Genomic DNA, 102,860 nt, shown 5'->3' with positions numbered 1-102,860 from the left:
GCAGCTCGGCCGGCGCGGGCAGCGCGGCGCGGTCGAGCTTGCCGTTGGGAGTGAGCGGCAGCGCGTCGAGCCGGGTGTAGGCGGCTGGCAGCATGTAGTCGGGCAGCTCGCGGGCCAGCTGCTCGCGCAGCACGGCGGGCTCGATCTCGTCGCCGCAGTAGTAGGCCAGCAGCCGCGGATGCCCCGGCAGGTCCTCGCGTACGGTGGCAGCGGCGTCGCGCACGCCGGGGATGGCGAGCAGGCGGGCCTCGATCTCGCCGAGCTCGATGCGGAAGCCGCGCAGCTTGACCTGGTGGTCGATGCGGCCGAGGTAGGCCAGCCGGCCGTCGGGCAGCCAGCGGGCCAGGTCGCCGGTGAAGTACATGCGGCTGCCGGGGGCGGCGTAGGGGTCGGGCAGGAAGCGCTCGGCGGTCAGGTCGGGGCGGCCGAGGTAGCCGCGTGCCAGCCCGTCGCCGGCGATGTAGAGCCGGCCGGCGACGCCCACGGGCACCGGCTCGCCCTGGTCGTCGAGGAGGTAGACGCGGGTGTTGTCGATGGGGCGGCCGATGGTGATGCCGGGGCTGTCGCCCTCGGCGGGCGCCTGGAGGACATCCACGGTGGACCAGACGGTGGTCTCGGTCGGGCCGTAGAGGTTCCACAGGCGCGGCACGCGGGCCAGCAGGCGGCTCGCCAGGTCCGGCGGCAGGGCCTCGCCACCGCACAGCACCTTCAGCGGCTGGGCCGGCCAGCCCTGGTCGATGAGCATGCGCCAGGTGGAAGGCGTGGCCTGCATGACGGTGATGGCGCGTGCCGGCCTCGCGTTGGCCGCGTGGCCCGCATCGGCCGCGTCCGCCGCGTCGGCTGCCCCGGCTGCGTCGGCTGATACCACCGGCGCCTGCAGCAGCGCGAGCAACTGCTGCGGGTCGGCGGCCGCCTCGCGGGAGGCGAGCACGGTGGTGGCGCCGTGCAGCAGGGGCAGGTAGAGCTCCAGCACCGCGATGTCGAAGGACAGGGTGGTGACGGCCAGCAGCGAGTCGGTGGGCTGCAGCTGCAGCTGGGCCTGCATGGCGGCGAGGAAGTTGGCGACGCCGCGGCGGGTCACTTGCACGCCCTTGGGCCGGCCGGTGGAGCCGGAGGTGTAGAGCAGGTAGGCGAGGTCGTCCGGCCCGGCGAGCGGGACCGGGTTGTCCTCCGTGCCGGCACGCGGCGCCAGGGGGCCGCCGGCGCCGGCGCGGGACGCCGGTGCGGCCTCCTGACCGGCCGCTGCGCCGGCCTGCGGTTCATCGGCACAGAAGATGGGCACCTCCAGGCCGGGCCAGCGGTCCTGCCAGGCGGCCTGGGTCAGCAGCGCCGCGGGCCGCGCGTCGCGCAGCATGTAGGCGAGCCGCTCCGGCGGGTAGGCCGGGTCCAGCGGCAGGTAGGCGCCGCCGGCCTTGACCACCGCGAGCAAGGCGGTGATCAGGTCGACCGAGCGCTCCATGCACAGGGCCACCCGCACCTCCGGGCCGATGCCCGCCGCCCGCAGCCGGTGGGCCAGCTGGTTGGCACGGCGGTTCAGCTCGGCGTAGGTGAGCGAGGCATCGCCGTGGCGCACCGCGACGGCGTCCGGCGTGCGGGCCGCCTGGGCTTCGAAGGCGGCCTGCAGGTCCGGCGCCGGCGCGCGTGCGGTGTCGTTCCAGCCGGCCAGCAGCTGCCGGCGCTCGGCGGGCTGCAGCAGCGGCAGCCGGCAGACCGGGGCCTGCGGGTCGGCCACGACCGCCTGCAGCAGGGCCTGGAACAGCCCGGCGTACCGCTCGATGGTGGTGGCGTCGAACAGGTCGGTGTTGTATTCGAAGCCGCAGGCCAGGCCGTCGTCGGTCTCGGTGACCGACAGGGTCAGGTCGAACTTCGCGACGCCCGCGGTCTCGGGCAGCGCCGAGAGCGTCAGCCCGGGCAGCTCCAGGCGCTCGGACGGCGTGTTGTGCAGCGTCAGCAGCACCTGGAACAGCGGCGAGTGGCTCAGCGCGCGCGGCAGGGCCAGCGCCTCCACCAGCTGCTCGAAGGGCAGGTCCTGGTGGGCGTAGGCGGCCAGCGTGGTGGCGCGCACCTGCTGCAGCAGCCGGTCGAAGCCCGCCTCCGGCTCGATGCGGGCGCGCAGCACCAGCGTGTTGATGAAACAGCCGATCAGCCCCTCGGTCTCCAGCCGGGTGCGGTTGGCGATGGGCGTGCCGATGCACAGGTCACGCTGGTGCGTCAGCCGCGAGAGCAGCAGCTGCAGCGCGGCGGCCAAGGCCATGAACAGCGTGGCCTCGCCGCGGCGGGCCAGCGCCCGCAGGCCGGCGGTGCAGTCGCGCGGCACCGTGAAGGCGTGCCGGGCGCCATGGAAGGTCTGCAGCGCGGGCCGGGGCCGGTCGGTCGGCAGCTCCAGCGAGGCGGGCGCGCCGGCCAGCTCGGCGGTCCAGTACGCCAGCTGCCGCTGCAGCGTCTCGCCCTGCAGCCAGCCGCGCTGCCAGGCCGCGAAGTCGGCGTACTGCCATGGCAGCTCCGCGAGCGGCGAGGGCCGGACGGCGGTGTAGGCACCGTACAGCGCGGCCAGCTCGCGCACCAGCACGCCCAGCGACCAGCCGTCGCAGACGATGTGGTGCAGCGTGAACAGCAGCCGGTGCTGTTCGGGCGCGAGCTTCACCAGCCGGGCACGCACCAGCGGTCCGGTGCTCAGGTCGAACGGCGCAACGGCCTCCTCCTGTGCGAGGGTGGCGGCCAGGGTCTGGCGCTCGGCCGCGGGGAGGTGGCTCAAGTCGGTCACCGGCAGCGGCAGGTCCAGCCGCTCGGCAATCACCTGCACGGCGGTGCCGTCCACGCTGGCGAAGGTGGTGCGCAGGCTTTCGTGACGCCGCACGATCTCGCCGAGGGCGCGGCGCAGCGCGTCGGCGTCCAGCCGGCCGTCCAGCTGCAGGGCGCCAGGCAGGTGGTAGAGCGCGGCGCCGGGTTGCAGGTGGTCGAGGAACCAGAGGCGTTCCTGCGCGAAGGACAGCGGCAGCGGCGCGCTGCGGTCGGCCCGGCGCATCGCCGGCGCGGGGGACACGCCGCCGGCGACCGCAGCGGCATCGGCCGTGGAGGCCCCTGCCGCGAAGGAGGCGCCGGCCATGGTGGCCTCGCTTGCCGTGGCGGACCCACCCGCGGCCGCGATGCGGGCGGCCAGCTCGCCGAGCGTGGGCGCCTCGAAGAGGGTGCGCAGGGGCAGCTCGAGGTGGAAGGCGGCGCGCAGGCGGGAGACGAGCTGGGTGGCGAGCAGCGAGTGGCCGCCGAGGTCGAAGAAGTGGTCGTGCAGGCCGACGCGCTCGACGCCGAGCAGCTCGGCCCAGAGGCCGGCGAGGCGGCGCTCGACGGGCGTGGCGGGAGCCAGGTAGTGGGTCTGCACGGCGGTGAGGTCGGGCGCGGGCAGCCTGGCGCGGTCGAGCTTGCCGTTGGGGGTGAGCGGCAGGGCGTCGAGCCGGGTGTAGACGGCCGGCAGCATGTACTCCGGCAAGGCCTGCGCGAGGTGCTCGCGCAGCACGGCGGGCGGGATGTCGTCGCCGCAGTAGTAGGCCAGCAGGCGGGCTGAGCCGGCGGCGTCCTCGCGCACGGTGGCGGCGGCGTCGCGCACACCGGGGATGGCGAGCAGGCGGGCCTCGATCTCGCCGAGCTCGATGCGGAAGCCGCGCAGCTTGACCTGGTGGTCGATGCGGCCGAGGTAGGCCAGCCGGCCGTCGGGCAGCCAGCGGGCCAGGTCGCCGGTGAAGTACATGCGGCTGCCGGGGGCGGCGTAGGGGTCGGGCAGGAAGCGCTCGGCGGTCAGGCCGGGGCGGCCGAGGTAGCCGCGTGCCAGCCCGTCGCCGGCGATGTAGAGCCGGCCGGCGACGCCCACGGGCACCGGCTCGCCCTGGTCGTCGAGGAGGTAGACGCGGGTGTTGTCGATGGGGCGGCCGATGGTGATGCCGGGGCTGTCGCCCTCGGCGGGCGCCTGGAGGACATCCACGGTGGACCAGACGGTGGTCTCGGTCGGGCCGTAGAGGTTCCACAGGCGCGGCACGCGGGCCAGCAGGCGGCTCGCCAGGTCCGGCGGCAGGGCCTCGCCACCGCACAGCACCTTCAGCGGCTGGGCCATCCAGCCCTGGTCGATGAGCATGCGCCAGGTGGAAGGCGTGGCCTGCATGACGGTGATGGCGCGTGCCGGCCTCGCGTTGGCTGCGTCGGCCGTGTCGGCCGCGTTGGCTGCGTCGGCTGATACCACCGGCGCCTGCAGCAGCGCGAGCAACTGCTGCGGGTCGGCGGCCGCCTCGCGGGAGGCGAGCACGGTGGTGGCGCCGTGCAGCAGGGGCAGGTAGAGCTCCAGCACCGCGATGTCGAAGGACAGGGTGGTGACGGCCAGCAGCGAGTCGGTGGGCTGCAGCTGCAGCTGGGCCTGCATGGCGGCGAGGAAGTTGGCGACGCCGCGGCGGGTCACCTGCACGCCCTTGGGCCGGCCGGTGGAGCCGGAGGTGTAGAGCAGGTAGGCGAGGTCGTCCGGCCGTGCCCGCGGGGCCGGGTTGGCGTCGGAGCAGTCGGGCCAGGCGCTGCCCAGCAGGCACCAGACCGGCACCTCGCAGGCGGGCCACTGCACGCCGAGGCCGGCCTGCGTCAGCAGCACCGCGGGGCGGGCGTCGTCCATCATGTAGGCCAGGCGCTCGGGCGGGTAGGCGGGGTCCAGCGGCAGGTAGGCGCCGCCGGCCTTGGCGACGGCGAGCAGCGCGGCCAGCAGGTCGACCGAGCGCTCCAGGCAGACCGCGACGCTCACGCCGGGGCCGACGCCGAGCCCGATGAGGTGGTGGGCCAGCACGTTGGCACGCGCGTTGAGCGCGGCGTAGCTGAGGGAGCGGGCGCCCGCCACCACGGCGACGGCGTGCGGCGTGCGTGCGACCTGGGCCTCGAAGGCCTCCTGCAGCCCCGGGGCGGGTGCACGCGCGGTGTGGTTCCAGGCGTCCAGCAGCTGCCGGCGCTCGGGCGGCTGCAGCAGCGGCAGCCGGGACACCGGCGCCTGCGGGTCGGCCACGACCGACTGCAGCAAGGTGCGCAACAGCCCGGCGTAGCGCTCGATCGTGCCCGCGTCGAACAGGTCGGTGTTGTATTCGAAGTGGCAGGCCAGCCCCTCCGGCGACTCGACGGCCGACAGGCTGAGGTCGAACTTCGCGACGCTGGTGGCCGTCGACAGCGGCTGCAACGTCAGCCCCGGCAGCTCCAGGCGCTCGGAGGGCGTGTTGTGCAGGGTCAGCATCACCTGGAACAGCGGCGAGCGGTTCAGCGTGCGCGGCAACGCCAGGGCGTCGACCAGCTGCTCGAAGGGCAGGTCCTGGTGGGCATAGGCCGCCAGCGTGGTCGAGCGCACCTGCTGCAGCAGCCGGTCGAAGCCGGCCTCCGGCTCGATGCGGGTGCGCAGCACCAGCGTGTTGATGAAGCAGCCGATCAGCCCCTCGGTCTCCAGCCGGGTGCGGTTGGCGATGGGCGTGCCGATGCACAGGTCGCGCTGGTGGCTGAGCCGTGACAGCAGCAGCTGCAGCGCGGCGGCCAGCGCCATGAACAGCGTGGCCCCTCCCTGCTGCGCCAGCGCCTGCAGCCCCTCGGTGCACTCGCGCGAGACCGTGAAGGCGAACTGCTCGCCGTGGAAGGTCTGCTGCGCCGGACGGGGCCGGTCGGTCGGCAGCTCCAGCGCCGCGGGCGCACCCTCGAGCTGCGTGGTCCAGTACGCCAGCTGGCGTTGCAGCACCTCGCCCTGCAGCCAACCGCGCTGCCAGGCGGCGAAGTCGGCGTACTGCAGCGGCAGCTCGGGCAGCGGCGAGGGCTGTCCCTGGGTGAAGGCGGCGTAGAGCGCAGCCACCTCGCGCACCAGCACGCCGAGCGACCAGCCGTCGCAGACGATGTGGTGGAGCGTGAGCAGCAGCACATGCTCCTCGGCGGCCAGCCGCACGAGGCGGGCACGCACCAGCGGGCCCTCAGCCAGGTCGAAGGGCGTGGCCGCCTCCTCCTGGGCGAGCCAGGTGGCATGGGCCTGCCGCTCGGCGGGCGGCAAATGGTCCAGCTCGGCGACCGGCAGCGCCAGCGCCAGCCGCTCGGCGATCCGCTGCACCGCAACGCCGTCCACGATGCTGAAGGTGGTGCGCAGCGTCTCGTGCCGGCGCACGATCTCGTTCAGCGTGGCGGTGAGCGCCGGCACATCGAGCCGGCCGCCCAGGCGCACGGCCGCCGGCAGGTTGTAGAACGGGCTGCCCGGCTCGAACTGGTCCAGGAACCACAGGCGCTGCTGCGCGAACGACAGCGGCAGCGGGCCGCTGCGTCCGATGCGCTCGATCGGCGACGCCTGGGCGTCCTGGCCGGAGGCGGCCAGCCGGGCCGCGAGTGCCTCCAGGGTCGGCGTCTCGAACACCGCCTTCAGCGGCAGCTCCGTCCCGAGCGTGGCCCGCACCCGCGACACCAGCTGGGTGGCGAGCAGCGAATGCCCGCCGAGCGCGAAGAAGTTGTCGTCGAGCCCCGGCGCCTCCACGTCGAGCAGCTCGCGCCAGATCGCCGCCAGCGCGACCTCCGCCGGGCGCACCGGCACCCGCCCGGGCCCGTGCGCGGCAAGCGGGCCGGGCGCGGGCAGGGCGCCACGGTCGAGCTTGCCGTTGACGGTGAGCGGCAGTGCGTCGAGGGTGACATAGGCGGCCGGCAGCATGTGCTCGGGCAGCACGGCGGCCAGGTGCTTGCGCAGGGCCTGCGGGTCGATCGGGGGCCGCGGCTGAGGCTGCACGTCGCCTGCAGGCGCTGTGGGCAGGCCGGCCGGGGCCGGGCCGGATGCGGCCGCGTCGGGCGCGTGCGGCACGACGTAGGCGACCAGGCGCACGTCACCGGGCCGGTCCTCGCGGGCGAGCACGACGGCCTCGCGCACGCCGGGGGCGGCGAGCAGGCGGGCCTCGATCTCGCCCAGCTCGATGCGGAAGCCGCGCACTTTGACCTGGTGGTCGTTGCGGCCGAGGAAGTCGATGCTGCCATCGGCGATCCGGCGGCCCAGGTCGCCGGTGCGGTAGAGCCGCTCGCCGGGCAGGAAGGGATCGTCGATGAAACGCTCGGCGGTCAGCTCGGGGCGGTTCAGGTAGCCGCGCGCGAGGCCGGCGCCGCCGACGTACAGCTCGCCGACCACGCCGGGCGGCACCGGCTGCAGGAAGGCATCCAGCAGGTGCAGGCGCAGGTCGGGGAGGCGCCGGCCGATGGGGCTGCCGCCGCGGTGCTCGACATCGGCCGGCGACAAGGGGCGCCAGGTGACGTGCACGGTGGTCTCGGTGATGCCGTACATGTTGACGAGCTGGCAGCGGTCGGCACCGTTATGCGCATACCAGGGCGCCAGGCTGGCCGGCTCCAGGGCCTCGCCGCCGAAGACGACAAAACGCAGCGCATGACGCGGCGCACCGGCCGGCTCCAGCTCGGCCTGGGCGGCGACGAGCTGGCGGAAGGCGCTGGGGGTCTGGTTGAGCACCGTGACGCCTTCGTCGCACAGCAGCGTGTAGAACTCGCGCGGCGAGCGGCTGGTGAGGTAGGGCACGACGACCAGGCGGCCGCCGTGCAGCAGCGCGCCCCAGATCTCCCAGACGGAGAAGTCGAAGGCGGTGGAGTGGAACAGGGTCCAGACATCCCGGGCGCCGAAGCCGAACCATGGGGCGGTGGCGGAGAACAGGCGGCTCACCTGGCGGTGCTCGACCATCACGCCCTTGGGGCGGCCGGTGGAGCCGGAGGTGTAGATGATGTAGGCCAGGTGATCGGGGCGGACGACCGTCGCCGGGTCGTGCCCGGGCTCGGCGAGCCAGTCCGGGTGGTCGAAGTCGAGCGTGTGCGGCGCGGCGTCCATCGCGGGCAGGCCCTGCTCGGTGAGCAGCGCCACCGGCTGGCTGTCCGCCAGCGTGAAGGCGATGCGCTCGGCGGGGTAGTCGGGGTCGAGCGGCACATAAGCGCCACCGGCCTTGAGCGTGGCGAGCAGGGCGACCAGCAGGCGCGGGCCCCGGCGCAGCGCGAGGGCGACGCGGGCATCCGGGCCGACGCCCAGCGCGAGGAGGCGGTGGGCCAGCTGGTTGGCCTGGCGGTTGAGCTCGGCATAGCTGAGGGTGCGCCCCTCGAAGCTGACGGCGATCGCCTGCGGCGAACGGGCCACCTGTTGCTCGAACAGCCGGTGCAGGCAGGCGGGCGCAGGCGCCTCGGCCGCGGCGCCTGCGGCGATGACGGCCTGGTGGCTGGCGGCTGCGCCGACGCTGCGGCCGTTCCCGGCTTCGGCCGCCACGGCCGCCGGCTCCCGGGCGCCGCCTGGCATCCGGTTGGCCTCGTACACCAGTGCTTCGCGCTCATCGGCCGTCAGCAGCGGCAGCTGCCACACCGGCGCCGATGCGTCGGCCACGAAGGCGCGCAGCAGGGTGCCCCAGTGCCCGATCCAGCGCTCGACGGTCGCGCGGTCGAACAGCGCGGTGGCGTAGCCCAGCTGTCCGCAGATGTGTTGCCCGTCGTCGTGCAGGGTCAGCTCCAGGTCGAACTTGACGCGGGTTGGCTCGGCGGGCAGGGCTTCGAGCGCCAGCCCGGGCAGCTGCAGCCGGCCGGCCGGCGCGTTCTGCCAGGCGAACAGCACCTGGAACAGCGGGGTGTGCGCCATCGTGCGCGCCGGCTGCAGCGCCTCGACGACCTGCTCGAACGGCAGGTCCTGGTGGGCTTGCGCGGCTAGTGTCGTCTTCTTCACCTGGTGCAGCAGGGCCTCCACGGACAGGGACGCGCCGACATCGACGCGCAGCGCCAGCGTGTTCACGAAAAAGCCGATCAACGGCTCCACCTCGGCCCGGGTGCGGTTGGCCACGGGCGTGCCGATCACCACGTCGGCCTCGCCGCTCAGCCGCGCCATCAGCAGCGACCAGGCGGCCATCAGGCTCATGAAGAGCGTGCAGCCGTGCTGCTGGCTGTGCCGGCGCAGCGCGGCGCTCAGATCGGCGTCGAGCATCACCGCCACGGCGTCGCCGGCCGGGTCCTGCAGGGCCGGGCGCGGCCGGTCGGTCGGCAGCGCGAGCAGTGCCGGCGCACCCTGCAGGTGGCCGCGCCAGAAGTCGAGCTGGCGCTGCAGCAGCGCCCCCTCCAGGTGGCGGCGCTGCCACACGGCGTAGTCGGCGTACTGCACCGGCAGCGGCGGCAGCGGGTCGGGCCGGCCCTCGCGGAAGGCGGTGTACAGGGCGCTGAACTCGTCGACCAGCACGCCCATCGACCAGGCGTCGGAGACGATGTGGTGCATCGTGACGAGCAGCACGTGCTCCTCGCGCGCCAGCCGCAGCAGCCGGCCGCGGATCAGCGGGCCGTGCGCCAGGTCGAAGGGCGTGGTGGCTTCGTCGGCGGCCGCACGCTGCAGTGCCGCCTGGGGGGAGGTGCAGCCTTGGAGGTCCTCCAGGGCCAAAGCGAAACCGGGGCCGGCCGCATCGATCCGCTGTACCGCGCGCCCCTCGAGCTCGACGAAGCGGGTGCGCAGCGCTTCATGCCGGTCCACGATGGCGTCGAGCGCCGCGCGCAGCGCTTGCGTGTCGAGCGCCCCCGACAGCCGCACGCCGGCCGGCACGTGGTAGGCACTGTCCACGGCGCTGTCCAGGCGCGACAGGAACCACAGGCGCTGCTGCGCGAAGGACAGCGGCAGCGGCCCCTGGCGCGGCGTCGGCACGACGGCCGGCAGTGCGTGGCCGGTGGCGGCCTCGGCGCGCGCGGCAAAGGCGCCCAGCGTCGGATGGGTGAACAGGTCGGCCAGCGGCACCTCGACGCCGAGGCGGGTGCGGATGCGGGAGACCAGCTGCGTGGCGAGCAGGGAGTGCCCACCCAGTTCGAAGAAGTGATCGTTCAAACCGACCTGCTCCGCACCGAGCAGCTCGGCCCAGAGGTCGGCCAGGGCCCGCTCGGTCTCGGTGGCCGGGGCGACCGGATGCGCCTGCGCGGCCGAGAGGCCGGGCGCGGGCAGGGCGCCACGGTCGAGCTTGCCGTTGACGGTGAGCGGCAGTGCGTCGAGGGTGACATAGGCGGCCGGCAGCATGTGCTCGGGCAGCACGGCAGCCAGGTGCTCGCGCAGGGCCTGCGGGTCGATCGGGGGCCGCGGCTGGGGCTGCACGTCGCCTGCAGGCGCTGTGGGCAGGCCGGCCGGGGCCGGGCCGGATGCGGCCGCGTCGGGCGCGTGCGGCACGACGTAGGCGACCAGGCGCACGTCGCCGGGCCGGTCCTCGCGGGCGAGCACGACGGCCTCGCGCACGCCGGGGGCGGCGAGCAGGCGGGCCTCGATCTCGCCCAGCTCGATGCGGAAGCCGCGCACTTTGACCTGGTGGTCGTTGCGGCCGAGGAAGTCGATGCTGCCATCGGCGATCCGGCGGCCCAGGTCGCCGGTGCGGTAGAGCCGCTCGCCGGGCAGGAAGGGATCGTCGATGAAACGCTCGGCGGTCAGCTCGGGGCGGTTCAGGTAGCCGCGCGCGAGGCCGGCGCCGCCGACGTACAGCTCGCCGACCACGCCGGGCGGCACCGGCTGCAGGAAGGCATCCAGCAGGTGCAGGCGCAGGTCGGGGAGGCGCCGGCCGATGGGGCTGCCGCCGCGGTGCTCGACATCGGCCGGCGACAAGGGGCGCCAGGTGACGTGCACGGTGGTCTCGGTGATGCCGTACATGTTGACGAGCTGGCAGCGGTCGGCACCGTTATGCGCATACCAGGGCGCCAGGCTGGCCGGCTCCAGGGCCTCGCCGCCGAAGACGACAAAACGCAGCGCATGACGCGGCGCACCGGCCGGCTCCAACTCGGCCTGGGCGGCGACGAGCTGGCGGAAGGCGCTGGGGGTCTGGTTGAGCACCGTGACGCCTTCGTCGCACAGCAGCGTGTAGAACTCGCGCGGCGAGCGGCTGGTGAGGTAGGGCACGACGACCAGGCGGCCGCCGTGCAGCAGCGCGCCCCAGATCTCCCAGACGGAGAAGTCGAAGGCGGTGGAGTGGAACAGGGTCCAGACATCCCGGGCGCCGAAGCCGAACCATGGGGCGGTGGCGGAGAACAGGCGGCTCACCTGGCGGTGCTCGACCATCACGCCCTTGGGGCGGCCGGTGGAGCCGGAGGTGTAGATGATGTAGGCCAGGTGATCGGGGCGGACGACCGTCGCCGGGTCGTGCCCGGGCTCGGCGAGCCAGTCCGGGTGGTCGAAGTCGAGCGTGTGCGGCGCGGCGTCCATCGCGGGCAGGCCCTGCTCGGTGAGCAGCGCCACCGGCTGGCTGTCCGCCAGCGTGAAGGCGATGCGCTCGGCGGGGTAGTCGGGGTCGAGCGGCACATAAGCGCCACCGGCCTTGAGCGTGGCGAGCAGGGCGACCAGCAGGCGCGGGCCCCGGCGCAGCGCGAGGGCGACGCGGGCATCCGGGCCGACGCCCAGCGCGAGGAGGCGGTGGGCCAGCTGGTTGGCCTGGCGGTTGAGCTCGGCATAGCTGAGGGTGCGCCCCTCGAAGCTGACGGCGATCGCCTGCGGCGAACGGGCCACCTGTTGCTCGAACAGCCGGTGCAGGCAGGCGGGCGCTGGCGCCTCGGCCGCGGCGCCTGCGGCGATGACGGCCTGGTGGTTGGCCCCTGAGCTGACGCTGCGGCCGTTCCCGGCTTCGGCCGCCATGGTCGCCGGCTCCCGGGTGTCGCCTGGCATCCGGTTGGCTTCGTACACCAGTGCTTCGCGCTCATCGGCCGTCAGCAGCGGCAGCTGCAGCACGTGCGCCGGCGCGTCGGCCACCAGCCCCGCGAGCAGCGTCGTCCAGTGGCCGATCCAGCGCTCGACGGTGGCCCGGTCGAACAGCGCGCTGGCATACCCGAGGCGACCGCGGATGGTGCCGGCCTCCTCGTAGAGGCTCATCTCGAGGTCGAACTTGACCCGGTCAGTGGGCGTGTCCAGCGGCTCCAGCGCGAGCCCGGGCAGCTGCAGCTCGCCCTGCGGCGCGTTCTGCCAGGCGAACAGCACCTGGAACAGCGGGGTATGCGCCATGCTGCGTGCTGGCTGCAGCGCCTCCACCACCTGCTCGAAGGGCAGGTCCTGGTGGGCCTGCGCCGCCAGGGTGCTGCGCTGCACCTGCTCCAGCAGCCCGGCCACCGTCGGGTTGGCGGCGAACGCCACCCGCAGCGCCAGCGTGTTGACGAAAAAGCCAATCAGCGGCTCGACCTCGGGCCGGGTGCGGTTCGCGACCGGCGTGCCGATCACCACCTCGTCCTGGCCGCTCAGCCGGGCCATCAGCAGCGACCAGCCGGCCAGCAGCGTCATGAACAGCGTGGTGCCATGGCGCCGGCCGAGCGCGCGCAAGGCGTCGGCGAGCGCCGGGTCCAGGCTGACGGGAACCGCTTCGCCGGCATGGTCCTGCAGCATCGGCCGCGGCCGGTCGGTCGGCAGCGCCAGCAGGCCCGGCGCGCCCTGCAGGTGAGCGCGCCAGAAATCGAGCTGGCGCTGCAGCAGGGCACCTCCGAGGTGGCCGCGTTGCCACACCGCATAGTCGGCGTACTGGATGGGCAGCGGCGCCAGCGGGTCGGGCCGGCCATCGCGGAAGGCCGCATACAAGGCGCTGAACTCGTCGATCAGCAGGCCCATCGACCAGCCGTCGGAGACGATGTGGTGCATCGTGACGAGCAGCACGTGCTCTTCGCGCGCCAGCCGCAGCAGCCGGCCGCGGATCAGCGGCCCGCGCGCCAGGTCGAACGGCGCGCTCGCTTCCTCGCGGCGCAGGGCCTGCACCAGCCGTTGCGCCTGCGGCTCGTGGCGCAGGTCATGGCGCGCGAGCGCAAAGCCGATGCCGGCATCGCCGATGCGCTGCACCGCGCCGTCGCCATGGGCCTCGAAGCGGGTGCGCAGGCTCTCGTGGCGCGCCACGACCCGGTCCAGCGCTCGCTGCAGCGCCGGCTCGTCCAGCGCGCCCGCGAGGCGGACCGCGCCGACGATGTGGTAGGCCGCGCTCGCGTGGCGGTCCAGTTGCGCCAGGAACCACAGGCGCTGCTGCGCGAAGGACAGCGGCAGCGGCCGCGCGCGGTCGGCCGCCGGGATGGGCTGCAGCGCGTCGGCGCTGGCGGCGGCGACGCACCCGGCGAAGCCGGCGAGGGTCGGCTGCGCAAACAGGTCGGCCAGTGCCACCTCGGCGCCGAGCTGGGCGCGCAGGCGCGAGGCCAGCTGCACGGCCATCAGCGAATGGCCGCCCAGCTCGAAGAAGTTGTCGTGGCGGCCGGCCTGGGCCATGCCGAGCAGCTCGCACCAGATCGCCGCGACGGCGGCCTCGATCGGCCCTTGCGGCGCCTCGTACTCGCGGGCACCGGCGGCGACGTTGCCCGGGCGCGGCAGGGCCTCGCGGTCGACCTTGCCGTTGAGGGTGACCGGCATCGCGTCCAGCACCACGATGTGGGCCGGCACCATGTAGTCGGGCAGCGCCTGCTGCAGGTGCTCGCGCAGGGCCGGCACGGCCAGCCGTGCGGCCGGCTGCGCCGGGCGGTTGGTGTGGTGGGCGGGCTCGGCCTCGGCGGCCGGGTCGAGGTAGAGCGCCGACCAGTCCACCGCCAGCGGGCCGTGCGAGATCACCGCATGGAAGCGCCCCCGGGGGCCGGAAGCGGGCGCCATCTGCAGCGTCAGCCCCAGGCGTGCGCACAGCTCGGCCAGCTCGCGCCGGTCGATGCCGGCCTGCTCGCGCAGGCGGGCCTCCTCGGCGAGCGCCTGCAGCGGCAGGGTGCCGTCCAGGCGCTGCAGCGCCTCGGTGTGCCAGACGTCCTCGGCGAGCCGCGCGTCGGGCAGGTCGCGCAGCGCCAGCACCGGGGCGAGGGGCGCGGCGAGCTGGGCGGCCAGGCGTTCCAGCGGCGGCACCGGGCTGTCGGCCGCGTCGTCCCAGGCCTGCCACTGCAGCTGCTCGCCGGCCGGCACGCCGGGGCCGACATGCAGCACCACGTCGTAGCGGTAGCGGGTCAGCTCGTTGAGCGACCGGGTGTCCTTGCAGCGCACCTCGACGCGGCGCACCTGCGGCAGCTGCCGCTGCAGCGCGAAGAAGTAGGCCGGGTCGATCAGCAGCTCGGTCTCGCGCCGCACGCGCTGCTCCACCGCCTGCCGCAACCTGGCCAGCGGTGCCTCGGCCGGGGCGCGGAAGCACTCCAGCGAGGTGTGGAAGGTGCGCAGCAGGCCGCCGTGGCGCAGATCGCCGAGGAAAAACGCACCGCCTTCAGCGAGTGCGGCGAGGCCGTTGGCGATCACCTGAGCCAGGTAGTCGGGTCCGGGGAAGTACTGGGCCACCGAATTCAGCACCACGGTGTCGAACACCGTGTCGGCCGGCAGCGCCAGCTCGGCGGCCTCGCCCGGCTGCAGGGTGACCTCGCAGCCGGGGTAGGGCCGCGCCGCGAGGGCGGCGCCCAGCTGATCGAGCACCACCGGCGAGATGTCGGTGCCGTGGTAGCGCCGGCACAGCGGCGCCAGCCGGTGCAGCAGCAGGCCGCTGCCGCAGCCGATCTCGGCGATGGCCTGCGGCGACAGCGCTGCGATGCGGGCCACGGTGGCGTCGACCCACTCCTGCATCTCGGCCGCGGGCAGCGGCTGGTGGTCGTAGCTGCTGTTCCAGCCGGCAATGCGGAAGCGCTCGTCCTCGCTGCCCGCCGACTCGGCGTAGACCCGGTCGAAGGCGGCCTGCCAGTGGGCGGTTGGCGGGGCCACTGCCACGGGCGCGGCGGCGCGCGCCGTCCTGCTGCCTGGGTCCGCCAGGTCGAGCGGCGCCGCTGCTGCGGTGGAGCCGGGCCTGGGACCCGACCCGCCCTCGGGCTCGGCAGCCGGGTGCAGCGACGGTGCGGTGCCGGTGCCAGCCCCAGCGTCAGCCCCGACCTCCCGGGGCACCACATACGCCACCAGCCGCTTCTCGCCCGGCTCGTCCTCACGCGCCATCACGAGCGCCTCGCGCACCGCGGGGTGTGCGGCCAGCGCGGCCTCGATCTCGCCCAGCTCGATGCGCAGGCCACGCACCTTGACCTGGCCGTCGTCGCGGCCCAGGTAGTCCAGCGTGCCGTCGGTCCGCCAGCAGGCGATGTCGCCGGTGCGGTAGAGGCGGGCGCCAGGCACCGGCGAATACGGGTCCGGCACGAACCGCTCGGCCGTCAGGTCGGGCCGGCCGCGGTAGCCGTGCGCCAGCCCGGCACCCGCGACGTACAACTCGCCCGGCACGCCGGCGGGCTGCAGGTGGAGGTCGCCGTCGAGCACGTAGAGCCGCGTGTTCGGCAACGGCCTGCCGATCGGCGGCGCCGCCTCGGCAGTCGGCTCGCAGCGGTGCACCGAGGCGCACACGGTCACCTCGGTCGGGCCGTAGGCATTGAAGAAGCGCGCCACCCGGGCGCTCCAGCGCGCCGCCAGCGCGGCCGAACAGGCCTCGCCCGCGGTGACCAGCGTCTGCAGCGCCGGCAGTGGCTGGTCATCCATGGCGGCCAGCACCACCGGCGGCAGGGTGGCCACCTGGATCTGCTGGCGCTGCAGCAGCGCCTCCAGCGGCCCGCCGGGCAGCAGCCGATCGCGTGGCGCGAGGCACAGCGTGGCGCCGGCCGAGAGCGCCATCGCGACCTCCCAGGTCGAGGCGTCGAAATTGAAGGACGCGAACTGCAGCACCCGCTGCCCGGGCTGCACGCCAAACAGCCGCGCCTGCGCGTCGGCCAGGTTGCACAGGCCGCGATGGCCCAGCATCACTCCCTTGGGCCGGCCGGTGGAGCCGGAGGTGTAGATCAGGTAGGCGAGGTGGTCCGGCCCGGCTGCGGCCGGCGGGTTGTCGGCCGGCTGGGCGGCGATGGCCTCGGCGTCGGCGTCCAGCAGGACCTGGAACATCACATAGGGCGCGCGGTCGGCGCAGGCGGCGTCGGTGACGAGCACCGGCACCTGTGCGTCCTCCACCATGTAGGCCAGGCGCTCGGCCGGATGCGCCGGGTCCAGCGGCAGCCAGGCGCCGCCGGCCTTGAGCACCGCCAGCAGCGCCTCGACCATCCCGTTGCAGCGCTCCAGGCAGAGCCCTACCGGCGTGCCGGGCGAGACGCCCATCGCGCGCAGGTGATGGGCGAGCCGGTTGGCCCGCGCGTTCAGCGCGGCATAGCTCAAGGCCTCGCCGCCGTCGAACTGCAGCGCGATGGCGTCGGGGTGGCGCGCGGCCACCGCTTCGAAGCGGGCGTGCAGCGTCTGCAGGGCGCCGTCCGGCGTTGCGGCCGCGGTGTCGTTCCAGCGGTGCAGCAGCGCGTCGAGCTCGGCGGCGGTCGCCAGTGGCAGCTCACGCAGCGTGCGGCCGGGCTCGGCCACCGCGGCGGCCAGCAGCACCTGCAGGTGGTCGAACAGTCGCGCCACCGTGGCGGCGTCGAACAGGTCGGCGTCGTACTCGACATGGCCGGTCAGGCCGCCTTCATGCTCGGTCAGGTGCACCGACAGGTCGAGCTTGGAGGTCGCGCTGTGCGCCAGCTCCGGCTCGATGCGCAGGCCCGGCAGCGCCAGCGGCTGCATGGGCGTGTTGCGCAGGTTCAGCGACACCTGGTGCAAGGGCGCATGGCTGGCCGTGCGCACCGGGTTCAGCGCCTCGACCAGCTGCTCGAAGGGCAGGTCCTGGTGCGCATAGGCGCCGAGCGCGGTGTCCCGCACCTGCCGCACCAGGTCGCGGAAGCTCGATCCCGGTGCAGTGCGCACGCGCAGCACCAGCGTGTTGACGAACATGCCGATCAGCGGCTCCAGCTCGGGCGCCTGGCGGAGGGCCACCGGGGCGCCGATGGCCACCTCCGGCTGCCCGGCATGGCGGGCCAGCACCGCGCCGAGCCCGGCGGTCAGCGCCATGAACAGCGTCGCGCCGGTCTCGCGGGCCAGCGCGTGCAGGCCGGCCGTCACCGCCGGTGACAGCCCGATCGGCAGCGCGCCGCCGCGGCGGCCCTGCACCGCGCCGCGCGGCCGGTCGGTGGGCAGCGTCAGCAGGGGCGGCGTGCCGCGCAGCGCGTCGCGCCAGTAGGCGAGCTGGCGTTCCATCTCGCTGGCGTCGAGCCGGTGGCGCTGCCACTGGGCGTAGTCGGCGTACTGGAGGGCCAGCGGCGGCAGCGGCGAGGGCCGGCCCTCGGCGCAGGCCGGGTACAGCGCCGCGACCTCGCGCACCACGATGCCCAGCGACCAGCCGTCGGCCACGATGTGGTGCAGGTTGAACAGCAACAGGTGCTCGTCGGCCGCGATGCGCAGCACACGCACCCGCAGCAGCGGGCCGCGTTGCAGGTCGAAGGGCGTGGCCGCCTCTTCCTGCGCAAGCCATTGGGCGCGGGCCCGCGCTTCGCCGGACGGCAGCGCGCTCAGGTCCGTCAGCGGCAGCTCGATGTGCAGCGACGCGGCGATGCGCTGCACCGGGCCGTCCGTGCCGGCCTCGAAGGTGGTGCGCAGGATCTCGTGGCGGGCCACCAGTTCGTTCACGGCGGCCGCCAGGGCGGCCAAGTCCAGGGCACCGCGCAAGCGCAGCGCGGCCGGCATGTTGTAGGCGGCGCTGCGGCCGTCCAGCTGGTCCAGGAACCACAGGCGCTGCTGCGCGAAGGACAGCGGCAGCGGGCCGTTGCGCGGCACCACCGGGATGCCGGCCTGCGGTGCCGCCCCGCCGGCGGCCAGGCCCGCGGCAAAGGCTGCCAGCGTCGGCCGGGCGAACAGGTCGGCCAGCGCCACCTCGGTGCCGAGGCGGCCGCGCAGCCGCGCGGCCGCCTGCAGCGCCAGCAAGGAATGGCCGCCCCGCTTGAAGAAATCGTCGTGGCGGCCGACGCGGGGCAGGCCCAGCAACTCGGCCCAGACCTCGGCGACGGCCATCTCGACGGCGCCCTCGGGTGCCTCGTAGGCCGGTGCCTGCGGCGCCAGGAACTCCGGCGCCGGCAGCGCCCGGCGGTCGAGCTTTCCGTTGGGCGTCAGCGGCAGCCGGGACAGCCACACGAAGGCGGCCGGCTGCATGTGGGCCGGCAGGCGCTGCGCGAGCCAGTCGCGCAGCGCGGCCGGCTCGGCCGCCGTGCCGGCCGCCGGCACGAGGTAGGCGACCAGGTGTGCATTGCCCGGCCTGTCTTCGCGCATCAGCACGGCCGCCTCTTGCACGCCAGGGGCCTGCAGCAGGCGGGCCTCGATCTCGGCGAGCTCGATGCGGAAGCCGCGCAGCTTGACCTGGTGGTCGTTGCGGCCGAGGAATTCGAGGCGACCGTCAACGCGGCGGCGCGCCAGGTCGCCGGTGCGGTACATGCGCCCGCCGGGCCGGAACGGGTCGTCGAGGAATCGCTCGGCGGTCAGCGCCGGGCGGCCCAGGTAGCCGCGCACCACGCCGCGGCCGGCGATGACGATCTCGCCGGTCACGCCCAGCGGGACCGGCTGCAGCTCGGCATCGAGCAGGTAGAGGTGCTGGTGGGCGAGCGGCTCGCCCAACGGCACCGGGTCCTCGTCGCCGGCCAGCGGGTGGACCGCGGACCAGATGGTGGTCTCGGTCGGCCCGTACATGTTCAGCACCCGCCCTCCCACCAGGCGCGAGAGCGACCGCGCGAGTGGCGCCGGGAAGGCTTCGCCGCCGACCAGCAAGGCCTGCAGGCCGGCCAGGCCCGCCCGCGCGGTGTCGTCCTGCACGAGCAGGCGCGCGAGCGACGGCGTGCACTGCAGGTGCGTCACGCCGTGGGCCAGCAGGAGGGAGGGAAGCTCCGGCGCCTCGCTGCTCGAGACGACGACCCGCCAGCCGCGGCACAGCGTCCAGCACAACTCCAGCACCGAGATGTCGAACGACAGGCTGGTCACCGCCAGCCAGGTACCCGGTGTGTCACCGGCGAGGTGGCGGTCCAGCCCGGCGAAGAAGTTGGCGACCTGGCGGTGCTCCACCATCACGCCCTTGGGCGTGCCGGTCGAGCCCGAGGTGTAGATCACGTAAGCGAGGTGCGACGGCCGCAGCCCCAGCGCCGCCGGGTCGGGCGCGGTGGCGGGCGCCTGGGCCCACGGCAGCGTGTCGGCGTCCAGCTGCAGCACTGCGAGCCCGGCGGGCAGCGGTGCCAGCAGCGCGGCAGTGTGCGCCTCGGCCAGCAGCACCGCCGGGGTGCTGTCCTGGAGCATGAACCGCAGGCGCTCGACCGGGTAGGCGGGATCGAGCGGTACATAGGCGGCGCCGGCCTTGAGCGTCGCCAGCACCGCCACGACCAGTTCCGGCCCGCGCGACAGCGCGATGGCGACCCGGGTGTCGGGCCGGACGCCGAGGTCGACCAGGTGGTTCGCGAGGCGGTTGGCGCAGGCGTTCAGCTCGGCATAGCTGAGCCTCCGGTCGCCGCAGACGAGCGCGGTGGCGTCGGGGCTGCGTGAGACCTGCGCCTCGAACAGGCTGCCGATCAGGGCTGGGGCCGGGTCCTCGACTGGCAGCTCGGCCCGGTCCGCCGGGTCCATGCCAGTCGCCGACATGCCCAGCACCAGGTCGCGTTCGGTGGCGTCGAGCAGCGGCAGGCGCGCCACTGGCATATCGGCGTCGGCCGCCATGGCACGCATCAGCGTCTGCCAGTGACGGGCCAGGCGCTCGATCGTGGCGCGGTCAAACAAGGCGGTGGCGTAGCCGAGCCGCGCGTGCACCACGCCGCCGACGGGTTGCAGGTTCAGGTCCAGGTCGTAGCGCACATGGCGCACCGGCGCCTCCACCGCGTCGAGCGAGAGCCCCGGCAGGTCCAGCCGGCCGCCAGGCGTGTTCTGCCACGCCAGCATCACCTGGAACACGGGGCTGTGGGCGCGGTCGCGCTGCGGCTGCAGCGCCTCGATCACCTGCTCGAAGGGCAGCTCGGCATGGGCCTGCGCCGCGAGCGTGGTCTGCTTCACCTGCTGCAGCAGCTGGGCCACGGTCGGCCGGCCCGAGAGGTCGGTGCGCAGCGCCAGCGTGTTGGCGAACAGGCCGACCAGTGGCTCCAGCGCCGGCTCGTCGCGGTTCGCGACCGGCGTGCCGATGACGATGTCGGACTGGCCGGACCAGCGCCCGAGCAGTGCCGCCCACGCGGCCAGCAGCGTCATGTACAGCGTGGCGCCTTCACGCTGCGCCAGCGCTTCGAGCGAGCGGCACAGCGGCGCGTCCAGCGTGAAGTCGAGCACCGCGCCGGCCGGGTCCTGCACGGCGGGGCGGGGACGGTCGGTCGGCAGCTCCAGCAGCGCGGGGGCGCCCGAGAGGTGGGCGCGCCAGAAGTCGAGCTGGCGGCGCTGCCGCTCACCGGCCAGGCGGCGCCGCTGCCACAGGGCGTAGTCCGGGTACTGCAGGGGCAGCGGCGGCAGTGGGTCGGGCTCGCCGCGGCGGAAGGCGGCGTAAAGGGCGCTCAGCTCCTGGACGATCAGCCCGATGGACCAGCCGTCGGCCACGATGTGGTGCAGCGTCACCAGCAGCACATGCTCGGCGGGCGTCAGGCGCACCAGCCGGCCACGCACGAGCGGGCCGTGCCGCAGGTCGAAGGGCACCGCCGCTTCCTCGGCGGCCAGGGCCTGCAGCGCGGCGTGGGCGTCGGGCTCGGCGCTCAGGTCGTGGTGCTGCAGCGGGAAGCCCTGCTGCGGCGGGTCGATGCGCTGCACCGCGGTGTCGCCCTGCAGCTCGAAGCGCGTCCGCAGCGATTCGTGGCGCGCGCAGATGCGGTCCAGCGCGGCCGCCAGTGCGGTGGTGTCCAGCGTGCCGCTCAGGCGCACGCCCGCCGGCAAGTGGTAGGCGAGGCTGGCCTGTGGGTCCAGCTGGTCCAGGAACCACAGGCGCTGCTGGGCGAAGGACAGCGGCAGCGGCGCGTTGCGGTCGGCCGGCGGGATCGGCGACAGCGCGTCGGCCGCCAGGCGCGGCAGGTCCCCCACGCGCAGCGCCAGCTCGGCGATGGTGGGGCACTCGAACAAGGTGCGCAGGGGCAGCTCGACGTCGAAGGCTGCGCGCACGCGCGAGGCGAGCTGCGTGGCGAGCAGCGAGTGGCCGCCGAGGGCGAAGAAGTTGTCGTGCACGCCGGGGTCGGTGATGCCCAGCACCTCGGACCAGAGGGCGGCGAGGGCGGCTTCGGCAGGGGTGCGCGGTGCCACATGCTGGCCGCCCGTGTCGCCCAGCTCGGGCAGCGGCAGCGCGGCGCGGTCGACCTTGCCGTTGTTGGTGAGGGGCAGGGCGTGCAGCGCGATGAAGTGCGCCGGCACCATGTAGTCGGGCAGCGTGCGGGCGAGCTGGCGGCGCAGCGCGTCGGCGTCGAGCTCGTCGCCGACGATGTAGGCCAGCAGCTGCTTGTTGCCGGCACTGGCCTCGCGGGCCAGCACGACGGCCTCGCGCACACCGGGCAGCGCGAGCAGCGCAGTCTCGATCTCGCCGGGCTCGATGCGGAAGCCGCGGATCTTGACCTGGTGGTCGATGCGGCCGAGGAAGTCGATGCGGCCGTCGGGCAGCCAGCGGGCGAGGTCGCCGGAGCTGTACATGCGGCTGCCAGAGGCGCCGTGCGGGTTGGGCAGGAAGCGCTCGGCGGTGAGGTCGGGGCGGTCGAAGTAGCCGCGGGCGAGGTTGTCGCCGGCGATGTAGAGCTGGCCGACGACGCCCACGGGCACGGGCTGCCCGCACTCGTCGAGCAGCAGGATCTGGCTGTTGGCGATGGGCCGGCCGATGGAGGGGGGCACGCCCAGCTGGGCATCGCGGGGGAAGGCCAGCGTGTCGGCGGTGACGACGTGGGTCTCGGAGGGGCCGTAGTGGTTGTGGAGCTGGCGGGCGGGTGCGGCCTGCACGAAGCGGACGATCTCGGGGGTGAGGATCAGGGCCTCGCCGGTGGCGATGATGGACTGCAGGCTGTGCAGCGGCGCCAGCGTGTCGGCCGCGTGGGCCAGCGACTGCAGCAGCACCACGGGAAGGGTGGCCGCCTGGAGGCGGTGCTGGGCGATGAAGGCGGCGAGCGCTGGCACATCGGCACGGGCCTCTTCCTCGAGGATGTAGACGCAGCCGCCGGTGTGCCAGGAGGTGAAGAACTCGTAGAAGCTGGCGTCGAAGCTGAGCGACGCGAAGGCGAGCGCGCGTTGCGGCTTGGGCAGGTGCAGCCGGCTCCATTCGAGCAGGTTCAGCAGCGCCAGGTGGGGCAGGCAGATGCCCTTGGGGCGGCCGGTGGAGCCGGAGGTGTAGATGACGTAGGCGAGGTGCCCGGGGCTGATCGCCACGCCGGGGTTGTGGGCGGGCAGGTCGCCGGCCGCGTCGATGTGCACGACCGGCAGCGTGGCGTCGAACGCCGGCAGCGCCGCGCGCAGCGGGGCCTGCGTCAGCAGCACGGCCGGCCGCGCCTGAGCCAGCATGTAGGCCAGCCGCTCGGCGGGGTAGGACGGGTCCAGCGGCACATAGGCCGCGCCGGCCTTGAGGATCGCAAGCAGGCCGACGGCCATGTCGAGCGAGCGGCCGACGCACAGGCCGACCCGTGCATCCGGGCCCACCCCCAGCGAGATGAGCTGGTGCGCGAGCCGGTTGGCCCGCGCATTGAGCTCGGCATAGCTGAGCGACGCGTCGCCGAATACCACCGCGGCACGCTCGGGCGTCAGCGCGGCCTGTGCCTCGAACAGCTCGTGCACGCCGCGCGCCAGGGGCAGCGGGGCGGCCGTGTCGTTGAAGGTGTGAACGACTTCCCGCAGCTCCTGCGGCCCCAGCAGCGGCAGCTGCGCCACCGGCGTGCCGGGCGCCTCGGCGGCGGCCTCCAGCACCCGGGTGAACTGGCGCTGCAGCCGCGCGATGGTGCCGTCGTCGTACAGGTCGGCGTCGTACTCGAACGTGCCGACCAGCTCACCGCCCTGTTCGGCCAGGCTGAGCTTGAGGTCCACTGGCGCATGCGCCGTCTCGACCAGGAAGGGTTCCAGCTGCAGCCCGGGCAGGCGCAGCGCCTCCAGCGGTGCGTTCTGCAGGATCAGCAGCACCTGGAACAGCGGTGCATGGCTGGCATGGCGGGCGGGCTGAACGGCTTCGAGCAGCTGCTCGAAAGGCAGGTCCTGGTGCGCGTAGGCGTCCAGCGTGCTGCCCCGCACCTGGCGCAGCAGGTCGGCGAAAGGCGCCTGGTGATCGATGCGGCTGCGCAGCACCAGCGTGTTGAAGAACACGCCGATCAGCGGCTCGGTCTCGCTGCGGTGGCGGTTCGCGATCACCGTGCCGAGGCACACGTCCGACTGCCGCGCATGGCGCGACAGCAGTGCCTGCAGCGCGGCGGCCAGCGTCATGAAGAGGGTGGTCTGGGTCTGCGCCGCCAGCCGCTTCACGGCGGCCAGCACCGGCGCAGGCAGCACGAAGGGCAGCGCGCGGCCGCGGTGCCGCTGCAGCGCCGGCCGCGGCCGGTCGGGCGGGAAGGTGGAGAGTGCCGGCGCGCCGGCGAGCTGCCCGCGCCAGTGGTCCAGCTGCCGCGCGAGCCGTTCCCCGGCCAGCCAGCGGTGCTGCCAGTGGGCGAAATCGGCGTATTGCACGGCGAGCTCGGGCAGGGGCGAGGCGCGGCCGGCCGCATACGCCTCGTAGAGCGCGGCGAGTTCCCGGATCAGCACCCCGATGGACCAGGCGTCGGCGACGATATGGTGCAGCGTCAGGTGCAGGATCGCGTCGCCGTCGTCGAGCCGGATGTAGCCGGCCCGCAGCACCGGTCCGCGCGCCAGGTCGAAGGGCGCCGCGGCTGCCTCGCGCAGCCACTGCTGGGCCTGCACCTCGCGTTCGCCGGCCGGCAGCGCGCTCAGGTCGCGCACCGGCAGCGGCAGGCTGGTGGGCGCCTCGATGAGCTGTACCGGCTGCCCGTCCACCGCGACGAAGCGGGTGCGCAGCGGCTCGTGGCGACGCACGATCTCGTCCAGCGTGCGCTGCAGCGCGACCAGGTCCGCGTGGCCCCGCACGCGCACGGCAGCCGGGATGTGGTAGCCGGCCTGGCCGGGCTCCAGCTGGTCGAGCAGCCACAGGCGCTGCTGCGAGAACGACAACGGCGGCGCGACCTCGCGCGGCACCGGCACCAGGGCGGGCGCCGGCTCGGCAGCGTCGGCGTGCCGGTCGGCGAGCGGGCCTTCGACCAGGCCGGCGATGGTCGGCGCCTCGAAGAAGGCGCGCAGCGACAGTTCCACGCCAAGCGCGTCGCGGGTCTTGGAGACGGCCTGGGTTGCGAGCAGCGAGTGGCCGCCCAGCGCGAAGAAGTTGTCGTGGATGCCGACCTGCTCCAGCCCCAGCACGCCGGCCCAGATCGAGGCCAGGATCTCCTCCACCGGCGTGCGTGGCGCGACATGGCCAGCCTCGGCGGGCGCGGCGTCGGGCACGGGCAGCGCGGCGCGGTCGACCTTGCCGTTGGCGGTCAGCGGCAGCGCCGGCAGCGTCACCAGCCGCGCCGGCACCATGTAGTCGGGCAGCCGTCGCTGCAGGAACTCGCGCAACGCGCCGGGCGCGAGCTCGCCGCGCGCCACCACATAGGCCACCAGCCGGCGGTCGCCCGGCATGTCCTCGCGGACGATGGCCACCGCGGCGGCGACCGCCGGGTGCGCGGTGAGTGCCGCTTCGATCTCGCCGAGTTCGATGCGGAAGCCGCGCAGCTTGACCTGGTGGTCGATGCGGCCGAGGTACTCCAGGCGGCCGTCGGCACGGCGGCGCGCCAGATCGCCGGAGGCGTAGAGCCGGCCGCCCGGCGCGCCGAAGGGGTCGGGCACGAATCGCTGCGCGGTCAGGTCGGGGCGGCCCAGGTAGCCGCGGGCCAGGCCCTCGCCGGCGACGTACAGCTCGCCGGCCACGCCGACCGGCACCGGCTGCCCCTGCGCGTCGAGCAGGTAGACGCCGAGGTCGGGAATCGGCACGCCGATGGACTGCGGCGCGTCCGCCTCCGGGCCGAGCGGTGCATAGGTGACATGCACCGTCGTCTCGGTGATGCCGTACATGTTCACCAGCCGCGGCCGGTCATGCCCGTGGCGGGCGAACCAGGGGTCGAGCGCCGGGCGGTTCAGCGCCTCGCCGCCGAAGATCACGGTGCGCAGTGCGAGCGGCGCGCCCTCGCGGGCGAGGTCGACCGCGACCAGCTGCTGGAAGGCCGAGGGCGTCTGGTTCAGCACCGTGACGCCTTCGCGCACCAGCAGGTCGTGGAACAGCTCCGGCGCGCGCGACACCGTGTGCGGCACCACCACCAGCCGGCCGCCATGCAGCAGCGCGCCCCAGATCTCCCATACCGAGAAGTCGAAGGCATACGAGTGGAACAGCGTCCAGACGTCGCTGGCCTCGAAGCCGAACCAGCTGCGGGTGGCGTCGAACAGGCGCAGCACGTTGCGGTGCGGCAGCAGCGCGCCCTTGGGCCGGCCGGTGGAGCCGGAGGTGTAGATGACGTAGGCCAGGTGGTCCGGCCCGGTGGCGACCTGCGGCGCGACGGATGGCGCCGCCGCCCAATGCGCCGCGTCGCGGTCGAGGCAGACGACCGGCAGTGTCGTGGCCGGCAGGTGGTCGAGCAGCGCCGCCTCGGTCACCACCAGGGCGGGGCGCGCATCCTCCAGCATGTAGGCCAGCCGCTGCTGCGGGTACGACGGGTCCAGCGGCAGATAGGCGCCGCCGGCCTTGAGGATGGCGAGCAGGCCGACCAGCAGCGGCAGCCCGCGCTCGGTGCACAGGGCGACCAGCCGGTCGGGCCCGACGCCGTGGGCGCGCAGGTGGTGGGCCAGGCGGTTGGCCTGGGCATCGAGCTCGCGATAGCTCAGGGTGGCGCCGTCGCAGACGGCGGCGATGGCGTCGGGGCGGGCCGCGGCCTGGCGCTCGAAGCGCCGGTGCAGTGTCTCGCCGGCCGGCAGCGCAGGGGCGGGGACCGGCGGAGCCAGCAACGCGCGGCGCTCTTCGGCGCCCAGCAGCGGCAGCTCGCCGACGCGCAGGTCCGGCGCGCGGCCGACGGCCTCGAGCAGCACCCGCAGGTGGCCGGCCCAGCGCTCGACCGTGGCGGGCTCGAACAGCTCGGCGTCGTACTCCAGCTCGCAGTCGAGCCGGTCGTCCACCTCGGTGGCGTGCCAGACGAGGTCGAACTTGGCGACGCGGTCTTGTGGCGCCAACCGCTGCAGGGTCAGCCCGGGCAGGTCCAGCGCCTGCGCCGGCGTGTTGTGCAGCGCCAGCACCGCCTGGCACAGCGGGGCCTGGCCCGGGTGCCGCTCGGGCTGCAGCGCCTCGACCAGCTGCTCGAAGGGCAGCTCCTGGTGGGCGTAGGCGGCCAGGGTGGTTGCGCGCACCTGCTCCAGCAAGTCCGCGAAGCGGGCTGCGGGGTCGATCCGGGTGCGCAGCACCAGCGTGTTGACGAAAAAGCCGATCAGCCCTTCCAGCTCGGCCCGGTGGCGGCCTGCGATCGGCGTGCCGATGTTGAGGTCGTTCTGGCGCGCATGGCGCGACAGCAGCACGCCGAAGGCGGCCGCCAGCACCATGAACAGCGTGGCCCGGCCTTGCGCCGCGACCCGGTGCAGCGGCGCGGCGGGCAACGAGAAGGCCACCACCGCACCGCGGTGGGCGGACACGGCGGGGCGCGGCCGGTCGGTGGGCAGTGCGAGCGAGGGGGTGGCGCCGGCCAGCGCGGTGGTCCAGTGGTCGAGCTGGCGTTGTAGCGCCTCGCCCTGCAGGCGCTCGCGCTGCCAGGTGGCGTAGTCGGCGTACTGCAGCGGCAGCGGCGCCAGCGGCGACGGCCGGCCTTGCGAGAACGCGGTGTACAGGGCCGCCACCTCGCGCACCAGCAGGCCGATGGACCAGCCGTCGGCGACGATGTGGTGCAGGGTCACCAGCAGGCGGTGCTCGTCCGCGGCCAGCCGCAGCAGCCGGGTGCGCAGCAGCGGGCCGGCCGCCAGGTCGAAGGGCTGCGCTGCCTCGGCACGCGCCAGTGCCCGGGCCTGCGCCTCGCGCTCGGTGGGCGGCAGGGCGGTGAGATCGGTCAACGGCAGGGCGAGGGGGACCGGCGGCGCGATGGCCTGCACCGGGCGGCCGTCCACGCTGGGGAAGGTGGTACGCAGGGCCTCGTGGCGGGCCACCACCGCGTCGAGGGCGCGGCGCAGCGCGTCGACATCCAGGGCGCCGCGCAGTGCGACGTTGCCGGGCATGTTGTAGAACGGCGAGCCGGGCTCGAACTGGTCGAGGAACCACAGGCGCTGCTGCGCGAACGACAGCGGCAGCGGCCCGCTGCGGTCCACCACCGGCAGGGCCGGCAGGTCGGCGCCGCTCAGCCGTGGCTGCCGCAGCAGGTGGGCCGCCAGCCCGGCGATGGTGGGGTGCTCGAACAGCGCGCGCAGCGGCAGCTCGACCTGCAAGCCGGTGCGCACGCGCGAGACCAGCTGGGTCGCCAGCAGCGAGTGGCCGCCGAGGGCGAAGAAGTTGTCGTGCACCCCGGGGTCGGTGATGCCCAGCACCTCGGACCACAGCGCGGCCAGCGCCAGCTCGGTCGGGTTGCGGGGAGGCATGTGGTCCTGTCCGGTGCCGCCCAGCTCGGGCAGCGGCAGCGCGGCGCGGTCGACCTTGCCGTTGTTGGTGAGGGGCAAGGCGTGCAGCGCGATGAAGTGCGCCGGCACCATGTAGTCGGGCAGCGTGCGGGCGAGCTGGCGGCGCAGCGCGTCGGCGTCGAGCTCGTCGCCGACGATGTAGGCCAGCAGCTGCTTGTTGCCGGCAGTGGCCTCGCGGGCCAGCACGACGGCCTCGCGCACACCGGGCAGCGCCAGCAGCGCGGTCTCGATCTCGCCGGGCTCGATGCGGAAGCCGCGGATCTTGACCTGGTGGTCGATGCGGCCGAGGAAGTCGATGCGGCCGTCGGGCAGCCAGCGGGCGAGGTCGCCGGAGCTGTACATGCGGCTGCCAGAGGCGCCGTGCGGGTTGGGCAGGAAGCGCTCGGCGGTGAGGTCGGGGCGGTCGAAGTAGCCGCGGGCGAGGTTGTCGCCGGCGATGTAGAGCTGGCCGACGACGCCCACGGGCACGGGCTGCCCGCACTCGTCGAGCAGCAGGATCTGGCTGTTGGCGATGGGCCGGCCGATGGAGGGGGGCACGCCCAGCTGGGCATCGCGGGGGAAGGCCAGCGTGTCGGCGGTGACGACGTGGGTCTCGGAGGGGCCGTAGTGGTTGTGGAGCTGGCGGGCGGGTGCGGCCTGCACGAAGCGGACGATCTCGGGGGTGAGGATCAGGGCCTCGCCGGTGGCGATGATGGACTGCAGGCTGTGCAGCGGCGCCAGCGTGTCGGCCGCGTGGGCCAGCGACTGCAGCAGCACCACGGGAAGGGTGGCCGCCTGGAGGCGGTGCTGGGCGATGAAGGCGGCGAGCGCCGGCACATCGGCACGGGCCTCTTCCTCGAGGATGTAGACGCAGCCGCCGGTGTGCCAGGAGGTGAAGAACTCGTAGAAGCTGGCGTCGAAGCTGAGCGACGCGAAGGCGAGCGCGCGTTGCGGCTTGGGCAGGTGCAGCCGGCTCCATTCGAGCAGGTTCAGCAGCGCCAGGTGGGGCAGGCAGATGCCCTTGGGGCGGCCGGTGGAGCCGGAGGTGTAGATGACGTAGGCGAGGTGCCCGGGGCTGACCGCCACGCCGGGGTTGTGCGCGGGCTGCAGCGGGAAGGCGCCGCCAAGGTCCAGCACCGGCAGCTCGCCGTCCAGCGTCGGCAGGTCCTCGACCAGCGGCCACTGCGTCAGCAGCACGGCCGGCCGCGCCTGCGCCAGCATGTAGGCCAGCCGCTCCTCCGGGTAGTGGGGGTCCAGTGGCACATAGGCCGCGCCGGCCTTGAGCACGGCGAGCAGGCCGACCGCCATGTCCAGCGAGCGCTCCACACACAGCGCGACCCGGTCGTCGGGGCCAACGCCGAGGCCGAGCAGCCGGTGCGCGACGCGGTTGGCGCGGGCGTTCAGCTCGGCATAGCTGAGCGACGCGTCGCCGAACACCACCGCGGGCCGTTCGGGCGTCAACGCCGCCTGCGCCTCGAACAACTCGTGCACGCCGCGCGCTGCCGGTAGCGGGGCGGCCGTGCGGTTGTAGCCGTGCAGCACCTGCTGCAGTTCGTCGCCCTCGAACAGCGGCAGCCGCGCCACCGGCGTCTGCGGCGTCTTCGCAGCGGCGTCGACCAGCACCGCCAGGTGGGCGGCGAGGCGCTCGATGGTGGCGGCGTCGAACAGGTCGGTGTCGTACTCGAAGCTGCAGTCCAGGCGGTCGCCCGCCTCGGTGGCATGCAGCGTGAGGTCGAACTTCGCGACGGTGGCGGCGACGTCCTCACGCCACGCCTGCAGGCCCGGCATCTCCAGGGCGCCGGCCGGTGTGTTGTGCAGCGCCAGCATGACCTGGAACAGCGGCGTCTGGCCGAGCCGGCGCTCCGGCTCCAGCACCTCGACCAGGTGCTCGAAGGGCAGCTCCTGGTGCGCGTCCGCCGCCAGGCTGGTGGCGCGCACCTGCTGCAGCAGTGCATCGAAGGAGGCGGCCGGATCGATGCGGACACGCAGCACCAGCGTGTTGACGAAAAAGCCGATCAGCCCTTCCAGCTCGGCGCGGTGGCGGCCTGCGACCGGCGTGCCGATGTTGAGGTCGTTCTGGCGCGCATGACGCGACAGCAGCAAGCTGAAGGCGCCCGCCAGCACCATGAACAGCGTGGCCTGCCCGCGCGCCGCCAGCCGGTGCAGCGGCCCGGCGGGCAACGAGAAAGGCACCACGGCGCCGCGGTGGGCCGACACGGACGGGCGCGGCCGGTCGGTGGGCAGCGCGAGCGAGGGGGTGGCACCGGCCAGCACGGTGGTCCAGTGGTCGAGCTGGCGCTGCAGCGCCTCGCCCTGCAGCCGTTCGTTCTGCCAGGCGGCGTAGTCGGCGTACTGCAGCGGCAGCGGCGCCAGCGGCGACGGCTGCCCTTGCGAGAACGCGGTGTACAGGGCCGCCACCTCGCGCACCAGCAGGCCGATGGACCAGCCGTCGGCGACGATGTGGTGCAGGGTCACCAGCAGGCGGTGCTCGTCCGCGGCCAGCCGCAGCAGCCGGGTGCGCAGCAGCGGGCCGGCCGCCAGGTCGAAGGGCTGCGCCGCTTCGGCCCGGGCCAGGGCCGCGGCCTGCTCGCGGCGCTCGGCCGGCGCGAGCTCGGCCAGGCTCAGCACCGGCAGGTCCAGCACCAGGCGGTCCAGCACCTGCTGCACGGGGCGCCCCTCGACGCTGGGAAAGCAGGTGCGCAGGGCCTCGTGCCGCTCGACCAGCGCATTGAGCGCGCGATGCAGCGCGGCCGTGTCGAGCCGGCCGCGCAGCGTGACGCCGCCCGGCATGTTGTACAGGTGCGAGCCGGGCTCGAGCTGGTCCAGGAACCACAGGCGCTGCTGGGCGAAGGACAGCGGCAGCGGCGCGTTGCGGTCGGCCGGCGGGATCGGCGACAGCGCGTCGGCCGCCAGGCGCGGCAGTGCGTCCAGCCGGGCGGCCAGCTCGGCGATGGTGGGGCACTCGAACAAGGTGCGCAGGGGCAACTCGACATCGAAGGCGGCGCGCATGCGCGAGGCGAGCTGCGTGGCGAGCAGCGAGTGGCCGCCGAGGGCGAAGAAGTTGTCGTGCACGCCGGGGTCGGTGATGCCCAGCACCTCGGACCAGAGGGCGGCGAGGGCGGCTTCGGCAGGGGTGCGCGGTGCCACATGCTGGCCGCCCGTGTCGCCCAGCTCGGGCAGCGGCAGCGCGGCGCGGTCGACCTTGCCGTTGTTGGTGAGGGGCAAGGCGTCCAGCGCGACGAAGTGCGCCGGCACCATGTAGTCGGGCAGCGTGCGGGCGAGCTGGCGGCGCAGCGCGTCGGCGTCGAGCTCGTCGCCGACGATGTAGGCCAGCAGCTGCTTGTTGCCGGCACTGGCCTCGCGGGCCAGCACGACGGCCTCGCGCACACCGGGCAGCGCCAGCAGCGCGGTCTCGATCTCGCCGGGCTCGATGCGGAAGCCGCGGATCTTGACCTGGTGGTCGATGCGGCCGAGGAAGTCGATGCGGCCGTCGGGCAGCCAGCGGGCGAGGTCGCCGGAGCTGTACATGCGGCTGCCAGGGGCGCCGTGCGGGTTGGGCAGGAAGCGCTCGGCGGTGAGGTCGGGGCGGTCGAAGTAGCCGCGGGCGAGGTTGTCGCCGGCGATGTAGAGCTGGCCGACGACGCCCACGGGCACGGGCTGCCCGCACTCGTCGAGCAGCAGGATCTGGCTGTTGGCGATGGGCCGGCCGATGGAGGGGGGCACGCCCAGCTGGGCATCGCGGGGGAAGGCCAGCGTGTCGGCGGTGACGACGTGGGTCTCGGAGGGGCCGTAGTGGTTGTGGAGCTGGCGGGCGGGTGCGGCCTGCACGAAGCGGACGATCTCGGGGGTGAGGATCAGGGCCTCGCCGGTGGCGATGATGGACTGCAGGCTGTGCAGCGGCGCCAGCGTGTCGGCCGCGTGGGCCAGCGACTGCAGCAGCACCACGGGAAGGGTGGCCGCCTGGAGGCGGTGCTGGGCGATGAAGGCGGCGAGCGCTGGCACATCGGCACGGGCCTCTTCCTCGAGGATGTAGACGCAGCCGCCGGTGTGCCAGGAGGTGAAGAACTCGTAGAAGCTGGCGTCGAAGCTGAGCGACGCGAAGGCGAGCGCGCGTTGCGGCTTGGGCAGGTGCAGCCGGCTCCATTCGAGCAGGTTCAGCAGCGCCAGGTGGGGCAGGCAGATGCCCTTGGGGCGGCCGGTGGAGCCGGAGGTGTAGATGACGTAGGCGAGGTGCCCGGGGCTGATCGCCACGCCGGGGTTGTGGGCGGGCAGGTCGCCGGCCGCGTCGATGTGCACGACCGGCAGCGCGGCGTCGAACGCCGGCAGCGCCGCGCGCAGCGGGGCCTGCGTCAGCAGCACGGCCGGCCGCGCCTGAGCCAGCATGTAGGCCAGCCGCTCGGCGGGGTAGGACGGGTCCAGCGGCACATAGGCCGCGCCGGCCTTGAGGATCGCAAGCAGGCCGACGGCCATGTCGAGCGAGCGGCCGACGCACAGGCCGACCCGTGCATCCGGGCCCACGCCCAGCGAGATGAGCCGGTGCGCGAGCCGGTTGGCCCGCGCATTGAGCTCGGCATAGCTGAGCGACGCGTCGCCGAATACCACCGCGGCACGCTCGGGCGTCAGCGCGGCCTGTGCCTCGAACAGCTCGTGCACGCCGCGCGCCAGGGGCAGCGGGGCGGCCGTGTCGTTGAAGGTGTGAACGACTTCCTGCAGCTCCTGCGGCCCCAGCAGCGGCAGCTGCGCCACCGGTGTCCCGGGCGCCTCGGCGGCGGCCTCCAGTAGACGCACGAACTGCCGCTGCAGGCGCTCCACCGTCCCGTGGCCGTAGGCCGCGAGGTTGAAATTGAAGTCGACCGCGACATCGTCGCCCGGGTGGTAGTCCCGCACGAAGATGGCAAGCGGCGTCTGCTCGTGGCCGTTGTCGAGCGTCACCACCTTGGCCGGCACGCCGCCGAGCTGCGAGTTGCCGTCCAGGCTCTCGAACGACAGGCTCAGGTCGAACAGCTGCCGGCGGCCGGTCCGGCCCAGCTTCAGGCCGCGGTTGATCTCGGCCAGCGGGAAGCGCTGGTGGCGGTAGCTGGTCTGCAGCTCGGCCGCCACGGCCTGCATCAAGGCCGTGAAGGGCAGCTGCGGCGCCACGCGCACCCCGATGGGCACGATGGACGAGAACATGCCGATCGTGCGCTTGAGCCGGGCGGTGTTGCGGTTGTGTACCGGCACCCCGATGGCGATCTCGCGCGCCTCGGTGGTCCGCGCGAAGCAGGCGGCCACGGCGGCGAGCATCAGGTGCGCCATCGACAACCGGTGCTGCTGCGCCACGCCGGCGAGCCTGTCGAACAGCGCCCGCGGTAGGGTCCAGTGCACCTGCCCGCTCGGGGCGACAGCCCCGCCTGCCACCGGCCGGGGACGCACCAGCGGCGGCGGCAGCACCGCAAAGCGCTGTAGCCAGAACTGCCGGTCGCGCTCGAAGCGCGGCGACGCCCGGTAGGCGGCGTCCTCCTCGATGGCGGCCAGGTAGGAGGGACCCGGCCCGAGCGTCACCGCCTCGCCGGCCAGCAGGCGGTTGTAGGTGTCCACCACCGCATGGCCGATCAGCGCCACGCCGATGCCGTCGGTCATCAAGTGGTGGTAGCGGTGCAGCCAGTAGCAGCCCGCCTCGCCGGCGCGCACCAGCTGCGATTCCCACAACAGTCCCCCCGACAGCTCGAAGGGGCGCCGGAACACCGTCTGCACCTGCTGCAGCGCGCTGGCCGCGTCCGGGCAGTCCAGCACCGGCAGGGCCACCCGGACGGACGACAGCACCGACTGCGTGACGCTGCCGTCCTCGCCGGCGTGCAGCACCAGGCGCAGTGCGTCGTGGCTGTCCACCACCTGCTGCAGGGCCCGCTGCAGCAGCGCTGCGTCGACCGGGCCGGCGATGTGCAGCGCCATGCCGATGTTGTAGAGCGGCACCTGTGGGTGCCACAGCTGGTCCAGCCACACCATCTCCTGCGGTGACGACAGCGGCACGCCGGCCACCGCACTGCGGGAGGAGGCGGCGGTCGCAGCGCCGGTGTCGTTCTCGATGGCAGGAGGGCGGGGGTCGGACATGACAGTACTCGGGCAGGGCGGGGAATGTCAGGAACGCGGGAGCGAGGCGAGGCCGGCTCCGCTCATGCCTCGGTCAGTGCCTCGTGTCGCGGCACGACCGGGCGCGTGTCGGGGTTCACCAGGTAGGCCGGCCGGGTGGGGGGGCGCGGCAGCGTGTTCTTCACACTGTTGTAGGTGATGAAGATCTGCCGCCGTGGTAGCGGCGAGATGTTGTTGCCAGAGGCGTGCGGCAGGTTGGGGTGGAAGAAGAACAGCGAGCCGCGCGGCGCGCGCGCCGAGAACAGCCCGTAGTCGGAAGCGAGCGAGCGCACCGCCTCCGGCTCCAGCGTGTAGCGCAGCTTGCTGGACACGTCCGCGCCCTGCCGCACCGCCTCGTCCACCCCGAGCCGCACTGCGTCCGTGTCGACGCAGGGGTAGAGCCCGGCGCTGTGCGAGCCGGGGATGCAGATCATCGGCCCGTTGAATTCGGTCACGTCGTCCAGGTAGAGGGTCACGGTCACCGCATCCGGCCTCGGCATTCCGTCGAGATGGGCCCAGAAGGCGTAGTCCTGGTGCCAGGGCCAGATGTCGCCCTCGAAGGGCGCCTTCATGTTGACCTTGAACTGGTAGACGTACACCTCGCCATCCAGCAGCTCCATGGCGGGCAGCACGAGGCGCGGGTCGGCCACCAGCCGCTGCAGCAGCTCGCTGGTGTCGAGCCCGCCATAGACCGAGCGCACCCGGTCGCGGCTGAGTTCCTTCACCGTGACGGAGGACCGGAATGCGCCGCCGCCCTGTACTTCATGGCACAGCCGCGCCACCTCCGCCGGCGTGAACACGGCATCGGCGAGGTGGAAGCCCTGGCGCTGGTAGTCGCGCCGGATCGCTGCGGCGGAAATCGAAAGGGGGCTCGATGACATGGATACCTCTCTGGACAGACGTGGATGGCCGCGCCGCGTTCGCTGGGCACGAACTGGCCCACCGGCGTGTGCCAGAGGCACACCCGGACGCAGCTCCGGCAAGGGCCGGAGGCCGTGTGGCTGGATCGAAAGCAGGGGCGGCGCTGGCGGCTCGCTCGGTGCGGCCGCCCCGCCTCAGGGACCGACGCCCGCCACTGCGCCGGACTCCGCGGCCTCCATCTGCCGGCGCAAGCTCAGCGGACGCATGTCGGTCCACACCTCGTTGATGTAGGCCAGGCACTCGGCCTTGCTGCCGGTCTTGCCCGCCTCCCGCCAGCCGTCTGGCACCTGCCGGTAGTCCGGCCAGATCGAGTACTGCTCCTCATGGTTGACCACCACGCGGAAGATCGTGTTGTCGTCGTCAAAGCTCATGGTCTCGCTGCTCTAGGTAGGGTGTGGCGCCGCTGGGTGGAAGCCGGCACCGTGAATCCAGGATGCGGACGAAGCGTAGGACGGGATTGAAGTGCCTCGTGGTACGTTGGCTCTGGGCTTCAGTACTTTCTTGCGAAGATATGCCGGGGGAAACCCGATCGACGGGAAATGAGTTCTAAGATCGATGCCCGGCATGGCCTCACTGAGGGGGGCGCACACCTGCTCGATCAGCTGCGCGACGGGGGCCTCCTGCGCGGACCGGGTCTTGTCGTGGGGAATGGCAGGCTCGTGACTGCAGGGCAGATCAGGCCGCCGGTGTGAGCTGCACCATTGAGGCTTCCTGGGTCCACCGGGGCGCGCTGTATGAGGCATGTGCCTTCTTCTTTGAACTCGCGTTGGGGCTCAGGGATTCTTCCAGCGCAAGAACGCGTTGGCGTTCGCGAGCGCTTTTCCGCGCGTGCGCGTCTGCGGCCGCAGCAACTTGTGGATGCGGCGGTCGCCAGACTGGCGTCAGGTGCGCCATTTCGACGATGCGCTCGACCAGCGTCTGGTCCCGGCGTCGATCCACGGCGGGTGCCTACAGCTGTCACCTGGAAGCCGCAGAAGGCGATATGCGCGGCGCGCGACAGCTGGTGCTCTGAGACCATCATGCCGATCACCTCGCGCTCGGCCTGTGGCGCTAGCGCTTTATCCCGAGCCCGCTCTTGAGCGCGTGCATGCGGTGGTGGGCGCAGAACAGCAGCCCTTGTCGAGTTTGGCGTTCTCCTCTTCCAGCTCGCGCAGCCGCTGTGCATCCGAGCTGGGGTGAGAGGCTGTGGTCTGCAGTGGCGGAATGGGATTAGGAGCGGGCTAGGGCGTGTTTGACGAGACGGCTCACAAGCACCGTCGGATCATGGGCAGCTTGACGCCACCGAGATGGTGCAAGGCCAGCTTCTCGAAGCAGGTAGCAACGGCACGTGCTTCCTTCAACCAGCCGATGCAGCGCTCAATGACGTTGCGGCGACGCTGTTGCTGATCACGCCGTTCAGGGATGACGGCTCGTATGTGTCGCTGCCGCAGCCACTGCCTGATACGCCGCTGGCTGTAGGCCTTGTCGCCAGCCATGCGCTCGGCCCTTTGCCGCACTGTGCCGCTGGGCAGACAGACGCGCATGGAGTCGAGCACTGACTCAGCGTACAGCGATTCATGGGCCTGCCCAGGGCTGAGCTTCACGGCCAGCGGTATCCCGGCGCCATCATTCACCACATGAAGCTGGGCGCCCCAGCCGCCGCGGCTACACCCCAGTGCATGGTCCGCTGGTTCGCGCCGGGCGACTTTTTTGGGTGGCGCCAACAGCGACAACGAGGTCGCCGGGGCTTGTGCGATCGCCTAGCAGGCTGCTGAAGTACCGGCGCTTGGAGCAGCCCTCGGCATGCTGGTGGGGGGCAAGCGTGGCGATTCGCGGATTTCGCTCGAGTTTTTGGCCGTTTCTCCCGCCGCGGAGGCGTTTTCGAGGCTCGTGGGAGCCGTTATCCCGCCACTGGACGGAGTTCTGCCAAGGTACGCATGCGCACGAGGTTGTAGGCGGCCATCGTCAGCACGAACAACTGGTCGACCTTCTTGATGCCGCGCACCATCACCTGCCGGATCGGGCCGACGAACTTGGCCCAGCAGAAGCCTTGCTCGATAAGCTTTCTCTTGCGTTGCGACAGCGCATAGCCCTCGGTGGCCGCGACTTCGTCGGGCACCGCAGAGCGGCGCCGGGACTTGTTCTGCGCCACATGCGGCGTGACGTTCAAACGCTGCAGCTCGCCAATGAACTCAGCCGCGTCGTAGCCCTTGTCAGCTCCCAGCGTGAGCTCGGTGCTCGGATCCGGCACCACTTGGCGCGCGTCCTTCATCATCGCCTTGGCCACCTCGCGTTCGGCGTATCCGTCGGCGTGAGTGACCACGGCGTTGACCACCAGGCCATGCCGGTTGTCGGTGAGGGTGTGCCCCATGTAGCGCAGTTCGCTGGCGGTCTTACCCTTGCAGTACAGCCTGAAATCCGGATCGGTCTTGGACTCGTGCGTCTGGTTGCTGCGCTTGTCGCCTTTGAAGCCGCCGGTGCCGCCGGTGCCGCCGGCATCGCTATCGCCGTCCTTGCGCACGAAGCTCTTGTGGCCCGCCCAGGCCTGCATGAGCGTGCCGTCGACGCTGAAGTGCTCGCGCGACAGCCAGTCCTTCTGCTCGGCCGTGCTGATGACTTCGTTGAAGAAGGCCACGACCGCGTCGTGCTCGATCAGGCGCTGGCGATTCTTGCTGAACACCGTCGGCACCCACACCGTGCCGTCCATCGACAGCCCGATGAACCAGCGAAGCAGCGGGTTGTACTGCGTCTGCTCCATGAGCTGGCGCTCCAAGCAGATGCTGAACAGGATCTGCAATAGCATCGCGCGCAGCAGCTTCTCAGGGGCAATGCTCGGGCGACCACCCTTGATGTCGGCCTCGTACATGCGCGAGAACAACTCGTCATCTTGGCCAGCGCCTCGTTGACCATCACCCGGATCCGGCGCAGCGGATGACTGGCTGGGACAAAGTCATCCAGCCGGCGCATCGTGAACAAGCCTTCGGTAAACGTGTCGGCGCCCCGCATCAGATCCCTCAATCGTTGTTCTCCAGCCATAACGCGCTCACCCCTATCCCGGTGGACCGTCGCCCGCGGTACTTCAGCAGCCTGCTAGTCGGATAACCCCTGGCATTTGTTCCCCCTCCCTGGCGCTTCGTTGCAGGTTGATAATTTATCTCGAATGCCTTAGCAGCAAGACCTTTCCATCCTCCTTGGCGATATGGATTTCAAAGATCCCACCCGGCTGCAGCTTTTGCAAAACGCCTTCCACTTGCCAACAGTCCCCGTGCTCGTTCACGCCATAAGGCCTCTGTTGGTCTGCGGCCTGCTGTCCACAAATGTTCGAAATGTAAATTTCCGCCAATTCTGCGGCCATTTTTCTTGCAACCACATTTGATAACTTCATGATTATTGCCTCGATGAGCGGGCCGGTTGGCGGTTGTTATAAAGTCGTGCGTGGGGGCTGAAGGCAAGGGTCCGCCGTGACGGCAGTCAAAAGTTTGCTATTTTAAATATTGCCTCCAGGCTTGTTTTCTCATCAGCCTCATCGGTTATGGAATAGATGTGACAACCGAATGCTGATTTTAATGCAAGGTAAAGTGGTTTTGATTTAAAAATTATTTCAACAAACAACTCGTCGCCCTCTCTGCGCGTTACGCCGATGTCATACTCATACGAGCTGTGCAGATCAGGGTCCTTGAGTAGGGCGACGTTATTAGATTTTTTTATGCAAAGTGTGTTGACTTCCAGAAGCGACAGAGCATCTGCCGCTGCTGCGTTTGATTGAAATTTGATGTTTAACTCGTATGTCACTTAAGCACCATCACCGTGAGGCCTACCTCTAACTGTCGGCAGAGTTTTTGGATTCTTGATCCCAATATGCGTCTCGTCAAGATTCGTAGAAGCATTCCCCTCGTCGTTAAGTTGATGTCCTAGCGGACATTCCTTGTGGACGTGAGCGTTCAACCCGGACTTCGGTGTAAGATTTCCTGCGGTGTTCAGCCTATTTTGATTCCCGTGCTGGTGAATACGAACTTCAGAACCGTCAGGATGACGCCATGTTTCGTTATTGGCATTGCCCGATGCCCTTGTAAAACCAGCCTTAGAAACAGTATTTTTTACTCGTGGCACAGTATATCCGCGAAGCTTTGGCAGATCTGAAGCGGCGCTCAACCCTAATGGGTCGATCCAGTGCACCGGATTCGGCGCATATTCGTACAAATGGATTCCACCCAGCAACCCAATCGGATCTTTTGATATGAATCGTCCTGAGTGTGAGTCGTAATATCGATTTCGGTTGTAGTGCAGGCCGGTTTCTTCGTCGAAGTATTGGCCAGGAAATCGAATCGAGTTGGAAATCCCGGCCTTTCGAGCCGCCTCGCTGATCATTTCCTTGGCTTGCCCCCAAGCCTTGAATTGTGCCGCCCACGCCACCTTGCCTTCGTGGTCGGTCAGCTCCTGCGGCGTGCCAAGTTGATCGCACTGGTAGAAGACGATGTCCTCCTTGTCGAACGGCACGGCCTCGGTTTCTACTTCGCCGTTCCACAGCGGATCGAGTTCCATGTGGTACTGGCCACCGTTGGCGTCCATCAAGGCTTTGACGTCGGTTGTCGGGCTGAGCGGGATGGCACCACTTCTTCGCGCCTGCAGTAAAGGTACGAAGCCGCCCGGCTCGTGGATGTAGTGCACGATCTGCGCATCGCCTGCCGTCGCGCGGCTCTCGAAGGCCAAGGTGTCGCCATCCCAGCCGTACACCGTCTGTGCAGCTGCGCGTCGCGCAGCACCTTCTGCCACGATGGACTGGTTGTGTTTGGTAATGCGCCGCCCCAGCGGGTCGTAGGCGAAGGTGACCTCGCCCTCGGGCGTCGCTGCCTGGATCATCCGATTGAAGACATCCCACTCGAACTTCGAGCGCTGGCCATTGTGAACGCGCTCGACCAGGTTGCCCCGCTCGTCGTATCGATAGCGGGTCCCGGCATACTCCTGCAGCAGGTTGTCAAGCACCTTCGGCAGTTTGGGCCGCTGCGCAACGGTCACGGGCTTTTCGCCCTGCTCCCCCACCGGTACGATGTTGCCCGCCGGGTCGAAGGCGAAGGTCTCTTTCGCCCAGGCCGTGGTCGCTTTCAGCAGCCGCCCAACGGGATCGTACCGGTACTCCAGCCGCCCCCTGCGACTGTCCTCTATGTGGTCGAGCTGGCCTGCCAGGTCGTAGCGATAGCGTCGCAGGATGGACGCTGGCGTGCCGACAGTGGCGCCATACTGGTTCTTGTAGGCGTCCCCCATCTGTACCGGCGTGCGCTGCTGGCTGTGGTTGACCTGCTGCTCCAGCAATCGCCCCACCGGGTCGTACTTCTGACGCTGCTCCAGGCCGTTGCCCTGCTGGCGGTAGACCTCACGGTGCATCTCATCACGCTCGAAGCCCAGCACGTCTTGTCCATCGAGCACCAGCCCATGGATGTGGCCCGAGCCGTAGGTCAGCCATTCCAGTGTATGGCCGTCCGGCCGCGTCGTGCCGATGCGCTGGTTCAGCTCGTTGTAGCGGTGGTGCCAGACAGCTGTGCGCTTCTCTGGGAAGTGCGGCCCGTGGTAGCCGTGATGTTCGCGCACCAGGTTGCCGGCTTCGTCGTAGAACCACTGCAGCCGGGCGTGCTCGTTTTTCGCTTCGCCGATCCGACCACCCGGGTAGTAGTCAAAGCTCTCGACCTGCTCGTCTTGGCCGGGCGCGGTGGCCTTGCGTTGCAGCAGTCGCCCCATCGGGTCGAATTTCAGTTCCGTGGTGACCTCGCCATCGATGACGGCTTGCAACACGCCGGTGTCCTCGGTGTAGCGGTATTGCGTGGTCTTGCCATCGAAGCCGGTTTCTTGGAGCAACTGGCCCACTGGGTCGTAGCGGAAGGTGTAGGGCTGGTCGTTTTCGTTGCGCAGCTCGGTCAGGCGGCCCAACTTGTCCCAGCGGTAGCCCAGGCGCTGGCCCAGCGCGTCGATCCGGTCGTGCACCCGGCCGGCAGCCGTGTAGCGATAGCTCGTGGTGCGCCTGAGCGCATCGGTGTGCTTGAGCAACCGGCCTTCGGCGTCGTGGCAGAAGTGCTCTTCGCTCTCATCGGCGTGGACAATGGCTTCAAGCTGACCTGGGTGGTTGCCGAAGTCCTCGGATGGCCAGGCCTGTTGTAGCGTTTCCGGGGTAAGGCGCGTATAGCGGTAGGCCGTCTCGTGGCCGGCCGCATCCGCTGTCTTCACCAGCCGGTTACGCTCGTCATAGATCCACTGCGTGGTGCGGCCTGAGCAGTCGGTGTAGCGGGCCAACTGGCCGCTGGCGGTGTAAGCGAGCTTCTTGGTCCCGCCCTTGGCATCGGTGACCTTGCTCACGCGGCCCGCCTGGTCGTAGCCGTACTGGGTCTTGTGGCCCAGCGGATCGGTCTCTTCGCTCAAGCGACCCTGCAAGTCGTAGTCCCGCTTCCAGACCCCACCGTCCGGATCGAGGATGCCGGTGAGGCGGTGTCCCTGGTCGTACTCGAAATGCACCTCGCTGCCATCGGCGCGGGTGTGATGGATCAGGTTGCCAAACTCGTCGTAGCGGAAGTGCTCGGTGCTGCCGTCGGCGTGGACGTGGCAGGTGATGCGCTTGGCGTCATCGCGATAGAACCACTCCTCGCGCTTGTCAGCGTGAATGACGCGGTAGGTGTAGCCCTTGATGTCGTAGTAGACCCAGGTCTCCTGGCCGAGGGCATCCGTCACGTAGGTCAGGCGGATGTTTGCGTCCCACTCCAGCCGGGTGTCGAAGCTGCCGTCGTCGGCCCACTCGTGGATGGCCCGGGCGGTCGGCCCGCTGCCGTCGTATTCGAGGTTCATGCCTCGGCCGGTGCGGTCGGTGTAGCGGGTGACCAGGTGGTGCTGGTACTGATAGTTCCAGGCGGCGCCGTTCTCGTCACGTGCCTGCACCAGGTCGCCGTGCTCGTCGTACTGGTAGGCCGCGAGCTGGCGCACCAACTGCCCTTCCTTGATCTCCCACAGCCCCAGGATGCGGCCGGTCCTGACATCGGGTTGGACGCCCAGGTGGGCGATCGTGGTGTCGCCCTGCTTGCTCAGGATGTCGCTGAGCACCTGCTCGCCGGCGTATGGCCCTTCGGTGATGAGGTGGTCGTAGCGCAGGCCGATGGCCGCCCCGTGCAGCGCCTGGATGGCCACCAGCCGGAAGTGCCGCTCGCCCAGTGTCTTGGCCCTGCCCGGGCAGGTGTCGACCAGCTCGTAGGTTTCGCGCCAGGGGCTGGCCTCGCCCGCGGGCAGCGGCTTGCTCACGTCGAGCCACAGCAGCGTGGCGCTGATGCGGGTGAGCGTGCGGTGCTCGATGGTGTCGCGGTGGCTCTGTCCGACTTCGAGCCACGGGTAGCGGTGGCTGCGGCCGTCGGCGCCGTGGTAGACCAGCGTGCGCTCGCGCCCCCGGCCTTGCACGTCGATGCGGGTGCTGAAGGGCGTCAGCCAGCGGGCGCCGAGGTGGCCTTCATCGAAAGCCTGGAGGTTGCTGCGGTAGGTGCGGCTCCAGGTGATCGGCAAGGGCGCCTGCAGCTGGAAGTCGGTGTGCGTGAAGCTCTCGGCGCCGGTGACGAAGCTGATGGAGCCGTCTGTCTTTGCAAGGGCCGGCCCCAGGATGCAGATGTCCGGGTCCCCTTCGGCCTTGGCCTGCTGGTTGACGGCCTCCATCTTCTTGCCGTGGAGCTTCTCGCTGACCTGGGTGCCTTTGTCCGCCGGCATCATGGCGCGGCGGGTCTTGCGACGGCTGGCCAGCGCCTGCAGGATGCGCTGCAGCAGCCACATGATGCTGCGCTCGACATTGGCGTCAGCCAGCTGGGCCAGGCTGGCCCGGAAGTTGACCTTGGTCAGCTGCAGGGTGTCGATGAGGCCTTGCACCGTGGCGCGGGCCTGCGCGGGCAGCAGGTCGGCGGCCTTGGCGCCCACATAGTTGCCGACCTTGCGGTAGGCGTTGCCGGTGTGCGTCATGCCCACCTGGGCCAGGTGCTTGGCGTCGCGCCCCATCTGCTTGGCCGACTGCATCATCTCGCCGAAGAAGGAGGTGGTCTTGGGGTCGTAGACCACCCGGGCAGGCGGCGGTGGCGGCGGGTTGAGCTTGAACAGCGGCTCGTCACCCAGGCTGCGCTTGAGCACGCTGATGAGGGAATCGGCGAACTTGTCGGCCCAGTCGGCGCACTCCTTGAGCATGCCGTCGAGCTTGTGTGTCGCCTGGGTGATGAAGTCCTCCATGGAGCCGGTGATGTGGTCGGCCAGCTCCATCGTGAGCACCTGGACCACGGCAGCGCCGATGTCCTTGGCGCCGGCCGCGAAGCGGCTGCGCACCAGGTGTAGCGCCGGGCGCAGGCTCACCCGCACGGTCCCCAGCGTGGGCACGATGCCGATGACGTTGATGCCGAGCGAGACCCATTGGAAGACGTCGGCGCTCCGCTTCGCCAGGTAGCCTTCGACGATGTGCACGATGTCCATCACGGCGTCGGCCAGCGCCATGATGGTGCTCAGCACGGGCAGGCTGCCTGCGACGGCGGTCAGCCGGTCCAGCGTGATGTAGCCACCGGTCTTCTTCTGCAGCCAGGCGTCGAATTTGTTGGCGCTGGCGCGAAGGTCCTCCGGCGCAATGGCGTTCAAGGGGGCGACCGCCGTCTGTGGCTCGCGCTTGGGCGTCTGCCCCGCCGGGGGCGGGGTGTGGGTGGGCTCGGTCATGTGGTTTTGTGGTCGCGCCGTCAGACGGCGTGTTCCCTGAAGTCGTCGAATGCTGCGGGAGCCCGTGTGGCTGTGGCCAGCGCCGGCATGCCAGCCGGGCCACCGGGTCGCTCGCCTGCGAATCCGGGCGGCAGGATGCCGGCGGCCTGGTGCGCCACAGCGGGCAGGGCCGCGGACTGCGCCAGCTGCACCGCCGGCCCGAGCAGCGCCTTCGCGCCGCCCTGCTGGATGGCCTGAACCGTGCCAAGCGCTTGCTGGGCGGCGGAGGCGAGGGCAGCCATCCGGCCCAGGCCCGCGGCCGCGGCACCGGAGGCTGCGCCTCCCAAAGCGGCCATGCCGGCAGCACGGCCGAGGGCGGCCGAGGCCGTTGCGGCGGCATCCGATCCAAGGCGGGCTGCGCTCATCGCTGACATTGCCGAATTGGGTGCGGGAGGCGGCTCAGGCGGCCAGTTGAACCTGCCGAAGTGGCTGCCTTCGGCCCAGGTGTCGCTCGGGTCCTTGCCGTAGACAATCTCCACCATGCCCATCGGCACGCCGGCCACCGCGTTGAATCCCTTGCCGTCCAGCGTCCCGCCGCGGCGGCCCGCCTCGGAGTCCAGCACGCTGAACTCGCCCTGTTGGACGCCTTTGACACGCTCACCGGTCGAGCGCACGTATTCGTGGAACAGCTCCAGGTGGCCCTGGGGCAATCGGGTCGCCTGCGGCAAGCTGGGTGAGCCCATGCTGGCAGGGCCGCTGTGGGAGAAGCTGGCCGCCTTGACCTGCCAGGGACCGCTGGTGCCATGCGTGATGCCGCCGCTGCTCCACTTGCTGAAGCTGCCGCCACCGTTGACGACGACCTCTTCCTTGGCGGTGATGGTGATGCGGTTGGCGGTCTGCGTGATGTTGAGCTTGGCCAGGACGTTGATGCTGTCCTTGAGCGCGACGATGTCGATGTCCGAGGTGGCGGCCACCAGCTTCATGCCGGCCTTGTAGGCAAACAGCCGCACGGCGTCCTTGACGCTGGCCAGCAGGCTCTTGCCGGCGCTGAGGCTGGTGTGGCCGCCGCTGGTCAGTGCCGTGTGCTCGGCGCTGACCACATGGGTCGAGCCTTGCGTGGTGGCCTGGATGCCGGCGGGGCTCGCGAGCGTGAGGTGAGGCGCCTGGAACTCGGGGAAGTCACCATCGGCGGGGTGACCGCCCGAACCCCTGATGTCGGTCGTCTGCGCCTGCAGCGCCTTGACCACCTCGTCTTGGTCGCCGGCCTGGTGCGCCTGCGCCTCCCTGGCGGCGTCGGACAGGCTCTGGTGCAGGTCCTGGCCCTGCGTGAGCCGCTCCAGCGTCTCGGCCATGTCGGTGGTGTGCGCCCGCGCGTTCAGCCGCTCCTCGGTGGTGAGCAGCAGGCCCTGTGCCGCGCGCAAGGCGCCGTGGCCATCGGTGCGCAGCTCAAAACCTTGGCCTCTGGCGTCCTTGCGGCCCGCATTGTCTTCAACCCGGGTGATGTGCCCGAGGCTGAGCTGGCTGGCCTGGTGGTCGCTCCTGGCCTGCACCTGGATGCCGTTCTCGGTGTCGTCGAGCAACACATGGTTGCTGCGGCCACCCGCGCTGTTGCCGCCCTCCGGCGTCAGCTCGCGGCTGCGCAAGCCGGTCAGGGCGCGCTGCTCAGGAAGCCTCCACGGCGGCATGTGGGCCTGGTTGTGCACGCAGCCCGTCACCAGCGGATGGTCCGGGTGGCCGTCCAGAAACTGGATCACCACTTCCGAGCCGACCCGGGGATGGCTGATGAGGCCGTTCTCGCCGCCGGCCCAGTGGGTCGCCACCCTCACCCAGCAGCTGCCGCTGTGCGCGCGGTCCCAGTGGAACTGCACCTGGATGCGGCCGTACTCGTCCACATGCAGGCTGCCGGTGCCTTGCGGGCCGACCACCGTGGCGGTCTGCGGCGCGAGGATCTGCGTCCGTTGGCTGTTGAACCCGCGCCCGGGGCGCCAGACGACCGCCTTGGGCTGGCAGACGAAGCTGTTTGTGTACTCCGCGACGCCATCGTCGCCTTGCAGGTAGTTGTTGCGGGCCTGGTGCCGCGCTTCGAGGATCAGGAACTCGGCGTCCTCGCCGTGGTGGGCGAAGTGGTCGGCGAGCTTGAACCAGCGGCCGGGCATCACGCGGGTGCAATTGCCTCGGGCTTCGAACTGCTTGCCGCGGGCCTCGATCTCTTCCATGCGCTGGCGTGCCAGCTGCTCGGCGCCGGCGCGGTGCTTGAAGCCGTAGTGGCCTTCGTAGCTGTGCACCTCGAGCTTCGGGATGTCGCCTTGCTCGTTGACGGTCGGTTGCTCGACGTGGACCGGCTGCGGGTTCTTGAAGTCAAAGCCGCTGATCGCCGAATGCGCGGACGCCCAATGGCGGCGCGGGCTCCACTGTGCGATCGCGTCTTCGTCTTCGGCGCCGCTGTGGCTGTGGAAGCGGATCTCGGGCGCGGCCCCGTCGATGGGCGGCAGCCCGCGGGTGTCGTCGTAGACCTGCCAGCTGTGGCCCTGGTCGGTGTGCTCGTAGTGGAAGACGTAGCCGGCCGTTTCCAGGCGCCGGTGCACATAGTTGTGGTCGCTCTCCGCCCACTGGGTGCACATCGTGAACTCGGGCTGCTCGCCGGTGACCTTCCAGTCCCAGGTGGGCAGCGGGCCGTAGTCGGCCAGCAGGGCCTGGATCTGCTGTTGCAGCGTCTGGCTATGGAACAGCCGGTGGTTGTGGCGCAGCGTCAGGTAGCACAGCCATGGCACCAGCACTGCTTCGTAGAACACGATGCCGCCGTCTGTCCTGACGTGCCGGAAGGTGTGGATGCGGCCGGTGAAGTGCCGCAGGCCGCCGTCGGCGCGCACCAGCGACACGCACATCAGCTTGCCCTGCAGCTCTTCCAGCCGGAGGTTGGCCTCGTCGCTCAGCAGCTCGACCGTGTAGCGGAAGTCGCGTGACAGCGATTCGACCGCGTCGAGCCGCTCCACCAGCAGTTCAGCCTGTGGCGCGTCGCCTTCGGGAAAGGACAGGCGCAGCAGGCGCGCATGTTGGCGCCCACCGATGAGCGATTGCAGTGTTGGCATCATCTGGCAGGAGAGGGTCGGCAGACCGAGGAGGGGCCGGCGGCGCGCACAAGAGCGCAGCGGGCAGCGCCGGTGGGGTACCGGGTGGACACGGCGGACGAGCCGGCGGTCGAGCTCGATGGACCAGCGAAAGCCGGGCGGCAAAGCGGCATTGGAACCCCTCCCTGGGGTGGCATCCTCGCAGCAGCGCGTGACGGCGGCCGGGGTGCCGATTGTCTTGGTCGGCAAGTGTAGTTCGGGCCTGTAGCACACCCATCCCCCCAAGAGAGGGGTGGCTCGGCATGGCTCGCCAGCTGCAGAAGGCCGGCTTGCGTTTCACCTCGCGCAGCGCGTGGGGTTTGAAGCGACCTCGAAGATTAAAGCGAGGGAGACCGCGGCCGCGGTGCAGCAGAGCTGCGCAAGAGCGACCGGGCCAAGCCAGCGCAGCGGCACAAGCAAGCGCAGGGGCGCGCCGCCCGGCAGTGCCGCCAGCCGCGTCGGGATCGAGTCGGGCACTCGGCGCAGCCCGAGAAGCAGACCGCGTTGCGGATGAGCGCCGCCACGACACCAGGGCCAGCGAGCCATTGATTGGCCGGCGCAACTGCCGACCACGGACGAACCGATCGCCAACTGCAGCGGGCGCTCGAAGCGGTGCGCCAGCCAGGCGAACGCCGCATGGGGCCGCGCCGCTGCTCACGGGCAAACAACTGGCGCCAGCCGGCATTGCGCAGGCAGCCGTCGGCAATGTTGCACATGAAAACCGCTCTTTGCGTCGATCAATATTAGGCTTGCGGCCCCAACAGGGAGTGCCGCATGCTGCATTCGCTCAAGTTCACCTTGGCCCTGACCGCCGCGCTCGCCATCGCTCCAGCCGCTTTGGCGGCAACGGCCGATGCGTCCTCGTCCGTCAGCCATTTCCAGATGTCGGTCGGCGATCTCCGGCCGGAAGACGGCGTGGCGGCCTCGTACCGGATCACTTCTGGTAAGGCCGAGTACAAGAATTTCGACTACTACGCCTGGACCGCCAACCACGAGGGCGACGAATTCCTGCCGGAGTTGGAACTGCGCACCGGCACCGTCGTGATGACGAGCACGCCAACCGGCCTCGCAGTGCGGGCGCACGCGACGCGCAACGACCAGCTGATGCACAGTCTGGACATGAGCTGGGCCCATCTGTCCCTTGCCCCGTACTCGTCGCTCACGGTTTCGGCCCAGCTCGACGCAGCAGCCCGCTGTGACGGCTGCGACATATCAAATGCTCATGCCTCCATTGGCCTGTACGGCGAGCCGGGTGAACTGGCCCGGGCAGCGGTGGCTGATGGCACCCACTATCCCGACTCGCCAGCGTCGGCGCTGTTTTCCTACACCTTCGAGAACCTGTCAGCCTCGGAGACGCAGCTTCCTGTGTTCATCTCCAGCGGCTTCTTCATCTCCACCATGGGGCCAGCAGTGCCCGAGCCGGCCAGCGCGGCGCTGGCGCTGGCCGGCCTCGGCGCGTTGGTGACGCTCCGTCGCCGCCAGAACCGGCCGGGCACAGCGGCCTGAGCCGTGGCCGGGGGGGGCGGTGGTGCATCGGGCGCCACCGCAAGGCGTACATTCTTGTAGAGGCGTGCCGCGTCTGATGAGCTGCAGAAGGACGGCCTCCGCCCTGCTCGACATTGAGCGGCGGGCCCGAAGGCGTTCTCGGTTCGGGGCGTGAGGACACGGCAGCGCTCAGAGAGTGCCGCTGGCCGGCAACTTCTCGAGCTTGGCGTTCACCCAGGTTCTGCCGATCAGTGGCGTCAATCCATCTTTCGATCGAGACGCTGCCGCTGTCCGGATCGATATCGATCTCGAATTGGACGGACCGCTCTTCCTGAGTGAGCAATAGGCCGAACAACGTCGGCATCCCAGGGTACCCGATATCAAGTTCGCTGATGATCGAGCTTGCGCCATCGATGCGGTGCGCTTCGCCGTGCCTTCTCAGCGCGTCGGGAGCGCCACGCTGGCGCCAGTAGAGTGCTTCACGCCGAATGCGGTTCTCGACACGGGCGTTCTGCTGCTGCACGTTGAGTTGTCTCGGGGAACGGACCATGACAATCGTCGGAACTGGGGGCGCGCGGTTCAGTGGCGATCCGTTCTCGGGCAGGTGAGCTCGCGCGTTGCTTGATGTCAACGCCACGGACGCTGTCGCTCGAGCAGCCAGCCTTCACACTTACCGCAGACGCTTCGTGCCGGATGATCTCAACGGGTGTCCTGCGCGCTGCAACCAGTTCAAAATTTCAAGAATTGCTTCTGCTGAAGCACCCTTGCCAGCTAAAGGCTTGACTGAACTGCACCAGTTTCCGTGACGGTGGCCGGTTCAAGTCGCTTTGGCACGGTCTGGCTCACCAGATGACAGTAGTAGGTGGTGCCGGCTCCAGCGGAAGGGACATACCTGGGGGTCGAGCAGGATGTCGTTCGCATCCGGGCGCTGCGCGCCGGCCAAGATGCGACGCACGATGACGTCGATGACAAAGGCCACAGCTGATTCGGGTTGTCGGCCTCGAACTGCCGGCTGACCCGGTGTCGATTCAGAGTGCAGCGGCGTTGGTCACGGTGGTGCGCGCCACCTTGCTCCGCATCGTGTGGCGCAGTCCCAAGAGCCGGATCAAACGCTCGACCGTGGCGCGCGACACCCTCGTGCTCTCCGGTGCAGCATCGCCGTCGCCGCACTGTGGAGCAGTGCCTTTGCCTCGCCCAGCCCACCCGGTGGCGGCGGGACAAGACACGGTGTCGAACCAAAGTCCAATGTTCTGCCGCGGCCTTGGGTGCCACGCTGAGGATGGGCATTGTCGCGGCCGCCGCGTCAATCTGTTCTTTCTCGTGGACCCCAGGAGGCCATCGGCATGACTCAGCAATTCTTGTACATCTTGGCCTTGTCCGCGGTGCTGGTCTTCCCTGCCGGGGCGCAGCAGTCGCAGCAGTTTGTGCATCCGGCCCGAGGACAGACGCCAAAGCAGCAGAAGAGCGACGAGGCGGCCTGCCAAGGCTGGGCCATCCAACAGAGCGGCTTCGATCCCGCCCAGCAGCCTGGAGCCGCCGCGGCGACCACATCACCGACGACTCCCACCGGAACCACCCCGGGGGCCGGTGCCCGAGGCGCCATGAGGGGAGCCGTGGTCGGCGAGATCGTTGGTGACGAGGCAGGCGCCGGTGCGGCCGCCGGCGCTGTTGCCGCACGCGGGCAAAGCAGGCGGCAGAACACCGCATCCAGCACCGCGGTGAGCCCCACGCAAACCACCCCCGGCGCGGGTGCACGGGGCGCAGCGAGGGGTGCGGTGGTTGGCGAGATCGTCGGCGACGAGGCGGGTGCCGGGGCGGTGGCGGGCGCTGCCGCGGCGCGTGGACAAAGCCGGCGACAGAACGCAGCCGCCAATCAGACGGCGGCTCAGCCGCAAGCCGCACTGCAACAGCAGCAACTCTCATTTGCAAGAGCGCGTGCCGCCTGTCTTGAAGGCAGGGGATACACGGTCAAGTGACGCGAGCCGTGGCAGGCCCTGCGTACCGGAGCTTGCTGTTGCACCCAGCGCCCGATCAGGACCGAAGGGCTGCCCTGGGGAGCCCTGGGTCTCAGCCCGTCCCAGCTTCCCCTTTCGCTGATACCCGCTTCTCCTTCAGCGCCTATCGTAAGGAGAGTCTCTTGTCTCCGGACCTTTGCTGCTGGGGAGTGGCCCTTGAATGTCCATCTCGTGTCGCATCGCTGGCCGCCCACGCAGGCAGCAGCACCTGGGGGGAGAACGGCATCGGGCCTCCCGTGTGGATGAAGACCGCCAGGAGATGAAGGCCGACCGCGATGCCATCCGGAGCACACACCCCTGTGGCAAGCAGTTCCAGAGCGGGAAGCCCGTCGACGGTGTTCCCAAGGACATCCACAAGCTGTCGCGCGAACAGGTGCGTGAACACCAAGACGCTGCTGCGCACGCATGAGTTCAACCGTGAGCGCAGGCATGGCCGAGAAGAGGCTGAATCCATCGCTGCCGCAGCCCTATCACTTCACCAGCGAAATGAATTGGAGACGCGACCATGCTGAAAGGCCTTTCCGCCATCGTGACCGGTTCGACCAGCGGCATCGGCCTGGGCATCGCAGAGACGCTGGCCCGGGCAGGCGTGAGGGTCATGTTGAACGGCTTCGGTGATGCAAGACAGATCGAGCAGCAGCGCGCGGCCTTGGAGGCCGAGACGTCCGTTCGCGTCGCCTACTCGCCCGCCGACATGACGCAGCCGGCGCAGGTTCGCCAGATGGTGATCGAGGCGGAGGAGCAGTTCGGTGCGGTCGACATCCTGGTGAACAACGCCGGCATCCAGTTCATCGCTCCGGTGGACGAGTTCCCTGACGAGAAGTGGTCGCAGATCCTCGCGGTCAACTTGACATCGAACTTCCATACGATCAAAGCGGCACTGCCCGGCATGAAACGGCGCAATCATGGCCGCATCGTCAACATCACTTCCGCCCATGGCTTGGTAGCCTCACCCTACAAATCGGCCTATGTGGCTGCCAAGCACGGCGCGCTGGGATTGACGAAGACCGTTGCGCTCGAAGTGGCCGAGACCGGCATCACCTGCAACGCGATCTGCCCGGGATACGTGCGCACGCCGCTGGTCGACGGCCAGATCAAAGAGCAGGCCCGGGCACACCGCCTTTCGGAGCAGCAGGTCGTTGAAGACGTGATCCTCGCTTCGCAGCCGAACAAGCGCTTCGTCGGGCAGCAGGAGCTCGCTGACCTGGTGCTGTTCCTGTGCTCGGACAGTGCCGCCTCCATCACCGGCGCAGCCCTGACCATGGATGGAGGCTGGACCGCGCGTTGAGGTTCGCCAGTGCTGGCATCTGTCGTCGACCTTGTACTCATCATCCACAGAGGGCACTCATGGGGAAAACCGTCAAGATTGCCGAGTTTGTTGAGCACGTTGCGGACGGCTCGACCCTGATGATCGGCGGCTTCATGGGTGTTGGATCACCCCGCCGGCTGATCGATGAATTGGTCCGACAAGGTCGGAAGGACTTGCACGTGATTGCCAACGACAGCGCGCGTCCAGGCGTCGGGATTGGCAAACTCATTTCGGCGCGGCTGGTTCGCCGCCTCGTCGTCAGCCACATCGGAACGAACCCGGAGACACAGCGGCAAATGCTCGACGGACTGCTCGAGGTCGAGTTGGTTCCCCAAGGCACCCTGGCAGAACGGATCCGGGCCGGTGGCCATGGGCTGGGCGGTGTGCTGACGCCCACCGGCGTCGGTACGCTGGTCGAAGAGGGCAAGCGAACGATCGATATCGAAGGCCGGCGCTTCCTGCTCGAGACGCCGCTGCGGGCGCGATACGCGTTGGTGTGCGCAAGAAGGGCCGACCACATCGGCAATCTCACCTATGCATTGACCGCCCGCAACCTGAACCCCTTGATGGCGATGGCCGCGGACACGGTCGTTGCAGAACCGCAGGAGATCGTGCCGGTCGGTGTGATTGCCCCCGACGATGTCATGACCCCCGCGGTGATCGTGGATCATCTTGTCGCCCGGGAGCAAGTGCATGGATGAGAAAACGCTGATCGCCAGACGCGTCGCGCTTGAACTGCGGCCCGGCAATCTCGTGAACCTGGGCATCGGTCTGCCGACGCTGGTGGCCGAGATGGTGCCTCGCGATGCCCGGATCTTCTTCCAATCGGAAAACGGCATCGTCGGCATGCAAGCCGTTGCCGAGGAGGGCCTTGAGGCCGAAGACCTTACCGATGCCGGAGGCCACTCGATCAGCGCGTTGCCGGGCTCCGCGACCTTCGACAGCGCCATGTCGTTCGGACTGATCCGCGGAGGACATCTGGATGTCACTGTCCTGGGCGGCTTGCAGGTCGACCGGATAGGACGGCTGGCGAACTGGATGGTTCCGGGCAGCATCGTGCCGGGCATGGGAGGGGCGATGGATCTCGTCACCGGGGCTCGCCGCGTGATTGTCGCCATGATGCACACCGTCAAGGGCAAGCCGAAGATCGTGGAGCAGTGCACCTTGCCGCTGACGTCCGAGCGCCGGGTGGACCTCATCGTGACCGACATGGCGGTGATGGAGCCGACTGCGAGCGGCATGGTCCTGAAGGAGCTGGCGCCGGGAGTCGAACTGGACACGGTCCAGGGCCTCACCGGCACACGCCTCATCGCCACGGAGCCCATTGCGAGAATGCGCGTCTAGGCGGGGTCTTGACAGACGCCGCAGGCCGAGCCCAAGCGCGCCACCGAGCACCCCATGCGACGGCTCCGATCCCGACGAGCATCAGTGCCATCGTCTGCGGTTCGGGCATCGGCGTGAGCAATACGGCACCGCCGATTCCCTGCGCCAGGCTATAGCCCTCGGCCAGGATCTGCCCGCGGTTGTTGATGTCGACCCCGCCCCTCGGCTTCCAGCCGCTGCCGGTGATCGGGTCCAGCCGGGTGCTCAGCTGCCACAACAACGACTTCGAAGGCCTCCGCAAGCGAGGGCGGTCCAGACGAAGTACAGATCTGGAATTGCAAGGTCGAAGCCGGTGCCCGCCCGATGCCTGGGTCACTGCTGGAATCGGATGCTCGTGTGGCAGTTCGATCCAAACAGGGAAAACCCGCACCATGATCAGCGAAGACGAGGAAAAGTGGCTGTTCGACCAGTCTTCGGCGCTGCGTGCCCAGGCCCTGAAGAAGCTGGGCGAGATCAACAAACTCAAGGAAGAACAGCAGTTGGACCTTGCTTGTGCCGAAGCCGAGAAGCACCTTTCTCCGCTGCTTGACGAGTACGGCCACGGACTGCGCGATTTCTCCGCCTACCAGTGTGCGCACATCGGTGCCATTTCCAAGGACTTGCAGGAGGCGCATGAGGCGGCCCGCAACTGGTTGGTCGTTCTCGCCAGTGTCTCGGTGGTGGCTGGTGTCGCGGTCGCCTGGGTCATCTGGCGCAGCATCGTGCATCCCCTGCATGTTGCCGTGGAGCAGGTGCGGCGGGTGGCCAGCGGTGACCTGACTCGCCGTGACGGCCCGTCGGTCGAGCGGCACGATGAGATTGGCGAGTTGATGCAGGCGCTGTCCGGCATGGTCCAGGACTTGGGCCGCGTCGTCGGCAATGTGCGCCTCGCCACCGACTCGATCGCGTCGGCGTCGGCCAAGATCGCGTCCGGCAACAGCGACCTCTCGGCGCGTACGGAGCAGCAGGCGAGCGCTCTGCAGGAAGCTGCCGCGTCGATGGAGCAGATCACCGGTACGGCCCGCACCAACTTCGAAAGCGCGCAGCAGGCTGGTCAGCGCGCGATGGCGGCATGCAGCGCAGCGGCCGCCAGCGAGAACATCGTCGGTAAGGTCGTGGCGACAATGAACGAAATCCATGAGTCGTCCCGGAAGATGGCCGACATCATCGGCGTCATTGATGGCATCGCCTTCCAGACCAACATCCTCGCCCTCAATGCGGCCGTAGAAGCCGCCCGTGCTGGAGAGCAAGGCCGCGGGTTCTCGGTGGTGGCTGCCGAAGTGCGCACGCTGGCGCAGCGCTGTGCCGGCGCCGCGAAGGAAGTGAAGTCGCTGATCGGCAGCTCGGTCACGCAGGTGGAACTGGGGTCACAGCAGACCACCGATGCGGGATCGACCATCACGCGCCTGATGCACGAGGTCAAGCGCGTCAGCGACATCGTCGCCGAGATTGCGGCGGCCAGCCGCGAGCAGACGGCCGGCATTGAGCAGATCAGCGTTGCGATCACGCAGATGGACGATGCCACGCAGCGCAATGCGGCGATGGTGGAAGAGTGCTCGGCAGCCGCCACCCATCTCAATAGCCAGGCCGGACGTCTGGTTGAATCCGTGTCGACCTTCAAGCTTTCCTGAACATCGACTCTGCTGTTGGCCTGGGGAAGACCAGCGGACTTCCGCATGGCGGACACTGGCAGCCGCACGCGGCAGCGGTGTGGCACCTCATCGATAAATCGCGGCTGCCCCTGAGCTGCCCCTTTCCGCCGTGCCAGTCGTTCGGACGCGCTCCGGGTCGAAGGGAAATGCATCGCTCTCGACGCTGCTCGTTGTCGGGCTGCACCGCCGGCATCCTGGGGGTGCTGCCCGGCGAAGCGAGCGGGTGGGATACGCACGATGCGGCGGGGGGAACGCTACCTAGCGGTAGTCGCGTCTCCCGTCCTGAGCTTCCCGCCTCGTAGACAGCCTGATCTGGTGAATGCGGCCTCAGAAGGAAACGCGAGGACGCGATGAAGGAGAGCAAGTCCAGCGAGAGCCAGATCGTGGCGATCCTGAAGGAAGCGGCGGGCGATGAGGTCGCAGGCTTTACCGAGCGGGTTGCTTCCAAGGGCCTCGCACCGCGCGTCATCAAGGCAGCAGAGCCGAACCGGAGCGCCTCCATCGAGCGGTTCAACCGCACGTACCGCAACGCGGTGCTCGACGCCTACCTGTTCAAGTCGATCGAGCAGGCGCAGCACATGACCGAGGAATGGCGGCTCGACGACAACGAGCGCCGGCCTCACGGCGCCCCCTGGGCGGGCTGCCGCCGCGGCAGTTCACGTCCAGGATCGCGACCGCCGTAGATTCCTGTGCTGGAATGTCTACTTGCCGGGGCGACCTTGGGCCTGCAGACCGCTTCCGCTGCGCCTCACAACCTCGTCACGCCCGGGTTGCATGCGAGCTTCGCGCCTGTTACCTGCACAGCACCGGCAGGCGGGTGGAAGGCGCCTCGGCCTGAGCGCGCCTACCGGACATTCTCCGCATCCTCGCCCTGCAGTACTCGTTTCACCCGGAGCCAATCGTCACGGGTGCTGGCGGTCCAGCGGCTGATGCGCCAGCGGTCCCACCAGGACAGGTCGGGCGCATGCAATCGCTTCTGCTCGATGGTGCGCACCAGCGATTCGGCGTCAAAACCCAGCCATTCCCCTCCTGGCACGGTGGCGAGGTTCCGCCAGCATGCAGGCGCCACTTCGCGTTCGTAGAGACGCTCCAGTTCGTCCAGCGGCAGTCCGGTGCGACGCAGCTGGCTGGCAATGCGGGCGATGGCGCGCTCATCCACCGTGGTGTCGAGGAAGAGGTCCGCCAACGCCAGCCAGGCTTCCTTCCGTGCTTGATCGCCAGTCATCGAGGCCGCCATCTCGTCACTCTCCCAGCCAGCTGACGATGTCCCGCTGGTCCAGCACCTGGTCCGCCACCGAGCTTGCCACCAAGGCGCCTGCGATGCCGCCGATGATGAACAGGACGGTGACGCACGCGGGAGCCCCCGGCCCGCAAAGGAAGCCGGCCGAGGCGTTGGCGGCGGCACCGCCCAAGGCGCCGCCGGCCAGCGTGGCGCCCTCTTTGACGCCCTGGCGCAACTTGTTCTCGGCTTCCCAGATGTTGTAGACGGATATCGCGACAGTGGCGACGGCAAGGCCGCGGCCGATGCGCGTCCACTTGGGCACCTGCCCGGTGACCTTGGGGCTCGATCGGCCGGATGCCTCGATGACCTCGAGGAAGACCTGGCGCTTCTGGGCCGGTGCCAGATCGGCGAAGCTCTGTCCCGGAAACAGCTTCTTGACCGCCTTCTCCAGCGCAGCTTCCACCGTCAAACCCTGGCCTTTGATGGACTGCGCCCCCGCCTTTCCTATGGCAGAGGTGATGGCGCGGATCTCTTCCATGATCAGGTTGCGGGACTGCACCGCGAAAGCTGCGCCTTCGGTGACGCTGACCCGGCCTGCCAGCACGTCGGCCCGGATGGTGGCAGATGCCTCTGCAATTCGGCGCACATAGGTGGCGCGCGCCTTCGCATCGGTGATGAACCGCCAGGCGAAGTTCTGGGCCGTGACCTGCAGCGCGGCCAGCGCCTCGTCGAGGGCGCGCAGGTCTTGCGTCTGGCGGCCGCCGGGACCCGGTACAGGAGACGCGGCCAAACACAGCGTGCCTCGATCGATGGCCTGTGGATTGACCACCTGACACAGGGGCCCCAAGGGTCTTCCGCTCATGGATGCTGTCCTCCCAATGTGCAAACGATTCTATTAGGACACGACAGGGAAGACTCCACAGGCGAGGCGAGCCCGGCATTCCGGTAAGCTCCGCAGGTCCTGAATCATGTCCAGCCGACCACCATGCCGAAGACCTACGCCCAGCTTCAAGCCCAGATGGAAGTGTTGCAGCGCCGCATGGAGGAGGCCAAACGCAAGGAGGCCGCACCCCGGCTCGCGCAGATCCGAGCTGATGTGGCCGCCTACGGGTTCACCGTCGAGGATGTCTTCGGAGCCGCAAAGCCGCACCAGGCCAAACGGGCGGCCAGGCGGGCAGCCGACACCGGCGCAGCCAAGTACCGCGACGCCGCCGGCAACACATGGTCGGGACGGGGTCCGCGGCCGCGCTGGCTGCGCGACGCGATCGCGCAAGGTGCGGACCTTGCGTCCTTTCTCGCCGTCGCCGAGCGCTCCCAACGCACGACCGCGGTGGACGCTGAAATGAGCGGCGAAGCACCGAGCCGGCCCAAGCGCGCCGCCGCCAAGAAGCGGGCAGTGCCCGCCAAGAAGGCCAAGGCGGCAGCCGCCAAGCGCGACAGCGGCGCTCGACCGGATCGCGAGCGCGGCAAGGTCGCTGCCAAGAAGGCCAAGCCCAAGGCGGCTGCCACGCGCGATACGCCGGCGCGGAGCCGCCGCCGGTCGCTGACCCCCCCTGCGGCCGGTGGCGCCGACATGCCGCGGCCGGGCCGGGACGACACCGAGCCGGGCGCGGCGGGCTGAACCCACACGGGTGTCCGGCGCGGCGTCCCGTCGCTGGGCGCGGCAGACACTGCCCGGCGGCGCATTGGCGTGGACCGCCATTGTGGCTGCCCCATGCAACTGGGAAGTGGCAGGCGCATTCATCGCAAAGGAAGGCCACCGTGAGTCGTGACCGCAGAGAGTACGGCCTCAATGAGGCCGACAGGGCATTCCTGATCAGAAGAAAGTTCGCTCAGGACGAGGCGCAGCGTGTTGCAGACGCCTTGCGCAGGGTGATCTCACCCAGCGATCAAGTCCTGGGTGCGATTGTCTTCCTTGCCAGGGACCGCCGCCCGGATGACATCGACCAGCTGGTTGATCTTGCCAACAGGGATACCGCCGCGCTGCTCAATGCAGCGACAGTCGCCGAGGAACGCCGGTAGCGGCATGGTGGCTGCAACGACGATCGAACAGGAAAGCCGCGCGTGATCGTCCTGAAGGATCTGCGTCGTAGACCCCTACAGGGAAGGCGCGGTGTGCCGGCCTTGCCCGATTCCGATGACGGTCCTGGGCACCAGCGGTCCCTCGAGCGGGAGCGCTCCAAGCACTTGAGCCGGCAGCCTCCGCGGCGGCCTGCCCCATGATGCGGGCTCGTGGGCCGGGCTGGCAGCACGACGGGATTCACGGGAGAGATCGGCGCTCTCCTGGTGGGGGCCTGCTTGCCGCACCGGGTGACGAAACGGCTGCCGAGCGGCATGGTGGCGGCGTCGAGTTGCAGCATGGCGTGGCGGGCGACTCGCACGTCTGCTTCAGCCGCGGGCGAGGCGGGGAGCTTCGGTCTTGCATGGCAGCGAGGTCGTTTGCGACAGGGGTCGACGGCAGCAGGCTGGGAATGGGTTGATCTCTTTGGCCCGCCGAACGCGGCGGCGAAGTCGCAAGTCGCAACTTGACATTCCCGCCTCTGCCACGCCTGACCCGTCGGCGTCACCGTGGCGGATAGAGCTCGCATGAGCCTGGCACGCCGCCTGCTGCACTTCAGGAAGTTGCGGCAGTTCCTGCCCGCAAGGCCCCGGACGCCACTCCGCTGCGCGGCATCTCATCATGTCAGTCGTCAGGTACTTACCCCGCTGTCGCGATTCGTCTTTGCCTCGTGCCCGCAGGCAAGCAGCGGCGGCGGCTTGTCCAGCAATTCAATCGTCGGCGGGTCGCCGCCCCAACGATGGCTTCCGCGCTTTTGTGGCTCACGCGCGCCCCAAAGGCGCCGCCGGTTCTCGCCACCTCCCCCTGCACATGGTTTGACCTGAAGCGGTGCCGGCCGTCTGGAGCCGCTGTGACGCCGATGGTGATCATTGCACTGCTGCCCAGCCACCTCCGCCCTGCACACCGCGTAGCACTTTGGAGTCGCCTTCATGAAACCGTTCAGCGTCCGCCCCTGGCATGTGGTTGCGCTCCTGGCGGGAAGCACCGGTCTGGTGTTCGCTCTGTGGCAGGACAAAAGCGTTGCCGACCGCTTGCTGCCGCATGGCTATTGCTTCACCTGGAGTCCCTCGCTGCTGGGGATACATGTCGTCAGTGATGCGCTGATCGGGCTGGCTTACGTCTCCATCCCGCTGACGCTTCTACACCTGGTGCGCCGCCGCGGCGACTTGCCGTTCAACTCGATGTTCCTGCTCTTCGCGATGTTCATCGTGAGTTGCGGTGGCACCCATTTCATGGAGGTGTGGACCGTCTGGAATCCGAGCTACTGGCTGTCAGGCAGCCTGAAGGCGGTCACGGCCGCGGTGTCCGTGCTGACTGCTCTGACGCTCGTGCGCTTGGTGCCCCAAGCGCTGGCCCTCCCCAGCGTTGGCCACCTCAAGCACGCCTTGGTCGCGCTCGAGCAGGAAGCAAGCCACCGTGGCGAGTTGCTGGCAGAGGCAGAGCGGCTCCGCCTGGCGGCCGAGGCGGCCAGTCGTGCCAAGTCGGAGTTCTTGGCCACCATGAGCCATGAGATCCGGACCCCGATGAACGGCATCCTGGGCACGGCCGACCTGTTGGTGCGTTCCACGCTGGGCGAGCGCGAGCGGTCGCTGGCCGAGACCTTGCTGCGCTCCAGCCGGTCGCTGCTCGGCATCCTCAATGACATCCTCGACCTCTCCAAGATCGAAGCGCAGGAATTGCATCTGCGGCTCGAGGCGTTCAGTCCCGCAGCCTTGATGGAAGAGGTCGGTGACTTGTTCATCAGCTACGCACAGAGCAAAGGGCTCGGCATCAAGCTCGATATCGACGATGCGGTGCCTGCCGCAGTGATGGGCGATCCGGATCGCGTGCGGCAAGTGCTGAGCAACCTGGTGAGCAATGCTGTCAAGTTCTCGGATTCCGGGTGCGTGCAGCTGCGACTGGCTGCCCGGGAAGAAGGCGGCGCCGATGTGAAGTTGCGGTTTCAGGTCGATGACACCGGACTTGGTATCCCGCCCGAGGCCCGGGAGCATCTGTTCCAACCGTTCCGGCAATTGGACAGTTCGCATGCAAGGCGGCATGGCGGTACCGGGCTGGGGCTGGTGATTTCTCAAAGCCTGGTGCAACTCATGGGCGGGACGATCGATTACGAAAGCACGGTGGGCGAGGGCACCCGGTTTTGGTTCGAGCTTCCCGTGCGCACGGCGGATGCCGCCGACGTGTTGCGCGAGCGGGAGGAGCCGCCGGAACTGCGCTTTGCCCACAGCGGTGCGACGCCGCTCATGCCGGCGGACCCGCTGCCGTCCGGGGGGACTGATGGCGGGGCGCCACGAATCCTCGTGGTCGAGGACAACCCGGTGAATGCCTTGGTGATCGAGGCGCAGCTGGCCGGGCTGGGCTGCAACTGCGACCTTGCATCCGATGGTGAAGAGGCACTCCTGCGCCTTGATACGGGAACCTACGACCTGGTCCTGATGGACTGCATGCTGCCTGGTGTGTCGGGCTACGAGGCGTGCCGACGCTGGAGGGAGGTCGAGCGGGCGCGGGGCCGGGCCCGCCTCCCCATCATTGCGCTGACGGCAAACGCCTTGGCAAGCAACGTCGAGGAGGCCCGGCGGGCCGGCATGGACGACTTCCTCACCAAGCCTTGCACCCTGGACAAGATGGCAAAGACGATCGGTCGTTGGTTTCGCTCCGTGGAGGGCCGGCCGGCCCCGCCTCCCGGGCCTTAGCCGGGCAGTTGCGGAAGTCGATGTGTCGAGCGCGGGCAGCAGCTGTTGCGTGCTTGCTCCTCTCGCACCGGCCCGCGGCAGGCGTGGCCCACCGCACGGCCGGCATGGCGCCAGGCACGACGACCAGGAGTCGTGCCCCTTCCGATGGTGGAGGCCGCCCGGTCCGCGGGCGCCGCCTGCGACTGCCCGGGCAGCGATCCCGAGCCGTGATCGAAGCTGTCCTCCTGGAGCGACTCAAGGGTTGCTGCGTGCCCGCTCGGCACAAAACGCTTGCCACTCGAGCCAGACGTTCTCAGGATCGATGTCCTGGTAGCCCCGCTTCTCGTCCATCAGGCGCTTCTGCGAGAGGGGAAGCGTCATGCACGCCGCCTTGTCTCTGGCTGCCAGCACTTCCTGCTCTGTCAAGGCGGCCCCCTTGTTCTTCTCCAGGTTGATCAGAAGGATGGCCAGCGCAGGCACCGGCACCGGCACGAGCACCAGGGCATCGTCCATCCCTGCGGTGGTGCGCCCCGCAGCTGGAGCACTTGGTTGGCGGAAGAAGCGCGACAGGAATGACATGGTTGTGCCCTGGCCGTTGCAGGGAATGCAGCCTAGCGTTTCTGCGGCGCGGGTTCAATGACGGCATCTGCCGTGAAGCAGGGCCTGCCACCGCACTTATGCCGAATGCGCATCGGGGCGGTGGGTGTCGGTGCTTCTGCGGCCCGTAGAATGCGCGCGGGGACGCTGACTGCGGGCATACCGCGTGTGGCGGCGTTTCGGAGAGAAGCATGAATCTGGTCTATCTCATCAATGGCGAGCCGTTCACGCAGAGCCAGCCGGGCAGCGATATCGAGACGCCGGTGCGGGAGAAAACGCTGGCTGGCGCGAAGAGCGCCATCTGTGCTGCGTACAAGACGGAGGGCTATGACGTCAGGCGCATCGAGGTGCTCGACTGGAGCGGGCCCATGAAGTTGCTGGCCGTCTATGCATATGCCGACCCGGCCTACGACAACCCGCCTGCCTTGCTGTTGTTCACCGTGACCGAGGGCGTCGAGGCAGCGCCTGACGCACGCGGTGACTGCCTGTTGAGCCAAGCGCAGTTGGATGCGCTGGCGCTGAACTGAAAGCGGGACCCAGGAGCCGACGGCCCTGATCAGGAAGTCACCGGCTCCTTCCCTGATCGGCGACAGGATCTCGCAGTGCCGAGAAGGGGTATTGAATCATTTGAGATGCCAGTGCGTCGCAAGCGGCTACATTAGCCGCTCAGATATGCACAAGACCGTTTCTTCAAGGTCTTATCCCGTACCGCCTCGCATCACCAATGTGGGGCCGGCCCAGGTTGAAATCCCGGCTTGACGTTTCTTGAGTGTTTCTGCTTCGCGCAATTCATTTGCGCGACTGACTTTTTTCTCAAACATCTGAAGGAACATCATCCATGACGACCGAAACTGGCATTGTTAAATGGTTCGACGACGGCAAGGGCTTCGGCTTCATCACGCCGGACCTGGGCGGCAAGGACCTGTTTGCCCACTTCAAGGAAATTGCCGGCACCGGCGGTTTTCGCAGCCTGCAGGAAAACCAACGCGTCGAATTCGAAGTGAAGCAAGGGCTCAAGGGCCCGCAAGCATCGAACATTCGCGTGCTGTAACCCGACGACGGGGCGTTGGTGCCCTGCGCTTGGGCGACTCGCCACCTGAAGAACGCGGCCATTGGCCGCGTTTTTTCTTTTGGTACCCCGCAGCGTCCGAAGGCGCAGCGCACGTTGAGTGATCTGCTGATTCGCTGCCAGGCGCTCGGGCGGTGCAGACGGCCTGGGGAATCCTGGCTGTCCCGTCGCTTCCTGCGTCTGATTCAGCGACCGGGTCCGTCTTTGCTGCGACCGGGCCGGCTTGGGTGCTTTGAGGGCGGGCGCCTGCCTGGCTCGCGCGATGGCGCACGCGGTGTCCTGTGCCCCGTGCTGAGCCATCCTCAGGCTGTGTGGCAAGAGGGCTGCGGTTGAACCGCAGGTGACATGTCGGACGGATGCCGATCCACCGTGCTGCGGCTTGCCGGCGGAACGGTCCGACCTGCCGCCAACTCCAAATCCGGTTGCTGCCCCGGGCTCATGGCCCCGCAGCGTGGTGACATCGACGGTGCTCAGGGCCCACTCTAGGCGCGCGGGTCCTCCACTCGCCCATTCAGCAGCGGGTCGGCGGTGAACTGGGAGCCGCCGATCGAGCCTGCAGTGGTGTCTCCCAGGGTCACATGTGGGACCAGCTCACACAGGGCCCGCCCTCCCTCCGGCTCATTGACCCGCCAGCGCGGCGACATCAGCGGCACTCAGGGCCCCGCTGTAGACACGCAGGTCCTCCACTCGCCCGTTCAGCAGCGGGTCGGCCGTGAACTGGGAGCGGCCGATCCAGCCTTGAGTGATCTCTCCCAGGTCACACGGGGCCAGCGTCATGAGCGGGTGGGTACCTACCGCCACGCCGTCGACGTAAAGCGTGCCGAGTGTCCCGGACAAGGTCACGGCGAGGTGCACCCAGCGTCCCGTGGGCAAGGCGGCCGGGCCTTCGATGACCTGAAGATTGTGGCCGTGCACGGTCGTGATGCAAAAGCGCACCCTGCCGGTGTTGCTGCGGGGCGTGAGCATCATGAAGCGGCGGGGGCCGCTGCCGCAGTCGAACACCCGGGCCCAGGTATCGACGCTGTGCAGCCACACCCGCGCGCACATCGAAAAGTCGGCCAGGCGCTCCAGCAGGCCACCGGGCAGCGCGCTCGCCACTTCGACGGCGGCGCTGCGATGCAGCAGTTCAGGCGACAAGGCGGCACGCGCTTCCTCGGAGGCGTGGCTGTCGCCCGCCGTGCCGATGGCCTCCACCGTGTAGTGCCAGACCTGCCCGGCGCGCACGTCGGTGTCCGTGAAGCTCATCAGGTCGACAATGCCAGACGCGAGCGTCGTGTAGGGCCCTCCTGCCTGGGCGCTGCGCTTGACCGTGTAGCTGACGGCGCCGGTGCTGCCCCACCATGACAGCACGACCTGAGAGCCGCGAACCCGGGCGGTGAGCCCGGTGGGCCGGCCCACGGTAGGCGGTGCATCGCGGGTGAAGACCAGCGTGCCGAAGCCAAGCTGATCGCCATTGCCTCCGTCCGATTCGGGTCGAAGCTGGGCCGCCTGCCTGGCGGACCAGGGAGCCGCAATGCCACGACGGTGCGCGTAGTGGTGGTGAACGATCTCCCAGACGCCGCGAAGATGCCCCAGTCCGGCAGGCGAGACGCCCGAGGCCACGCCGTGCTTGTTGACGTAGGTCAGGAAGGGCATCGCATGGAATGCGCCGGTGGCATCACGCAGGTTGGATTTGGCGACGTACTCCGCGCCGGCGAGGAAGCGGTTGTTTTCATAACCGTAGAGGTCGTCGCCTTGGTTCCACGCCATTTCACAGAACACCGCGGCCAGCCCGATGCCCAGGGTGCAGTGGCCCTGGTCACGGCTGCTTTCCTGCCACTGGCCGAGATTGCCAGGGTGGACGTGATACACCGCCTGCAGCCCCGCGCCGTTGCCGGCACCGCGCTTGTAGTAGCCGACGGCCTCGTCGTAGATGTCGACACGGTCGCACAGCACGCCGATGGCCAGCATGGAGGCCAGGTTGGCCTGGTCCCAGTTGGCCCAGTAGTTGGTGATCTCGGCGTCGTTGTGTGCCACCAGGAAATGGTGGTTGAGCGGATAGAAGACGTTCAACATCATCTGCTGAAAGCGAGCGAGATCCGTGGCGGCCCACCCTTCATAGCTGCGCATGATCTCGGCCGCGTTCGCGAACTGGTATCCATAAATGCCAGCAGCGAGGAAACGATCGGCGTTCCCGATGATGCTCGTCAAGGTCGACGACCAAGCGTTGAGGAACACGACGGCGCGGTCCGCGAACTGGGTGTCGCCGGAGATCTTCCATCGCAGCGCCAGTTGATAGGCGCGCGCGATGTCGATGTACATCTGCGCGAAGTTCTGTCCCGCGCCACCCCGGACCACCGTGGCCAGCGGGCGGGGCCAGGCGTTGAGGTGGGAGCGGCCGCTGGTGAGCATTCGGTTCCATCCGTCCAGCCATGGCTGCTCGCCTGCAGCCACCTTGGCTCGCATGCGCTGAAAGTCCGCCTCGGTGTGCAACAGGCCCGGGTGAGCGAATCGCCGCTGCGTGGCGCCCGGTGTGCCGGGCACGGGGTACCCCGGCACACCCCCATCTGCTGGAGCGGGCCCGCCGTGGCTCTCGGCACTGCCGCGAGCGGCCGATGTGTCGCCGTCACCGCCGCATGCAGCCAATGCCCCAAGCAGCGAGGCAGCGCCGAAGCCTTGCAGCAGGCCCCGTCGCGTGACATCGGCAGGGACGTCGATGGGTGTCGGGCGATTGTTCTTGTGGGACATCATGCGCCATGGCAAATGTGGGGGGCGCGCATTATTGAGCACCTCCATCAAGTGCATGGCCGCCGGGCGACCAGTCGGTCGGTTGCGGGCGGTCGGCGGTGTTGCTCCCGGCAGAAGCGAAACGGCTGACGCTCATGGGTCCGCCGGTCCCGAAGGAGCAGCTCAAAGAGGGGCCGCACACCCTTCACCCGGACGGCCGCTGCCTCGGTCAGCCAAGCCGGCGGCTGTGATGGCTCGCTCGCGTGGCGAGCAGAAGGCCTCGGGGCTTGGCCGCCGAGCGGCGTGCACGGGGTCGCGGCCTGTCGAGCGCCCCCGGGCATGGAAGGACCGCCTCACCGAATGTGGCAACCGGGAAAGGCCCAGGGCGCGGCACCTTCGCTTCGTGCCCGCGTCACTCGAGCTTGCAAGCGCGCCGAGAAGGAGTCCGCCGTGTTTGTGTGCTCATCGCCACGGCCTGGCGTTCCTGCGCTAGAGGCTGTTCTCGAGGATCACCGCCGCCAGTTGCTCGATGCGGGAGTCGTCCAGCCCGCTGAGCGGCAACTGCCGGCGCGCGTCCCATTGATGGAAGTGCGCCGCTTGCGAGCGGGCGTACAGCGGGTCGTAGTGCAGGGCGCTCAGCTCGGAGAACAGCGGGCGCAGTTCCTTGCGGCGGGCCCAGTCCTGCCAGCGGTTCACCGCCTCGTTTCCATGCAGTGTCCGCAGCGCATTGAGCTTCAACGCCAGCCCCGGCCCGTCATCGCCCAGATAGGCATAGTCGCGCAGCAAGAACGTCAACCGCTCCTCGAACGGCACCACGATTTCCAGGCAAGGGCTGGCGCGCATCCGCTCGATCAAGGTGGTAGGCAAGGCCAGCCGCCCGATCTTGCGGCTCTCCGCTTCAACGAACACGGGCTGGGACAGGTCAAACTGCTCCACGACTGCCGCCAACCGGGTTTCGAAGGCCTTCTGGGAGGGCTGCTCCTGTCCAGGCAAGGCCCCGAGCAGGGAACCCTTGTGGCAGGCCAGGTGCTCAAGGTCAAGCACCTGGGCGCCGTGGCTGGCAAGAGCGTGCAGCAAGCGTGTCTTCGCGCTGCCAGTGGCGCCGCACACCACCTTCAGTTGAAGTCGCGGGTACAACTGATCCAGGGTGGCGACGACATGTTGTCGCCAGCGCTTGTAGCCCCCGGCCAGTTGCTGCGCGTCCCAGCCCACCAACCGCAACCAGGTGACCATGGAACTGCTGCGCAGCCCGCCTCTCCAGCAGTACACCAGCGGCTTCCAGTGCTGGGGCTTGTCGGCGAACCGCTCGCGCAGGTGGCGCGCGAGGTTGGCCGCCACCATCGCGCCCCCGACACGCCGGGCTTCAAACGCCCCCTGCTGCTTATAGAGCGTGCCCACGATGCGTCGCTCCTCGTCGTCCAGTACAGGACAATTGACGGCACCGGGGATCCGGTCAAGCGCAAACTCGGCTGGTGAGCGGGCGTCGATGATGCAGTCGAACAAGTGCCGCTCGGTGATCTGGGCCGCTCCGCGAGCGCTCATGAACGCACCCCGGCTGGCACAATCAGCCTGAACTTCGCTTGCCTCATGACTTCTATCGCCCTTACCCAGTTTTCGCACGGCGGTGGCTGCGGCTGCAAGATCGCGCCGGGCCTCCTGGCCGAGATTCTGTCACGCGCCCCTCAAGGCATCGTGCCGCCCGAGCTGATGGTGGGCCTGGAGACGAGCGACGATGCCGCCGTATACCGGCTCAACGACAGCCAGGCGCTGGTGGCCACCACGGACTTCTTCACGCCCATCGTCGACATCCCTCGCGACTTTGGGCGCATCGCGGCTACCAATGCCTTGTCGGACATCTATGCCATGGGTGGGACACCGATCATGGCACTCGCGCTGGTGGGCATGCCCATCGCCAAGCTGTCGCCGGACGTGATTGCCGAAGTGCTGGCTGGCGGTGCCGACGTTTGCCGAGAGGCCGGCATTCCCATCGCCGGGGGACATTCGATCGACTTGCTGGAACCCATCTATGGGCTGGTGGCGCTCGGCCTGGTCCACCCGGACCGCGTGCGGCGCAATGCCGGCGGGCAGGCGGGGGATGCACTGGTGCTCGGCAAGCCGCTGGGTGTCGGGATCCTGTCGGCCGCCCTGAAGCGGGGCCTTCTGGATGAGACGGGGTATGCCCAGATGCTGCGCCACACCACCCAGTTGAACCGCATCGGCAGTACCCTGGGCGGGCTCCACGGTGTGCATGCCATGACGGACGTGACCGGCTTTGGGCTGGCGGGCCACCTGCTGGAGGTCTGCCGCGGCTCGCAACTCAGCGCACGCGTGACGCTGGCGCAGTTGCCCTTGATCGAAGAAGCAGTGGCCTTCGCGCGCGACGGCGTGGTCACCGGGGCGTCTGGACGCAACTGGGCTGCCCACGGCGATGCGGTGGATTGGCCTGCAGACGCCGCGCCCTGGATGAAATCCCTGATCTCCGATCCGCAGACGAGTGGCGGCCTGCTCGTCAGCTGCTCGCAGGACGCAGTGCCGGATGTCCTGGCAGCCTTCCACCAGGACGGCTTTGCACAGGCTGCGGTGGTGGGCAGCTTGACGGCCATGGATCAAAGCGCTGGCTCGCGAATCTCGTTTCTGTAGGCCGCCGGGTGGCTGCCGGCCGAGTACTGGCACCTGCCGCCTGTGTCACGCGCCGCACGTGAGCCGTGCTGAATGACGCGTGGCGCACGTGAGCCGTGCTTAATGACGCGTGGCGCAGGTGGCCGGCTCTGCGATGGGCGCAGCTTGGGGTGGCGGCACACCGGCGATGACGAGCACACGCTGCACGGCTCGCAGAACAGAGTCGGCCCGCGTCAAGGGGGGCCCCCTGCAGAGGAGGCTTCAGCTCTGACCTGTTGCTATTGACAGTGCTTGCCGTTCCTGGGCCAACTTGCAAGAATTAACACGTGACTTGCATGTCGACTTCTTGCCTGACAGCTGCTGCGGGACCTCGCAGCCGTGCGCCTTCCTGACAAGACGGTGGCCACGGCTGCCAGCCAAAGGCCATCTCAGGCAAGCGTCGACAACAACGCCAAGCGATCGGCGGCGTCGGCTCAACGCTGACCCGCCGGTCCCCGCTTCTTGGCAGTGGCCTGCCTGACCTGCTGAAAGATCGACGAGATGAGTACAGCAGCACGTGAAGCCCCCGCGCGGTGTCTCTGTTCACCGGCAAAGGCCTGCGTCGTCGGTGTTGAGAACGTCCTGCCACCGGGACTTTGTCCGCCAGCTGCCAGGCTGCACCGAGCGCCACACGCATCCAGCATGTGATGCGATGCGCGCCTCTCCACCGGCCGCGCAAGAGCTGGATGTCGGTGTCCGCCGCCGTCCGCATTCTCGTTGCATGGACCCTCATGATGCTCAGCGCTTCCATTGAAGCGGCCGCGCCCGGGCAGGCGCTGCTGCAGCGCGCGAGGGACGTGGCGACCTTCATCCAGGCTGACCCAGCGGCACTGCAGCAGCACTTTGCGGCGTCCTTCCTCGAGAAGGTGCCCGGCGAGCAGCTCTCCGAGGTCTTCAAGGACTATTTCGACCAGGTCGGGACATGCCAGCTTGACGGCCCGCTGCAAGCCCCCGAGGCGGGTACAGCCGGGCGATTCGCCTTGCGGTGTAGCAAGGGCTTCTTGGTTCCCTTTGATCTCAAGATATCTGCCGAGCCGCCGTACCTGATCGAGGGCCTGCTGCTGAAGCTGCCGACGGCCGGTGAACGTCCTGAGCAGCCACCTCTGCAGGCTGCCATGACGGCACTGGCCGAGCTGCCGGGAACCACCGCATTGATGACGGCGCGTCTTGAGCCCGGTGGTGTGGTGCCGCTCACGGAAGTGAATGCGGAACGACCCATGGCCATCGCGTCAGTGTCGAAGCTGTATGTGCTGTCGGCGTTGCTGCGCGAGATCGGCACCCAGCGAAGGAAGTGGGCCGACGTCATTGCGCTGCCGGGCACCGCCATCTCCTTGCCCACCGGGGAACTGCAGAACTGGCCCGCAGGTTCACCCGTCACCCTTCATACACTGGCCGCGCTCTCGATCTCCAAAAGCGACAACACCGCGAACGATGCTCTCATCTCGGCAATCGGCCGGAGTTCGGTTGAAGCGGCCGTCGCCGAGACCGGAGACACATCGAAGAAGCTCGGCTACCCGTTTCTCACGACGCGGGAGTTCTTTGCGCTCAAGCAAACGCCGTCCCTGGCGAAGCAGTACGGGAGCGCGACGGAGGCCGGGCGTCGCGAGATCCTGAAGAGTGACATTCCAGCCATCGTGCTGCGCGCCGATGCGTCTCTGTCGCGGAGTGCGCCACGCGCGCCCGGGGTCGAGTGGTTTGCCACGGTATCGGAACTGGTGCGTGCATTGGCCATCCTCAAGGAGCTGACGGACAGCGGCGAGGCCAAACACGGCCGGGCCCTGCTTGCCATCAACCGGCCTGAAGCATTTGACGACCCGCGGTGGGAGTACCTGGGCTACAAGGGCGGTTCCGAACCGGGGGTGGCTGCATTGGCGTTCCTGGTGCGCTCGAGCAGTGGCAAGTGGTATGCCGTTGCCTCCGCTTGGAATGGCGCCGAACCAGAACCAGGCGTCGCGTACTACAGCGCCGTGGCGCGTGTTCTGAAAGCCCTCGAATGAGGTGCCGCAGCGCCTTGCCCCTGACGTTGGCGGCCGCACTGCTGCTCGGCGGGTGGACACGTCCTGCCGGGTCGACCAGCTTCACCTGGCAGCGCATTCCGGGGCTTCACGGCGCCGCGGATGTGGCCGCGCTCGTGAGCCAGTCCCGGGGCCGCTGCCGCCTGCCGACAGCCACTGACCTCCTCGACTGGAGCCGAGGTGCCGCACAGAAGAGCCGCTCGCTCGACACAGGCCTTTACTGGGTGCGGCCCGACGTGGACCGTGAAGTGGGCTATGGCCTCTACCTCCACTGGCCCACCGGCCAGGTCGTTGAATACGGCAACCTGGTGTTCGACGCCCACCTGGTGCTGGTGTGCGATAAAGCGGCGGCGGTGTCCGCCGAGGCGGAAGGAGAACCGAGATGAACGTCCCGATCTACCTCAACCCCGGCGTGACCGAGCTCTTTCCAGAATCGCTCACCATCCTGCCCACCTACCGTTGCAACGCCGCCTGTGAGCAGTGCTGCTTCGAGTCGAACCCGCGGGTGAAGGGCCGGCTGTCGCTGGACACCATCAAGCAGCGGATCACCGATGCCCACCAGTCGTTTTCGAACCTGAGGCTGGTGGTCTTCAGCGGCGGTGAGGCCTTCTTGCTCAAAGACGATTTGTTCGCCGCAATCAGGCATGCCAGCAATCTGGGGCTCAAGACACGCTGCGTGACGAACGCCTTCTGGGGCAAGACGGTCCGGCAAGCGCAGGCGACGGTGGCCAAGTTGCAGGCGGCCGGCATCAGCGAAGTGAACATCAGCACCGGAGCGGATCACCAGCGGTGGGTGCCGTTCAGCAGCGTGGAGCAGGCGGTTGACGCGCTGGTGTCGGCCGACATCTTCACGCTGGTGACGGTCGAGAAGGATGCGTCGAGCACCCGCTGCTATGACATGGCGGCCCAGAGTCCGGTTCTCCGTCGGTGGATGCGAGAGAAGCCGCTGAAGCTCTCGCTGCAGTGCAACAGCTGGATGCCTTTTCACGACGAATATGAAGAGCGCGGTGTACCCGGCGGCCTGGCGGCACTCACCGAAGGTTGCTCGCAGGTCTTCAACAACCTGGTTGTCACCCCACACGACCAGCTCGCGGCGTGCTGCGGACTGACGTTTGAACACATCCCCGAGATGAAGCTCGGCAGCCTGGAAGCGGCCTCCATGGGAGCGCTGTTCGACGATGCATTGCGGGATTTCCTGAAGATCTGGATCCACGTGGAAGGCCCCGGGACGATTCTCCGGCGCTTGTTCGGCGAGGAGATCGACGAGGAGCTGAGCCACATCCGGCACATCTGCGAGGCCTGCTCGGTGATGCATCTGCATCCCCGTGTGCGCGCCGAACTGCGGGCCCGCTATCACGAGTTTGTTCCTGAAGTGCTCGCGCGCTTCAACCTCAAGGTGGCGCTCCGTCGTAGGGAACGACAGGCGTTGAGCCCGGCGCCTGCCCACTGAACGTTTGTCGCCAGACAGGGAGAGAACCGATGAAGCGAAGGAGAATCCTCGGTGCCATTGGCACGCTCGGCATTCCGGGCGTTGCCAACGCGGGACGCCTGTACGGGACACCGGCGAGCGTGACCGGCCCCATCGTCGCGAGCGCCAACCCACCCTTGCGCCTGTCGCTGGACTCGGCCAGCCTCCCTGCCGGCGTGGCCGACGATCTCACGATCTTCGGTACCTTGTGGGGCCGGGTACTTGGAGAGCCTGAGGAACGCCGGCGATTCCACCGCGATCCTGGCGGCTACCTACTGGCGAACGGCATACCGGACTCATTGCTGACCGCCCGCGACCAGGAGGTGAAGGTGCTGGCAGCGCTCTGCAACGAGGAGCTGCTTGCAGCCTCCGTGCGCGGAGACTACAAGGAGTTCCTTGCCCAGCTGTCTTCCTTGGGCCTGGTCCGTTCCGGCTCGCGCTCCGTGCTCAAGCAGCGAGTGCGAGATGTTCTCAAGCGCAACGCCAGCGAGATGCGGCTCCCCGCCACCAGCCTGGCGCAGCTCGGGAGCGAGAGCGGCGAGCTGAAGCGATTCCTCCAGTCCAAGGAGGTTCAGTTCCTCTCCGGTGAGATGGCTCCAACCGAGGAAGCGGTGGCTGCCGTGCCGGTCGCCATTGCCGCCATCGTGGTGGTTTATATCTCTGTTGCGACGGCGGTGACGGTTTCGATCCTTGCCGGCGTGCACATCTCGGTGGCGGTGGCCGTGGCCGTGGTGGCCAGCGAGGGCTGCATGGACAACACGCTGAAGGGGCCACTGTTCGCCGGCCCGGTCACCGGCCCCATCACGGCGCAGCAGGGGCGCAGCGAACGCGAGCGCTTGATTGAGCGCAGCTTCGCCGAGCGGGCCCTGCTTGGCAAACGCATGCTCGCACTCGACCCCGCTCGTCTTGCCGAAGCGCAGCAGACGGCCCGCATCGCGCGCATGCTCGAGAAGGATGACTTCGTGCTGGAGGCGAACCGGCAGTTGGTACGGGATGAAATCGAGGCGTTTGTTTCCGCCGCGGAGGAGCTGAACCTGTTATCCATTCCGTCGGGCCGACGTGCTGCGGTGATGCAGGCGATGAAGCAGCTGGCGCTCCGGGTGGCCGGCCTTGACTAGCAGCATGCCCGAGATGGTCCTTAGAAGACCGGCCGCGAAACAATACGCCTGGTTGATGGCTCTCGTGTTGGTCCTTCCCCTGGTGCTCACCTGTGCGGCGCTGTACTCGGTGCACGAGGACACGCGCCGGGTGCCGGTTCTGCTGGGGTCCACGGGCATCGTTGTGTTGGTGGCCGGCGTGTTGGCGGCAGCAGTGCGGCGACAGCGGGCGTCCTTCGACGGTCGCGCCCTCCGCATCCAGTCGAGTTTCTACAACGTGACCTTGCGGATCGCCGACCTGGCGTCGGGCATTGAGGTGCTGGACGCGGGTGTCCCCGCGGCACGACGGCTCGCATTGCGAACCAATGGTGTGGCTTTCCCCGGCTACCGGTCCGGGTGGTTTCGATCCAGAGAAGGGCAGAAGCTGTTCGCTGCCGTCATCGATCAACCGAACCTCTACATCCCGACGAAGCAATCGTTCGGGCTGGTGCTCAGCGTCGAGAACCCGGCGCTCGTCAAAGATGAACTCTCAAAAGCGCTCGCCGTCGAGCGGTCCTGATTGAACCTGGAGGATTGCATGCTGAACCGTAGACATTTCGGCACTCTTGCGTTGCTGGGCACAGCGGCGACAGCCCCCTCGGTCAGGGGCGAGAACCTGCCTGCCGGCACCCGAGGTATCGATCAGCTGGAGTACCTCTTCTGGCTGGGCGACGCCGAACGTCAGGAAGCGCGCCGCACCGCCCAATCGGTTCTCGAAGAACTGGACGCTGGGCCGACGAACCGCCAACGGCTGAGCGGCGTGTACCACCGGGCGGGCGCGGCCCACCGGAAACGCTATGGGGAAACGGCCTCCATCGACCGCCTGGTGAAGGGTCGAGGGCCGCTGGGGCGACTGCGTGAACGGGTCTTGCAGGGCGTGGAAGGCGGCTTCCGGATGCTTCCCAACTATCCCGACGGGGAGTACGTCATTGTGGTGTTCGACTCGATGTTTGAGCAGCTGAAAGACATCCAGACTGAGCAGGTGACCCTGGCCCGTGTACCGACACAAAACCAGTGGTTGTTCCATGATTACTATGTGAATACCAAGCCCTACTACAAGTACTGAACTGCGCGGGCGTGAACTGCAGCGGGATCCTGGAAGGCCCGTGCGCTTCCCCCGCCCGGCCAATAACTGGAATTGGAGACCTGCACTGGCCCGAGGCCGGTTCAGATTCCAGACAGATCAACACAGGAATGGGGTCGCTCATGCCCCGCCACCTCACTCCCGCTGGATGTGCCCTGCCGAGGGGAGAGCGCCGGCGAGCGGTGGGGCAATGTGCTTAGAGCGGCTAACAAAACTCTTCTGGCGTCGTTGCGCCGCCTTGCCGTACCGGTCGTACTGTCTGCGGCGGCGCGCCTAGCCAGAACCGCTGCGCTGAGTTTTGTTAGCCGCTCTTAGTGGTTGGTGCTTCTCGCATCGATCATCTTTTTCGCGTCGTAAATTTGGCGCGTTCATGCGCCTGCCGGCAAGCGGCAGGTGCATGATTCGATCATGCCGTTTCTGGCGGGCTTGCGGTGGCGGATGAAGTGACGTCGACTGCGCAACGGCAGCGACGCCGACCTCGCGCGCGACTCGAATCCGCCGCGTCAACCAGCCGAATGCCGTCATGAGACCCGATCCTCTTCCTGATGACATCAACCACCTGGTCGAGCAATTGCGGAGGGTGCCCGGTGTCGCCGCTGTCGTCCTTGGGGGCTCACGCGCCCGGGGGACGGCGGACGCGTCGTCCGATGTCGACCTTGGCCTCTACTACCAGCCGGCTGCGCCGATCGAGCTCGCGGCACTCAAGGCCATCGTCGCTGAGCTGGATGACCGGCGCCGGGAGGATGTGATCACGGAGATGGGAGCATGGGGGCCTTGGATCAACGGAGGTGGATGGCTGAGCATCGGAGGGCACGCGGTGGACTTGCTCTACCGGGACCTTGGTCGCGTCGATCGCGTCCTGGCGGACGTGAACGCCGGGCGCCTGGATGTCGCCTATCAACCCGGCCATCCGCATGCCTTTGTCTCCGCCATGTACTTGGCTGAGCTTGCCGTCTGCCATCCGCTGTGGGACCCCGACGGACGGGTGGCCGCGCTCCAGCGCCAGGTGCGCCCCTATCCGACCGCTCTGCGGTTGGCCATCGTCCAGCGCTTCTTGTGGGAATCCCGCTTCTCCATCGACACGGCGCGCAAGGCGGCGCGGCGCGGCGACCTGCATTACGTCGCCGGCTGCAGCTTCCGATCGATCAACTGCCTATTGCAAGTGCTGTTCGCGGTGAACGAGCAGCACTGGTTGAATGAGAAGGGCGCACTCCGCCTCGCGCAAGCTTTCCCGCGCCGGCCGACGGACTTGGCCAAGCAAGTTGCCGCCGTGTACGAGGGCCTGCAGCGGCCGGCCGATGCGCCGGCGAACAGCCTGCACCTGCTCGACCGCTTGCACGCCGAGGTCGAGGCGTTGGCGTCGAGTTGAGTCGCTCGCTAAGCGCGCAGGCTGCCACCTCGCATTGCAGCCGGCCTGCCCGCCCTGGATCAGTGCACCTCTTCTTCCACAGTGGGAACGTCGCCTGGCTGATGTCCACCTGCCGGCACACATCGAGGCACGGGCCTGACTGGCTCGTGAACCGCAGTCCAGGAGGAGCTGGGCTGTAAGTGTCAAAACAGCCCAAGCTTGCCCGACGTGGGGATGGGGACGCGGTGGAAGCCGAGCGCGTACGTCCTCGAGGTCAGCGGGGCCCCGGGTTTCGAGAGGGAATCGAGCGAGACGGATGGCGAGGCCATGAGATGCGGCTGTGATCGGCGGGCGGCTTGTCAACGAGGGGCGCTACCTGAAGTCTGGCCGCGGCACGACACAGGGGCAGTTCGAGCATTCGGACGTCGAGCATTCGGACGTGGAGAACCGCGGCAGGTTGGATGTGCTGGGCGGGACGATGAACCAAAATTTCGAGTTTGCCGCGTGGCGCAACGACGGCACCTTGAACATCGAGAACGCGACGTTGACGATGACTGGCTACCAGGCCGACTTTCGAAACGGCGGCACCGTGAACGTCGGGCCTGGCGGCCGCTTTCGATTCGCTTCCTCGGAAAGCGGTGTGTACAGCAGCGGCACGTGGACAGTGAGCCGGGGGCGAGGTGGACATTACCGATTCGGCACGCCGCGGCGCCTCGCCTGGGAATCCGCCCTCCATCTTCAGTATGGGCACGATCCACAACGATGGGACCGTCGTGTTCCGCGGCGCCGGTGACCTCGGTGGCGCGGTGGTGTTGCATCAAGGTGTCGCCCTCATCGGCAGGGGCACGATCGCGGCTCTGGACGGCATCGACCTGCGCATAGAGAACGCGGTGGACGTGGGCGGACTGCGGATCAGCGCCCCCCGTTCCGTCAGCGCCATCGGCGCCGACCCGCTGGAGCACGTGCTGTTCAGCCGCGTCAGGATCGACGGCGCCATCCGCCTGGACGAGCTCGACTGGCAGGACGGGCATCTCGACACGACCGGCCCCGTCACGGTGAGTGGCGTGGCCCGCCTGTCGAACGATCCGCGCCACTTCAGCTACATGCGCGACCGGCCCCTGGGCAAGCAGATCGACACCGACTTCACCTTTCTCCAGTAGGCAGTATGGAACGGGAACGCCGACATCTTCGGGACGGGCAGCATCCGGGTGGGCCGGGGGCGCGTTTCGAAGACCGCAACGCTGCTGGCACCCGGGAGTATCAGGGGGCAGGGTGGGTGCCGCGGTACACCCAGATCGCTGCGAGCCGCTTTGTAAACGAAGGCAGTTTCGAAAAAACGGGCGCGGGGGAGACGGTGATCGAAGCCCGCCTCGACAACCTCGGCAGGATGACCGCCATCGACGCAGCGCTTCTGATCCTTGCCGGCCGCACCTCCAATACGGGCACGCTCGAAGCCGTGCGGTCGCGTGTGGTGGTCTGGGGCCCGCTGGAGCAGCTCCAGCAAGGGCAGTTGCCAGGGCGCCGCTACATCGCCCGGGATGGGACGCTGGTCTTCAACCTCGGGCCGGAGGGCCCCGTGCCCCACAGCATCACCGAGAACCATGCCGACATCGTGCTGGAGGGGCGGCACGCACGCCTGGCGACCGTGTGGCGTGGCACCGACCAGAACGCCCTGCGGAGTTTGGAACTCAACGATGGGACGATCACTTTGCTTGATGGCGCCCGGCTGAGCATGGGAGGGCCGCTGCGGCAGAGCGGCGCCCTGCATATCGGCGCCGGCAGCACGCTCTCTGCCGCGGCGCTGTGGCAATGCCCCGAACAGGAAGAAGATCGCCCCGCGGTGTGGCTGGCACGTGTCCTGGACGCACCCGACATCCGGATCTTCGCTGGGCGCTTCAGCGCAGGAGCCGAGGACGAAGTCGGGCGGGCGGCCATACGCGGCCAGCTGCTGCTCAGTGGCCGGACGGTGCTCGATATGCGAGCGTCGATCGCTTCGATGTCCTGGACGTCGACGGTGCCGTGGCAGTGGGCGGGGAACTGTGGCTGGCGTTCGAAGGCGATCAGCCCGTGCTGGGCACCTTCCGGTTCCTGACGACGTCGCGCGGGCACACCGGTGCCTTTGCCGCTGTCCACTCGGACCTGGATGCCGCTGCCTACCGGCTCGATACCCGGTACGGCGACAACTTCGCAGAAGTCACCGTGTCCGCAGTGCCCGAGCCGTCGAGCGTGACGCTTCTTGTGCTGGGAGCCGGCTGGCTGATGGCCCGCCGCTACCGCCGGGCCGCCAGAACGCCCGGGCACGGCAGGACGCGATGACGCACAAAAGGGACGTGTGGCATTCAGGAATGCAGCGGGCGTGAGGCCCTGGCCGGGGCAGCAGCACGGTGGCGGATCGAGTCCTTGGCAAGGAGCGGGTCACCGAGGCCGACATCCTGGCCGGGCACTTCAAGGCCGCGCGCCAGCGCATGGCTGCAGCGAGTCAGGCGCCCGTTCCGGTGTTGCGTGACACCACGGAGTTCGCCTATCGCGGGGACAGCCATCACGCCTGGGGACTTGGCCCGGCATTTCCGACGCCGCTTGGCGGCTTGCCTGTGATGTCAAGTCTCGGCCCGGGCACTGACCCAGCCAACGAGCCGCTTGCGCAAGGTGCCCAACACTTTGGTCGACAGTCGTGGGCGTGCCTCGGCCGTCGCTCTGGCAATGACCATGCCACCAACCATGGTGCAAAGCAGATGAAGTGCTTGGGCTTCCAGCTCCGACGTGCTCTGGGACCCGGAAGGACTCTCTTTGCGGAGCTCATCTGCGAATCGCTCGATATAGCGGTCGATTCCCTTCGAGAAGACCTCGGCGATTTCTCCGCCGGCTCGCGCTGCGTCGACTGCTAACGCCGCTACCGGGCAGCCCAGCTCGCAGTCCCGATGCTGCACCGACAGGTACTTCGCCACAGTAGCTGCTGCACCCGCGGCCAGTGGGTATTGGCCATCGAGGTGCTGGGGCGTCCACTCAAAGGCGTCCGCACTCGCTTCCAGGATCAAGGCCTGCTTGGAGGGAAAGTGCCGATAGAACGCGCCGTGGGTCAAGCCGGCCTCCTTGCAGATCTCCGCGACGCCGGCACCTTCGAAACCCCTGGCCCGCACCAGGCGTCTTGTTGCGTCGATCAGCGCTTGCCGGTGCTGCGCCACTTGCTCCTTGCTCACTCGCATGGTCGTGCTCCTTTTGCGCACATGATATCGTTATGATGATGGTCATCATCAAAAAGGCGCAATGAAATGGAACCTTGTGTAGACGTCGGAGAGGGCACACGGCTCGGCAGGCAAGAGCAACGGCGTGTTGTGGTGACCGGCGTTGGCCTCGTTTCGCCACTGGGGAGCACGGCACCATTGGCGTGGAAGCGTTTGCTTGAAGGCCGAAGCGGGGTCCGACGCATCCCAGAGCAGGTCTGTGCTGACCTGCCGACGAAGATTGCCGGCGTGGTGCTGGATCGCACCGAGGACCTGGAAGGCGGGTTTGATCCGACGACTGTCGCAGAGCCGAAGGACATCCGCCGCATGGACCGCTTCATTCTGATGGCCCTGGAGGCCGCGCGGCAGGCGGCAGAGCACAGCGGTTGGAAGCCGACCGGCGAGTCGGATGCGTGCGCCACGGCAACGATCGTCGCTTCAGGCATCGGCGGATTCAGCTCCCTCTCGGAGGCCGTCCGCACCACCGACAGCCGAGGGCCTGGCCGGTTGTCTCCCTTCACCGTGCCGTCCTTTCTCGTCAATCTCGCGGCTGGGCACCTATCCATTCGTCATGGATTCAAGGGCCCGATCGGCGCGCCCGCCACTGCCTGTGCGGCGAGCATTCAGGCCATTGGTGAGGGACTGAGGCTCATCCGCGGCGGTGAGGCGCAGGTGGCGTTCTGCGGCGGCAGTGAAGCCGCCATCCATCGAGTGAGCCTGGGAGGGTTTGCGGCCGCCAAGACGCTGAGCACCCGCTACAACGAGACGCCAGAACTGGCTTCCCGTCCATTCGACAGGGACCGTGACGGCTTTGTGCTGGGAGAAGGCGCCGGAATGCTCGTGCTGGAGTCGCTGGACCATGCGCTTGCGCGCGGCGCGACACCGCTTGCCGAAGTCGTGGGCTATGCAACGACCTCGGACGCCTATCACATCACATCCGGGCCGCCAGATGGCAACGGGGCCTACCGCAGCATGCGAGGGGCGCTGCAAATGGCGGGCGTGCTGCCCTCAGAGGTCGACCACTTGAATGCGCACGCAACATCGACGCAAGTCGGAGACCGGGCAGAGCTTGCCGCGATCCGGGAACTGTTCCGCGGAGTTGCAGGCCCTGCCATCTCGGCGACCAAGTCAGCAACCGGTCACCTCCTCGGTGCTGCTGGCGTGGTGGCTTCGATTTTCTCTGTGCTTTCACTTCGGGATCAGGTGATCCCGCCCATCTTGAACCTGGTGCATCCGGACGACGAAGCGGGTGACCTCGACCTTGTACATACCGCTGTGCGGCCCAGGCCGATGTCGACCGTTCTGGTCAACGGTTTCGGGTTTGGCGGGGTGAACGCCAGCTTGGTCTTCAAGAAGATCACTGCCTGAAGGCAGGCCCGGCGAGGTGCGGAGGTGAACAGCGGCGGGCAGGGGCGAAGCGGTTGACGGTGGACACGGCCGTGACGACAGCTAAGGCGCAGCGCATCAAGGAGCCGCAGCGCGCGGCTGAGTAACCGGGCCGAGCCCACCAGATCCTCAGGCGGGCCCGGGCGTTTTTTGCCTAGACAGCACTCGACCGCCGCCTCGGACCTTGAGGTCCTTGGTTGGCCCGCCTCGTGGACGTCCTCGGAGCGATCTGCAAAGCGATGCAGATCTTCATTGGGCGACCGGCGTGCCAGCGAGAGCCGAGCCCATGCGGTGGGCGAGCGCGGCGAAATGCCAGGTTAACGCCCGAGATCCGGCGGGCCTGGCAGGCCCGCCGGCGAGTCGCAGGAGCGGACAAGGTTCGACGACAGCTCGGGCGAGGGCCATTAGTGCTTATGAGGCTTCAGCAGGCGACGCCTTGTAGTGTTCGTACACCTTGTTGAATGCCTGGGCGAACCGTTCGATATGATTTTCCGAGTACACCGGGTGGGTAAGAAACGCGATGGTGCTGTTGCCCAGTTGTCGTGCCGTCTGGCAGTGGGTGGAGGAATAGTCGATTTGCCTGTGCGACGGATCGTTGAACGGGTAGTTCTTTGACCCGAAGCCATTCCTTCGCTGGAAGGCTTCTTCATTGTAGATTTCAGGCCACGGGACCGGGTAACCAGGCGCCCCCTCTGCTTCGACCGCTTTGGCGAACGCCTTGATGTCGCAACTGAGTTGGCTCATATCGAGCACGAACGGCGCCCACCAGAAAGAGTTCACCCGGAGATGATCGTCCGCCGGCACATGCCGCACAAGCGGATGATCCTTCAATAAGGCGGTCAGGAGCTGGCCGTTGCGGATACGCTGCTCCAGCGCGCCAGCTTTAAAGCGCGCCAGCTCCCTGATGCCGATCGCGGATTGGATTTCTGTCATCCGATAGTTGAAGCCGACCCGCGTGTGGATATATGGGAGCTTCTGCGAGATCTCGAACAAGCCCAGCCTCTTCTCGACGTCATAGCCATGATCCCGGAAAGACCGGCATTTCCAGGCCAGATCCTCCGAGTTGACGTACACCGCCCCACCTTCGCCGCCGGTGGTGATGTGCTTGCTCTGGCAGAAGCTGAAACATCCGGCGTCACCGATGGTGCCCAGATACGAGCCGTTGTATTTGGCGCCCAAAGCTTGCGCGCAGTCTTCAATCACCTTCAGCTTGTGTTTTCGCGCAATGGCCATGATGGCCCCCATGTCGGTGGGTACGCCAAAGGTGTGAACGACGACGATGGCCTTGGTTCTTTCACTGATCTTGCTCTCTACCGACTTCGGGTCCAGCGTGTGCGTGTGATCGACATCTGCGAAGACGGGAAGAGCTCCGGCCTGGAGAATGGAGAAGGCGGTGGCAATGAAGGTGTAGGACTGGCAAATGACTTCGTCACCGGGGCCGATGTCCAGCGCGGCAAACGCCGTATGCAATGCCGAGGTTCCATTCGTCGTTGTCACCATATAGCCGCCCCCCATGTAGGCGGCCAATTCCTTCTCAAATGCCATCCCGCGCTTGCCGGTCCAATAGTTGATCTCGCCGGTTTTGAGGATGGTCTCGATGTCCTCCAGCACGGAGATGTCGAGGCTGGGCCAGGCGGGCAGCGCTTCAGTGATCAATGCGTTTCCGCCGAGGATTGCAAGTTTAGACATGATTGTTCACTCAGATGTTTGATGCTAGCCAACGGGACAGGGAGCAGATGGTGAGAGCGGGGTTGGCAATCCCGAGACGAGGAAAAGCTCCTGGGCCGACCGCATAGACGCCGGGCAGGGCGGTCACCTCCAGGGAGTCGGCCAGGGCAATCTCCCCCGTGCCGCCGATCGGGTGGGTGCAGCTTTCATGCTCGTAAGAGCCATAGGGGAAGGCGAAACGCGCGTAGACGTTGGATCGCTCGGAGGAGCCCAACCCTTCAAGCGCCAGTCCCAATGTCGAGACTTCTTTGGATCCGAAGAAGGCGCCTGACCGCTCGGCAAGCGTGTCGAATAGAGGGGCCAAGTCCGCGCTCAACTGTTCGCAAGCAAATTCGACAATCTGCCGGCCAAGGCGGTTGTAGTTGTCAATGACGGCATCCGAATGATGCGACTCGATTTCAAGCGATGATTGCTCGCGACCGACATGACAGTGCAGCTGGCTGAAAGCGCCGAGCTGGGGATTTTGCTCCATCACTGCCATAAGCAATAACAACCTGTCTCCGCTGTCGAGGTTGGGGCGTTCCACCACAAAAATGTTGGCGTTCAGATCGTGCTGTTTGGCGAAGCCATGCCACAGCATTTCATGCCTGAAATCGGCGACGCGCTTGCCGAAACGTGTCTTGACTGCGATGCCGATGCAATAGTGATCCGTCACATGGGCCGTCGTCGATCTGCCCAGCGATGTTGAAATGATTCTGTTATTGATGATGGCAGACGCAGACAGAACGCATTTGTCGAAGGACTCCTGATCGACGGTGCGCCCCATTCCATCGATCAGCCGAAATCCATGGGTTCTGTTTTCCACCTTGGCAATGGTGGCCTTTTTTATCCGAATCATGCCGTCTCGAATGAAGGGCTCAAGGTGGTACAGGGGACTGTACGACGAGAATGCACCGCTCTCTGTGACAACTGCGGCCTGCGGCACATGAAGCAGCGGCATGCCGATCGGCTGCCGTTGAGTCATTTCAGGGAATTCTCTTGTGAATTCCTCCTGCAGCTGACGATACAGACCGTCGGGCCCGCTGAGACGTTCCTGCCACGCCGCAGGCCAACTTTCAAGTGCTGACGGCTCAATCGGCAGCATCACGCCGTGGTAGCACAAAGAGCGACCGCCCAAACGCTCGTTGATTCCACCGATGGCCCAACGCTCGTCCGCCGTCCAATGAACCTTCTTTTCATCCCCTTCCAGCACGCGGGCATCGAAATGCACGTGCTTCTTGCGCAGGTCCGGTCCTGCGTCATAAATCACGATCTCGTTTCCGCGCGCCGCAGAATGAACGGCAAACTCGAGGCCCGAAAGCCCCCCTCCGATAACGCAATACTTTGGCATATTCTCCCTCGGCTAGATTCAGTTTCTATCTAGGTAAAATAAAGAGACAAGACCCAATAAGCCAACCCCCGTAGAAATGAGAAGGGTGCCGCCTACGTCGAAGAAATACGTCCCCAGGAAGTAGATGGCGGATGAGGCAGAGGAGGAGACGAAGAACGAAATAGAAAGCAGGGAGCCACCGATGCCCGGTCTGTTTTCCGCCAGGGATTGCAGGAAACCGATGGGAATGCTGATCAGGCAAGCCGCGCCAAGCGCAAGCAAAGGGATCAACAGGTAGATGTGGATGACCTCCTGCGCGAACGAAAGCAACAGCGTGGCAAGCGAGAAGATGACGGCGCCGACGATGATGGCGGTAGAGGCTTTCTTCTTTTGTGCAACCGCCGACCAGAAGAAGATGAAGACCACTTCGAACACCGCGATGCCGGCCTCGAATGTCCCGATGTTCGAATAATCACCCCCCGCCTGGTCGACGATGAAAAATGGTGCGGTCGCGTCCAGCGTGAACAGCATGTTGGTGATCAGGGAGACGCTCACCAGCTTGAGAAGGTTTTTTGTATTGAATATCTGAGAAATCGGCTCCGAGGAGTGGGCCGACCTGCAGTCAGGATCAATCGTCTTTTCCCTGAGATACAACAAGAAAATCAGACTTCCCATCACACCCGAAAACAGCCAGATGAAGATCAACTGTTCCTTCTGAAGGGCCAGCAATCCAATCAAGCCAAGCGTCAGCACGTATCCCATTGAATAGGTAGAGCGCAACGCGGCGTTTTCATGGTCAACGTTGCTTCTTCGGTCAGCACGCCGTCTGGCGGCCGCATACCCGAAAATCAATGAGTTAAGAACGCAAAAAACGGGGAGAAGCAGGCAGGTTGCAAGGAAATACGTGAACCGATTGGGCCAGGCATAGACCGACAGATTGCCTATGAAGCCGCAGGCGCTGCAAATGAGGATGTACTTGACGAAGCTGCCGTCCTTGTCCGACTTCATTCCGAAGTAGACGCTGACCAAGGTGATCATCAGGCCAGAGAAGAAGATCACCAGGCTGTAGTAGGTATCGGGCACCCCGATGACATCCACGCCAAAGATATTCTTATACGGATTGATGGCCGCGTTGGCGCCGGAAAATAGCAGCATTGCAAACAGCTGCCGGTTGAGCAACGAAGACTTGGGCGAATCGGCCCCGCCGAATGACTGGAGGATATTGAACATGGCCGTCAGCTCCGCACGGCAGTGACGAGGCCGGAGAGGCGGTGAATGCGCGGCGCAGCCTGGGAGTCCGCTCCGGAGGGGCGGATGGGCCGGCCGGGTGGCTCTCCGCTTGCCTGCATTACTGTCATGTTTGACAGTTGCACAAAGCCATTAGTCCTAGGTTCCATTTCAGCACCTCCCTTAGTGTTATCTCGATGTTGCTATTAAAACCAATGGAATGCCAATATACCTTGTGTTGCAGTCCAATGTAGTACCAATTTTCGGTGGACGGTGGGGCGAGCCGGCTTCGGCCCTGACCCCCTTCGAGGGGTGAACAGCCGACGGGTCGGTCCTGCACAAGCTGCCGGCTTCACGACCTGGCCTTCGATGGCCGGGGAGCAGGGGAAACGGTGGCACCGAGGGCGGTCGTGCTCGCGCCGCAAGCGCAGCCGGCCTTGGGAAGGCAGCAATGCCGGACTTCGAGATCCGGTTCAACTCGGCCTGACTGACGGAGTGCAGACCGTTGCCGGATGTCTGCTCTGCAGCGCTGAAGCAAGTGGCGCGATTGCCGGTTGCAGTACCAGCCCCCGAAGTGCGAGTGCATGACTTGCTGAGCGCTACTACATCGCTACCGCAGACCGCTGCGCAGCGATCACGGTCTTTACCTGGCGAGGAGCACCAGCGCAGCTCCTCGCCCTGTGTACAGCGAGGCCAGCCCCAGCGTATGCAGCAGCTGCGGCGCTTGGGGCGCATGCAGTCAGATCGGGCGCGTGCTCTCGTCGGTTCTGAAGGGCCGGCGTGCATCAATGCCGAACGCATTGCCGCGCTCGGGCAGCGCCGGCCACTCTCGCGGACGGCGACCCGGTTCACTGCGGACCGCAGCGGCGGGAGCCGGGCAGACCGGCCGAACGCAGGGACCGACCCACGCCCACCGGCGCAGCCGGGTCATGCGCAGCCGGGTCGCTTCCGTGGCAGGCGTGTCAGCAGCAGCGCCGCCAGGCCTATCGCCATGAGCCAAGTGGCGCGGACTTCCGGGATCGCACTCACCCAGACGTCGACATGACGGGCGCCATACAGCGCGTCGACACGGTATTGCGCGGGGTCCAAGTTGTACTCGAGCGAGCTGAATGGCCCTGACACACCGTCCTCGGCAGCGAGGATGCGGTAGGTGCCGGCCGCTGTCTCCGGGTCTCCGAACGCCAGGCGCAGCAGACCTGCCAGTTCGACGCCGCGGGAGACCTCCACGACGTCGAAGCTCGTGCGGTTCGCCACGTCCACCAACAACACCCCGGAGGTGAAGCTGGCCCGCTCGCCTGCCAGCTGCGCCACGCCGACTTCGCCCCGCAGGCCCGCTCCGAACACGCTGCCGCTGGCTGAATACGAAGCTGCGGGCGACGAGCCGGCCTGCCAGCCACGTCTCGGCGTCGTACTGCGTGAAGTCCCCCTGCATTTGCAGGGTGCTGCCCGCGCCGACGTCCAGTGCGCCGTACTGCGACAGGGCGGCCACCTCGAGCGTCGCGCCGTCCAGCACACTGAGGCTGCGGAAGTTGCTGACGAGCGTGGCGAGCAGGGGGCGCTCCTCGCCGTATCCGAACAGCCGGGCATCGGGTCCTTGCAGGACGATGTGCGCGGCGTTGCGAAGCCGCGGTGCGGTGCCCCACGCGTAGTTGATCAGCAGGGTGCCATCCCGGATGACGTACTGGCCCCCTTCCAGCGTGCCGCTTCTGGCGTTCATCTGCGGCAAGTGGGACAGGTGAAGCTCCGATCGCTCCACTTCAAAGCGACCGGGGTTGTTGACACTGTCGACGAACAGGCCCCCGGTATCGGCCAGGCGCACCGTGCCCCAAGTCCACCAGCCGGGCAATGCCGCTGCGTCCGGCGCCCTGCTTGAGGTAGTGGCCGCGGTTCTCGACCAGTGCGATGTCGATGCGGACGATGCCCGGGTCGCCGGGCGCGCCCGGCGGCGTCTCCTTGTGGTCGTGGAAGACGGCGCCGGGGTCCACCACGATGGCGCCAGGTCCAGTCAACGACGCGGCGCCGTCCCAGTGCGCCTCTCCCTTGAAGACATGGATGGCCGCGACCTGCTTGGTGCGGACAGGGTTGCCCGAGGCATCGAATGCGCCCGTGTAGCCCGTCAGGTCGGCCCGATTCCGCACGGTCACTGTGCCGTGCGCGCGCAGATGGGCATTGCGCCATTGGAGGGAATCCACCGTCAGGTCGCCGCCCACATCGACGGCTGCTTCCCGGAAATCGTCCAGGTTGCCCCCTTCCCCAATGCGCAGGGTGCCGATGTGCATCGACCCTGCATGGTGCAGCCTGGCACCGTGCGCCACCACCACAGGCCTGGCCCGGTGCGGTGGGCGCCATCGCTGAAGCGAGCCGAAGCGCCTTGCTCGATCATCAGCGATCCCCGGTTGTGCACGCCTGCCTGCCTGAACTCCATCGGGCCGGCCTGCGGGCCGTCTGGTTCAGCACCGCGGCTCCACAGGCTGAGCACCGCGCCATGGCCGATGTTCTACTGGCCTGTGCTCGTCAAGCTCGGGCCGTGCCGGGCGACACATCGTCGCGGGTGACGACGGAAAAACTGCCACCGTCCGCGATGTTGACCAAGCCCGCCTGGATCAGGCGCGCGTTGTCCCCGGCGAGTCCGCCACGAGCGACCGAGAGCAGGCCGTGGTTGATCCACTCGACTCCCTGTGCGACGAAGAAGCTGGCGCCTTGCGCGTGTGCATCCAAGAAGCCTTCATTGTGAAAGCGCGAACCGCTGCCCGAGAACACGAGCTGTGCGCTCCTGGCCACGGTGCGGCTGCCCTTGGCCAGGGTGAGGCGGCCGCCGGTGCTTTCCAGAAACCCGGTCAGGCGAGCCGTTCCCTGCACGGTGAGTGAAGGTGCTGCGGCTTCCTCGCCTGTGCCGCTGACCAAGGTGCTGGCGGACCACTCCAGCGTCGATGGCGACAAGGTGCCGGTGCCCGACAGGCTGCCCCCTTGCAGGCGCAACCCTCCCAGGGAAGAGCCGGCGCCTTGGAGGTCGAGTGAACCGCCACTCAGCGTGAGGATGCCGTCGCCGCGCACCGAGCGCGCGCTGAAGCTGCCATGGCGCAGCGTCGTGTCGAAAGGGCCCGAGCACTACATCGGTCCAGCGCGACTGCGGCATGCCCGAGGACCAGTTCTCTGGCCGCTCCCAGAAGGGCTGCTGCTCGCTGGCCTGCCCGGTCCACCTGGTCTCGGACGGGGAGGCGTCAGCGGTCGCGAGCGAGGCGAGGGCTGCCAGGGACAGCGCCACACCTGCTTCAAGCGGGCGCAGGGAAACCGAGGTTGTTGCATTCATGCGAAGCTCCTGTTTGCCCCATGGCCTGGCCCTCCTAGGAAGCGGCCGCATGTCGCCATGACGGCGGTGCGTCGCGGTCGAACAGTGGTGCGACCCATGGCGAGCCAGATGGCCGACCACGGCAACTGCCTTTGACGTGAGACGGGGCGTTCGTCGGCTGAGAGACAGCCACGTTCAACGCGCCCAGCGCGTGCCTGGCCCCTCGAAGTTGGGGGACGCTGGTCTTCGCAGCGCGACCGGCGCCCGCCCTTGCATGTCGCACCGGGCGACGGCGCGCTTGGCCGCCCTTGGCTCCGCCCGACACCGCCCTTGAGCAGCGCCTGGCAGGCGCGTGACGCCTGCCGCGCAAGGGGGCCACGGCCCGCGCGCAAGGGATGCCGGCATGGCGGCACTCGGGTATCGTCACGGCACACCGCGCATGCGGTGGCTCGGCTTCCACCGCGTCGCTGTGCCCGGACGCCGCCTCGGCGGCGCCGCACCGGCTGGCGTTCACTCGTGAAGGAGACCGCAATGCTTTGCTTTTCTCGTTGTTTGGCGGGCCTCGCGCTCATGCCGGCCTTCGCACAGGGCGTGCCGATCGTCCTGCCGCCCGATCCTCCCATGGGCACCGTGTACTGGCTGTCGCTGCCGGGCACTGACCGGGTGGCGCAACCCCATCTCCGCGGAGACGTGCTCGAAGACGAAGTCCATCCTGTGTCTTATGGCTATTGCCCTGTGGGTGGAGGCGGCTCCTGCTATCACGTCACGGGCTGGTTGCAGCAACGGGTGGTGCGCTCCCACGTCGACCGGACAATCGACTTCCACTGGCGCTTCCAGCTCGGTGTGGTGCCGCCGAGCGAGGAGCCGCACTGGGGCAGTGTGGCTGACGCGGCGTCGTTCGTCTCGATCCGATCCGCCTTCGACCCACGTTTCCGCTATGACGCCAATTGGCTGGCCGACGAAGGCGGCAGGCCCCACCGGAGTCTGAACATCATTGGCGATGTCGCCATGTACGAATGGCTGAGGCATGGAGACATGCGGCTGCCGGTCGAGGCTCACCTCGGGCTGGGGTCTTCGGCTTGGTTTGTTCTGGACACCGACGCCCCGGCCTACGCGAGGACCGCATGGGTGACGGTGGACTCGACGAGCGTCTATGACCAGGCGGGCGACAACGGGATGACGGCCTTTGCTCCTGCCGTCCCTGAGCCGGCGACCTTGGCCCTGGCAGCCAGTGGGCTCGCGCTGCTGGGCCTGCGGTCTGCCCGTTGCGGCACACGCAGCCGGCATCTCGGGTCACCGGGGGGCCGGCCCCGCGCAGCACGGCCGAGCAGGCCGCCTGAGGCAGCCTGACAGGGCGGGCGGTCGACGAGCAGGAGGCAGGGCGGCGGCGGTCCCATCTGCGCAGGGAAGCCCGCGCCTATTGCAGGTGCGGTAGGTCCACGACTTTGTCTTCCGGCGCCATTCGACGGTGCAGCCGCACCGCCGGCATCCTGGCGATGCTGTTCAGCGGAGCGAGCAGGCAGGATGCGGCCCGTGCTGCCGCGGGGAGGCGCCTTGTTGTGCTTCACGCACTTCTATCAGAGCGGGGGGGCTCCAGCGCAGGCTCCCTCGGCAAGCGCTGTTCTGCCAGCCTCTCGTTGCGGCGTCCGCTGCCAGTCGGCGCCGCCATCGGCGACGCACGGCGCCGGCATCACCTTGATGTCCGGCTCCAGTGACGCCATGACCAAGGGCCTTGGCCGGGAAGGCGCTCGGGCGGGGGCCGACCCGGCGGCACTGCGGACGCGATCAAGTCCGCTCGGTCGGCGTCTTCGCCGCTTGCCTGCGGACGCGGCAGAACCCAAGGGCGCCCAGGCCGAGCGCCAGAAGACCGTAGGTCGAGGGCTCCGGCACCGGAGGGGGCGTCGTGTCCGGCCACGGTGCCGCGCCGGCGTAGCTGACCAAGTTCAGTCCCAGGCTGATGTCCAACTCCTTTCCCAAGGGGTTGGACACGAAGGAGGACAGCGTCACCGAACGCTCCAACGTCTCTGCAAAGCTGTCCCGCGTCGTGTGCAGCGATTCAGCTTCCATCGAGCCGCCGCCGGAGGGCATGTCCGGGTCGACCGGGATGTAGGTCTGGAGGTACGCCGTGGCACCTGCCTGAGTGACGTCGCTGCCCAGCAAGCCAGCGTCGGAGACGCGCATGACGAGCTCGAAGCTCACCAGCAACTGCGTATTGGGCTTGAGGACGACACCCATGGTGCTGCTCGGCCCCAGTCGTACGCCAGCGAGTCGGTGGACACGGAAGCTTTCGTGATGCCTCGACCAGTCGCATGGGCCGCGGTCCAGGCGCAGCAGGACCGGCGTGGGTTACGAAGTGGGCGCACATTGACGGATGCGCCCGGCCACCTCGAACGGGACTGGGCTGCCGCCTCGGTGGGTGCTGCCGGCGCGATCTCACGAACCGGGGGGCTTGTCGGCAGATGCCGGCTTGCCGCCCCTGCTCGCATCGGGTGCTGAATAGGAAAAAGGTGTTCTTTCGATGAAAAGCGTTTCCCTTGACGGCACCCCTTGAGCCGTACCAGCGTCAGGGGAGGGAAGTGCGCCAACCAGGAAGATGGTGGACAGGAGGAAGAGCCGGTTCGGCGATGAACGGATCGCTGGCTTGCTGAAGCAGGTGGAGGCGGGGACGGCTGTGGCCGACATCTGCCGCAAGGGCGGTGTTGAGCGATGCGCCGTTGTGCAGGTGGCGGTGGACGTTCTGCGGTAGGGGCGTGCCTGATGTCCGGGCGTGCCTGATGCACCGCCACCACGGGAGCGGAAGGCGCCGAACGCCACGCTCGGGAAGCGGCTGGCCGAGGCACCTGGACAGGCACCCGCTGAAGGGCATGCCCGGGTCGGCCCCAGCAGGACGAGATCAGTGCGAATGCCGCCCTGCTGGCGGCTGGCCAGGCTCCGTCAGGCTGCAGCTCAAGGCCCCGGCACCGAGTGTGGAGCACGTGCAACGCCTGGCTTTGAACGAAGCGCCGGAACGCTGTCGTCGCACTTGCCTGACCCACGGAGCAGGCACAATCACGCCCCAGCATCGGGCCGCAGGGGACGATGGGCAGTCAGAAAAATGAGCTTCTGAGGGAAGAGGAATGCGAATCGCGGCACTGGATGACGATCCGTCGCAGCTGGATCTGGTGCAACGCTCCGTGCGCTCTGCAGGGCACGAATGCGTGATGTTCGATCGCGGTGAAGGCCTGTTGCACGCGCTGCGCCGCGAGACCTTCGACCTGCTGGTGGTCGACTGGCAACTGCCCGACATTGCCGGCATCGACGTGGTCAAGTGGGTGCGTACCCGCTGCGAACATCCCATGCCCATCCTGTTCCTGACGAACCGGGGCGACGAGCGCGACATCGTCGAGGGCCTCAGCTGCGGTGCCGACGACTACATGGTCAAGCCCACCCGTGTCTTCGAACTGGTGGCCCGCGTGAAGGCGCTGCTGCGGCGCAGCTACCCGGAACACGAGCGCCGGATGCTGCAGTACGGTGGCTATCGCTTCGACACCGTTGCCCAGACCGTGGAGTTCGAAGGCCAGCCCATCGGCCTGAAGCAGAAGGAGTTCGCCCTGGCTTGCTGCCTCTTCGGTCAGCGCGGGCGGCTGCTGTCACGGGCGTATCTCGAGGAACAGGTCTGGGGGCGGGCCGCGGAGATCTCGTCCCGCACCCTGGATACGCACATCTCGTCGCTGCGGTCCAAGCTGAACCTGCGGCCGGAGCGCGGCTACCGCCTCAGTGCGGTGTATGGCCAAGGCTACCGGCTCGAGGCCCTGGAAGAACTGGAACCACCCCACACCGCTGCCGCCCCCCTGCTGCAGGGGGAGGCGCCGTGAAGCGGCCGCGGCATTGCCGCCGAGGCTGCCTGCTGCTGGCCGCCGCCTGCTTGTGGCCCGCGGCAGGCCGGCCCGCCGAGCCGCTGGTGCCCTACGTGGTGCAGCCGGGTGACTCGCTGTACGGGGTGGCCGAGCGCCTGCTTGACGAACCGGCCGACTGGCCGCTGCTGGCACGGCTGAACCAGGTGCGCGATCCGCGCCGCCTGAGCCCCGGCCAGCAGTTGTGGTTGCCGGCCAGCCGGCTGGTGGGCGAGCCCGGGACAGCCCTGGTTCTGCAGGTGCGTGGCAGCGCCCAGGTGGCCAGCGGGCCGCAGGCGGTCGCACGCGCGTTGGCCCCGGGCGAGGCGTTGAAGGAAGGGGCCTCGCTCGACGTCGCGGCTGGCGGCGGCGTCGTGCTGCGGCTGGCGGACGGCTCACTGGTGAGCGTGTCGGGCGGCTCGCGCGTCCTGCTCCATCGCCTGCGGACGGCCGGCGCCGACCGGCGCGGGCTGTACCTGATACGGCTGGATGGCGGGCGGGTGGATTCCAGCGTCGCACCGCAGCGCCCGGGCTCGCGCTTCCAGGTTCGCACGCCGCTGGCAGTGGCCGGGGTGCGCGGCACGCGTTTTGGGGTGGCGATGGATGCCCGCACAGGCCGGGCGTGGTCCGAGGTGGTCGAGGGCCAAGTGGCAGTCGCCGACACGGCCCGGGGGCAGGAAGTCGCGGTTGCCGCGGGGCAGGCGGCACTGGTCGTGGCCGGTGGAGCACGGCCTCGGGTGCGGCCGCTCCTGCCCGCGCCTGAGGCCGCCACGGCCGCGTCCGTGGTGGAGCGCTGGCCGCTCAGCATGGAGCTGGTGCCGGTCGCCGGCGCAGTGCGCTACCGGGCCCAGCTCGCCACCGACGCATCGCTGGCCGATGTGAGGTATGAGTCGTTCACTGACCAGGCCCGCCTGGTGCTGCCCGGCGGCGTGGCCGACGGGCACTACCTGCTCAGCGTGCGCGCGGTGGATGCAGAGGGCATCCAGGGCCAGGAGCTGCGCATGCCGCTGCGCGTCAAGACGACGCCGGTGCCGCCGCTGGTGCAGTCTCCCCGCCCGGGGCAAACCTTCGGGCCCGGCGACATCGAGTTGCGCTGCACGGAGGTGGCGGGGGGCGAGGGCTACCGGCTGCAGCTGTTCGACACTGCCCACCCTGGCACGCCGGTGCTCGAGCGCACCGAGCCAGCGCGCTGCCTCTTCAACTTGAGCGGCCTGGCGCCCGGCCACTACCGCTGGCGCGTCGCCACCGTGGCGCAGGACCACGGGGGAGCCCAAGACCAGGGCCCGTTCAGTGACAGCGCCGCCTTCGTGGTCCTGCCGCTGCCACCGGTGCCGCAGCCCGAGGTGCGCCTGGAGGAGGGCGTGTCGCTGTACTGGACGCCTCGGCCAGGTGAGCGCTACCAGGTGCAGCTGGCCCGAGACGACGGCTTTCGGGAACCCCTGCAGGACTTGACGCTGGATGCACCGCCCGCCCGCTTTCACTTGAAGGCGGGTTGCCAGCCCCATTACCTGCGCATGCGCACGACCGATGAGCACGGGCTCAGTTCACCGTTCTCGGCGACCCGGCGGGTGGCAGCGCAGGCCAGTGTGTGCACCGCGGACGGGACCGTGGTCGAGGTCGAGGGAGGCCGGCCACTGGAGTCCGGAGTCCGGTGAAGTTGCCCCAAGGTTTCGGACGGTTCATGGCGGGCCGGCCCCCGCGCGGGCGCGCAGTGCCGCGGCGGTGGAGCGGGCTCTGGCTGGCGTTGCTGGTGGTGGTGGCGGCCGGCTGGGGCTACCTGCAGCCCAGCAGCCGGGTGGAGAAGGCCTTGCTGGACCACCTTCTCGCCTCCGCCCAGCAGCGCCCGGCGCCCACCGATGTGGTCATCGTCGCGATCGATGACCGCAGCCTGGCCCGGCTCGGCCGCTGGCCCTGGCCGCGAAGCCGGCATGCCGAGCTGCTTGACCGGCTGCGGTCGGCCGGCGCAAAAGCGGTCGGCCTCGACCTCATCCTGGCCGAGCCGGACCATGAGCAGCCGCAGAACGACCAGCGGCTGGCGGAGGCGATGCGCCGTCACGGCCGCGTCGTGCTGCCGCTACACGCCCATTCGCTGCAAGCGCAGACGCTGGAGCCGGCGCTGCCCGCGGCACCGCTGCTGGCCGCCGCCCGGGCCACGGGGCATGCCCACATGGAGCTCGACAGTGACGGCATTGCGCGCGGTGTGTTCCTGCAGGAAGGGGTGGACGGCCGCTGGTGGGACCATTGGTCGCTCGCGCTGCTGAAGGCGGGGGGTGACCGGCCGCGGCTGCGCACCGTGCCCGAGGGCAGGGCTGATTCCGGCGACGTGTCCGCGCAGGCGGGCTCGGGCGCCTGGCTGCGCAGCCACCCTGTCCTGATCCCTTTTGCCGGTCCACCGGGCCATTTCACCCGCCTTTCCTATGCCGACGTGCTGGCTGGCACGGTGCCCACCGACGCCTTGCGGGACAAGTACGTGCTCATCGGCATGACGGCCGCCGGCCTGGGCGACGCCTACCTGACGCCGGCCGCGAGCGAGGACAGCTTGATGCCGGGCGTGGAGGTGTCGGCCCACATCTTCGATGCCTTGCGCAGCGGCATCGAGCTGCGCCCGGCGCTGGGCTGGGAGAACTCGCTCTTTTGCGCGATACCGGTCGCGTTGGCCCTGCTGGCCATGTGCCAGCTGGCGCCGCGCAGCGCACTGGCCGCGGTGGCGGGCCTGCTGGTGGTGGTCTACGGGGCGGCCTGGCTGGCCATGCGCCACGGGGTGGTGTTTGCGCCGCTGGCGGCGCTTGGCACCCTGGTGGCGGCCTATCCGCTATGGAGCCGCTGGCGGCTCGAGAGTGCGCTGCGTTACCTGAGCGAGGAGTTCCGCCGCATGCAGCTCGACGAGCCGCTGCTCGGCGCGGTGCGGCCGTCGGGTGCCAGCGGGGGCGACCTGCTGGGCCAGCGCATGGCGGACCTGAGCGCCGGCGTGAACCAGTTGCGCGGCCTGCTGCAGTTCGTGCACGACAGCCTGGACAGCCTGCCCGATCCCGTGCTCGTGCTCGACGTCGGCGGCCGCGTGCTGCTGGTCAATGGCGCTGCCGTGCGCTACTTCCGGGAAGAATCCGCCGGCCTGCTGCGACAACCGGTGGAGGGCCTGCTGGCGCGGCGCGGCCTCACCGAGGACGGCCGGCCCTTCCTGTCATGGCAGGCCGCTCTGGCGAGCGCCACCGAGGTCCATGCCCGCGACGACGAGGGACGCGAGTGGCTGCTCAAGGTGGCCCACCGCGGCGGCTCGCCCGCCTCCGGCGGCTGCCTGCTCAGCCTCACCGACGTCTCCTCGGTGCACCAGGTCCAGCGGCAGCGTGAGGAAGCCCTGCGCTTCATCTCGCATGACATGCGGGCGCCGCAGTCGGCCATCCTCACCCTGGTCGAGCTGCATCGCCTGTCGGAGGGCCGGCTGCCTCCGATCTTCGACCGCATCTCGTCGCATGCACGACGGACCCTTGCCCTGGCAGATGACTTCGTGCACCTGGCGCGCGCGCAGTCCGACGCCTACCGCATCGAGGCGGTCAACCTGGCCGACATCCTGCTCGATGCGGCCGACCGCCTCTGGGACCATGCCCGTGCCCGCAAGGTGCGCATTGCCACTGAGGTGGGCGACCAGGAGGCCGGTGTCCTCGCCGACCGGGAGCTGCTGACGCGGGCAGTGGCCAACCTCATCGACAACGCCATCAAGTACGGCCCCGAGGGCGGAACCGTCAGCTGCCGCCTGGCACGCGATGGCGCCGGTTGGGTGCTGGCCATTGCCGATGAAGGCCCGGGCATCGCCCGTGACCTGCAGGCGGGCCTGTTCCAGCAGTTCAAGCGCCTGGGGCCCGACACGCGCACTTCCGGGGCCGGGCTCGGGCTCGCCTTTGTGCAGGCGGTCATGCTGCGCCATCGCGGCAGCGTCTCGCTCAAGAGCCAGGCGCAGGCGGGGGCCGAGTTCCACCTCTGGCTGCCCGCCGAGCCGTGACGGTGCGCTCGCGGTGAGCGCTCGCTGCGCGCGACCCCTGTCGCGCGGCGCCCCACGGGCGTCTGCCAGCCCGCGACTGTCAACGATTGTCAATTCGATGGTCGTGTCCTGACCGTCCCCCTAGAGTGCCGACCGGTAGACAGCAGGGGAGGGCCGCGGGCGCCGCCTCGCTGCCTGTTTTCTTCTGGCGCGTGCGGGTCGGCATGCGGCGTGGGGCGCTCGGCGCGCGCCCGAGCGCGCGTCTCATTTCACGGCCGCACCCTCGGGCGCGGCGCATCAACGGTTGGTTCCGGAGCTGTCATCGGCTCCGCTTGGCAAGAGTAGAAGCACATGTGGTACGAGGGAAGGTCGGCTCAGGCGCGGCGCATCGTCAGCGCCTTTCTCAAGGCGGTTTCGCGCGTCGGTGGCAAGGCGATCGCCACCGCGGCAGTGGCCTGCCTGGGGGCCACCGCGGCGCAGGCGCAGCTGATCATTTCCGATCTGCCGGACTCGCCTGATCCGGTGCCTGCAGGGGGCATGGTGACCTACACCGTGCGCGTGGCCGAGACCAACGGCACGCCGCTGTCCGACGGCAGCTTCCGCTTCAGCATCCCAGCCAATGGCATCTACGCCGGCTCCGCAGCACTGCCGGCGGGCGTCTCTTGCACCGGCATGGCGGCTGGCCAGCCCGGCCCCGGCCTGTTGACCTGCTCGGGCATCTCGATGGCGGCCAACGAGACGGTCCAGGTGCCGCTGCGCGTGCGCTCCGTCGCGCAGGGCACCTTGTCCGTGACCGCAACGCCGTCGCCTGGCGGCTCGGCGCAGACCGAGCTGACCACCGTCAACGCTGGTGCGGACCTGGCCCTGTCGCTCAGCGGCCCGGCCACCGCACCGGCCGGTAGCACCCAGACGCTGCAGTTCACGGTGACGAACAACGGTCCCGACGCCTCGCCCGGCTCGGTGCTCAGCTACAGCGTGCCACCGGGCTTCTCGCCGACCTCCACGCCGCCCGGCTGCTCCCTGTCGGGTTCGGTGCTCAGCTGCAGCCTGGGCAGCATCGCCGTCGGCGGCTCGCGTGCGGTCTCGCTGACCGGTGTCATCGGTGCCGGGGGCGGCTCCACCGTCACGCATGCGGCCGATGTCGCTGCGGGCGGCGGCGTTGCGGACGGCGTGTCGGACAACAACACCGCGAGCTTCAACACCGCCGTCACGGCGGGCAGCGCCGTCTCGATCGGCAAGACAAAGTCGGTGGCCGACCCGGTCTTCACCGGCACGCGCTTCAACTTTGTCCTCCACCCCCGGTATAGCGGCGACTATCCGGTGGGGGCACAGGTGCAAGACAACCTGCCGGCGCCGTTCTGCTATGCCGGCAGCAGCACCAGCTTCTCCAGCAACGGCTGGAGCTGCACGGCGACCAGCAGCTGCCCCTCGGCCGGGCCCTCGGTGTCCTGCACCCAGGACGGCGCGGGCGTGGCGGGCGCCAATGTGTCGATGGGCCAGATCGTCATTCCGGTGCAGGCCATCTCGACCGGCCCGGGCGTGATCAACACGGCAACCATCACGGCGCCCGGCGCCACCTCGGCCAACGGCTCGGTCGCCACCACGGTGGCCGACCCGCTGTCCGACCTGCGCGCCAACAAGAGCAGGAGCTGGCCGCAGTCGGCCGTGCCGCTGAACCAGCCCTTCAACTATTCGGTGTCGACCACCAACCTCGGGCCGACTGCCTTCCCCGCAAGCGGCGTCATCACCCTGACCGACACGGTGCCCGCCGGCCTGCAGGTCAACAGCGTGTCGCCGCCGGCCGGCTTCAGCTGCAGCTCCAGCGGCGGTGCGTCCTATCCGCAGGCGGGCCCGGTCACCATCGTCTGCACCAGCAGCGGCGTGACGCTGGGCGTGAACGCCACCACGCCTGCCATCACCCTCAATGCACAGGCGACGGTCGCGGGTGCGGTGCTGACCAACCAGGTGTGCAACTCGTCCACCGGTGGTCCGGTGGACAACCAGGCAGCCAACGACTGCGCCTCGGTCAGCGTCACGCCCCAGGACATGGCGGAGCAGGCGCAGCTCTCCACGCTCAAGCGCGTGCTGGGCATCGGCGACTCGGCGCTCAACCGGCAGCTGGCCGGGCAGCCGGTCACCTGGGAGATCGAAGTCGTGAACGCAGGGCCGGCCACGGCCACCGACGTCGCAGTGACCGACGTGTTCAACAACGTCTACAACGCTGCCCCGGGTGACTACAGCCTGGCCACCGTGCCCGGGGCCGCCACCTTCGGCAGCTGCGCGCTTGCCGCCGGGGCCAGCAACGTTTCCCTGAGCAACTGCCGCATCGCCAGCCTGCCGGTCTGCACCGCGGCTGTCGACTGCCCGCGCATCCGGGTGACGGTGCGCCATTTCGGCAACGGCACCACGGCGTCGAACGACTTCCAGGTCAACAACACCGCCTTCGCCCTGGCACAGGACCAGGGCGACGGCAACCTGTCGAACAACACCTCGCCGACCGCCACCGCCTACTTCCTGGCGCGCGCCGATGTCACGGTGACGAAGGCCGACAACCCGGACCCTGTGCCGGCCGGCCAGCAGCTCACCTACACCATCACGGCGAGCAACCCGGCTGCCACGAGCGCCAGCACCGCCTTCGACGTGACGATCAACGACACGCTGCCCGAAGGCCTGGTCTTCCTCTCGGCCACGCCGAGTGGTGCCGGCAGCTGTTCCCAGACCCCGGGCGTTGGCGCCACCACCACGGCGGCCAACAAGACGCTGTTGTGCACCTGGCCCTCGATCTCGCGGGGCGGACAGCAGACGGTGAGCGTGCGCGTGCGTCCGCTGGCCGCGCTGAGCACCGCCGGTGGCGGCAGCGGCAGCATCACCAACAGCGTGACGGTGAGCACGAGCACGCCGGAGGTGGCGGGCGGTGAGAACAACAACAGCGCCACCCAGGCCACCGCGGTGGTGGCGCCCAGCTACGACCTGCTCGTCAACAAGACCGACGATGCCGACCCGGTCAACGTCGGCGACGACGTGACGTACACGCTCACCGTGACGAGCAACCGTGCATCCACCGCCGAAAACGTGGTGCTGACCGACACGCTGCCGACCGGCGCCGGTGCGCCGACCTTTGTGGAGGTGGTGCAGCCGCTGCCCGCCGGCGTCACCTGCAGCACCCCGGGCGCCAGCGTGGGTGCCGCAGGCGGCACGGTGCGCTGCCTGATCGCCCAGCTGGGCGGCACCGGCAGCGGCTCGACGGGCGAGACCGCCTCGGTGCAAGTGCGCATTCGGCTGCGCGGCGCCGACAAGGGGCAGTACACCAACCAGGCCAGCGTCGGCTTCGCCGATTCCTCGATGGATGCGCTGGACGCGCTGCCCGGCAACAACATCGCCAGCCAGCCGACCACCTTCCGCCTGAAGGCGGACGTGCAGGTCGTGTCCAAGCAGGCGGTGCGCGCCGGCACGGTCACGCCGTTGGCCAGCGCGGCTTCGTCGCAGGCCTTCGACTGGCTCGTCCTGGTCCGCAACAACGGACCGCAGGCGGCCGAGATCACCACCTTCACCGACAACCTGCCGGCAGGCCTGGTGCTGGCTGGCGCGCCCAGCTTCAGCGTGACGGCTGGCACGTTCTCGCCCGCAGCGCCCGCGTGCAGCGGCGCAAGCGGCGGCACCGCGGTGAGCTGCGCCATCGCCAGCATGCCGGCCGGTGGTACCGCCACGGTGCGTATTCCGGTGCGCTTCAGTGGCACACCGGCCAATGGCAGCTCGTTCACCAACACGGCCAGCATCGTGACCACCGGCTCCGGTGACACCAACGGCGGCGCCGACCCGAACGCCGGCAACAACTTCAGCAGCGGCGCCATCACCGCACAGACCGCCAGCCTGTCCGGCCGCGTCTACCACGACCTGAATGGCAACGGACAGCCCGACCCGGGCGAGCCCGGCCTTGCCACCACGATCAACCTGACCGGCACGGACGACGCCGGCGAGCCCGTCACCCGGAGCGTGATGAGCGATGCCGCCACCGGGGCCTACAGCTTCCTGCTGCCTGCCGGCACCTACACGCTGGTCGAGACGCAACCGGCCGGCTTCCTGCCCGGCATCACGCGGGCGGGCACCGTTTCGGGTGCCGGCAGCAGCGCCGGCAGCGTGCCGACCGGGGGCGCCGGTGTCAGCTCCGGGCCCAGGGGCTCGAATGCCAACGTCATCCAGACCGTCGTCCTTGGCGCTGCTGGCATGTCCGTCAACAACCTCTTTGGCGAGGTGCGCGCATCCTCGATCGCCGGCCGTGTCTACCACGACGGCGACTACAACGGCGTGGCCGGGGCGGGCGAGCCGGGCATTGCCGGCACCGCGGTGGCGCTGAGCGGCACCGACCTGTTCGGCAATGCCGTTTCCCTCACCACCACAAGCGCCGCTGCCACCGGCAGCTACAGCTTCGGCAGCCTCTTCCCCGGCCAGTACACCGTGGCGGAGGGCAGCCAGCCGGCCGGCTATGTGGATGGCACTGACAGCGTCGGCACGGCCGGCGGCAGCGCCGCGGCCAATGACCGCGTGAGCGGCATCGAGCTCGGCTCCAACGTCCAGGCCACTGGCTACGACTTTGGCGAGCAGCTGACCCGGGTGCAGGTGCGGGTCTTCGAAGACGGCAACAACGATGGCTCGGTGCAGCCCGGCGAAGCCGGCATCACCGGGGTCGCACTGCGCCTGACCGGCACGGACGCCAACGGGCGGCCGGTGGACATCGCCGCGGTGCCGGTGGCAGGCCAGCCCGGCCGCTACGAGTTCCCGAACGTGCCGCCCTCGTCCGCTGCGGGCTACACCATCACCGAGACGCAGCCCGCCACCTACGCCCCGGGCAAGGCCAGCGCCAACGGCCATCCGGGCGTCGCCCAGCCGGGCGGCAATGTGATCACCGGCGTGACGGTGCCGACCTCGGGCGCTCCGGCGACCCTGGGCGACTACCTGTTCGGCGAGCTGACCAGCGGCCAGGTGCGCGGCCGTGCCTACTACGACGTGGACGGCGACGGCAGCCAGCGCAGCAGCGGCGAGCCGGGCCTGGCCGGCGTGGTGGTGCGCTTGAGCGGCACCGACGACAACGGCAATGCGGTGGACGTGGCGACCACCACCGACGGCAACGGCGACTACGTGTTCAACAACGTGGCGCCGGGCAGCTACACCGTGACGCAAACCCGCCCCGGCGGCTACCTGCCGGGCCTGACCCGAGCCGGCAGCGTGACCGGCGCCGGCTCCGTCGCGGGCAGCGTGCCGAGCTCCGGCACCGGCGTGACGGCCGGCCCGCGCGGCTCGAACGCCAATGCCATCACCGGCATTCGCCTCGGCAGCGTGGGCGCGAGCTCGAGCAGCAACAACTTCTCTTCCGTGCGGGCGGCCAGCCTGGCCGGCCTCGTGTATGCCGACATTGCGCCGTCCAACGGCGGCCGTGATGCCGGCGAGCCGGGCATTGCCGGCGTGTCCGTCACCCTGTCGGGCACCGACCTGTACGGCCATGCCGTCACGCGGGTGCTGACGACGGCGCCTGACGGCAGCTTCGGCGCGGCCGACCTGCTGCCCGGCACCTACCAGCTCGACGAAGCTCAGCCGTCCGGCCTGGCCGACGGCAGCGAGCGTGTCGGCCAGGTGGCCGGCACGCCGCGCGGCAGCGCCAACCCGGCCGGTGCCGACGATCGCATCGGCGGCATCGTGCTGGCGTCCGAGGAAAGCGGCATCGACTACCTGTTCGGCGAACTGGGCGGCCAGCTCTCTGGCCTTGTGTACGTGGACGCCAACGGCGACGGCACCCGCTCCACCGGGGAGCGTGGCGTGCCCGGCGTGACCGTGCGCCTCACCGGTACGACGCGCGATGGCGCCGCGGTGAACCGCACGGCGGTCACCGACGCCGACGGCCGCTATGTCTTCGACGGCCTGCTGCCGTCCGACACGGCGGGCTACACCCTCACCGAGACCCAGCCCCCCACCTATGCCGACGGGCTCGATGCCGCCGGCACGGTGGCCGGTATCACGCGTGGCGTGGCGGGCAACGACGTCATCTCCGGCATCGTCTACGGCGGCGGCCAGGGCGAGAACTACCTGTTTGGCGAGCGCGGCGCATCGCTGTCCGGCCAGGTCTACAACGACGCCAATGGCAACGGTGTGCGCGAGCCGGGCGACCTGCCGATCCGCGGCGTGGTCATCACCCTGTCCGGCACCGACGCCACCGGCCGGCCGGTGTCCCGCACGGTCACGACCGGCCCGGACGGCAGCTACCGCTTCGACGACCTGCCGGTGTCCGACAGCAATGGCTACACCCTGACCGAAACCCAGCCCCCGGGCTACGACAGCGTCGGCGAGAAGCCAGGCACCCTGGGCGGCAGCGTGCCGGCCAGCAACCAGATCCGGGTGCCCATCACCGTTGCGGCGGCACAGGGCACGGGCTATGACTTCTTCGAACGCTCGCGCACCCCGGCAGCGATCACCGGCACCGTCTGGCGCGATGCAGACCATGACCGCGCACGCGCCGGTGGCGAGCCGGTTCTGGCTGGCTGGACGGCAGAGCTGGTGGGTTGTGCCGACGGCAGCACGAGCTGCGCCATGGGCGACAGCAACGTGCTGGCGGTGGCCACCACCGCCGCCGACGGCAGCTACCGCCTCGACCACCTGGTGCCCGGCGACTACCGCGTGCGGTTCCGCTCGCCGTCCGGGCAACTGGTGGGCGGCGCCTGGCCGACCGACCCGGTGCACAACGGCGCCGGCGGTCCGCACCCGACCGTGAGCGGCACCTCGCCGCGCGCCTGGATCGCGGTGAGCCCGGCGGCGGGCACCACGGTGGTCAACCAGGATCTTCCGCTCGACCCGGGCGGCATCGTGTACGACAGCCTCAGCGCCCAGCCGGTGGCGGGTGCCAGCGTGGCGCTGCAGGGCCCCACTGGCTTCGACCCGCAGCGGCACCTGCTCGGCGGCGCGGCGTCCAGCGTCACGGCAGCCGACGGGGCCTACCAGTTCTTCCTGTTGCCGGGTGCGCCGGCGGGGGAATACCGCCTCGAGGTGACGCCGCCTGCCGCCTATGTGAACTCGCTGACCTATCCGCCGGCTGCCGGCCCGCTGAACGCCGGCAGCTGCTCGGCGCCGTCGGGCTTCGCCGATGCGAACGCTGCAGAGCCCTGCGTGGTGAGCCCCGGCCTGCCGCAGGCGGGGGCACTGCCGCCGTACTTCCTGTGGCTGCAGGTGCCCGTGGGCGGCGCCCAGAACGTCGTGAACAACCACATCCCACTCGATCCACAGGGCACCGGCTCGGCCATCGAGCTGCGCAAGACCACGTCCAAGCTGACGGTGAAGAAGGGCGAGCTCGTGCCCTACGTCATCACCGCGCGCAACACCCGGGCCGTCGGCCTGGCCAATGTGGTGCTGGTCGACACCCTGCCTCCGGGGTTCAAGTACGTGGGCGGCTCGCTCACCGTGCAGCGGCTGCCCACCGGCGCCGTCGAGACCGTGGTGCCGCAGCTGGAGGGCCGGCGCCTGAGCCTGCCCGCCCGCAGCTTTGCCGCCAACGAGAGCCACAAGGTCTCGATGGTGCTGGGCGTGGGCACCGGCGTGGGCGAGGGCGAGTACCTGAACCAGGTCGTGGCCACCCAGGGAGCCGGCGGCAACGCCTTGTCGAATGTGGCGACCGCCACGGTGCGGGTGGTGCCCGATGCGCTGTTCGACTGCACCGACGTGATCGGCAAGGTCTATGACGACAAGAACGCCAACGGCTACCAGGAGGACGGCGAACCCGGCCTGGCCGGCGTGCGGCTGGCAACGGTCAACGGCCTGCTCGTGCAGACCGACGCCCAGGGCCGGTACCACCTCGCCTGCGCGGCGGTGCCGAAGGAAGGCACCGGCAGCAACTTCGTGCTGAAGCTCGACGAGCGCACCTTGCCCTCCGGCTACCGGGTGACCAGCGAGAACCCGGCTTCCGAGCGCCTGACGCGCGGCAAGGTCGTGAAGATCAACTTCGGCGCCACCGTGCACCGGGTGGTCCGCCTCGACCTGCGGGCCGACGCCTTCGAGGCCGGCAGCCAGGCGCTGAAGCCCGAGTTCACGGCCCAGCTCGGCCGTGTGATCGACGCCCTGGTGCAGCGGCCCTCCGTGCTGCGCCTGGCCTACCGGCCCGCCGCCGGTGAGGCCCAAGGGCTGGCCGATGCGCGCATCGCCGCGCTGAAGGCAGATCTGTTCGAGCGCTGGCGGCGACAGGGTGCCGCACAAGCGCGGGCCTTGTTCAACCTGGACATCGAGGTCGAGCGGGTGCCGGCCTCCGTCACCCCCTGACGGAGCGCCTGCATGCACCTCCACCCTCACGTCCGACTCCAGTTTGTCCAGGCCATGAACGTCCGTATTCGCATGACCCCCTTTCGCCACGCCGCGCTGTCTGGCGCCGTCGCGGCCGCCTGCCTGGCCATGGCCGCGCAGGTCGTCGCCCAACCCGCCAGCCAGCAGCCCATGCCACCGGACGCCCACTGCGGCACCGATGCGCGCGGCCGCTTCAACGACCGCTGCACCGCCGACCGGCGGGCGGTGGAGGTCCATGGCGTCGACCGCCTGCCCGAGACCTCCGAGCGCGAGCTGCCCAAGCTGACCTTCATCCTGGGCGACGAGCGCACGCTGCAGGAGCGACGCCACGAGGACAGCGTGCAGCTGCCCGGTGCGGCCGAGGACCGCAGCGACACCCACACGCCGCGCTTCGACTCCGGCGCCGACCTGCTGAAACCCGAGGACCGTCGCCGGCTGGACGACATCGTGGCCAAGGTCAAGGGCCGGCCGCAGCTGCG

54 protein-coding genes and 1 pseudogene (1 of these 55 only partly in view) are annotated in these 102,860 nt (G+C 68.9%); 33 read left to right on the top strand and 22 right to left on the bottom strand.

Features of this window, described 5'->3' with window-relative positions; translation table 11 throughout:
- From N7L95_RS29560 to N7L95_RS29525, 9 genes and pseudogenes are all read right to left on the bottom strand, one after another.
- A partial coding sequence (locus tag N7L95_RS29560) for a non-ribosomal peptide synthase/polyketide synthase (protein WP_301261179.1) occupies positions 1–33,493 on the bottom strand: 33,493 nt, incomplete at its 3' end.
- A 62-nt stretch (positions 33,494–33,555) separates the two neighbouring features.
- Positions 33,556–34,392 carry a phytanoyl-CoA dioxygenase family protein gene (locus N7L95_RS29555; RefSeq protein ID WP_301261178.1) on the bottom strand — a complete coding sequence of 279 codons (837 nt, stop codon included), beginning with the start codon at positions 34,390–34,392 and terminating at the stop codon, positions 33,556–33,558.
- 174 nt (positions 34,393–34,566) lie between these two features.
- Positions 34,567–34,803 carry an MbtH family protein gene (locus N7L95_RS29550; protein ID WP_301261177.1) on the bottom strand — a complete coding sequence of 79 codons (237 nt, stop codon included), beginning with the start codon at positions 34,801–34,803 and terminating at the stop codon, positions 34,567–34,569.
- Between the two features lie 873 nt (positions 34,804–35,676).
- Positions 35,677–36,144, bottom strand: coding sequence for an IS5 family transposase (locus N7L95_RS29545; RefSeq protein ID WP_301261176.1), 468 nt, complete (start codon positions 36,142–36,144; stop codon positions 35,677–35,679).
- 167 nt (positions 36,145–36,311) lie between these two features.
- Positions 36,312–37,417 (bottom strand): annotated as a pseudogene (locus tag N7L95_RS29540) (IS5 family transposase).
- A 145-nt stretch (positions 37,418–37,562) separates the two neighbouring features.
- Complete coding sequence (locus N7L95_RS29705) at positions 37,563–37,766, bottom strand: NTF2 fold immunity protein (protein ID WP_363324908.1); 204 nt, start codon at positions 37,764–37,766, stop codon at positions 37,563–37,565.
- Positions 37,767–37,882: 116 nt separating this feature from the next.
- Positions 37,883–38,203, bottom strand: a complete 321-nt coding sequence (locus N7L95_RS29535) for a hypothetical protein (protein WP_301261175.1) — start codon at positions 38,201–38,203, stop codon at positions 37,883–37,885.
- Positions 38,204–42,904, bottom strand: coding sequence for an RHS repeat-associated core domain-containing protein (locus tag N7L95_RS29530; protein WP_301261173.1), 4,701 nt, complete (start codon positions 42,902–42,904; stop codon positions 38,204–38,206).
- A 233-nt stretch (positions 42,905–43,137) separates the two neighbouring features.
- A complete protein-coding gene (locus N7L95_RS29525; protein WP_301261172.1) occupies positions 43,138–46,185 on the bottom strand; it encodes a type VI secretion system Vgr family protein in 3,048 nt (1,015 codons plus the stop codon).
- A gap of 792 nt (positions 46,186–46,977) precedes the next feature.
- Between N7L95_RS29525 and N7L95_RS29520 the strand changes: the two genes are divergently transcribed.
- From N7L95_RS29520 to N7L95_RS29485, 8 genes are all read left to right on the top strand, one after another.
- Positions 46,978–47,709 carry a PEP-CTERM sorting domain-containing protein gene (locus N7L95_RS29520; RefSeq protein ID WP_301261171.1) on the top strand — a complete coding sequence of 244 codons (732 nt, stop codon included), beginning with the start codon at positions 46,978–46,980 and terminating at the stop codon, positions 47,707–47,709.
- Between the two features lie 1,322 nt (positions 47,710–49,031).
- A complete protein-coding gene (locus N7L95_RS29515) occupies positions 49,032–49,664 on the top strand; it encodes a hypothetical protein (protein ID WP_301261170.1) in 633 nt (210 codons plus the stop codon).
- Between the two features lie 298 nt (positions 49,665–49,962).
- Positions 49,963–50,112, top strand: a complete 150-nt coding sequence (locus N7L95_RS29510; RefSeq protein ID WP_301261169.1) for a hypothetical protein — start codon at positions 49,963–49,965, stop codon at positions 50,110–50,112.
- Positions 50,113–50,208: 96 nt separating this feature from the next.
- Complete coding sequence (locus N7L95_RS29505; RefSeq protein ID WP_301261168.1) at positions 50,209–50,991, top strand: 3-hydroxybutyrate dehydrogenase; 783 nt, start codon at positions 50,209–50,211, stop codon at positions 50,989–50,991.
- Between the two features lie 59 nt (positions 50,992–51,050).
- Positions 51,051–51,713, top strand: a complete 663-nt coding sequence (locus tag N7L95_RS29500) for a CoA transferase subunit A (RefSeq protein WP_301261167.1) — start codon at positions 51,051–51,053, stop codon at positions 51,711–51,713.
- Positions 51,706–52,356, top strand: a complete 651-nt coding sequence (locus N7L95_RS29495; protein WP_301261166.1) for a 3-oxoacid CoA-transferase subunit B — start codon at positions 51,706–51,708, stop codon at positions 52,354–52,356. The genes N7L95_RS29500 and N7L95_RS29495 overlap by 8 nt, the downstream gene beginning before the upstream one ends.
- A 410-nt stretch (positions 52,357–52,766) precedes the next feature.
- Complete coding sequence (locus N7L95_RS29490) at positions 52,767–54,005, top strand: methyl-accepting chemotaxis protein (protein WP_301261164.1); 1,239 nt, start codon at positions 52,767–52,769, stop codon at positions 54,003–54,005.
- Positions 54,006–54,376: 371 nt separating this feature from the next.
- Positions 54,377–54,709: an integrase core domain-containing protein gene (locus tag N7L95_RS29485; protein ID WP_301261163.1), complete on the top strand. Its 333-nt coding sequence runs from the start codon at positions 54,377–54,379 to the stop codon at positions 54,707–54,709.
- 161 nt (positions 54,710–54,870) lie between these two features.
- On the opposite strand, the gene N7L95_RS29480 is transcribed toward N7L95_RS29485, so the two are convergent.
- Both N7L95_RS29480 and N7L95_RS29475 read right to left on the bottom strand, forming a co-directional pair.
- Complete coding sequence (locus N7L95_RS29480) at positions 54,871–55,251, bottom strand: DUF7079 family protein (RefSeq protein WP_301261162.1); 381 nt, start codon at positions 55,249–55,251, stop codon at positions 54,871–54,873.
- Between the two features lie 16 nt (positions 55,252–55,267).
- A complete protein-coding gene (locus tag N7L95_RS29475; RefSeq protein ID WP_301261161.1) occupies positions 55,268–56,110 on the bottom strand; it encodes a hypothetical protein in 843 nt (280 codons plus the stop codon).
- Positions 56,111–56,233: 123 nt separating this feature from the next.
- Here N7L95_RS29475 and N7L95_RS29470 point away from each other — a divergent pair, with 123 nt between their 5' ends.
- From N7L95_RS29470 to N7L95_RS29460, 3 genes are all read left to right on the top strand, one after another.
- Positions 56,234–56,869 (top strand): H-NS histone family protein, encoded by a 636-nt coding sequence (locus N7L95_RS29470; protein WP_301261160.1) that lies wholly within the window; start codon positions 56,234–56,236, stop codon positions 56,867–56,869.
- A 140-nt stretch (positions 56,870–57,009) separates the two neighbouring features.
- The gene (locus N7L95_RS29465; RefSeq protein ID WP_301261159.1) at positions 57,010–57,270 is read left to right on the top strand and encodes a hypothetical protein; all 261 of its coding nucleotides are present in this window, start codon (positions 57,010–57,012) and stop codon (positions 57,268–57,270) included.
- Between the two features lie 966 nt (positions 57,271–58,236).
- Complete coding sequence (locus N7L95_RS29460) at positions 58,237–59,997, top strand: ATP-binding protein (protein ID WP_301261158.1); 1,761 nt, start codon at positions 58,237–58,239, stop codon at positions 59,995–59,997.
- Between the two features lie 234 nt (positions 59,998–60,231).
- Here the strand turns inward: N7L95_RS29460 and N7L95_RS29455 are convergent, their stop codons facing one another.
- Positions 60,232–60,555, bottom strand: a complete 324-nt coding sequence (locus tag N7L95_RS29455) for a hypothetical protein (RefSeq protein ID WP_301261157.1) — start codon at positions 60,553–60,555, stop codon at positions 60,232–60,234.
- A gap of 209 nt (positions 60,556–60,764) precedes the next feature.
- Here N7L95_RS29455 and N7L95_RS29450 point away from each other — a divergent pair, with 209 nt between their 5' ends.
- Positions 60,765–61,100: a hypothetical protein gene (locus N7L95_RS29450; protein ID WP_301261156.1), complete on the top strand. Its 336-nt coding sequence runs from the start codon at positions 60,765–60,767 to the stop codon at positions 61,098–61,100.
- Between the two features lie 311 nt (positions 61,101–61,411).
- On the top strand, positions 61,412–61,624 hold the full coding sequence (locus N7L95_RS29445) for a cold-shock protein (RefSeq protein WP_301261155.1): 213 nt from the start codon (positions 61,412–61,414) through the stop codon (positions 61,622–61,624).
- Between the two features lie 636 nt (positions 61,625–62,260).
- On the opposite strand, the gene N7L95_RS29440 is transcribed toward N7L95_RS29445, so the two are convergent.
- Both N7L95_RS29440 and mnmH read right to left on the bottom strand, forming a co-directional pair.
- Entirely contained in the window at positions 62,261–64,417 is a 2,157-nt protein-coding gene (locus N7L95_RS29440) for a LamG-like jellyroll fold domain-containing protein (protein WP_301261197.1), read from the bottom strand.
- Positions 64,418–64,837: 420 nt separating this feature from the next.
- Complete coding sequence (gene mnmH, locus N7L95_RS29435; RefSeq protein ID WP_301261154.1) at positions 64,838–65,890, bottom strand: tRNA 2-selenouridine(34) synthase MnmH; 1,053 nt, start codon at positions 65,888–65,890, stop codon at positions 64,838–64,840.
- A gap of 45 nt (positions 65,891–65,935) precedes the next feature.
- On the opposite strand from mnmH, the gene selD reads away from it, so the two are divergent.
- The 12 genes from selD (at position 65,936) to N7L95_RS29375 (ending at position 76,373) form a co-directional block, all read left to right on the top strand.
- Positions 65,936–66,988, top strand: coding sequence for a selenide, water dikinase SelD (selD, locus tag N7L95_RS29430; protein WP_301261196.1), 1,053 nt, complete (start codon positions 65,936–65,938; stop codon positions 66,986–66,988).
- 704 nt (positions 66,989–67,692) lie between these two features.
- Positions 67,693–69,003: a serine hydrolase gene (locus tag N7L95_RS29425; RefSeq protein WP_301261153.1), complete on the top strand. Its 1,311-nt coding sequence runs from the start codon at positions 67,693–67,695 to the stop codon at positions 69,001–69,003.
- Positions 69,004–69,017: 14 nt separating this feature from the next.
- Positions 69,018–69,407 (top strand): hypothetical protein, encoded by a 390-nt coding sequence (locus N7L95_RS29420; RefSeq protein WP_301261152.1) that lies wholly within the window; start codon positions 69,018–69,020, stop codon positions 69,405–69,407.
- Positions 69,404–70,471 (top strand): radical SAM protein, encoded by a 1,068-nt coding sequence (locus N7L95_RS29415; protein ID WP_301261151.1) that lies wholly within the window; start codon positions 69,404–69,406, stop codon positions 70,469–70,471. Before N7L95_RS29420 ends, N7L95_RS29415 begins: the two co-directional genes overlap by 4 nt.
- 29 nt (positions 70,472–70,500) lie before the next feature.
- On the top strand, positions 70,501–71,607 hold the full coding sequence (locus tag N7L95_RS29410; protein ID WP_301261150.1) for a hypothetical protein: 1,107 nt from the start codon (positions 70,501–70,503) through the stop codon (positions 71,605–71,607).
- Positions 71,608–71,611: 4 nt separating this feature from the next.
- Positions 71,612–72,145, top strand: coding sequence for a PH domain-containing protein (locus N7L95_RS29405; protein ID WP_301261149.1), 534 nt, complete (start codon positions 71,612–71,614; stop codon positions 72,143–72,145).
- 18 nt (positions 72,146–72,163) lie between these two features.
- Positions 72,164–72,691: a DUF4019 domain-containing protein gene (locus N7L95_RS29400; RefSeq protein WP_301261148.1), complete on the top strand. Its 528-nt coding sequence runs from the start codon at positions 72,164–72,166 to the stop codon at positions 72,689–72,691.
- Between the two features lie 541 nt (positions 72,692–73,232).
- Positions 73,233–74,078: a nucleotidyltransferase family protein gene (locus N7L95_RS29395; protein ID WP_301261147.1), complete on the top strand. Its 846-nt coding sequence runs from the start codon at positions 73,233–73,235 to the stop codon at positions 74,076–74,078.
- 319 nt (positions 74,079–74,397) lie between these two features.
- The gene (locus tag N7L95_RS29390) at positions 74,398–74,850 is read left to right on the top strand and encodes a hypothetical protein (protein WP_301261146.1); all 453 of its coding nucleotides are present in this window, start codon (positions 74,398–74,400) and stop codon (positions 74,848–74,850) included.
- The gene (locus tag N7L95_RS29385) at positions 74,831–75,217 is read left to right on the top strand and encodes a hypothetical protein (protein WP_301261145.1); all 387 of its coding nucleotides are present in this window, start codon (positions 74,831–74,833) and stop codon (positions 75,215–75,217) included. The genes N7L95_RS29390 and N7L95_RS29385 overlap by 20 nt, the downstream gene beginning before the upstream one ends.
- A 5-nt stretch (positions 75,218–75,222) precedes the next feature.
- Positions 75,223–76,149, top strand: a complete 927-nt coding sequence (locus N7L95_RS29380) for a hypothetical protein (RefSeq protein WP_301261144.1) — start codon at positions 75,223–75,225, stop codon at positions 76,147–76,149.
- On the top strand, positions 76,125–76,373 hold the full coding sequence (locus N7L95_RS29375) for a PEP-CTERM sorting domain-containing protein (RefSeq protein WP_301261143.1): 249 nt from the start codon (positions 76,125–76,127) through the stop codon (positions 76,371–76,373). The genes N7L95_RS29380 and N7L95_RS29375 overlap by 25 nt, the downstream gene beginning before the upstream one ends.
- Before the next feature lie 281 nt (positions 76,374–76,654).
- Here N7L95_RS29375 and N7L95_RS29370 read toward each other — a convergent pair whose 3' ends face one another.
- On the bottom strand, positions 76,655–77,260 hold the full coding sequence (locus N7L95_RS29370) for a TetR/AcrR family transcriptional regulator (RefSeq protein ID WP_301261142.1): 606 nt from the start codon (positions 77,258–77,260) through the stop codon (positions 76,655–76,657).
- Between the two features lie 66 nt (positions 77,261–77,326).
- Here N7L95_RS29370 and fabF point away from each other — a divergent pair, with 66 nt between their 5' ends.
- Positions 77,327–78,646 (top strand): beta-ketoacyl-ACP synthase II, encoded by a 1,320-nt coding sequence (gene fabF, locus N7L95_RS29365; RefSeq protein WP_301261141.1) that lies wholly within the window; start codon positions 77,327–77,329, stop codon positions 78,644–78,646.
- Between the two features lie 429 nt (positions 78,647–79,075).
- On the opposite strand, the gene N7L95_RS29360 is transcribed toward fabF, so the two are convergent.
- From N7L95_RS29360 to N7L95_RS29335, 6 genes are all read right to left on the bottom strand, one after another.
- Entirely contained in the window at positions 79,076–80,353 is a 1,278-nt protein-coding gene (locus tag N7L95_RS29360) for a DegT/DnrJ/EryC1/StrS family aminotransferase (RefSeq protein ID WP_301261140.1), read from the bottom strand.
- A 10-nt stretch (positions 80,354–80,363) separates the two neighbouring features.
- Complete coding sequence (locus N7L95_RS29355; protein ID WP_301261139.1) at positions 80,364–81,722, bottom strand: NAD(P)-binding protein; 1,359 nt, start codon at positions 81,720–81,722, stop codon at positions 80,364–80,366.
- Between the two features lie 18 nt (positions 81,723–81,740).
- Positions 81,741–82,931 carry an MFS transporter gene (locus N7L95_RS29350; RefSeq protein ID WP_301261138.1) on the bottom strand — a complete coding sequence of 397 codons (1,191 nt, stop codon included), beginning with the start codon at positions 82,929–82,931 and terminating at the stop codon, positions 81,741–81,743.
- A gap of 924 nt (positions 82,932–83,855) precedes the next feature.
- Positions 83,856–84,239 carry a hypothetical protein gene (locus N7L95_RS29345; RefSeq protein ID WP_301261137.1) on the bottom strand — a complete coding sequence of 128 codons (384 nt, stop codon included), beginning with the start codon at positions 84,237–84,239 and terminating at the stop codon, positions 83,856–83,858.
- Positions 84,240–84,685: 446 nt separating this feature from the next.
- A complete protein-coding gene (locus tag N7L95_RS29340) occupies positions 84,686–85,207 on the bottom strand; it encodes a hypothetical protein (protein WP_301261136.1) in 522 nt (173 codons plus the stop codon).
- 235 nt (positions 85,208–85,442) lie between these two features.
- Positions 85,443–85,982: a hypothetical protein gene (locus N7L95_RS29335; RefSeq protein ID WP_301261135.1), complete on the bottom strand. Its 540-nt coding sequence runs from the start codon at positions 85,980–85,982 to the stop codon at positions 85,443–85,445.
- 751 nt (positions 85,983–86,733) lie between these two features.
- On the opposite strand from N7L95_RS29335, the gene N7L95_RS29330 reads away from it, so the two are divergent.
- On the top strand, positions 86,734–87,567 hold the full coding sequence (locus N7L95_RS29330) for a PEP-CTERM sorting domain-containing protein (RefSeq protein ID WP_301261134.1): 834 nt from the start codon (positions 86,734–86,736) through the stop codon (positions 87,565–87,567).
- Between the two features lie 435 nt (positions 87,568–88,002).
- Here the strand turns inward: N7L95_RS29330 and N7L95_RS29325 are convergent, their stop codons facing one another.
- Positions 88,003–88,452, bottom strand: coding sequence for a PEP-CTERM sorting domain-containing protein (locus tag N7L95_RS29325; protein ID WP_301261133.1), 450 nt, complete (start codon positions 88,450–88,452; stop codon positions 88,003–88,005).
- 358 nt (positions 88,453–88,810) lie between these two features.
- Here N7L95_RS29325 and N7L95_RS29695 point away from each other — a divergent pair, with 358 nt between their 5' ends.
- The 6 genes from N7L95_RS29695 to N7L95_RS29300 all read left to right on the top strand — a co-directional run.
- Positions 88,811–88,963 carry a transposase gene (locus N7L95_RS29695; protein WP_363324903.1) on the top strand — a complete coding sequence of 51 codons (153 nt, stop codon included), beginning with the start codon at positions 88,811–88,813 and terminating at the stop codon, positions 88,961–88,963.
- 370 nt (positions 88,964–89,333) lie between these two features.
- Positions 89,334–90,071 carry a response regulator transcription factor gene (locus N7L95_RS29320; RefSeq protein WP_301261132.1) on the top strand — a complete coding sequence of 246 codons (738 nt, stop codon included), beginning with the start codon at positions 89,334–89,336 and terminating at the stop codon, positions 90,069–90,071.
- Positions 90,068–91,744: a FecR domain-containing protein gene (locus N7L95_RS29315; RefSeq protein WP_301261131.1), complete on the top strand. Its 1,677-nt coding sequence runs from the start codon at positions 90,068–90,070 to the stop codon at positions 91,742–91,744. Before N7L95_RS29320 ends, N7L95_RS29315 begins: the two co-directional genes overlap by 4 nt.
- Positions 91,741–94,086: a CHASE2 domain-containing protein gene (locus tag N7L95_RS29310; RefSeq protein WP_301261130.1), complete on the top strand. Its 2,346-nt coding sequence runs from the start codon at positions 91,741–91,743 to the stop codon at positions 94,084–94,086. Before N7L95_RS29315 ends, N7L95_RS29310 begins: the two co-directional genes overlap by 4 nt.
- A 330-nt stretch (positions 94,087–94,416) precedes the next feature.
- The gene (locus tag N7L95_RS29305) at positions 94,417–102,360 is read left to right on the top strand and encodes an SdrD B-like domain-containing protein (protein WP_301261129.1); all 7,944 of its coding nucleotides are present in this window, start codon (positions 94,417–94,419) and stop codon (positions 102,358–102,360) included.
- 72 nt (positions 102,361–102,432) lie between these two features.
- A protein-coding gene (locus N7L95_RS29300) for an OmpA family protein (RefSeq protein ID WP_301261128.1) crosses the window boundary here: on the top strand, positions 102,433–102,860 show its beginning. It continues 3,790 nt past the right edge of the window; the window shows 428 of its 4,218 coding nt (coding positions 1–428); it begins with the start codon at positions 102,433–102,435; its stop codon lies off the right edge, out of view.

The organism is Eleftheria terrae (genome assembly GCF_030419005.1).
Taxonomy (GTDB): Bacteria; Pseudomonadota; Gammaproteobacteria; order Burkholderiales; family Burkholderiaceae_C; genus Caldimonas; species Caldimonas terrae.
Note: the sequence above shows the minus strand (reverse complement) of the source record. Positions and strands in the feature narration are given on the sequence as shown.

What these genes read in the sequence shown, in the direction of transcription:
- N7L95_RS29555 (WP_301261178.1), bottom strand. Translation starts at nt 34,392, where the DNA reads ATGTCATCGAGCCCCCTTTCGATTTCCGCCGCAGCGATCCGGCGCGAC.
- N7L95_RS29550 (WP_301261177.1), bottom strand. Translation starts at nt 34,803, where the DNA reads ATGAGCTTTGACGACGACAACACGATCTTCCGCGTGGTGGTCAACCAT.
- N7L95_RS29705 (WP_363324908.1), bottom strand. Translation starts at nt 37,766, where the DNA reads ATGGCCGCAGAATTGGCGGAAATTTACATTTCGAACATTTGTGGACAG.
- N7L95_RS29530 (WP_301261173.1), bottom strand. Translation starts at nt 42,904, where the DNA reads ATGGCGCTGGCCGACGCCGTGATGGACATCGTGCACATCGTCGAAGGC.
- N7L95_RS29525 (WP_301261172.1), bottom strand. Translation starts at nt 46,185, where the DNA reads ATGCCAACACTGCAATCGCTCATCGGTGGGCGCCAACATGCGCGCCTG.
- N7L95_RS29520 (WP_301261171.1), top strand. Translation starts at nt 46,978, where the DNA reads ATGCTGCATTCGCTCAAGTTCACCTTGGCCCTGACCGCCGCGCTCGCC.
- N7L95_RS29515 (WP_301261170.1), top strand. Translation starts at nt 49,032, where the DNA reads ATGACTCAGCAATTCTTGTACATCTTGGCCTTGTCCGCGGTGCTGGTC.
- N7L95_RS29510 (WP_301261169.1), top strand. Translation starts at nt 49,963, where the DNA reads ATGAAGGCCGACCGCGATGCCATCCGGAGCACACACCCCTGTGGCAAG.
- N7L95_RS29505 (WP_301261168.1), top strand. Translation starts at nt 50,209, where the DNA reads ATGCTGAAAGGCCTTTCCGCCATCGTGACCGGTTCGACCAGCGGCATC.
- N7L95_RS29500 (WP_301261167.1), top strand. Translation starts at nt 51,051, where the DNA reads ATGGGGAAAACCGTCAAGATTGCCGAGTTTGTTGAGCACGTTGCGGAC.
- N7L95_RS29495 (WP_301261166.1), top strand. Translation starts at nt 51,706, where the DNA reads ATGGATGAGAAAACGCTGATCGCCAGACGCGTCGCGCTTGAACTGCGG.
- N7L95_RS29490 (WP_301261164.1), top strand. Translation starts at nt 52,767, where the DNA reads ATGATCAGCGAAGACGAGGAAAAGTGGCTGTTCGACCAGTCTTCGGCG.
- N7L95_RS29485 (WP_301261163.1), top strand. Translation starts at nt 54,377, where the DNA reads ATGAAGGAGAGCAAGTCCAGCGAGAGCCAGATCGTGGCGATCCTGAAG.
- N7L95_RS29480 (WP_301261162.1), bottom strand. Translation starts at nt 55,251, where the DNA reads ATGACTGGCGATCAAGCACGGAAGGAAGCCTGGCTGGCGTTGGCGGAC.
- N7L95_RS29475 (WP_301261161.1), bottom strand. Translation starts at nt 56,110, where the DNA reads ATGAGCGGAAGACCCTTGGGGCCCCTGTGTCAGGTGGTCAATCCACAG.
- N7L95_RS29470 (WP_301261160.1), top strand. Translation starts at nt 56,234, where the DNA reads ATGCCGAAGACCTACGCCCAGCTTCAAGCCCAGATGGAAGTGTTGCAG.
- N7L95_RS29460 (WP_301261158.1), top strand. Translation starts at nt 58,237, where the DNA reads ATGAAACCGTTCAGCGTCCGCCCCTGGCATGTGGTTGCGCTCCTGGCG.
- N7L95_RS29455 (WP_301261157.1), bottom strand. Translation starts at nt 60,555, where the DNA reads ATGTCATTCCTGTCGCGCTTCTTCCGCCAACCAAGTGCTCCAGCTGCG.
- N7L95_RS29450 (WP_301261156.1), top strand. Translation starts at nt 60,765, where the DNA reads ATGAATCTGGTCTATCTCATCAATGGCGAGCCGTTCACGCAGAGCCAG.
- N7L95_RS29445 (WP_301261155.1), top strand. Translation starts at nt 61,412, where the DNA reads ATGACGACCGAAACTGGCATTGTTAAATGGTTCGACGACGGCAAGGGC.
- N7L95_RS29440 (WP_301261197.1), bottom strand. Translation starts at nt 64,417, where the DNA reads ATGGAGGTGCTCAATAATGCGCGCCCCCCACATTTGCCATGGCGCATG.
- mnmH (WP_301261154.1), bottom strand. Translation starts at nt 65,890, where the DNA reads ATGAGCGCTCGCGGAGCGGCCCAGATCACCGAGCGGCACTTGTTCGAC.
- selD (WP_301261196.1), top strand. Translation starts at nt 65,936, where the DNA reads ATGACTTCTATCGCCCTTACCCAGTTTTCGCACGGCGGTGGCTGCGGC.
- N7L95_RS29425 (WP_301261153.1), top strand. Translation starts at nt 67,693, where the DNA reads ATGTCGGTGTCCGCCGCCGTCCGCATTCTCGTTGCATGGACCCTCATG.
- N7L95_RS29415 (WP_301261151.1), top strand. Translation starts at nt 69,404, where the DNA reads ATGAACGTCCCGATCTACCTCAACCCCGGCGTGACCGAGCTCTTTCCA.
- N7L95_RS29410 (WP_301261150.1), top strand. Translation starts at nt 70,501, where the DNA reads ATGAAGCGAAGGAGAATCCTCGGTGCCATTGGCACGCTCGGCATTCCG.
- N7L95_RS29405 (WP_301261149.1), top strand. Translation starts at nt 71,612, where the DNA reads ATGCCCGAGATGGTCCTTAGAAGACCGGCCGCGAAACAATACGCCTGG.
- N7L95_RS29400 (WP_301261148.1), top strand. Translation starts at nt 72,164, where the DNA reads ATGCTGAACCGTAGACATTTCGGCACTCTTGCGTTGCTGGGCACAGCG.
- N7L95_RS29395 (WP_301261147.1), top strand. Translation starts at nt 73,233, where the DNA reads ATGAGACCCGATCCTCTTCCTGATGACATCAACCACCTGGTCGAGCAA.
- N7L95_RS29380 (WP_301261144.1), top strand. Translation starts at nt 75,223, where the DNA reads ATGGAACGGGAACGCCGACATCTTCGGGACGGGCAGCATCCGGGTGGG.
- N7L95_RS29370 (WP_301261142.1), bottom strand. Translation starts at nt 77,260, where the DNA reads ATGCGAGTGAGCAAGGAGCAAGTGGCGCAGCACCGGCAAGCGCTGATC.
- fabF (WP_301261141.1), top strand. Translation starts at nt 77,327, where the DNA reads ATGGAACCTTGTGTAGACGTCGGAGAGGGCACACGGCTCGGCAGGCAA.
- N7L95_RS29360 (WP_301261140.1), bottom strand. Translation starts at nt 80,353, where the DNA reads ATGTCTAAACTTGCAATCCTCGGCGGAAACGCATTGATCACTGAAGCG.
- N7L95_RS29355 (WP_301261139.1), bottom strand. Translation starts at nt 81,722, where the DNA reads ATGCCAAAGTATTGCGTTATCGGAGGGGGGCTTTCGGGCCTCGAGTTT.
- N7L95_RS29350 (WP_301261138.1), bottom strand. Translation starts at nt 82,931, where the DNA reads ATGTTCAATATCCTCCAGTCATTCGGCGGGGCCGATTCGCCCAAGTCT.
- N7L95_RS29340 (WP_301261136.1), bottom strand. Translation starts at nt 85,207, where the DNA reads ATGCACATCGGCACCCTGCGCATTGGGGAAGGGGGCAACCTGGACGAT.
- N7L95_RS29325 (WP_301261133.1), bottom strand. Translation starts at nt 88,452, where the DNA reads ATGGGTGTCGTCCTCAAGCCCAATACGCAGTTGCTGGTGAGCTTCGAG.
- N7L95_RS29695 (WP_363324903.1), top strand. Translation starts at nt 88,811, where the DNA reads ATGGTGGACAGGAGGAAGAGCCGGTTCGGCGATGAACGGATCGCTGGC.
- N7L95_RS29320 (WP_301261132.1), top strand. Translation starts at nt 89,334, where the DNA reads ATGCGAATCGCGGCACTGGATGACGATCCGTCGCAGCTGGATCTGGTG.
- N7L95_RS29305 (WP_301261129.1), top strand. Translation starts at nt 94,417, where the DNA reads ATGTGGTACGAGGGAAGGTCGGCTCAGGCGCGGCGCATCGTCAGCGCC.